Genomic DNA, 115,343 nt, shown 5'->3' with positions numbered 1-115,343 from the left:
GCGTCCCAAAGTGTTTCTGTTTGTATTAAATTACTTTCCCAATACCATCTTCCTGTTTGGCCTTTATCTTCAAACGGACTATTATAATAAATTCCGTGAGTTGCAGGAAAAGCTCCTGTGATAAGTGTTGTATGTGAAGGATATGTAACAGAAGGATAAATACCTCTAACACCATCTGAACTTACCCCTTTTTTAGCCATCATTTTTAAATTAGGGGCTGGCCATTTCATTTCCTGATAAAAATTAGGTCGAAAACCATCTACAGAAATTAAAATAACATGTTCTGACTTGGCTTTTTCTTGACCTATTATGCACTGAAGTGTTAAAAATGAAATTACTATTATTAAATGTATTTTTTTCATGTCTTTTATTTTATTATTTAATTTTAAATGTTGCTGTTACTGGCAAATGATTGCAATTTCTCTCATCTCATTAGGATTAAAAACTTGAGGAATTTTTGCGGATTTTTATTCGTATTCTTTAAACATGTTTGTATTTATCAAAATATAATCTAACCTACGCTCAGGTACATCAGAAGTATGAGTCTTGATACTTACAGGTATTGGATCTATAAACTTTTTTCTATGTTTTTCTTTTTTCATCAACTATTAATTTAAAAGGGCTTGATAAATAATTACCAAACCCTAAATAAAAAACTAAACAAACTTCACTTAATTAAATGAGTATCTTACACCAATTTGCAACCTCCAAGGAGTTCCGTTTATTGGCTCTGTACCTGCACCTGTTTGTACATTATATTGATAACTACTTGTTGCTTGATCAAAACCATTAATATTCATAAAATCTCTATTTCCAAAATCATAACTACGTCCCCATTCTTTATTTAATAAGTTCATGAAATTAAAAACATCGGCAGAAAGTTCTAAAGCATGTTTATCATTAGATAAATTAAACTTTTTCTGAAGACGTAGATCTACAGTTGCACTAAAAGGATTTTTTCCTCCATTTCTTTCTGCAAAACCGCCAAAACTTTCTTTTAAATATTCTTTAAAACCTTCTGAAGTCTCTGGATCGTTTAAAACTTGATTGTAACTATCTTTAATTTCCTGAGGAGTATTTGCATCATTAGGATCAAAAACATAAGCAATTTCATTACTTAAATTAAAATCTCCATTTGCACTTCTACCTCCACCAGATTTTAGAGAATATCTTGTACCACCAGTTCCAACAATTGTTGCTCCTAATGTAAAACCTTTCCAAGTTGGTGTTGCTCCATTTACTACTACTTTAGTATCAAAATGATTATCTGAATACCCATAATTTAAATCTCTTGGATCTCCACTTACAGGAAGAAATGTAGACGTATTTGCAACACAGCAATTATAAGAAGAGTTGTCTTTAGAACTATTTAACGTAAAACTTGCATTTAAATACCCATCAGTTCCAATTTTAGCAGCTCCTTCTAAAACCAAAGCAAGGTTATCTAATATTCCGTCTGAATTCAAAACCAAAGTTCTACCAACTAAATCAGAAACTCTAGATGCTGTCCAATCTGTTCTACCATTTGCTGCAATAGTATTTGCAGGCACAAAAACCTCTCTACCTTGTGGAGTAACAAAATAAGGTTCTGCCACTAAGTTTGTTTCTTGATACACATAATTATTTTTAGTATGACTAAAAACTGCATTAAGCCCTAAACTATATCTATCTCCAAAAAAGTGTGTATAGTTAATATTTGCCTTGTAAATTGTTGGCACTTCAAAATCTGGACTTACAGCATTTATTGTAGAGAAAGGGGTAACTCCAGCAGGAACTCCTGGCACAGAACTTGGGTCGTTTCTATAACCAATAAAGTCTGGTGTAGGAACATTTGCACCTGTAACATCAATTGCACCTAATAAAGTTCCACTATTTTGGATATTGTTTACTTGCGCATAATAATGAGGTTGAGAAGTAAATACACCTCCTCCTAATTTTAAAATATCGGTATCATTTCCTTTGATATTCCAAGTTAATTGAAATCTTGGTTGAATATTATCAAAATCTTCTGGCTTTTCATCTGTACGAATTCCTAGTTCTTGATACACTAAAGGATTAAATTCTGCTGCATCTACAAATGCTGTTGCATCATAACGTATTCCTCCAACAAAGTTTAAATTTGGATTTATATCAAATTCTACTTGACCAAAAACTGACAAATCTAAAACAGTTTGCTTCACCAAAGTAGACCCTTGCAAAGGTACTTCACGTGCATATCTAGAAGGATTTAAATTATCAAAATCATCTAAAGAATCAAAGAAAAAACGTCCATTTTGTTCATTAGATAATTGTGTTTCTAAAGAAGTAATTAAATTATCTGTACCAAAGGTAAAGTTGAATTTACCTGAACTAACATAGGTAGTGTTAGATATTTGTATTTGGTTTTCTAAATTAGTTTCTGGTGTGTAACGTTGTCCACCTAATTGTACACTTCTATTACTCGTATTTCCATTTGGTAAAATTGACTCTACTTGTACTATTGCTCTTGGTATGTTTTGTGAAGGCAATTCTGAATTTGGTGTATAAAGACGTTCTGCTCTTTGGTATTGTACTTTAAATTCATTAGTTACACTTGGTGAAAAAGAAGAACGTAAAGAAAGAAACATACTGTTTTCATGAGACACAAAATCTGAAAAAGATTCAGCCACCTCAATATTAGAATTATCACTTACACTTAAAGGATTGTCCCATTTATTGTATAAGTTTCTAAACGTTAATCTATGTTTATCATTAATTTGCCAATCTAACCTTAAAAATAGATTATTAGCTTCTGTTACTCTATCAAATTGCCCTACTTGCTTAGAGTTACTTAAACCATATTTGTCTCTACCAATTTGTAAGAATCTATTTAAACTTGTTTCAGAAATTTGTAATCTATTAGCATCATTATCATTCTGAATATTTGCAATAAACTGAGGGTCTCCTGCATCTTGTCTTTCATAGACTAAGAAAAAATGTAATTTATCTTTAATTAATGGTCCTCCTAAACTTAAACCAGATTGCGAGTTGTAAAAATCTGCTTCTCTTTTTTCACCTTGAATAGTATATTGACTCTGTAAATTATCTGCTCTATGATAAAAAAAAGCACTTCCTTCAAAATCATTAGTTCCAGATTTTGTAACTGAAGTTATAGAACCTCCTCCTTGTCGTCCTTGTGTTACATCATAATCATTTGTAGAAACTTCAAATTCTCTGATAGCTTCCTGAGAAATTGTATAAGGTCCTCTTCCTATTTCTCCGGCTGTTAAAGTGTTTCTAAAATTAACACCATCAATAGTTACATTGGTAGATGTTCTTCTCTGTCCTCCCAAATTTAAACTACCTGCACCTTGTAAAGGAGATAAACTGGTAAGTCTTGTAAAGTTTCTTCCTTCAGATGGTAAATTTTTAATTTGACTTTCTCCAATTTTGGTGGAAGCTCCCATTTGTTGAATACGTTTAGAAATACTATTTGTAGAAACAATAATTTCATTTAAAGATGTTGAAGATTCCTGTAAAACAAAATCAACAACTAATGCATCACTTAAGTTTAAAATAAACCCTTTGTTAGTTACATCATTAAATCCTAAATACATTGCTGTAACATTGTAAGGACCTCCTAAAGGTAATTGTTGAATTTTATAACCTCCGTTTTCATTAGTTGTAGTTCCTGAAGTAAAACCTGTAGAAGTATTTTTAACAATAATAGTTGCACCCATTAAAGGTTCTCCACTACTATCTGTTATCGTTCCTTTTATTAAAGCATTTGTAGCTTGCCCAAAAGATTGTTGAATGTTGAAAAATAGGAATCCAAAAGCAATCATCATACTAATGGTTAAACGAATTTTTACTACTGATAATTTCATAAGTTTAGTTAAATTAAGATTTTAATTAGCACCAAAACTATGCTTCAAAAGACTAGCAAGCTTGTTAAGTATTAACATTGATATAGAATTAATCTTAATTTAAAAGTTTCTTAATATTATAAAAGGATGGCATTAAGAAGGTTCAAAAAATAAATTCTATATCTTTATAAAAGATGTAATTTTCTAATATATTTCAAGAACAAATCTTTAAATTTGTAGTCCGTTTTAAACGTACAACCTCATCATTAAAAAAGCCATTTTATGTACTTAATTTTCGATACAGAAACCACAGGTTTACCTAAAAGTTGGAATGCTCCAATTACAGATACAGACAATTGGCCAAGGTGTGTGCAAATTGCTTGGCAACTGCATGATGAAATGGGAAATGTTTTAGAACATAACGATTTCTTAATACAACCAGAAGGCTATAACATTCCTTTTGATGCTGAAAGAATTCATGGAATTTCAACAGAATTAGCAGCACAAGAAGGTATCGATTTAGAAAAAGGATTGCATCTTTTTAATGAAGCCTTATCTAAAACAAAATTTATAGTTGGTCAGAATTTACAATTCGACCTTAATATTATGGGTTGTGAGTTCCATAGATTAGGTGTTGAAACTCCTTTAGCTAAACTTCCTATTTTAGATACGTGTACAGAAAAAACGGCTACATTATGCCAGATTCCTGGAGGAAGAGGAGGTAAATTTAAATTACCAACATTAACAGAATTACACAAACATCTATTTGGTACCGATTTTAATGAAGCTCATAATGCAACAGCAGATGTGGAAGCTACTACTCGTTGTTTTTTAGAATTGATTCGTATTCGAGAATACACTAAAGAACAGTTAGATGTTGATGCAGATTATTTTAAAAATTTCTCGGAAGCAAATCCAAAACCAATTCAATTAATTGGCTTAAAACACATCAACCTTAAAAAGGAAAGTGATAAGATTCGAAAACGTTTAGAGAAATTAAAAGACGTTAAAGAAACTATTTCTACTTCTGAAGGTTTAGCTGAATTAAAAGATGTTCAGTTTTCGCATTTACACAACCATACACAGTTTTCGGTTTTGCAATCTACCATGCAAATTGCCAATATTGTAGCAGCTGCTGCTAAAGATAATCAGCCAGCTGTTGCTATGACAGACACTGCAAACATGATGGCTTCTTTTCATTTTGTGAGTGCTATTTTAAATCACAATAAAACTGCAGCAACTCCAATGAAACCAATTGTTGGTTGTGAGTTTAATGTGTGTGAAGATCATAAAAACAAGTCTGTAAAAGATAATGGATATCAAGTTGTTTTACTCGCGAAAAACAAAAAAGGATATCATAATTTGGCAAAAATGTCTTCCACAGCTTTTGTTGATGGTTTTTATTATGTACCCAGAATTGATAGAGAAATCATCAAAAAATATAAAGAAGATATTATTGTTTTAACTGGAAATTTGTATGGTGAAGTTCCTAGTAAAATTTTAAATCTGGGAGAAAAACAAGCTGAAGAAGCTTTGCTTTGGTGGAAAGAAGAATTTAAAGACGATTTTTATATTGAGTTGATGCGTCATAATCAGCAAGATGAAAACATCGTGAATGAAACTTTGTTGAAGTTTTCTAAAAATCACGACGTTAAAATTGTAGCTACCAATAATACTTTTTATTTAGAGAAAAAAGATGCAAATGCACATGATATTTTATTGTGTGTAAAAGATGGCGAAAAACAAGCGACTCCAAAAGGAAAAGGTCGTGGTTATAGGTATGGTTTGCCAAATGAAGAGTACTATTTCAAATCTACTGAAGAAATGAAAACGCTTTTTGCAGACTTGCCAGAAGCGATTAGTAATATTCAAGAAATTGTCGATAAAATTGAAATTTTCACCTTAGCAAGAGACGTTTTATTACCTGCTTTTGATATTCCAGAAGAGTTTGTATATGAAGAAGATAAAATTGATGGTGGAAAACGTGGAGAAAACGAATTCTTAAAACACTTAACTTTTGTTGGCGCCAAAAAACGTTATGGAGAAATTACAGAATCTATTAAAGAACGTTTAGATTTTGAATTATCCGTCATTGAAAAAACAGGATATCCTGGTTATTTTTTAATTGTTGAAGATTTTATTAGAGAAGCCAGAAATATGGATGTTGCTGTAGGCCCTGGACGTGGTTCTGCTGCTGGTTCTGTGGTTGCTTACTGTCTTTGGATTACCAATATAGATCCTATTAAATACGATTTACTTTTTGAGCGTTTCTTAAATCCTGAAAGGGTTTCCATGCCAGATATCGATATTGATTTTGATGATGAAGGTCGTGGAAGAGTTATGGATTATGTAATTGATAAATATGGTGCAAATCAAGTGGCGCAGATTATTACTTATGGAACTATGGCTGCAAAATCATCTATTAGAGATACAGCCAGAGTTTTAGATTTACCACTTTTTGAAGCTGATAGAATTGCGAAATTAATTCCAGGCATCAAACTAAAAAACATTTTTGGTGATGATGCAAAAAGTAAGGGAAAAGTTGCTGGTTTACGTGCAGAAGAAAAACAACTTGTTGAAGAATTAAGACACATGTCTTTTGGAAACGATTTGGTTTCTGAAACGATTAATAAAGCTACAATTTTAGAAGGTTCTGTTAGAAATACAGGAATTCATGCTTGTGGTGTAATTATTACGCCTGGAGATATTACAAACTATGTTCCTGTTGCTTTGGCAAAGGATTCTGATATGTATGTAACCCAATTTGACAACTCTGTAGTGGAATCTGCTGGTTTGTTAAAAATGGATTTCTTGGGGTTAAAAACGCTGACTTTAATTAAAGACACCGTAAAAATTGTAAAGGCCAAACATGATGTAGTATTAGATCCAGAAACTTTTCCTTTAGATGATGTAAAAACATACGAGTTATTCCAAAGAGGAGAAACTGTTGGTATTTTTCAATATGAATCTCCAGGAATGCAAAAACACATGCGTTCTTTAAAACCGACCGTTTTTGCAGATTTAATTGCCATGAATGCCTTGTACAGACCTGGACCTATGGAATATATTCCGAGTTTTATCAATAGAAAACACGGAACAGAAGATATTGAATACGATTTACCAGCCATGGAAGAGTATTTGGCTGAAACGTATGGAATTACAGTATATCAAGAGCAAGTAATGCTACTTTCGCAAAAATTGGCAAATTTCACCAAAGGTGAAGCCGATGTTTTAAGAAAAGCGATGGGTAAAAAGCAAATTGCGGTTTTAGATAAAATGAAACCAAAATTTATTGAACAAGCAGGAAAAAACGGACATGATGAAAAAAGTTTAGAGAAAATCTGGAAAGACTGGGAAGCCTTTGCAAGTTATGCTTTTAACAAATCTCACTCTACTTGTTATGCTTGGATTGCGTATCAAACTGCCTATTTAAAAGCACATTATCCTGCAGAATATATGGCTTCTGTACTTTCTAATAATATGAATGATATTAAAGCTGTTTCCTTTTTTATGGAGGAATGTAAACGAATGGGATTAGCAGTTTTAGGTCCAGATTTAAATGAATCTTTCTTAAAGTTTTCTGTAAATGCAGAAGGTGCTGTTCGTTTTGGAATGGCAGCTGTTAAAGGAGTTGGTGCTGCAGCTGTTAGAGCTATCATTAAAGAAAGAGAAGAAAATGGTCATTATTCATCGATTTTTGATTTAGCAAAACGTGTAGATTTAAGAGCAGCTAACAAAAAATCTTTTGATAGTTTAATTAAAGCAGGAGCTTTCGATTCTTTTACAGATACACATAGAGCTCAATATTTTGCCACTGATGAAAAAGGATTAACCTTTTTAGAACGTGCTATGAAATTCGGAAGTAAATATCAAGAAAACGAAAATTCTGCACAAGTTTCTATGTTTGGAGAAGCATCAACAGTGCAATTTCCAGAACCCGATATTCCTGAATGTGAAACTTGGGGAACTATGGAGCTTTTATCGCAAGAAAAAGAAGTAATTGGTATTTATATTTCTGCTCATCCTTTAGATGATTTTAAAAATGAAATGATTTTTTGCAATGCGTCTTTAAAATATTTTAAAGGTGATCTCGCAAAATATGTGGGCATGAATTTGGCTTTTGCAGGAATCATAACTGATGTACAACACAGAGTATCTAAAGCAGGAAAAGGCTGGGCAATGTTTATAATTGAAGATTATGGAGACAGCAACGAATTTAGGATTTTTGGAGAAGACTATTTAAGAATGAAACACTTTTTAGTGCCAAATTCATTCTTATTTGTGCGTTCTACAATTCAACCTGGCTGGACAAATAAAGAAACAGGTGTTGCTGGAGAACCAAGATTAAAGTTTACAGAAATGAAACTGTTACATGATATTATGGATGAACTTTGTAAAAAAATCACCATAAAAATTCAGTTAGATGATATTAAAGAAAACACCATCTTAAATTTAGAAACTATTTTAAAAAACAATCCAGGTAAACAATCTTTAAACTTTACAGTTTGGGATGCCAAGGAAAAAATTGAAGTAAGTTTACCAAGCAGAAACACAAAAATTAATGTTTCTAATGAATTGTTGGCAACTTTAGAGAGTCAGCAGATAGATTTTAAGTTGAATTAAAGGAATTTCGAAGTATATTTTATAAAACTAGGTATTAAATTTATTTATTTGATAGTTATTTTTATCAAATAACCTCATTGAAAGAATATTTTTTAATATTTTGATAAATAGTATATGTAAATTTTACGATTTGTACATTTTGGTTTTTCTTAACACAGTAAAATCAAAATAATAGTAAATATTCTGTAATTTTGTTTAACCAAAATTAAATGTTATGAAACAAAAAAACACTTGGGTAAGTTGGAACGAAAATATTAAACACAACTATACATCACTTTATAAAATTACTTCAGAAGAAAAACTTAGTGAAGTAATTGCTAAAAATGATAAGATTCGTTTCTTTGGTAACAAGCAATCATCTGCAGACATTGCTGCAGGTACAGATGCTTTGATAGATATGACAAGTTATAACAAAATTGTTTCTTACGATTACAACAAAAAAACAGTTACAGTTCAATCTGGCTTAATTCTTGGAGATTTTTTAGAAGCTATTGAGGCTGTTGGATGGTGTATACCTTGTTTACCAGATATCAATACAATTACCATTGGTGGTGCTTTAGCTACAGGAACTCATGGTACAAGTGGCAAATTGCTATCTGAATACATGATTGAATGTACGTTAGTCCTTGCAGATGGATCTATAAAAACAATTACTGAAGAAGATGATTTGATGGATGCTGTTAGAGTTTCTTTAGGAATGTTAGGTGTTATGTCTACCATAACTTTTAAATGCGAAAAAAGTTATACACTTCATGTAAAAGAAAGACCAGAAAAAGATAGTGAATGGCTACCTAAAATTAAAAGTAGACTTAAAGAACACGATTTTTTACGAATTTTATGGTTGCCACATACTGATAAAGGATATGTAATTACTGGGGATAAAATTAAACCAGACACAAAAATTGTAGAAAATAATGGTCCAAAATATTTAAAACATAGAAGAAATGCTTCTAAAATTTTATACAAATATTCTCACATTTATCCTTGGATAACTTCTATTGCAAATAAAATTTTAGCGAAGGCATTTTTCAGTTCTAAAAAAGAACATAAAGGAACCCTATATCAAGCTACAGTAACAAAATCTAGAGGATCTACTTTAGAATTAGCAGAGTGGACAATTGCTTTAGATAAATTTCCACAAGTTTTTGATGAGTTAAAAACAGAAATTAATAAGTGGAGCAACAAATCGTTTATTCATATTCCTATGGATGTTCGTTTTGTAAAAAAAGATACCTCTTGGCTAAGTTATGCTTACAAACAAGATATTGTAACCATGGGTTGTGTTTCTAGAAATGCAGCAACAGCAGATACTTACGAAGCTTTTAAAAGTGTGGAAAAAATATTCTTAAAACATGGAGGAAGACCTCATTGGGGTAAACGTTTTTCTGCTAAAGACGTAGAGTTATCGCGAGTGTATCCAAAATGGGAAGCTTTTAAGGAATTAAGATCAAACTTAGATCCCACAAATAAGTTTTTAAATCCTTATTTAACCAAATTAGTAAACGCAAAAGCAAAAAAAGTAATAAATGAAATTGCCTAAAGGATTTTTATTCGATTTTGATGGTGTTGTTGTTAATAGTTTTAAAAGTCATGGTAATGCATGGTCAAGTGCTTTTAGAGAACTATTTAATCAAGAAATTGCGCCATTTCCTAAAAGTCATGCAGGTGGTTCTCCCATGTTAATTGCAGAATATTATTGCAGTGTTATTGGTGAAGAAAAACGTGCTGAAGACTTATTTTTATTGAAAGATAAACATTTAGATGTCCATTTTACAATCCCTACATTATTACCTGGAGTCAGAGAAATTACTTCTTTTTTATCGGATAAAAAAATCCCTTATGGAATTGCAAGTAACGCAACAAAACAGTTTTTAAAGAATAGTGTTCATCATTTGGAGTTAGATTTCCCAGTAGTTTTTGGTGTGCAAGATTATGAAAAACCAAAACCAGCTCCTGAAGCTTATATTTCTTTAGCAAGTGCTTTAAGTTTTAAAAAACCTGATTTTAAAAATATTTGGGTTTTCGAAGATAGTTTAGCTGGCACAACTGCTGCAAAATTAGCAGGCATGATTCCTATTGGAATTTTAACTCAATATTCTGAAGAAGAATTAAAAGAAGCTGGAAGTCAATTAGTTTTTCCAACGTTATTGGAAGCGTATCAATATTTGACTGAATAATGTTATAAATATTTTAATTTGAAACGGCTGCAATTTTATTTTGTAGCCGTTTTTTTTACGCAGTAACCTCTCGAAAAAGTGTTTCTAAATTTTTATTTTGAGCAGTTAATCCTAAAATTTTCAAGTTATTTTCTTGAGCAAAATCAAAGATTTTTGAACGCATATCTTCAGTAGAATTAAAGGTTAGTTGCCAAGTATTTTCTTGATTATTTACTGCTGATAATAAATTTTCAAATTGATTGAAAAGTTTTTGATCAACTTGAACATTAAAAGTAACTTCTATAACTTGTTGTTTGTTTTCTTTTAGAGTTGATAATTTTTTATCAACCAAAATTTCTCCTTTTTTTATGATGATAACTCGATCGCAAACTGCTTCCACTTCTTGCATAATGTGTGTGGAAAATAAGACCGTTTTTTCTTTACCCAAATCTTTGATCAATTGTCTAATTTCTACTAATTGATTTGGATCTAAACCTGTGGTTGGCTCATCTAAAATTAACACTGTTGGATTGTGTAAAATTGCAGCAGCTAAACCTACTCTTTGTTGATATCCTTTTGAAAGTTGATGGATTTTTTTATGTGCTTCCTCTATTAAGCCAACTTTTTCAATGCAAATTTCTATGTGGCTTTTATCAACTTTAAAAATTGAGGCTTGAAACTGTAAATACTCACGCACAAACATATCTTTATAGATTGGATTATGCTCTGGCAAATACCCAATTGTTTTTTGAGCTTCTAATGGATTTTTTAAAACATCAATATCATCAACAAAAACGTTACCTTCATTAGGTTTTATAAAACCTGTTAAGATTTTCATCATGGTTGATTTCCCTGCACCATTTGGTCCTAAAAAACCAATAATCTGACCTTTATCCGCAGAAAAAGAAACATTATTTAATGCTTTTTGAGAACCGTAAACTTTAGAAATTTTAGAAACTTTAATAGACATTTTTAGTATTTAAAAACACTTCGACAAGCTTAGTGTAACATTGTTAGTATGTATTAATATTGTAAAATACAATTAATTTTATTCATTTAAGAAAAATAATTTAGCTAAAAATGTCAGTCTGAGCTTGTCGAATACATTTTAATTTGCATGCAAAATTTATACTTAAATATAAAGAAATTTTTACTCTTTACCTCTAGAAAATCAACTATTTTCTAAACGAATTTTTCTAATATTTTTCATGCGTTTCCAAGTAATTTTATGACGTTTTTTATACACCCATAAACAGCCTAAATCCAACAAAAAATAGAATAAACTAATTCCACTTGGTGGGTTGTAACTTGGTAAAAAAGGAATAACATTCCAGGCTGTAGATGGCCACCACCAACATTCGTAAGTAGTACCAATAATTTCTAAAACTGCTACAGAAATATACATCGTTAAATAAAAAAGACGTTCTCTTGGCTTGTTTCTTAAAATTAACAAGGTTGTAATGGTCATTACAAAACCAAAAACATCATTCTTAAAAATTAAAAACAAAGTTGCGTACATAAATATGGAGTTTGCAAAAACTTTCTCCAATAATATACGATGTTTTTTTATAGATGCTGCTTTTGAAAAACACAAAACAGCTATGTATACAAAAGCATGACCAAAAGGAATGTAAAGTGGCACGTTTCCTAATCTATATGTATACATCCCCATAAGAACGGAAAATAAATATTCACCAAAAAAGCCAATAAGAACTGCCGCTAACATTTGTTTTTTAATTCTTTTTGTAACTTTAAAAAAGGTAATTGTAAAAACAAAAAGCATTAGCGCATTTGCATAAATTTGTGCATTTTCAGTAATTTCTACCATGTAAAAACTATCTAAAAACAAGCCAACTACAAAAAATAGGTATAATAAACCTAACGTTTTATAAGTAGTGTAAATAGCAGATTTTGATGCAAATAAACTCATTTGGCTAAAATAAAAAAATGGCTCAAGATTGAGCCATTTTATATTTAAATATTTTTGAAAAAACTATAGTTGATACCTTAATCTTAAACTTACAAATCTTGGTAAAATAAATCTTTCGTTTAATGTAAAAGCTAATACACTTTGATTTACAGATGCTTCAGAACCAGTTGCTAATAAGTTATTACCTACTAATTCATACTCCCATTTTGCGTCTTTATCTTTTCTGTACGCTATTTTTGCATTCCAAATACTAAATGTGTTTGTACTAACACCATTTTGTCTTTGTTCGTTAAAAGAAAAGTCTGAAGTTACAGTTACAGAATTCCAAATATAGGCATCAAAATCTATAGATGGTCTGTGATTTACAGACTTAACTTCTTGTGCTCTTGAGCTATTTTCTTGATTACTAAAACTTACATTATAACTTAATGTAACATTTGGTGCTTTTGTAAAGTTAGTACCAAATCTAGTATTAAAACTATAACCTTTGTTAATGTTCGTATTTTCGTCTTCATTTATAAACTGGAAACTTTTATTATAACTATAACTACCTCCAATACGAGTTTGAATTTTTCCAATTCTTTTCCCTGCAAATAAAGAAGCATTAAAGTTTTCATTATCGAAAGGAGAGTTGATAGAATTACTACTAGAAACCACAGAATTATCTTCAAAAACAGTATTTCTATTTACTTGATCTATTGTTTTTGTATACCCAATTCTAGAAAACACATTACTATTGTTAAATAAGTTAAAGCTACTATATCTTAAGTTTACATTGTGGAAAGTTGCGTTTGTTAAAGCTGGATTTCCTGCAAAATAAGAATCGTAATTACTAGCTACAATACCTCTTGCTATTTGATTTACATCTGTAAAATTAACTTCTTGTTTATAAGTGAATGTTAAACTCTCACTTCTTTTAAACTGTGCAATTGCTTCAAATTCTGGTAAAATCTTAAAGAAAGTATCTTTAAAAGTTTCTGAACCAAATTGGGTATTATTAGAATTATAAGAGTGTGCTGTAAAACCAGGAGTAAATGTAAAAATACCTTCTTTTAAACGATATCTTAAACCTGCATATAAATCTGTAAAGTTATATTCAGTGTCGTTTGTAGTTGCTGGATTTGCATAACCTGCAATATCTGTAGGATTTGGATCGAATTGAGAACCATTATCTAAAATCTGGAAAAAACGAGAATCGAAATTTTGCTTGCTTAAAATTGTACCTGCAACAAAATTCAAATTACTTTTTTGATTTAAAATATAATAGTAATCTAATTTTGCATCTAATTGATTCGATTTTACTCTCCTATCTTGTTCTAACGTATAAAACATGTTAGATCTATCCAAACCTAAACTTTCTGCTGCATCATCAAAACCATCATTTGTTGTATCATCATTATTTAATGGGTCATTTTCTAAAGAAGCAATATAAAAAGGATCTTCATCTTGATATAAATGCTTCACCTCTAAAGCAAAAATATTATTTTCGTTTGCAGTATAAAAATAACTAAAATCTTGATTGATAGTAAAAGGTGTTGTGTTTTCAGTTTGAGTAATATCACTTAAAACTCTAGATTCTATACCTTGATTGCTGAATTCGTTTGAAAAACGACCAGAAACATTATAGTTTAATTGATTGCTAAAGTTTTTCTTGTAAACAGTACTAAATCTAAACAATCCTGTATTACTTGTTTGTTCTGTTCTTGTATCTCTAAATTCATCTGGAGTATCTGGATCTACATAATCGATATCAGAAATGTTTCTTTGTCCATTGCTGTTTCCAGACCAAATTAAATATCCACTCAAATCTAACTTTGGATTTGGAGAATAACTAAAATTTAACGCTGTTAACTTCGTTTCAATTTTATTTGCATTTCTTGCACTTGCATTTAAAAATCCAATCCCTGCATCTGCAAGATTAATGTTTGTTCCATTAGATGGACTTTGACTTTGAAAACTACCTCCAAAACTCCTAGCATCTCTTCTACTTAAAACAACATCACCTAAATTATTAACATCACCAATAATATTTATGGTATATTTTGGTGTATAATAAAATAATTTTGGTTGAAATAAATATAAGGTTTCGTCTTGAGATTGACCTCCTCCAAAAGAAACATCACCAAACCAAAAGTTCTTTTTACCTTCTTTTAATTTAATGTTGATGGCAACTCTATCTTGATTATTTTGAACGCCACTTAATTGACTAACATTCGAGTAATTTCTTAATACCTGAATCTTATCAACAGCATTAGATGGTATGTTTTCTGTAGCAAGCCTTGTATCTCCACTAAAGAACTCTTTACCATCTACCATTATTTTTTCTACAGCTTTTCCTTCAACTTCAATTTGTCCTGCATCATTTATCTCTACTCCTGGTAATTTTTCTAAAACATCTTTTAGTTTTCTTTCAGAACCATTTTTAAATGAATCTGCATCATAAATTATGGTATCTCCTTTTATTCTAACAGGCATTTTAGATACGATGTTAATACCATCTAACATGTTATCTTCAACCATGGTATAATTTTTAGTGATGTCTTTATCTCCAGTTCTTATAAATTCGCTGATTTCTTTAAAACCTACATAACTTATTTTAATATTATAGGTTGTGTTTCTTGCTAATTCTAGTTTAAAATTACCATTAGCATCTGTAAAACCATAAGAAGCAATTCTTTTAGCAACAGTATCTAAAGCAATTACGTTCCCCATTTCTAAAGGAGCTCCAATAGAATCTTTTACAATTCCAGTTAAATTAATTTGGGCAGTTGAAACCCAAGACACCAAAAATATGGCGATTAGTAGTATTTTTTTCATGTGTAAAAATTAATGTTGATTTTTATGTTTGGTTAAGAGTATTTAAAATCTTCCTCTTCCACCACCTCTGTTATTTTGGAAACGTTCTTTAAGTTCGTCCGTTTTTTCTTTGATAATAACATTGTATTCGTCTCTAGTAACTTCTTTACCTTTAGTAGGTTTGTCAATTTCTAAAGCATCAGAAGGATTTAATACAATCTCCGTACATAACATGGTAGTTCTACCAGCATTTAACTCTAAAATTAAACCAGGTAAACCCCAGTAAGAATCTGGTCCTGAACTAACAGGAAGTTGTGGTGTGTACCAAGCAGTAACTTCTAAAGTTTTAACGTCTTCTTTTTCGGTAGCTTTTGTAGAATCTTTTTCTTGTTGATTTCCTCTACCTCTTCTTCCAAAAATACTTCCAAAATCTACACTTTTATCAACCTTAACCATTGTTGCTTTGTAGCAAGTATAGTTTCCAATTTTTTTAGTTTCTGTACCTAACTCCCATTTTGGTTGTTCCATATCTTCCACTATTAAAAAACGCTTGCTAAACATCTCAACATCTTCAATTATTTTACGCTCTTTTAAATTTTTATAAATAGAACCTTGTCCATTACTAGAACCCCATCTTGAACCTTGAGTTCCTGGAGCATCTAATTTTGCTTCTTCTTTAAATGAAGACTCGTTTTTATTAAAACTTAAGATGTATGTTTTTTCTAAAAAGTTCTTCATTCTCTCCATCATTTGCTTTTTTTGCTGCTCACTCATTTGCCCTCCACCAAAGTTATCCATATCAACTGAAGTTTTAGACATGTAAGTAGCTTTGCCTTGAAAATCCTTTTGAGCAAAGGTGGTAATCGTTAAAAATGCTATAAATAGCGTAAAAATTGATTTCATAAATGTTGTTTTAATTTTCGTCAAAAATAATCTTATTATATAACCTTAGACTTTGGAAAACTGAAAAGTTACATGGACGTTTAAAACTTTAACAAACTTTAACAAAACACTATCCTCCCATCTTAATATTAATGCCATTTCCTAAATCCATCCCTTTTCTGCTTTTCATTTTCTCCATTAATTCATCGTTTTTTTCTTTCTTAATTTTCGTGAATTTTTTCAAAGAAACTACCTTTCCTTTTGTTGGTTCTTCAATTGTTGCTGCATTTTCTGGATTTAAAATAATTTCTGTACAAACAATCATATTTGTACCATCATTTATTTCTAAAATTAAACCTGGTAAACCTTGGTAATCTTTAGGTCCATTACTAATGGCTATTTGAGTTGTGTACCAAGCAGTAGTAACAATCGTTTCTTTGGTTGTAGTTTCTTTAGTCTCTCCATTTGCAATACTCATATTGGTATTTTCTACTTCTTTTGTAAACGTAGCTTTATAACAAGTGTATTTTCCTATATTTTTTGTTTCTGAAGATAATTCCCAATCATACTCTTTTAGTTTATCTTTTACTAAAAAAGCTTTTCCCATAATTTCTGTTTTGTTGGCAAACTTTTTTTCTTTGATATTTTTATAATAAACATCTGTACTTCCTGAACCTCCTAAAGAAATTACATTAATGCCACTAGAACCTGGTTTTGTTTTTGGAGCTTCCAACTTTTCTTCTTCCTTATAAATAGAAGTCGTTTTATCAAAATTTAAAATGAATGTTTTCTGATTCATTTTTTGAATTCTTTTCTGTAATTCTTCTTGCATTTTATCACTAATTCCTTCTTGATCATTACCAAATTTAATGCTAGACTTTTTACTAGTTTTATAAATTGCCTTTCCTGTAAAATTTTGTGCATTTAAAGCTGTGATAAATACTAATGCCAATGTTGTTATAATTGTTTTCATAATTTATTTGTTTTCGTAGTTTTTAGATAACTTTATAATCATTTTAATTAATTTTTTAGACTTCGTTATTAACGAGTCTATTTCCTCTGTATGCCCACCAACAGTTACAGCACTTTTAAATTTATCTTTAGATTCCTTTAAATCAAGTTCAAAGCTCAGTTCTATTTTTTCCTCTGGATTGTTGTATTCAAAAATACTTCTAATATCTTTCCAGTTAATAGTTTCTAAATCTTGTGTAGAATTGCTTGTCATTTTCAACGAAGTAATTTTACTGACTTCGTTTTTAAAATACGCTACTTTTGTGTCTTCTTCTTGAGCACTTGTAATTAAAGAAACTAACAAGATCAATAAGGTAAAAAGTTTTTTCATAATATTTGGTTTTTGTTTGATTACATTACAAAGATGCAACATCAACTTACTTTTTAAAGTTAATGAACGTTAACGAGTGTTAACCCCCTAATTTTATTAAAATTACTACCTATATTTGACTCATGAAAAACAAAAAATATACTTGGATTTTCTATTTAATTGCGGTTACAATTGTAGCAACAATTGGAGTGCAATTCTATTGGAACTTTAAAAATTACGAAGAAAACAAACAACGAGTTACCAATGAAATTCAGTTAAGTTTAGACAATGCTGTAGAGGAATATTATGCAACGTTGGCTAAAAATAATTTTATTACGATTGTAGAAAATCAACATGAGGATACTACATCTTTAAAAGAAAGTTCTATTGGTAAAATTTTACAAAAATTAAAAGAAAAAAATCCTACTAAAGAAAAACCCAAAGTAACCTTAAATAATATTCAAATTACTTCTGATGATAATTTGTCTCAAGAAAAGATAGATTCCATGATGAATGAAACCAAAAAATTTGTTACCGAGTTTAACATTCAAAATGATTCCTTAACAGATAAGAAATTAAAAGCGATTACAATATCTTCTAATTTTGTAGATGACAAAAAAGGATTTAATCTAAAATCTGATGGTACAAAAACACCCGTAAAATATTTTAAAGGTAAAAAAGCTGCAGATAGTTTAAAATTATTAACCAACTTAAAACCTATTTTTATTTCTTTTTTGGATGATTCTATAGAGTACAAAAAGATAGATTCTTTAATTGATATACAGTTAAAACAGAAAAAAATTGACATCAAAACAAGTTTTCATCACATAAAAAAAGATACTGTTTTTCATCAAACAAAAGATTCCCTTTTAGATTCGGAAACCTTTGTTGTAAAATCGAAATCTACTTATGTAAAGAATAATCAAGGATTTGAATTGGTTTATAATAACCCAAATTTTGAAGCGTTAAAAAGAGGTTTTGGAGGCATTTCTCTTTCCCTTTTATTATCACTCTTAATAATTTCTAGTTTATTTTATTTGTTGAAAATTATTAACCAACAAAAAGAATTAGCCATTATTAAAAACGATTTAATTAGCAATATTACCCACGAGTTTAAAACACCAATTGCCACAGTTTCTACGGCTATTGAAGCTATCCAAAATTTTAATGTTTTAGATGATAAAGAAAGGACAAAAAAATATTTAGCAATGTCTGCTCTTCAGTTGAAAAAACTGCATCAAATGGTGGAAAAACTGCTAGAAACTGCTACTTTAGATAGTGAACAATTACTCTTAAAAAAAGAAACAATTGATGTTGTTGAAATGACTGAAAGATTGGTAAACAAACATAAAATGTTAGCCAATCAAAAAGAGCTCGTTTTTTCATCGAACTTAAAACCTATATATTTAAATATTGATGTTTTTCATTTTGAAAATGTAATTTCTAATTTAATTGATAACGCCATAAAATATGGTGGAAATAGAATTGAAATCAATATAAATTCCATTTTAAAATCCACAGAAATAACAATTGCTGATAATGGAAATGGCATTGAAAAAAGTCAACAAGAAAAAATATTTGATAAATTTTATAGAGTGCCAAAAGGAAACACACACGATGTAAAAGGTTTTGGAATTGGCTTATATTATTGTAAAAAAATTGCAGAAAAACACGATGGAAACATCACTCTAAATTCTGATAAAAAACAAACTATTTTTAAAATTACAATACCAAATGAGTAAGATAAAAGTACTTTTAGCGGAAGATGAAGCTAGTTTAGGAATGATTGTAAAAGAGAGTTTAGAATCTAGAGATTTTACTGTTTTTCATGCAGAAAATGGCGAAGAAGCATTTGAGATATATCAAACAGAAAAACCAGATATTTTAGTGTTAGATGTAATGATGCCTAAAAAAGATGGTTTTACGTTGGCAAAAGAAATTCGATTAGAAAATAAAGGAATTCCGATTATATTTTTAACAGCAAAATCGCAAACTTCAGATGTTTTAGAAGGTTTTAATCATGGTGGAAATGATTATTTAAAAAAACCTTTTTCGATGGAAGAATTAATTGTAAGAATTAAAGCATTACTTAACAGAATTCAACTAAAAACAAACGTAGAAAATATTAAAATTGGCGAATATGTTTTTAATTTAACAAAACAAACGTTAGAATTTTCATCTGAAACTGAACAGCTAACACATAGAGAAGCGCAGTTACTTTTTTATCTCTTTGAAAAGAAAAACGCAGTTTTAGACAGAACCTTTATTCTGAATAAATTATGGGGAAATGACGATTTTTTTAATGGCAGAAGCATGGATGTTTTTATTAGTAAACTCCGCAAAAAATTAAAAAAAGATACAAACATTCAAATTTTAAATGTTAGAGGATTTGGATATAAATTAATTTGTTAACCTTTTAGAACTTATATTTTTTAGTACTTTAGCATCTCTTATAATCTTTTAGAATTAAAACATATGCACGTTGCAATTGCAGGTAATATTGGTGCTGGCAAAACCACCCTCACAAAACTTTTAGCCAAACATTATAAATGGAAACCTCATTTCGAATCTGTGGATGAAAACCCTTATTTAGATGATTTTTATGGAGAAATGGAACGTTGGTCTTTCAACTTACAAGTTTACTTTTTAAACAGTAGATTTCGCCAAATTTTAGAATTAAGAGAAACTGGTAAAAACATAATTCAAGACAGAACTATATACGAAGATGCCAACATTTTTGCGCCCAATTTGCATGCAATGGGTTTAATGACCAATAGAGATTTTGGCAATTACAGTTCTTTATTTGAGTTGATGGAAAACTTGGTAACTCCACCAGATTTACTAATTTATTTGCGAGCAGATATATCCACCTTGGTTGGGCAAATTCACAAACGAGGTAGAGAATATGAAAACTCTATAAGCATCGATTATTTAAGCAGATTAAATGAACGTTATGAAGCGTGGATATCAACTTACACAAAAGGTAAATTATTGGTAATTGATGTTGATAATTTAGATTTTGTTAAAAATCAAGAAGATTTAGGCTATATAATTGATAGAATAGATTCTCAAATAAATGGTTTATTTTAAAAAAAACTAAAACTCTTAATCATATTAAATATTTTTTACATCTTTTAGTATGATTAAGAGTTTTAAAAATTATTTTTTAAACTTCAACAAGCATAAAGGAGCCACTTTTTAAGTTTTAAAAAAGACTTCATCAAAAAATTAAGTAAATCTTAGAGTGTTGCAGAAATATATTTGGAAGATATTAAACATTTCAAATTTATATTGATAAAAAATAGCTTGAAGATGTTTTTTATTTTAATAGATATAAAAAACCTGCAAAAAATATAGCGTTTACAGCTGTTACAATGGTAATTTTATATCAGAAATAATTTTATTTTTAAAAAATATCAACCAAAAAAACAGTAAAATAAATTACTAGCTTTTTAAAATTATAAAAGTTTAAGCTTCGTCTTTGGTATTTTTCACTAAACTAATTCCGTAAACAAAAAAGATAAATCCTAAAATACCAACAACAATCATAGAGGTAATTGCGCCTCCTTGCATTACTGTGTAACCTGTATAAATTAATCCTGCAATTCCTAAAACTGTAAGAATTGTACCAAATGTTCTTTTTAAATTCATTATTATTATTTTTAGTTAAACAAATGTAAATAACTAAAAGAGGCTTAATATGCGCTTATCGTTTTATATTTAACTCATAAAGTTAAGATTCATTAATTTATATCTATTAAAAATATATCTTAATCTTCATTATTATCAGCCAAAGTAACATTATTAAACGTTGGATAATTCTCAATAATACTTCCTGCTCCTTTTTTATTAATTTTAAAAGTAACGTCTTTTGTTGTAGTAAATAGCAAGACAGATAAAAATGAATTTTTAAGATGTGGTTTTAAAATCGTAAAAGCTTCATCTAAAGTATATTCGTTTTCAGTATCTTCAGTTTCTCTAGATCTATAGCGAAATTTCACCAAAACTTTTGCATCTTTATCAAAAGAGATGGGTCTTATAAAAATGTTTTTTAAATCAGGTTTCCCAATTGTTTTTGCCATTGTTAACTTAGCAAAACGATTTTCTTGAACACTTTTTTCTACTTCTTTCCAAAAGACAATAAAAACTTCTTGATATGATGACATAAAGTGATGCTGTTATTTCAAATTAAATTGATAAAACTAAATTTTTATAAGAATTAATTATCCTTTAAACTTCATCCCTAAATGAACCACTTTTTTAGTTTCAAAAAAGTCTTCATCAAAATAAGTAGGTAAATCATAGATTGTTGCAGAAGTATATTTTTGTAATTCTTCAGTTAAATCTCCTCCTTTTAAATATAAAATTCCGTTTTTTAAATCGTGATTTTGCTTTTTTGCGATTCTACCTTTTGTCCAACCAACAAAAGTTTCCATTTGTGCAACTGCTCTACTTACAATAAAATCGTAAGTATCTTTTACCTCTTCTACTCTGCCATGTGTAGTTTTTACGTTTGTTAAACCTAAACCAGCTACAACTTCATCTACCACTTTTATTTTTTTTCCGATAGAATCTACCAAATGAAATTGCGTTTCTGGAAATAATATTGCCAAAGGAATTCCTGGAAAACCACCTCCTGTACCAACATCTAATACTTTAGAGCCATTTTTAAAGCTGATAACTTTTGCAATTCCTAAAGAATGTAAAACATGACGTAAATATAATTCATCAATATCTTTTCTAGAAACCACATTAATTTTTAAATTCCAATCTTGGTACAACTCTTGCAGTTTAGAAAACTGTGCTATTTGCGTTTCTGTTAAATTTTTAAAATATTTCTGAATAATATCCATTTATGCTTATTTTTAGTGCTGCAAAAATAGTTATTTGAATTGGAACAATTCTAAACAAAAACTAACGTTTATCATAAATAGCAAAATTAAATAGATTATTTTTACGCTTTTAAATTATTACATGAAAACAATAAATTTCTCAAGAGTAGATAAAGCAAAGTTCTTTAGAACTCTAAATAAAAGAGTAAACAATTACTTTAAAGATAACGATATTAAAAGAACTGGTAATTGGAAATTATACACAAAAGCAATTTTAATGTTCTCGCTTTTTTTAATTCCATTTATTTTAGTTTTAACAGTTTCTATGTCTCAATGGGTTATGATTTTGTTAATGGTTCTTACAGGAATTGGTATGGCTGGTGTTGGCATGAATGTTATGCACGACAGTAATCACGATTCATTTTCTAGTAGAAAATGGGTAAATAAATTAATGGGAAGTAGCATTTACATCCTTGCAGGAAATGTGTATAACTGGAAAGTGCAACACAATGTTTTACACCACACATTTACAAATGTAGAAGGACATGATGAAGATATTGATGCTGGTAGAATAATTCGTTTTTCTGAACATTCTTCTTGGTTACCAATTCATAAAATTCAAAAGTATTATTCGATATTTTTATATGGATTACTAACCATAAACTGGGCAATTACTACAGATATAAAGCAAATGCACAGATATTTGAAAAAGAAATTATCGTATGGAAAATTTCCAAATCCTACTACAGAATGGACAAAGTTAGTAATTTCTAAAGTTGCTTATTATGCACTTTGGATTGTTTTACCTTTAGTTGTTTTAGATATTTCTTGGTGGAAAGTAGTACTTGGTTTTTTTGTAATGCATTATACAGCTGGTATGATTTTGAGCGTTGTTTTTCAATTGGCACACATTGTACCCAATACAGCAATGCCATTACCAGATAAAGAAGGCAATTTAGAACACACTTGGGCAGTCCACCAATTATACACAACCTCTAACTTTGCACCTAGCAATTGGTTGGTAAACTTTTATACAGGAGGTTTAAATCATCAAGTTGAACATCATATTTTTCCTCATATTTCTCACGTGCATTACAGCAAATTGGCTAAAATTGTAAAAGAAACAGCAAGTGAATTTAATTTGCCTTACAACGAATATAAAACCATGAGTAAAGCACTTGTAGAGCATTTTAGACATTTAGGTGTTTTAGGACAAAAACCAGAATTAGCATAATTAAAAAGTTTTAGAAAAATGGCACATCCATTATCGGACAGAATTAACAGTTTACCAGTATCACAAACTTTAGCAATGGCTGCTAAAGCAAGAGAATTAAGAGCAGAAGGCAAAGATATTATTGGCTTAAGTTTGGGCGAACCAGACTTTAATACACCAGATTTTATTAAAGATGCTGCCATTGAAGCAATCAACCAAAATTATAATTCTTATTCGCCAGTTGATGGTTATGTAGAGTTAAAAGAAGCGATTTGCACCAAGTTTAAACGCGATAACAATTTGGATTACAAACCAAATCAAATTGTAGTTTCTACAGGCGCAAAACAATCTATTGCAAATGTTGCTCAAGTACTTTTAAATAAAGGTGATGAAGTTTTATTACCTGCACCTTATTGGGTTAGTTATTCTGCAATTTCAATTTTAAGCGAAGCTACTTTTGTAGAAATTCCTTCTACTATAGATACTAATTTTAAAATTACTCCAGAACAATTAGAGGCAGCAATTACACCGAAAACAAAAATGGTTTTCTTTAATTCGCCAAATAATCCTTCTGGCTCTATTTTTAGTGAAGCAGAATATAGAGCGTTGGCTAAAGTCTTAGAAAAACATCCACAGATTTTTATTTTATCAGATGAAATCTACGAACATATAAATTACGATTGCAAACCTTTTAGTTTTGCACAAATCGAAAACATGTACGATAGAACCATTACTGTAAACGGTTTAGCAAAAGCTTTTGCTATGACTGGTTGGAGAATTGGTTATATTGGTGCTCCAGAATGGATTGCTAAAGCATGTACAAAAATGCAAGGTCAAATAACTTCAGGTACAAATTGTATTGCTCAAAGAGCTGCAATTACTGCTGTTTTAGCACCTGTGGAAAAAATTCAGTTTATGGTTGATGAGTTTAAAACTCGTAGAGATATCATTATTGGATTGTTAAGAGAAATTGATGGTTTTAAAGTAAATGTTCCTGATGGTGCTTTTTATGTTTTTCCTGATGTTTCTGCTTTCTTCGGAAAAACTATTAACGGAGTTAAAATAGAAAATTCAGGAGATTTCTCTTTATTTATTTTAGAAAAAGCAAATGTTGCAACTGTTTCTGGTGATGCTTTTGGAGCTCCAGATTGTATAAGAATATCTTATGCAGCTTCTGAATTACAAATTAGAGAAGCAATTAAAAGAATAAAAAATGCATTAAGTTAATTCTTTTTTTATATAAGCTTTAAAAAACCTCATTCTTAAATGAGGTTTTTTGTTTTTCTAAAAACAAACAGCCCTAAAAGAAAATAAGGCTTTTCAAAAATTTATTTAATTAAGAGAATTTATTATTTTTATGCAAAATAAAATATCTTGGCATTAAAAAAATCAATCATAAAAAAAGATACATACCTACATTTTTTTTTTACTTTAATATTTTTACTCTGCTCTTTAAACCTAATGAGCTTTGAGGTAACTCAACAAATTAGTAACACAACAAGTTTTAAAAGCGAAACAGATCTTCGAAGTTTACTTTTAGGAATCTTTTTTGGGTTTATGATAGTTATGGCTATTTATAACCTCTTATTATACTTTTCATTAAAAGACAAAGTTTATTTACTTTATGTTGGCACAGTAATTTTTAATATTTTAACAACCTTAGCTATAAATGGTATTAGCGGTCAATTTTTTTGGCCCAATCAACCTGACTTAGATGCAATTATATATGTAACCTTCGCTGGTTTAAGTATGTTTTTCTCCAGTAGATTTACCTCTGATTTTTTGCATTTAAAAAAACGTCATAAATCATTAGATAAACTTATGTGGGTAATTGCTTACCTAAGTTTATTACTAACAATTCTTAGTCTTTTTCTTACTGTAAAACAAATTACACCTTTTGGAAGATGGCTAGTATTACTTTCTTTTCCTTCTTATATTTTTGTTGCTATTGTTTCCTACAAAAAAGGGTTTAAATCAGCCAAATTCTATTTAATAGCTTGGATCCCTTACGTATTAGGATTGATAATCAGAACTATGCATGGAGCTGGATGGCTACCTACAAATCAAATTATTTTATCCTCTATAGAATTAGGAGGTGCATTAGAAGTCGTTTTACTTTCATTTGCTTTAGCAGATCGAATTAAGAGACTTCAAAAAGAAAATAGAAAAATAAGAACGCAACTAAATAATTATATTTCTAAAGTATTAAAATTAGAACAGGAAGCTAAATTTTCAACTACAGTTAATGAAAATTCTCCTGAAGTAAAAATTGAAAATATTGCAAAAAAACATAACTTAACAGAAAGAGAAACTGATATTTTATTACAAATTAGTTTAGGAAAAAATAATCAAAAAATTGCTGATGAATTATTTATTTCTATCAATACTGTAAAATATCATACCAGAAATATCTATGAAAAATTAGATGTAAATAAACGTACAGAAATTACTTCAAAAATTTTATTCGATAAATAACTATAGAACTTTCAAAAAGTTTATTCTTTTACTTCTAACAGCTATTTTTTTTAAAAAAAATAGTGTTTATAATGCATTACTACCTTAAAGGATAGGCAAAACTACCCAAAAGGGTGGGGAAAAAACTACAAATAACTTCTACTATTGCATAGAATTTTAACTTTTTATGCAAAATAACATTCACATAAAGTCTTTACAAAGCACTTTACAAGAAAAAACAGCGAAAATTAAAAAGCTAAAAAAACATCTTGTAATTATGGTAATAATATTGTGCATATTACTTGTCACTTTTTTATTACAACACAACACTCAGGTAAAAATAATTTTAACAATAACTGTTGCAAGCTATGCAATAATTACAACAATTAAAATATACCTAATACAACAAATCCAAAAAAAAATACAACAAAAAATAAAATCTTTATAATAAACAAACTCTAAGAATTATGGAAATAACACAACAATTAGACTTAAAACGATTTGTAAGTACAGAGGCAAAAAATGATGTTTACTTTAAAATAACAACTTGGCTTGTTGCAGAATTTAATATAGGGAAAGGTAAATGGGCCAAAGTAGAAAACAATCACTTAAAAATAAATGTAGAAGGTACAGTTCCGCTAATTGGAAATGATTTTTCACTTATTATATCCATAGAAAAAATGAATTTCGAAACTGTTAATGTAGAATTATCTGGCTCAATTAATATAAGCTCGAAAGGAAGTATATATAAAGAAAGTGAAGATGAACTTAAAATAATAGATTTAGATTTTGACTATGAAGGTTTAAAAGATATTTCTATTATATCAATTACTAGATGGAAAGAAGTAGAAACTAGAGTTAGTTTTTATAACGTGTCTAATAAATTAAAAATAAAAGACTGGCTAGAAACTTACTGGATATAAATTTTAAAATTATTTATCATGAAAAAAATTAAACTTACCTTAATTCTATTTATTTTTTGTTGTAATATATATGGGCAAGTCACAGAAACAGAACCTAACAATACTATTGACGCTTCTGGTGTTATTACCATAACTGAAGACGGTACATTTAATGGTTCTTTTAATCAATACGATATAGATTTTTTTAAAATTAAAAGTTATGCTGTAGGAAACGTTACTTTTGATTGGATTTCAGCACCAGTAGTAGGAAACGGACTTTATATTTATGAAGACGACTCTAATTATGGTTCTACTTATCTAACTAGAGTATTAAACCCAGAGCAAGTAACAGTAACATTAAATCCTAATAAGTATTATATTGTCCGACTTCATACTGGAACTGCAACTGGCTCATGGAGCTTTTCTGTAAGTGGTTTAAAATTTGCACCCGTTATTTCAACTTCAACTGCAACAGCAATAGCCAAAACTTCTACTATCATAGGTGGTAATATAACTTCTGATAATGGAAATGCAGTAACTGAACGAGGAATTGTCTATTCAACTTCAGATAGTACTCCAGAAATAGGAGAGGCTGGAGTAACAAAAGATGATGAAGGAGGTATAGGCTCAGGAGTATTTTCAGAAACTATTTCTGGATTAACAAAAAACACGCTCTATTATTACAGGGCGTATGCCATAAATGATAATGGCACAAGTTATGGAAGCATAAAAAGTTTTACTACTTTAAACCCAATACCAATATTAACTACATCAGACGCAACATCTATTACCAAAACTACTGCAACTTTAGAAGGTAATATTACTTCAAACAATGGAAATGCAATCACAGAAAGAGGTATTATTTATTCCTCGACTAATAGCACACCAGAAATAGGAGAATCTGGAGTCACAAAAGAAACAAATGGCACAGGTACAGGTGTGTTTTCTGAAACTATTACTAACTTAACAAAAACTACTGCTTATTATTATAGAGCGTATGCTATAAATAGTGAAGGTACTGGTTATGGAGATGTTAAGAATTTTACTACTCTAGATGATTTACCGACAGTTACAACAACAGATGCAACAAGTGTAGAAACAACTTCTGCTATTTTAGGAGGAAATGTTACTTCTCAGGGAGATAGCGCAGTAACAGAGCGTGGTATTGTATATTCTAGTACAGATACCAACCCAAAAATTAGAGATTCAGGAATTATAAAAAATGATAATGGAACCGGAACTGGTGTTTTTACAGAAAGCATAACAGGTTTCACAGCCAACTCAACATATTTTTATAGAGCTTACGCAACTAATAGTCAAGGCACAGCTTATGGAGAAGTTAAAAGCTTTAATTTTAATCACTCTTTAAATTTTGATGGTAGTGATGATAGAATTATTATTCCAGATAATGCTGCTTTCGATTTTTCTAGCGGTTTTACTGCAGAAGCTTGGATAAATCCAGATGTTTTAGGTACACAAACCTATTTAAGTCAATATGATAGTAATCAAGAAGCATTTGCTTTTATCTTATTAGCTTCTGGTAGAATAGAGTTTACAGTAACAACTGATGGTACTACAGACCAATATTTTGAATCTTCAGCTATAATTACTCCTGGAGAATGGTCTCATGTAGCACTTACTTTTGACGGTGCAACAATGAAAGCTTATATAAATGGAGTAGCAGATGGAACAAAAGTTGTTATTGGAACAATGTTTCCAAGTACAGCACCTATAGAAATTGGAGCTAGAAATAATAATTACTTTTTTAATGGTAGTATAGATGAAGTTAGAATTTGGTCACGTGTTTTAACAGCAACAGAAATCAATAATCAAAAAGATAAAAGTGTTCCTGCTAATGCAAATGGTTTAGCAGCATATTATAAATTTAACCAAGGAATTGCATATGGTGATAATACAGCTATTACTTCATTAACAGATAGTGGAGCAAATAGTTTACATGGTACTTTAAATAACTTTACTAAAACAGAAACAAGTTCTAATTTTGTAAAAGGAGTTACAGGATTTGGTAATGCTGTTACTAATAATACATTTTCCACTACAGGAAATTGGTCTACACCTAGTAACTGGAGTTTAGGTATTGTTCCAACACAAATAGACAAAGTTACTATTGGTTCAGGAAAAATAGTAACTATTGATGTAGATGATTTAACAATAGATGATTTTACTTTAGAATCAGGAGCTACTTTAAGTATTCCAAAAGATAAAGAAATTACTATTCAAAACTCTTTTGTAAGTAATGGGACTTTAGAATTAGGTTCAGATGCTACAGATAGTGGCGTGTTATTTGTAGAAGGAACATCAACAGGAAATATTACTTATAAACGTGGTGGTTTTTTAGAAAATAAATGGAGTATTGTAACACCACCAGTTTCTGGGCAAAAAATAAAAACTTTTGCAGAAAATACTGCCAATGATATTCGTGTAAATACAACTCCAAATCCAGACAGATATGCAATTGCTTATTACGATGATAGTCAAGATTCTGGTAGTAAATGGGTGTATTATAATGCTGATGTAGATGAAAACACAGAATTTACTGCAGGTCAAAGTTATTCTATGTCTAGAGCTACAGATGGTGAAGTTACTTTTACAGGAACTTTAACTATTGATGATTTACAAAAAACATTAATTGCTGATCAATGGAATGCTATTGGAAATCCGTTCACAACCTATTATCCTGCTAATAAAAATAGTAATAGTAGTTTTTTAAATGACAACATGAATGTTTTAGATGATGCGTTCAAAAGCTTGTATGTGTGGGATAATGCTCAAGAAAAATATGTTGCTATAACCGAAGTTGATATAGCTGCTAGATCTCTACCTCCTGGCCAAGGATTTTTTATAAAAATGAAAACTGGTGAAACAGAAATAAATTTTAACAAAGAAAAAAGAAGCACCAAACCAACTTCTGGAACATCAACTTTTGAAAAAAGTACTAGCACACCAACGATTACTTTAAAAGTAACAAATGAGACTAAAACAGTAACTACAGATATTAAATATTTTGAAAATGCAACTTTTGGCTTAGATCCTGGTTTTGATATTGGTAATTTTAATAGCTCTAGTTTAGATATTTACACTCGCTTATTAGATGAAAATATATCTACCAATTTTACAATTCAATCTTTGCCATTAAACAGTTATGAAAGTGCAATTATTTCTATTGGTTTAAATGGAAATAATGGCGATCGAATTACATTTACTATCGCCAGTATAAATATTCCTAATTCTATTAATATTTATTTAGAAGATAAAGAAAAAAATACTTATCAAAAATTATCAGAAACAAACGGAAATTATACAATTGTTTTAAAAGATAAAATTAGTGGTGTAGGCCGTTTTTATTTACATACAAACAGTAAATCTTTAGGTACAAAACAAATTTCTACTTTAGAAGGCGTGAGTATATTTAATACTAATAAAATACTTAAAATCAATGGATTAAAAACCACTACAGCAAACATAAAGCTCTACTCAATTTTAGGAAAAGAAGTTTTAAGTAAAGATTTTACCGCAAATAAAAAGAATGAAATTTTATTACCAAAAATTTCTAAAGGAGTGTATTTAGTAGAACTAATTACTGTAGAAGGTACGTTGAATAAGAAAATTATTATAGATTAAATTATAATAAAATTATGAATAATACAAAAATAAAAACTACAGATATCAGTAGAAAAGAAGCAATAAAAAAAATAGGTACTTATAGTAAATATGCTGCATTAACTGCGTTAAGTACTTACATGATATTAAACCCTCAAAAAGCACAAGCTAGTTCACTAATTGATAAACCTGAAACTGGTTTTTAAATTTATAAATTATTTAATACTAAAACAATGGAAATCTTAAAAGAGTCTGACTTAGAAATAGGTGATATTTTAATATTTGAAGATTATGATTTTAATAATGATGAATTAATAAACAATTTTAATGAAAGTGGATTTAAAGGTGCTTTTTACTATTTATTACATTATTTAATTGCTTGGTTTGATCCTGGAAAAGAAGGTGAAAATTATAAAAACATTTATCATGCCGCTATTTGGGGAAATGTAGACATCAACAGAGATACTAATTCTGATCCTTTACTTAAAAATTGTGTTGTACAAGCAGGTACAAATGGTATTGGTTGCGCAACTTTAAAAGAGACACTTACTCATAAAACAGTAATGAATGTATATGTCTGTAGGTTAAAAGAAAAAACAAGTTCTTTTGAAACGGATATAAACAAATCAATTAGAGATTTTTATAAAGAAAAAGGTTATTATTCTTTTAAAACTGCTTGGTTGTTAGCTATTATCTGTTCCATGCGCTATACAAAAGGTCAAGTTTTTAGGCTGTTAGAAAAATATTTACATTCTAAAATTGCTGCAAAATACATTGTTAAAATGATTTTAGATTCTATTAATGAATACAGTAATCATAACCAAAGAAAAATGGTAGCTTGTAGTCCTCTTGTAGGTATGATGTACAAAAATGCAGGGTATGAACTTCCCGTAAACGTATTTGAATTATGGCAAGATAACAAGTTTCCTAATGCACATTTTGATTTAAAAAATTTAGAAGAAAAACTTCCATTAACTTCATATAATGAAAATGATGAATGGCCAATAATTAAAGAAACTATTGTAACACCAAGGCAATTAATGGAAAGTCCAGCTGTAGAAATGATAGGATTATTAAGACACCTTAAAAAATAAGTTGAATGCAAATTTTATTATCCTTTTTCATTTATTTAAGACTAAGCAATTATTAAAATCAAAGCAAAAGCAAATAATGAAACTTGTAAAATAGTTCCTGTTTGGCTTTGTACTTTTTCATGATGTCTATCAATTATAGATTTCATTTTAGATAAAGTTACTCTTTTAGAATTAGCAATATTTTCTCTAATTTCTCTTTTATAAGCTGATGTTAAAATTCCTCTTTCAATAGTGTTTGTGTATGTAGGTTTCATAATCGTATATTTTGTTTGGTTATATATGTAAGACGAAGTATAAATTATTTTGTTACATTCAAAACCTATACACAGTATAGAGAAAAAAGCATTTTTATAGGATTAATGGTTTACGACAATCAGAAAAAAAAATAAAAAAACTTTGTAAAATAAAAAAAATCACATCCTTTTGAGATGTGATTTTTTTAAAATTGTGACTATTTTATTTAATCTACATTATCATGTAAAAAAGAATTGTTCGATTTAAAATCAATTCCATCAGAATCTTTGTTTAAAATAGTTCTTGTTTTACTAATGGCACTATTTCTATCTAAATCTACCCCTTGTCTTTTATATGCAGGTTGACGCTCAATTTCGTCTATATTTTTACTTAAACTTTCATTAAAGTTGTAATTAAACTTCTTCATGTTTTTTCTTCTCTCTTCAGCTCTTTTTTGCAATTCGCTAATTGTTAAATCTAAAGGAGAAACTTCCTCACTAAAAGTGTTGATATTATTAATTTCATCTTGAGGCTTTGCAGTTCTCAACTCGAACTTAATTTCTTCTTCCATTACTTTTTTTTCAGTAATTTGAGAACTTTTTCTAATAGTAGGAGCTGAATCAAAATCTTCTAACACATAACGTGTTTCTTTCTTTTCAGCAATTTCTTCTGCCTCATAATTTTCTAAATGATGTGTAGTATTAGAAGGTCTGTGTGTGTTCTGTTTAATTTCTTCCTCTTTTTTTATTTCAACAGATGGTTTTAAAGGCAAATCGAATAATAAATCTCCTTGAATACTTTCAGGTTTTTCTTCGATTTGTACTTCTTGTACAACATCAGTAATAATAAAATCTTCTTCAACAACTTTACTTGCTTTAATTTCTTCGAAATTTACAGGCATATTTGCAATAATAGAATTTGTAGAAATCAAATCCATTTTTGGTTCTGAATCTAAAGTATCATCACTTAAATTATGGACAACTTTCTGCTCAGTTTTATTGGTTAAAGGAGTATCTAAACTTGGCGATTTTGTAATTGTTTTTTCACCAAAATTATACGTTGCTTTTTGTTCATCCTCTAAAGTGTGAACTATTTTTTTTACTTCTGTATTGGTAATTGTACTTTGCTGATCTTTTGCAAAACCAGTCGCAACAATGGTTACTGCAATTGAATCTCCCAATTCTTCATCTTCACCAATTCCCATAATAATATTGGCATCATAACCAGCTTCATCTTGAATGTAGTCGTTTATTTCTCCAATTTCATCTAAAGTAACCTCACTTGTTCCTGAAACAATTAATAACAGAACATTTTTAGCTCCTGTAATTTTATTATCATTTAATAAAGGAGAATCTAATGCTTTTACAATCGCATTTTTAGCTCTACTTGTACCTTCTTCTTTAGCAGAACCCATAATTGCTGTTCCACTGTTAGAAAGTACTGTTTTAGCATCATGTAAGTCAATATTTTGCTTGTAGTGATGTGTAATAACTTCTGCAATTCCTTTAGAAGCAGTAGATAAAACTTCATCAGCTTTAGAGAAACCAGCTTTAAAACCAAGGTTTCCATAAACTTCACGTAATTTATTATTATTGATAACAATTAAAGAATCTACATTTTGGCGCAGTTGATCAATTCCTAATTGTGCTTGAGAAGTACGTCTTTTACCTTCGAAAGCGAAAGGCATTGTTACAATACCAACTGTAAGAATGTCCATATCTTTGGCAATCTTAGCAATAATTGGTGCAGCTCCAGTTCCTGTTCCACCACCCATTCCTGCAGTAATAAACACCATTTTTGTTTGGTTGTTTAGCATCTGCTGAATTTCTTGCATACTTTCTTTAGCTGCTTGTGCACCAATTTCTGGATTTGCACCTGCACCAAGACCAGAAGTCAAGTTTGCTCCTAATTGAATTTTATTAGGAATTGGACTGTTTTCTAAAGCTTGTGCATCTGTATTACAGATTACAAAATCTACTCCATTAATGTGTTGCTGAAACATGTGGTTTACAGCATTACTTCCTCCACCTCCAACTCCTATTACTTTAATAGTGTTCGATTGTGTTTTTGGCATTATAAAATCAATGTTATCAAAATCTGCGCTCATAATAACGTTTGTATTATTGGTTGTTATTTTTATTCTTTGTAATTCTTTATTTTCTTCACTATAAGTTCACTGAACTTATAAAATTATTCGGCATTATCTAAAAAATCTTTTAAGCCTTCTGTAAACTTTTCGAAAAAAGATTTTTTCTTTGGCTTTTTTTCGATTTCTACTTTAGGTTCAAAGTCTCTTTCCTCTTCATCATCATCAACCTCTATATTTTCAGGAATAAATTCCTCGACAATTTCTTCAGTTTTCTCAACTTTTACTTCTTTCTCTAAACTTTCCATTAACAAGCCAACTGCTGTTGCAAAAGCTGGACTTGATAAAGCTTCTTCAGAATCACCAGCCAAATGCTCGTTTGGAAAACCAATTCTTGCATCCATTCCTGTAATATATTCTACTAACTGGCGTAAATGTTTTAATTGAGCTCCACCTCCTGTTAACACAATGCCTGCAATTAGTTTTCCTTTTTGCGTTTCGTGTCCGTAATTTTTTATCTCTAAATACACATGCTCAATAATTTCTTGAACTCTTGCATGTATAATTTTTGATAAATTTTTAAGTGTAATCTCTTTTGGTTCTCTTCCTCTTAAACCTGGAATAGAAACAATTTCCGATTCTTTATTTTCTCCTGGCCAAGCAGAACCAAACTTAATTTTTAATAGTTCAGCTTGTTTTTCTATAATTGAACAGCCTTCTTTTATATCATCTGTAATAACATTACCACCAAAAGGAATTACTGCTGTATGTCTAATTATACCATCTTTAAAAATGGCTAAATCTGTTGTTCCACCACCAATATCAATCAAAGCAACACCTGCTTCTTTTTCTTCTTGACTTAAAACTGCTTCTGCAGATGCTAAAGGCTCTAAAGTAATTTCGTTTAAATTTAAACCTGCACTTTTAATACATCTTCCTATATTTCTAATCGATGATACTTGCCCAACTACTACATGAAAATTCGCTTCTAAACGACCTCCATACATACCAATTGGTTCTTTAATATCTGATTGAGAATCTACTTTAAACTCTTGAGGTAACACATGAATAATTTCCTCTCCAGGCAACATTACTAATTTATGAACTTGATTTACCAAATTATAAATATCTGATTCTTCTATAACTTCATCTGCGTTATTTCTTGTGATATAATCACTATGATGTAAACTCCTAATATGTTGACCAGCAATACCTACAACAACATCTTCAATCTTAATTCCAGAAACACTTTCTGCTTCATCTACTGCTTGCTGAATAGATTGTATAGTTTGGGTTATATTACTAACAACGCCACGTTTTACACCTAAACTTTTGGCTTTACCAATGCCAATAACTTCAATCTTACCATATTCGTTTTTACGACCAATCATGGCTACAATTTTGGTTGTACCAATATCTAAACCTACAGCTATTTTATTGTCTTCCATTTTAGGTTATTTAGTGCACACAACTTGGTTGTGATATTTTACATTTATTGTTTTATAAATTTGAATCGTTTCGTCTTCAAATGTTTTATTATAAAACGCTTTTAATTTTTTAAATTTCACATCAACTTCAGTTAAATTACCAAAATCGATTTTATAGTTTCCACTTCTCACGGAAAATTGATACTCATTAGCGTCAGATTTTTCAATACCAACAACTTCTTTTCGTAAAAAATTATCCTTTAAAATTGTATCTATTAAAGGTAATATTTCACTAACATCATCTTCATCTTTTACGCCAGAAACCAACAATACTCTTGCTGAATAATTATCTGACAAAGGCACTTTTACTCCTTCTTTATCAATGTAATAAGAATCATTTTTGTTAATAACTCTTGCTACTGGAGTTCGTTGTTTTATAACAGATTTTAACACACCCTGAACTGTTAAAAAAACGGCAGCCTTTTCAACATAAGGGTTCTTAGAAACATTATTCTCTAGATTGTATAAATCTATTACAGATTTTGCTTGGTTTTGTACTGTTTCTTGATTTTGTATTAACAATTTATTAACCATAGCATGCGTCAAAAAATTGTTATCTCCATCTTCAAATTCAACAATTATTTCTGTTACTTTTTTCTGTTGATTTCTGATAGATGAAAAACTATACAAAAAGCTCAAACAACCTATTAACACTAGAAATAGCATATATTTTAAAAACCTTTTAATCTTCATCTTCTTGGGTTTTTAAAAGTTGATTTGTTACTTCATTAATAAGCACTCCAATATCGCCTGCACCTAACATTACTACTACTTTTGCAACAGATTTTTTAATATCTTTTAAAATATTATTTTTTTGGACTAATTTTTTCTGCTTATTATCAATCTTACTCAACAACCACTCAGAGTTTACATTCGCAATTGGTTCTTCTCTTGCAGGATAAATATCCAACAACAAAATTTCATCAAATTTCGATAATGCACTGGCAAAATCATCTATAAAATCTCTTGTTCTAGAAAATAAATGTGGCTGAAAAACAACCAACACTTTTTCATCAGGATACATTTCTCGAATCGAATTTTCTACGGCATTTATTTCTGTTGGATGATGTGCGTAATCATCAATTAAAACTAAATTATCGGTTTTAATTTTATAAGAAAATCTACGTTTTACACCTTTAAAAGTTGATAAACGTTGTTTGATATCCTCTAAAGAAACTCCATAAACATCTGCCATTGCTAATGCAGCCAAAGCATTCATTACATTGTGATTTCCTGGTAAATGAAACTCGATATTTTTTATGGTTTCTGATGGCGTTTGTACATCAAAAATATATGTACCACTTTCAATTTTTAAGTTGAAAGCTTTATAATCTGCTTCTTCATTTATAGCATATGTTACTCCTTTTAAAGGCAAACCTTTGGCAACAATTAAAGTATCAGAAACTTTTTGAGAGAAATCAAAAAATGATTCATTTAAAGCTTCTGCTGCTCCATAAATATCCAAATGATCTGCATCCATAGAAGTAATACAAGCAATATTTGGGCTTAATTGCAAGAAAGATCTATCGAATTCATCTGCTTCTACAACCGAGATTTTATCTTCTCCTAAAATTAAATTAGAATTATAGTTTTCTGCAATTCCGCCTAAAAAAGAAGTTGCATTTACGGATTTCATAATATGCCCTAAAATAGAAGAGGTTGTAGTTTTTCCATGTGTACCTGCAACTGCTAAGCAAAATGTATTGCCAGTAATTTTACCTAAAACTGCAGCTCTTTTTAAAACTGTAAAATTATTATCTAAAAAATAATTGAATTCGATATGATTTTTTGGAACTGCTGGCGTATAAACCACCAAAGTTGTTTCCTTATTTAAGAAAGAAATCGGAATATTTTTTAAAGCATCTTCAAAATGAATTTCCACACCTAAATCTTGCAAATCATTTGTAATTTGAGAAGGTGTTTTATCATAACCAGCAACATTTTTTCCAACAGACGCAAAATAACGAGCAATTGCGCTCATTCCTATGCCTCCAATTCCGACAAAATAGACGTTATGTATACTTTCTAAATTCACTTTTTTAATAATTTTTCAATCTCATTTACTATTGCTGTTGTTGCTCCAGGCAATGCTAATTCGTTTATATTTTCTGATAAATGTTCTTGCTTTCCTTTATCTTTTAATAACGTTTCAAAGATTATTGGAAATGTTTCTAACTCACTTTCTGGCAATAAAATTGCCCCTTGTTTATCTGCAATCGATTTTGCATTTTTTGTTTGATGATCTTCTGCCACATTTGGTGATGGAATAAAAATTACTGGCTTCCCAACAATACACAATTCCGATACTGAACCTGCACCTGATCTCGATATTATAATATCAGAAGCTGCATACGCCAAATCCATCTTATTTATAAATTGATGCACTTGAACATGCTCTAAATTATCATATTTTTTATACTCTTCAAAATAAAATTTACCACATTGCCAAATAAGTTGCACATCTTGCTTTTTAAAAAAATCTAGATTACTTTCTATTAATTGATTTATTTTTCTTGCTCCTAAACTTCCTCCTAAAACTAAGATTGTTTTCTTTTTTTTATCAATATTAAAAAAAACTTTACCTTCATTAACTTTGGCATTTATCTGCAATAAATCTTGACGAACAGGATTTCCTGTTTTTACAATTTTCGCAATCGGAAAAAATCGAGATAAACCATCATAAGCCACACAAATTTTAGCAACACGTTTGCTCAATAATTTATTTGTAATTCCTGGATAAGAATTTTGCTCTTGTATTAATGTTGGTATATTTCTTCTGCTTGCCATTATTAAAGTTGGTCCGCTTGCAAAACCACCAGTTCCAATAGCTATATCTGGTTTAAATTGTCTTATTATTCTTCTTGCTCTCCATAAACTATCAATCATTTTAAAAGGAAATCCAAAATTTTTAGCTAATTGTTTTCTTTGAATTCCAGAAATCCATAGGCCTCTAATTTCGTAACCTGCTTGAGGCACTTTTTCCATTTCCATTTTATCTTTTGCACCAACAAACAAAAAGTTTGCATCAGGAAAACGCAATTTTATTTCGTTTGCGATTGCAATTGCAGGATAGATATGACCTCCTGTTCCTCCTCCAGAAATAAGTATGTTATATGGTTTCATGCAAAATATCTAAAGGGTTATCATCTAAAATATCTTCTTCTGTTTCTTGCTTTGAAGCGCTTACACTTAAAATCATTCCTAAGGCAAAACAAGTCATCCAAATAGAGGTTCCTCCACTACTAATTAGTGGCAAGGTTTGCCCAGTTACAGGAAACAAATTCGTAGCAACTGCCATATTTATGGTTGCCTGAAATATAATTGGGAACCCAACTCCTAAAACTAATAAAGTTCCAAAAATTGTGGTTGTTTTTCTAATCACTACAAAGATTCTAAAGAGTAATAAAAAATAAATTGAAACGATTATAAAACCGCCAGCTAAACCATATTCTTCAATTATAATTGCAAAAATAAAATCGGAAGAAGATTGTGGTAAAAAGTTCTTTTGAATACTTTTTCCTGGTCCAACTCCAACTGCACCTCCTGTTGCTATAGCTATTTTTGCTTTTTCAACTTGATACGCTTCTTTATTATCAGCATCAGAAAAATTCTCGATTCTGTTTTGCCAAGTCTGCACTCTGTTAGGCATTGCATCTGGAAAAGCTTTGGCTATCAACACAAAAAATGCCAATGCTAAAATACCAACTCCCAAAATAAATCCTAAATATTTTATTGGATATCCTCCTACAAATGTTAGCGTTAAAATCATTGTAAAAATGATAGCTGTTGTAGAGAAATTTGCGGGTAAAATCAATATTAAAACCGCAAAAACTGGCAACCAAAGTTGCCACAAACTCTCTTTAAATCGAATTTCTTTTTCTTTATTTTTTGCTAAATATCTAGCCACATAAACCATTAAAACTAAACCTGCCAAAGTTGATGTTTGAAAACCAATACCTACAAACGGAATGTTAATCCATCTACTTGCATTTGCGCCACCAATTGTGGTTCCTTGCATTAATGTAAAAACCAGTAAAATAATTACAATTGGCAACATTAAAACAGAACCTCCAGAAAAATATCGATAAGGAATTTTATGAACGCCATAAATAATCGCAAATCCCATAATTAGTAAAACCATGTGCTTTACTAAATATCCAAAAGTAGATCCAGAACCCACAACATATACCAAGTTTGTGCTTGCGCTATATACTGGCATAAATGAGAATATTGCCAAAATAGCCACAATTGCCCAAATGGTTTTATCTCCTTTTATATGTTGAAAAATGGTTTTCATAAGCCTCTTTTAATCTCTCCAAAGAAGAGAAACACTCTTGTGTTTATCTATATTTTTTTAAATTTTTATTAAAGTAATTTTATCTCCTTAAACTTGCTAATTCTTTCTGTTTAGGAAGGTTGGGACGTACCGCTTTTAAAGATTTCTAACCGCTTTTTTAAATTGACGACCTCTATCTTCGTAATTTTCAAATAAATCAAAACTTGCACAAGCAGGAGACAATAAAACTGTTTCTCCTCTTTCTGCCAATTTATGAGATACTTTTACAGCTTCTTCTGCACCAGCAGTTTCCACAATAATATCTACTACATTCCCAAACGTATTTTTAATTTTATCATTATCAACACCTAAACACACAATTGCTTTTACTTTTTCTCTAACCAAAGGCAATAAATCATTATAATCATTTCCTTTATCAACACCACCAACAATCCAAATTGTGGTTTTATCCATGCATTCTAAAGCATAAAAAGTTGCGTTTACATTGGTTGCTTTAGAGTCGTTTATATACTCTACATCATTAACTTTTGCTACATTTTCTAAACGATGTTCTGCACCTTCAAAATTTGACAAACTCTCTTTTATAAAATCTCTTCTAACGCTTAATAATTGAGCAGCCATTGCTGAAGCCATTGCATTCTTAGTATTGTGTTTTCCTTTAATTGATAAAGTTGATATTGGCATATTAATTTTGTCTTTATTTATATTGATAATAATATTGTTGTCTTTGATATACGCTCCATACTCTAATTCTTTTTCAAGCGAAAACGGAACTAATTTTGCTTGTGTTTTATTTTCTTTTAACCAATTATTGATAACTTCATCATCTGCATCATAAATTAGATAATCAGTTGCTTTTTGGTTTTTTGTTATTCTAAATTTTGATTCGATGTATTTATTAAAATCATACTCATATCTATCTAAATGATCTGGAGTTATATTGGTTAAAATTGCAATATGACTATTGAACTTTTCAATTCCATCTAACTGAAAACTGCTAATTTCTAACACATAATTTTCGAAATCATTTTCTGCAACTTGTTTTGCAAAACTGTCTCCAATATTTCCTGCAACTCCCACATTTAATCCTGCACTTTTTAAAATATGATGCACTAATAATGTTGTCGTTGTTTTTCCATTAGATCCTGTAATTCCTATAATTTTAGCCTTTGTAAATTGTGCTGCAAACTCAATTTCTGAAATCACAGGAATTGATTTTTTTAACAATTTTTGAACTAACTCAGCTTTATCAGGAATTCCAGGACTCTTCATCACAACATCAGCAGTTAAAATTTTGCTTTCTGTATGTTGATTTTCCTCAAAATCGATCTCGTTATTTAAAAGAACTTCTTTATATTTTTTTGATATTTCTCCTCTGTCAGAAACAAAAACTTTGTATCCTTTTTGTTTTCCTAAAATGGCTGTACCAACACCACTTTCTCCTCCACCAAGAATAATAAGCTTCCTAAACCCTTCAAAAGAGGACTTTTTCTCAGCTTTATATTTATCTTGGTTATTCATTTTTTTACTTAAACTTACTAATTTTAATTCCCCACAAACTTGATAACTCCTTCCCTTTGGGAAGGTTGGGATGGGCCTTTTTTTATCTCAATTTTAGAGTTGCAATCGTAAAAACTGCTAGTAAAATTCCAACAATCCAAAAACGAACTACAATTTTACTTTCGTGATAACTTAATTTTTGATAATGATGATGCAAAGGCGACATTTTAAAAATTCGTCTTCCTTCACCAAATTTCTTTTTCGTGTATTTAAACCAAGAAACTTGCATGATTACAGATAAGTTTTCAATGACAAAAATCCCAGCTAAAATTGGTAGTAATAATTCTTTTCTGATTGAAATTGCAATTACAGCTATAATTCCACCAATGGTTAAACTCCCTGTATCACCCATAAAAACTTGAGCAGGATAGGTGTTGTACCACAAAAACCCAATTAAAGCTCCAGCAAAAGCAAGTATAAAAACCGTCATTTCTCCAGAATTAGGAATGTACATGACATCCAAATAATCTGCGAAAATGATGTTTCCAGAAACCCAAGCAAAAACAGCTAGTGTTACCACAATAATTGCTGATGAACCTGCTGCTAAACCATCAATTCCATCTGTTAAATTGGCTCCATTTGAAACTCCTGTTACAATAAAAACAGTTATAAAAATGAAAACAATCCAACCATATTTTTCATAACCATCTCCTAAAAAACTAAAAGCTTTTGAATAATCTAGTTCGTTATTTTTAAAGAAAGGAACCGTTGTTTTTGTTGATTTATGAGCTTCGCCAAAAACTTGCTTTCTGCCATTTTCTTGAACAATTTGTTGATCAATTGGTAATTGTTCTTTGATAACAACATCATCATTAAAATATAACATCGACCCAACAATTAAACCCAAACCAACTTGCCCTAAAATTTTAAACTTACCACTTAAACCGTCTTTATCTTTTTTAAATACCTTTATATAATCATCTAAAAAACCAATTAAACCCATCCAAACTGTGGTAATGATTAGAATGATGATATAAATATTATCCAACTTTGCCAATAAAACTGCAGGAATTAATGTTGCCAAAATAATAATGATTCCACCCATTGTTGGTGTACCAGATTTTTGTTTTTGACCATCTAAACCTAAATCTCTTACAGTTTCTCCAACTTGTTTTTTTTGCAAGTAGTTGATGATTCTTTTTCCATAAATTGCAGAAATTAACAAAGACAAAATAAATGCTGCTGCTGCTCTAAATGTGATAAACTGAAACACACTTGCACCAGGAATACTAAACTGACTTTCTAAATATTCAAATAAATAATATAGCATTCTAGTTCTTTTTTAGTTGATTGAAACAATTTGTAACTTCTTCTAAATCATCAAAATGAGCGCGAACTCCGTTTATTTCTTGATAATTCTCATGTCCTTTTCCTGCAATCAATATAATATCTCCAGGTTCCGATAACTTGCAAGCAGTTTTAATTGCTTGTTTTCTATCTAAAACTGTGAGTGTTTTTTTATAGTTTTCTGGAGAAACTCCCACTTCCATTTCATCTAAAATGGTTTGAGCGTTTTCTGTTCTTGGATTGTCTGACGTGAAAATAACTTGATTGCTTAATTGCGAAGCAATATGTGCCATTTTTGGTCTTTTGGTTTTATCTCTATCACCTCCACAACCTACAACTGTAATCACTTTTTCGTTGTTGGTTATAATATCGTTGATAGTTTCTAACACATTTTTTAATGCATCTGGAGTGTGAGCATAATCTACAATTGCTGTAACTCCATCGTCTGAAATTATATATTGAAAACGCCCATTTACACTTTCTAACTGACTTACAATCGTTAAGATTTCTAGTTTTTCTAATCCTAATAAATCAGCAGTTGCTATAATTGCAGTTAAATTATAGATATTAAAAACACCAATTAATTTGGTCCAAACTTCAGTGCCATCCACAGAAATTAAAGTACCTGAAAGTTGTTTTTCTAAAATTCTAGTTTTATAATCTCCAACCGTTTTTAAAGCGTAACTATATTTTTTTGCAACCGTGTTTTGCAACATAAAGTTGCCATTTTTATCATCGATATTCGTTAACGCAAATGCCGATTTTGGCAAACTATCAAAAAACGATTTTTTTACATCTCTGTATTCTGCAAACGTTTCATGATAATCTAAATGATCGTGAGAAAGATTGGTAAAAATTCCGCCAGCAAACGTTAAACCTTCTGTTCTTTTTTGATGAATTCCATGCGAACTCACTTCCATAAAACAGTATTCTACACCAGCTTCCAACATCATATCTAAATATTTATTGATAGTTAAAGAATCTGGAGTTGTATGTGTAGCTTTAAATTCGGTTTCATCAACTAAAATTTTTACAGTTGATAACAAACCTACTTTATAACCTGCTTTGTGAAATAATTGATATAAAAGTGAAGCTATTGTTGTTTTTCCATTAGTACCTGTAACCCCAACTACTGGAAATTTTGTTGATGGATTTTCATAAAAATTAGCAGCCATTATTGCCAAAGCAACATTTGCATCAGCAACTTGAATATAACTAACTCCTTCTTTTTTATCATTTGGAAAATCTTCACAAATAATTACACTTGCACCTGAAGAAATCGCTTTATCAATGTATAAATGACCATCTACCTGAACGCCTTTTTGCGCTACAAAAACATCGTTATTCTCAGCTTTTCTAGAGTCGAAAACAAGGTGGTTTACATCCATATTTGTATTTCCAAATACTTGTTTGATGGCAACCTTATATAATATGTCTTGTAAATTCTTCAGTTTATGATAATTTTAAAATAATTGTTGTTCCTTTTATTAATTTCTCACCTTTTTTAATAGATTGAGTTTCTACTTTTCCTACACCAGAAAACTGGACTTTCATTCCTATATTTTCTAACATAGAAACTGCATCCATACCATCCATACCCTCTACATTTGGTACTTCTTTATACGTTTTATAAGCAATTTTATCATATGCGTTATATTGCGTATCTAAGGCTGCATATTCTACTTTTTGATTTACAGTTTGATTATCAATTGGTGTTGTTGTGTAAATTTTCTGAGCAATTTCTTTAAAAATTGGTGCAGCAACAGAAGCGCCATAATATCCTTTCTTTTTATCAGGATCGTGCACCAACACAATGCAAGAATATTTAGGATTTTCTGCTGGAAAAAACCCAGCAAAAGAAGCTACATATCTTTGTGTTGAATAATAACCACCTTCCCATTCGCCATTTTTATTTTTAACTCTTGGAATATATTTTTTAGCAGTTCCTGTTTTACCAGCCATCGAAAAGTTGGGCGAATAAATATTATCTGCTGTTCCCTTAATCACCACATTTTCCATCACTTTTCTAACTTTATTAATGGTTTCTTGTGATGCAATTCTTGGGTTAACAATTTCGGTTTCAAAAACTTTTTCTGCTTTATCCTCTCTTCTTAATTCTTTTACGAAACGAGGTTTTACCATAATTCCATTATTGGCAACAGCATTGTAAAACATTAAAGTTTGCATTGGTGTTACAGAAATTCCATAACCCCAAGCCATCCATTCTAAAGAAATTTTACTCCAAGCTTTGTCTGATGGTTTTGGTATATAAGGTTTTCCTTCTCCTTTAATTTGAAAACCAATTGGCTTTGTAAATCCGTATTTTTCTAATTTTTCTATAAACTTTTCTGGTTGCTTATCGTAATGTTTTTTTATCAACTTTACAATCCCAACATTCGATGAAACCTCAAAAACTCTTGCAGCAGAAATTTCTCCATAACCACCATGTTTAGAATCTTCAACCTTTCTATTGTTTACGTAAATTCTCCCTTTTTCTGTATCAACAACTGTAGATGTATCAATATATTTATCATCTAAAACAGCCATTAAACTTGCTAGTTTAAAAGTAGAACCTGGTTCATGACTTTCCCAAACTGCATAATTTCTTTTCTCGAAATACTTTCCTTTTGATGTTCTTCCTAAATTAGAAATCGCTTTAATTTCGCCAGTTGCAGTTTCCATAACTACAGCACAACCATGGTCTGCTTCAAAATATTCTAATTGACGTAATAAAGCATGATGTGTAATATCTTGAATATTTACATCAATTGTTGTAATAACATCATGTCCATCAATAGGTTCTTTTTCGTTAACATCAGAAATTGGTTTCCATTGGTTTTTTGCAATTTTCTGTTTCCATCGCAAACCGTTTTCACCCTCCATAAAATCTGCAAAAGCACCTTCAATACCAGCTTCTCCTCTAAAATCTGCATACCCAATTGTACGTTCTGCAATTTTACCTATTGGATGCTCTCTTACAGTTTTATGTTCTGCAATAAAACCACCTTGATAAACGCCCAAATTAAAAATTGGAAATGATTTCATTTTCACATAATCATTATAACCCACATTTCTGGCAATTAATAAATACCTGTTTTTACGTTTTTTAGCGTCTCTTAATTTTGTTTGATAATGGTTTGCAGAATACCCTAACATTTTTGACAATTCTTTAGATAAACCTGCTATGTTTTTTTCGAAAACAGTTCCATCTACTGCAACAACATCCATTCTAATGGTATATTTAGACATTGATGTTGCTAATAAATTACCATCTGCTGCATACACATTTCCCTTATTTGCAGAAATTGTAAATTCTTTAACTGTAAGATCTGTAGAAAGTTTTCTGTATTTTTCTCCTTGAAAATATTGAATGTTTACCACACGAAAAATAACCGCAAACAAAATAAGCGTAATAAAACCAGCTACAATGTAGAATTTGGTAAGGATGCTTTTTTTGTGAGTTGCCAATTTGTTTTAGTCTTTATAGGTTACTTTTATTTTTTTTGGAGGATTTTCTGAAGGTTTCAGACCTCTTGATTTTGCTTTTTCTCTAATGTTAGATTCCATTTTCATTCGCATTAAAATGGTTCCTGTATCTACATATTCTGCTCGTAATTCTCGTTTCTTTTTATTTAATTCTGATATTTCTATCACTTTTTTATCTGCACTATGTGCGCTTGAAATCATAATTAATAGAAGCACAACAACAAAAATGATGATTCGCCAATTTTTAAAAGCAGACTCATCTGTAAGGAAACTTCCTCGCAAAAAATCGTAAATACCTCTTTTAACTTTTGTCATTTTTTCAATTCAATGTTTAAAGTTTAGAATTCAAAATTTTAAATATTGAACCTTAAACTTTTAGTGTTGCAATTCTCAACTTTGCACTTCTTGCTCTATTGTTAATTTTAATTTCTTCTGGAGTTGGAATTATTAATTTCCCAACTCTTTTTAAAGGCTCATTAGATCTACCAAAAGCATCTTTTTCTGGCTCACCTTTAAACAAACCTGTATGAATAAATCTTTTTACCAATCGATCTTCTAAAGAGTGATAAGAAATAACACTTAACCTACCATCCTCTTTTAATAAATTAGGTGTTTGTAATAAAAATTCTTTTAAAACCTCTAATTCTTCATTTACCTCAATTCTTATCGCCTGAAAAATTTGCGCTAAAATTTTATGTTCTAAAGCATTTGGCAAATACTTTTTTAAAATTGTCTTTAATTGAAAACTTGTTTCAATTTTTTGCTTTTCTCTTTCTTCAACAATTGTTTTAGCAACATTTTTAGAGTTTCTAATTTCTCCATACATAAATAATATGTCAGCTAATTTTTCTTCTGAATAAGTATTCACAACTTCTTTTGCTGATATTTTAGATCGTTGATTCATTCTCATATCTAAATCGCCCTCAAAACGAGTTGAAAACCCCCTTTCTGCTTCATCAAATTGATGAGAAGAAACTCCTAAATCTGCTAAAATTCCATCGACTTTTTTTATCCTATGAAATCTTAAAAACCTTGAGATGTATCTAAAATTCTCTGGAATTAACACAAAACGTTCATCATCAATTACATTTGCCAAAGCATCAGGATCTTGATCAAAAGCGAATAACTTTCCGTTTTTACCTAATCTTTTCAAAATTTCTTTGGAATGTCCTCCACCACCAAAAGTTACATCAACATACACACCATCTTCTTTGATAGCAAGTGCATCCACGCTTTCTTTTAATAAAACTGCATTATGATAACTCATCGAATTCTGTATTTCCCATTACTTCTTCAGCCAAATCTGCAAAATCATCTGCAGCATCGTCAATGGCTTTTTCGTACTTGTCTTTATCCCAAATTTCAATAATATTAGCAGATGACGACATGACTACTTGTTTTTGAATTCCAGCAAAATCGCACAAATCTTTTGGTATTTGAATTCTACCAGTTGCGTCTAACTCTACCAACTTTACACCAGCCGTAAACCTTCTTATAAAATCGTTGTTCTTTTTCTTAAATTTGTTCAACTTATTAATCCTTTCCATCATTATATTCCACTCTTTCATAGGATATAACTCTAAGCACTTTTCAAAAACTGCTCTTTTTAACACAAAACCTTCTTGTAAAATTGGTTGCATTTGCTTTTTCAAAGCTGATGAAACCATCACTCTGCCTTTAGCATCTGCCTTACATTCATATGTTCCAATTAGGTTTATCACACTTCAGAATTAATTAACATCAAAAATATATAAATTTTACCACTTTTTACCACTTTTTACCACATTGTTAATAAAAACACGCAATAACCCTACTCTATATGAGAAAACTTCTTGTTAACAACTGTGTTTAAGGATTGCTGAAATCGATTTCCATCTAATAAAAAAGAATTACATTTGCGATTGATAGCAATCAAAAAAAATCAATGACTGACCAATTAAAAACCGAAGGTGATTTTACTTATGCAGAAGCTGGAGAAGGACCTGCAATCATTGTTTTACATGGATTAATGGGCGCTTTAAGTAATTTTGGAGCAACTTTTACTCATTTTTCTAACAATGGCTATAAGGTTTTAATTCCTGAATTACCTTTATATTCGCTGCCACTTATAAAAACAAATGTTAAGAATTTAGCAAGCTATTTAAAAAACTTTTTAGAGTTTAAAAAAATTGATAGCGCTATTCTTTTAGGAAATTCGTTAGGTGGCCATATTGCTTTATATTTTACCAAACATTATCCTGAAAAAGTAAATACGATTGTACTTACAGGAAGTTCTGGTTTGTATGAAAAAGCAATGGGAGATAGTTTTCCAAAAAGAGGAAATTACGAATACATAGAAAACAAAACTAAAGAAGTTTTTTATGATCCAAAAATTGCTACAAAAGAATTAGTAGATGATGTGTATGCTACTGTAAATGATAGAATGAAGGCTTTAAAAACCTTATCTATTGCTAAAAGTGCAATTCGTCATAATATGAAAAATGATTTGCCTGAAATGACACAACCAACGTGTTTAATTTGGGGAAAACAAGATGGAGTTACACCTCCAGAAGTAGCGATAGATTTCCATAAATTATTACCAAATTCAGATTTATTTTGGATTGATAAATGTGGACATGCTGCAATGATGGAAAGACCAGAAGAATTCAATCAAATTCTACATGATTGGTTAAAATCTAGAAATATATAAAACTTTTTTGTTGTGAAAATTAAGTCTGCTGAATTTGTAATGAGTAACAGCAATGTTATAAATGCTCCCAAAGATAGAATTCCTGAATATGCTTTTATTGGGCGATCTAATGTTGGGAAATCTTCATTGATTAACATGTTAATGGAGCGTAAAGATTTGGCTAAAATTTCTGGGAAACCTGGTAAAACGCAATTAATAAATCATTTTAAAATAAATGATGAATGGTTTTTGGTTGATTTACCTGGTTATGGTTACGCATCAGTTTCTAAAAAGAAACGTGTAATTTTTCAGTATTTTATAGAAAATTATTTTAAAGAAAGAGAACAACTGGTTTGTACGTTTGTTTTAATTGATTCTAGACACGATCCTCAAAAAATAGATTTAGATTTTATGCAGTTTTTGGGTGAAAATCAAATTCCTTTTTGCATTGTTTTTACAAAGGCAGATAAATTAGGAAGTTCTAAACTGAACAAACAAATAACATCTTACAAAAAGAAATTACTACAACATTGGGAAACTCTACCAATGAATTTTTTGACTTCTTCTCAAACAGGTTTAGGTAGAAAAGAATTTTTAGATTTTATTGATGGCGTAAACGCAGATGTTGCCAAAGATTTTAAATAATCGAAAATGCACTCTACCAAAGAAAATTTACAAGTACTTTATGAAGATAATCATATTATTATCATCAATAAACGTGCTGGAGATATTACACAAGGCGATAAAACTGGGGATAAACCTTTAAGTGATGTTGTAAAAGAATACGTAAAAGACAAATACAACAAACCTGGCAATGTTTTTATTGGCACAGTACATAGGTTGGATAGACCAACATCTGGCATTGTAATTTTTGCAAGAACCAGCAAAGCTTTAGAGCGTTTAAATAAAATGTTGCGTGATAAAACCATCAACAAAACATATTGGGCGCTTGTAAAAAATAAACCTAAAAAAGAAAGTGATACTTTAATTGATTTTTTAAAAAAAGACACTAAAAAGAACAAATCTTTTGTGTACAAAAAAGAAATTGAAGGCAGCAAAAAAGCGACTTTACACTACAAAATAATTAAAAAACTAGACAATTATTCTTTACTAGAAATTGATCTAGAAACGGGTAGACACCACCAAATAAGAACGCAACTTTCATATATTGGTTCTCCTATAAAAGGTGATTTAAAATATGGTTTTGACAGAAGTAACAAAGATGGTAGCATCAGTTTACATGCTCGAAAAATTGAGTTTATTCATCCTGTATCCAAAGAAAATATTTCTCTAATTGCTCCAACTCCAGATGATGTAATTTGGAACGCTTGTAACTAAATACTATCTTTAGAGGAATATTTGCATGTCTGAAATTGCTTAAATAGTTCTCTAGCATACTATAACTTTATGAAGTTATTTCAGAAAATCAGAAGATAGCTATAGAGAGCGTTTTAAAATTCCTTTTTAGGAAGTTTATAAAGAGATTTAATTTAATATCTTTATAAAAAAAATCATTTTGAAAAAAATTTTATTCCTATTTTTTGTTGTTAGTAGTTTCTCTTATTGCCAAACTAAAGTTGATAAAAAAGCTCTAAAAACAGAATTAGACAGTATTTATAAGGTAGATCAAACTTTTAGAAGTTTATTAGATAGATCAACTGAAGATGATATAACTTTTCTAAATAAACAAGGATATACTTTAGATGAGTTTAAAAGAAATAGTTGGCCCATTATAAACAAACACGATAGTTTAAATTTAATTATCATTGAGGAGATAATAAAAAAACATGGATACCCAGGAAAAAGTTTAGTTGGTGAACCAACAAACAAAGCTGCTTGGTATGTTATTCAACATTCAGACAAAATAAACAAATACTTACCTATAATAGAAAAGGCAGGAAAAGAAAACGAGCTACCTATGACTTTAGTAGCAATGATGAAAGATAGGCAGCTAATGTTTGATAATAAGGAACAAATTTATGGAACACAGGGTACCACTAGAATGATAACAAACAAAGTAACTGGCAAACAAGAATATAAATGGTTTATTTGGCCAATCAAAAATCCTGAGAATATAAATCAATTAAGAAAATCTATTGGGTTTTCAACTACTATTGAAGAAAATGCAGCTAGGTTAGATATAGTTTATAAGGTTTATACACTTGAACAAGTTAAAAATCTTGATTTTGATTAGCTTTTGGTGCAGAAATAAACATGATTGTTTCTTGTGGAATCAGAAAACCAGAAGGTGTTTATGGGGAACGTTTTAGAATTCCTTTTGAGGAAGTTTATAAAGAGGTTTAATTTAATATATTTACAAAAAAAAACATGAAAAAATTTATAATTCTATTGATCTTTTGTTTGCAATTATCAACGTATTCTCAAGAAAACTTTGAAGGTATTTTAAAATTTAAAATAAAAATACAAGATAAAACAGGACAAATGACTGATGAAGAAACTGACATCTATGTAGGTAATTTACAAACATATTATCTTAAAGGAAAAAAATATAAATCAGAAATGAATGGTATATTAAAAATGGCTACTTATCACGAAGGTAAAGACACTTTGTTTACCAAAATGAACGGTATAAATTCATTAATGTATTCGTTAACTGATGAAAGCGAAGAAAAGGTAGTCTCTTACGAATTTAAAAAAACTGACAAAGTTATACTTGGCTATAAGTGTGAATTACTTGAGGTAAAAACCAATAAAGGTTTTCATCAATATTATTTTAATAAAGATTTAAAAAACTCTCCAACAGCTTACGAAAATCATAAAATGGGATTATGGGATTTTTTTAACGAAAAGACTGGTGGAGCTCTTTCAATTATTCAAATTTCTGATGTTAAGGATTTTAAAAGTTCAATTGAATTAATTTCTGTGGAAAGAAAAAAATTAGATAATAGTATTTTTGTTAAACCTGATTTGCCAGTTATAAAAATGCCAAAAGATTAAATTACTTCTTAGGCTTCAAAATCAACACATTCTCGCTTCTTTTTATTTGCACTTCATTTAGTTTCATGTCTACAAATTCACCATCCACAAATTTTTGAGCTTGATCTTTATAATGATCACTAAAAACATTTCCTGATTGTCCTGTAGGTAAAATTGCTAAACTGTTTTCTATATCAGAAAAATCAATGACTCTTCTTGTAGATGGCCCAGCTGTTATCTTATAAATGCCTGTACTATCTAATTTAAAAATTTGATTGTTAATTACTTCATTTCCACCAACAGTTTCAAAAGGCCCTACATTAAAAAACGTTCTTAACAAGCCTCCAGCTTTTCCAATGGCATGTTCATGCTCTACAGAAATTACTCTTTTCCAGAACCAATCATCCACATTTTTACCTAATTGATTTTCTAAAAACTCAAAACTGCTTTTAAAAGAATTTGTTATAATTTCTTGTCTGTTTTCTGTTTTATTTGGTGTTTTAATATCATCCCACCAAATAGAATTTGCTCTATTAATTTGAATCGGCAAAGCTTGATCTTGCAATTGAGAATTGATGAACAACTCAAAACTATCTCCTAACTCATCCTTATACGTATTTGCTAAAACTTCATATAAAAAACGATTGTAGATTGTTGCAGCAACAGAGGTTTTTAAATAATTTCCATCCCAACTTTCCAAAATAGAAATTGCTTTTTTCTCAGAGGCACTCAAATTAGTTTGATCGATATTTTTTATTAAATCAGCAGCAATTTCTGAAACTGTAGACGATTTTACATCAAACATCATTTTTGCTACATCCTCTTTTGTAAAATCGTTTTTTGCATCTAATAATTGGGTAATCCTTTTTGCTCTATCTTGTGGCTGATAATAACCAGGGTACAATTTTCCTCTCACAGAATCTGGTTGGTTATTGGCAGAATACACATAATTCCAAGCAGGATTTATCGCTTGTGGGTTTTCATCAAAAGGTACATATTCTGTAATTTCATCTTCGCCAGAAGCTCCATCTAAATATATTTTAGAAGACAGACTATCTCTTAATTGATACAATTTTGCAGAAGCAAACCAAGCAACATTCCCTTTTGCATCTCCATACATTACATTTAAACCTGGAGCGTGAATTTTAGCAACAGCATTTTTAAAATTAGTTAAAGATTTTGCGTGAGACATTTCAAAAGAAACATCTAATTGCTCGTTTTTAAGTTGTGTATACATCCAATTCATGGCAATTGGTCTGTCATCTTCTAAATGAGAAATAATGCCATTCATAATAGGTCCATGTTTTGAAACTTTTACTTGGAAGGTTGTATCTTTTTCATCTTTTATGCTGATGGTTTTATCAATAAATGTATAATCTTTAAAACCTTCTACAGTTTTATATTGATTGGAATTTTCAGGATTATTTTCTTCGATATAAAAATTTAAATCATCATTTGCTAACATTGTTAAACCATACGCATATTCAGTATTATGCCCTAATAACGGAAAAGGCATCAAAGCAATATTGAATCCATAAATTTCAAAATCGGGTGTTTTTATATGATTTTGATACCAAACAGAAGGTTGCGAAAAACCAATATGAGGATCGTTTGCAAAAATTACTTTTCCCTTTTTTGTTTTTTCAGGCGCTAATACCCAAGAGTTACTTCCTATAAATGTAGAAACTGGTAATTTATCCATCAACTTACTAACAGCAGCAGACATTTGTCCTTTAATCTCTTTAGTTTCGTATTTGTTGATTGTTAAATCCCCTAAATCTGTAGTCATTAACTCATTAAAATAAGCATCACCTAATTTTTCTTTAATTTCAGTTAATAAAGGATCTGTTTTATGAGCAACAGCAAAGCTAAAAGCCATATAACCAAACACATTATAGACATCTTTTATGGTATAATTTTCTTTTTCTAACCCTAAAAGTGTAAATTCTAAAGGCGTTTTTCCATCATTTATATATTGATTAATTCCATCTAAATAAGATTGCGTTAATAGATAAGCTTCAGAATTTGTATCCAAATTTGCAATGGTTTTTTCAGCAGCTTCTTCAATCCCTAAACCCGCAAAAAACACATCGGTTTTCAACAAATCTTTTCCAAACATTTCAGACAATCTTCCAGAAGCAATTCTTCTAATCAATTCCATTTGCCATAACCTGTCTTGTGCATGCACATATCCCAAAGCTACATAAGCGTCTTTTTGGTTTTGTGCATTGATGTGAGGAACCCCAATTTCATCAAAATAAACAGTTACCTCTTCAGATAAATTTTTGATTTCTAATTCTCCATCATATTTAGGATGATATGTCAAGGAATACAACCAAACTCCAACAACTACAAGAACAATTATTAAAACTAAAATTTTTAAAGTTTTTTTGATAAATTTCATTTGAAAATTTTTGATGAGCCCAAAGATAAAATATTTATGTTGTATTTTTGATGTTTAACAATTTCATCATTTATGAAAAAAATACAAATGGTTGACTTACAAAGTCAATATCAACAAATAAAAGAAACAGTAGATGCTTCAATTCAAGAAGTATTAAATACCTCCTCTTATATAAATGGACCTTTGGTGCATGAATTTCAAAAAGATTTAGAAGATTATTTAGGAGTAAAACACGTAATTCCTTGTGCAAATGGAACTGATGCTTTGCAAATTGCAATGATGGGTTTAGGCTTAGAACAAGGAGATGAAGTAATTACCGCCGATTTTACATTTGCAGCAACTGTAGAAGTTATAGCATTGTTAAAATTAACACCTGTTTTGGTTGATGTTGAAGCTGATACTTTTAACATCGATATTGAAGCGCTTAAAAAAGCAATAACTCCAAAAACGAAAGCAATTGTACCCGTTCATTTATTTGGACAAGTTGCCAATATGGATGCTGTAATGGAAATTGCAAAACAACACAATTTGTTTGTAATTGAAGATAATGCACAAGCAATTGGTGCTAATTATACTTTTAAAGATGGTACACAAAAAAAAGCTGGAACTATTGGAAATGTAGGAACAACTTCTTTTTTCCCTTCTAAAAACTTAGGTTGCTATGGAGATGGAGGAGCTATTTTTACCAATGATGATACACTTGCACATACTTTAAGAGGTATTGTAAATCATGGAATGTACGAACGTTATTATCATGATGTTGTGGGTGTAAATTCTAGATTAGATGCTATACAAGCTGGAGTTTTAAAAGCTAAATTACCCAATTTAGATGCATATTGTAATTCAAGAAGAAATGCAGCTCGTTTTTACAACAATGCGTTTGCAAACAACCCGAATATAATTACTCCAACAACAAAATCGAACAAAACAGCTAATTGCAATCAAATTTGTGATGTTTGTGATTGCCACGTTTTTCATCAATATACATTGCAAATTACCAATGGTCAAAGAGATGAATTGCATAAACATTTGTTAACGAAAGAAATACCAAATGCTATTTATTATCCTGTAGCTTTGCATTCACAAAAAGCTTACAAAGATGAAAGATACAATGAAAGCGATTTCCCAGTGACCAATGAGTTGATAAAAACAGTAATTTCTTTACCTATGCACACAGAACTAGAGGAAGATCAATTACAATTTATCACAAAAACAATCATCGATTTTTTTAATAAATAACACCAGAAATCAACCAATAATGAAAAAAATTTTAGTAACAGGAGGCCTTGGTTTTATAGGTTCTCACACAGTAGTTGAATTACAAAACGAAGGTTTTGAAGTCGTAATTATTGATGACTTATCAAACACAACAATCTCTGTTTTAGACAGCATTACAGAAATTACAGGTATAAAACCAATTTTTCATAAAGCTGATGTTCGTGTAAAAAGCGAAATAAAAGCCGTTTTTGATGCTCATAAAATTGATGGAATCATTCATTTTGCTGCGTTTAAAGCAGTTGGAGAAAGTATTGCAAAACCTTTAGATTATTACGAAAATAATTTGAGTTCACTAATTTATATTTTACAAGAAGTTAGAGATCGTAAATTAGATAATTTTATATTTTCTTCTTCTGCAACTGTTTATGGAGAACCAGATTCATCACCAATTACAGAAAATGCTCCTGTAAAAAAGGCAGAATCTGTGTATGGAAATACTAAAAAAATTGGCGAAGAAATCATTAAAGATTCTAGTAATGCTTATGGAATTAATGCAATAGCTTTGCGTTATTTTAATCCAATTGGTGCTCATCCAACTGCAAAAATTGGAGAATTACCTTTAGGCGTTCCCGCTAACTTAATTCCTTTTGTTACACAAACTGCTGCAGGAATTAGAAAAGAACTATCTGTTTTTGGAGATGATTACCCAACAGAAGATGGAACTGCAATTCGTGATTATATTCATGTTGTAGATTTAGCAAAAGCTCATATTGCAGCTTTAAAAAGGCTTATCAACAAGAATAATAAAAATGCTTTTGAGTTCTTTAATATTGGAACAGGAAAAGGAACGTCTGTTCTAGAAGTAATAAAAGCGTTTGAAAAAGTAAATAATTTAAAACTAAATTATAAAATTGTTGACAGAAGACAAGGTGATGTGATGACTTGCTATGCAGATACAACACACGCAAATAAAGAACTAAACTGGAAAACAGAAATTAGCTTAGAAGAAGCCTTACGTTCTGCTTGGAAATGGCAACAAAAACAATAGGTTTAGATTATAAATAATATTCATAAAAAAAAGCTTCATAAATAAAAATTTATGAAGCTTTTTTAGTTTTGTAAAGTATGCTTTATTACCCTTTTACAGGTACTGAAACTATTGTGCTTCCCCAACCTAAATGCATAGTTGCACTTTCTTCTTCACCTTCAAAAACAATAGAAAATGCTTCAATTGAATCTTTAGATTTTGTAACTTTTCCAGTAACTCTTACAACATCTTCTGCTTTATCATAAAAATAAGAACCCCAGACATTTTTTTGATTGCTCAGAATAAACGTCCAATCTGAATCTGTAGGAATTGTAAATAAGGTGTACGTTCCTGCTTTTACAGCTTTGTCACCAAAAGTTACATCTTTATAAAATGTAATTTCAGCAGCTTCATTTGCTCCAGTTCTCCAAACTTTATCTTTTGGCGCTAATTTATCTAATGTTCTTCCTTTTAATTGAGGTCTGCTATATATAACTTTTACAAGTTTATTAGAGTCTCTCCAATTTTCAGGAAAAGATGCAGCATCCATAGGACTTACATCAATTTTTGGAAAGTTTTGAGCCAACATTTCTGTGGATGAAAACATTGTAATTGCAAATATTGCAATCATGAATATAGATTTTTTCATATCTAAAATATTTATATTTATTGGTTTTTATTATCGAAATCAAAGTTATAAAACCTTAATTTCAAGATTCATAATCTTCTGTTAAGATTTTAATGACAACCACAATCTGTGCCACATTTACTCTTTTTCTTAGTTGGGAAAAAGTATTTCTTCACTAAAAAAGCAATTGCTAAAAAAAGGATTATATATACAATAACTTCTTGCATTAGCTTAAAATTTGATAGGTTAAAAAGGATGCAACATACGCCAATAAGCCCATTCCAAACAATTGAATTAAAGGCCATTTCCATGATTTTGTTTCACGTTTTACAATGGCTAGAGTAGCCATACATTGCATTGCAAATGCATAAAAAACCATTAAAGACATACCAACAGGAAAATTAAATAACTTACCTCCTGTTTCATTTACTTCTGCTGCCATTTTTTGTTTAATTGTAGTTGTGTTTTCATCATCTGCTTCTACACTATAAATGGTTGCTAACGTACCTACAAAAACTTCACGAGCTGCAAAAGAGGTTATTAAAGCAATCCCTATTTTCCAGTCATACCCTAATGGTTTTATAGCTGGTTCAATAGATTTTCCCATAATTCCTATATAAGAATTCTCTAATTTTGCTGATGCTATTCTTTGCTGTAATTCCTCATCATTTAAATTTTGATTCGCGACATTTTCTGTCACATTTTGTGCTGCATTTTTATAGCTATCTCCTCCATTAGAAGCTAAAAACCATAAAACAATAGAAAGTGCTAAAATAATTTTACCTGCTCCAAAAACAAATGCCTTCGTTTTTTCTACCACTTCATAAAACACATTTTTGAAAGATGGTAATTTATAATTTGGCATTTCAATTACAAATAAAGATCTCGATTTTATTTTTAAAGTTTTATGTAAAATATAAGCCGCTAAAATTGCGCTCACAAAACCTAAAGCATATAATAATAACAACACTAAACCTTGTAAGTTTAAAAATCCTAATATTTTTTTATCAGGAATTACCAAAGCAATTAATATAGCATACACTGGTAAACGTGCAGAACATGTTGTAAATGGAGTTACTAAAATTGTTATTAAACGCTCTTTCCAACTTGATATAGTTCTTGTTGCCATAATTGCAGGAATTGCACAGGCTGTTCCAGAAATTAATGGAATAATACTTTTACCATTCATTCCAAAACGCCTCATAATTTTATCCATTAAAAAAACAACACGACTCATATAACCTGTTTCTTCTAAAACAGCAATAAATAGAAATAAAATGGCAATTTGTGGGATAAAAATAACAACTCCTCCAATTCCAGGAATAATACCTTCTGTTAACAAATCTGTAAAAACGCCAGATGGTAAATTGCTTTTTGCAAAATCTGATAATTGTGCAAAAGTACCATCAATAAAGTCCATAGGAACTGATGCAATATCAAAAATTGATTGAAAAATTACGAGCAAAATCAAAAAGAAGAATAAATATCCAAAAATTTTATGCGTAAAAACTTTGTCTAATCTACCTCTTAAATCTGTGGCTTTTGTTTTATCAATTATATACGTTTTCTTTAAAATTTTATTAATTTCTTGATAACGATAAATAGTTTCTTTATGTTGATATTTTTTTAATTTAGAAATATCTTCCTTAAAAGCTAATAAATCTTGCTTTTCTTTTTTGGTAATAGTTTCTGGAAAATTATTTTGAGTAACCATTAACCACAATTCGTACAACGAATAATTTGGGCTAATTTCTTTTAGCTTATTAAAATAATCAGGATCTACCTTAGAGTTTATACCACATAAAGGTGATGCTTTTGCAGCTACATGACAACGAATAATGGCAGCTTTAATATCATTTATACCTTCGTTTTTTCTTGCACTAATTAAAACAACTTCTGTATTTAATTCTTTTTTTAAGAGTGATAAATCAATAGAAATTCCTTTTTTATCCATTTGATCAACCATATTGATTGCCAAAACTGTTGGAATTTCTAAATCTTTAATTTGAGAGAATAACAACAAATTACGTTTTAAATTCTCTACATCTGCAACTACCAAAATTACATCTGGTGATGCTTTAATATCTTTATTTAATAAGGTTTTAAGAACAATACTCTCATCAATAGAAGTAGGATTTATACTATAAGTTCCTGGTAAATCTGTAATAATTGCATTTTGAGTTGCAGACAATTTGCAAACTCCTAATTTTTTATCAACAGTAATTCCTGGGTAATTTCCTACTTTTTGATTTAAACCTGTAAGTTGATTGAATAATGAAGTTTTACCTGTATTTGGGTTTCCAATTAAAGCAACTTTTATATCGTTTTTAGCCATTTATAAACTTGCTTTTAAAATTTTAATTAATGAAGCTGTCTCTTTTCTGATGGCTAAATGACTTCCATTTACACAGATATATAATGGATCTTTTAAAGGCGCAATTTGTACCAACTGCACTTCTGCTCCAGGCAAACAACCCATTTCCAATAATTTTAAAGGAATAAAATCTAACGATTCTTCAGAAATATATCCTATTTCCCCAATGTATAATGTTGCTATTGTGCTCAAAGAATTTATTTTGGAGAGCAAAGATAATCATTTAGAATGATTCTAAACAAGTTATTTTCTGGTATATTCTTCTTTTAACAAAGCCACATCTTTTTTTAACTTTTCCATGTCTTCTTTTTCGGTTCCATCATAATAACCACGAATGCGTTTTTCTTTATCAACCAAAATAAATTGCTCTGTATGTATAAAATCATCTTCACCTCCATCACCATCTTCAACAACAGCAAAATAACTTTTTCTAGCTAGTTCGTAAATGTGTTTTTTATTTCCAGTTGTTACATTCCATTTAGCATCAATAACCCCTTTATTATCTGCATATTCTCTCAACACAGAAACACTATCTATTGTTGGTGTTACAGAATGTGATAAAAACATAATATCTTTATCGTTTTTGTAAAATTCCTGCAATTCGCTCATATTATAAGCCATTGCAATACAAATATTTGTGCATCGTGTAAAAAAGAAATCGGCTACATAAATTTTATTTTCGTAGTTTTTATTGGTAATAATTTCTCCATTTTGATTAATCAACTCAAAATCTTTAATCGTATGATTTTTAGTAACATGTCTTAAATCAGTATCTACTAACTGAGGATTCACATCATTAGGATTGTAAATTTTTAATCTTTTATCAACCTTCACCAAATGATAAAAAACAGGAATAGAAATTGCCGAGAAAACAAGTAAGAAGATAAGTGTTGTTTTACTTTTTTTGAAAAACTTTAAATCCATTAAAAAGATATTTCTGCAAATTTACGGCTTATAAAAATGGTAGAGAAATTGCAGAAACTAAAAAACATCTAAAATGTTTGTTAAAATAAAAATCAACCTTTAATAGTTCTTTTTATACTCTCTTTAAAAACGTACATTTGTGCGTTTTAAAAATTAAGATTTAACGTTGAATGGAAATATTAATAAAAGCATCACAATTTATTTTAAGTTTATCATTACTAATTGTTTTGCACGAATTAGGGCACTTTATCCCTGCAAAACTGTTTAAAACCAAAGTAGAAAAATTCTATTTATTCTTTGATTATAAATTTTCGATCTTTAAGAAAAAAATTGGAGAAACCGTATATGGAATTGGTTGGATTCCTTTAGGTGGCTATGTAAAAATAGCAGGTATGATTGATGAAAGTATGGATAAAGAACAAATGGCTTTACCACCAAAACCATGGGAATTCCGATCTAAACCAGCTTGGCAGCGTTTAATAATAATGTTAGGTGGTGTTTTTGTGAATTTTGTTTTAGGAATTTTCATTTACATTATGTTAATGTGGTCTTATGGAGAAGAATATTTGCCAAATGAAAACTTAACAGATGGTATTTGGGTACAAGATTCTTTAGCTATGGATTTAGGTTTAAAAACGGGAGATAAAATCTTAACTGTTGATGACGAAAAAATTAGAAAATTTAGTCAAATCACTTTAGAATTTATCAACGGAGAAAAATTTACCTACGAAAGAAATGGTGAAATTTTAGAGAAAAAACTACCTATAGACTTTATTTCTAAATTAATAGATAGAAAGAAAAATGATGCTGGCCCAATAGTTTCTGTCAGATATCCTTTTATGATTGGAAACATTCCTAAAGAATCTCATAATATAGATTCTCAACTTAAAGTAAAAGATTTAATTGTAAAAGTTAATGGCAATAAAGCTATTTATTATGATGAAATTGAAGATCTTTTTCTTGAAAATAAAGGAAATAATATAACCATTTCTGTTAAAAGAGATAATGAAATTTTAGATATTCCTGTAAAAATATCTGACGAAGGTAAAATTGGCGTGAACCCTGCAAATTTAAAATTAAGTGAAATTGGTAAATTAGGGTATTATGATTTAGCAAATTATCAATATAGTTTTACAGAGGCAATTCCTGCTGGTTGGAACAAATCTTGGAAAACCTTAACTGATTATGTAAAACAATTGAAAAAAATATTTAACCCAAGCACAGGTGCTTATAAAGGTTTAGGTGGCTTTTATTCAATTGGTAAAATTTTCCCTTCCACTTGGAGCTGGGAAGCTTTTTGGAATATTACAGCATTTTTATCAATCATGTTAGGGTTTATGAATTTATTACCAATTCCTGCTTTAGATGGTGGTCATGTAGTTTTTACACTTTGGGAAATGATTACAGGTAAAAAACCTGGAGATAAATTTTTAGAATATGCTCAAATAGTTGGGTTTATTTTATTAATTACCTTATTACTTTTTGCAAACGGAAATGATTTATATAGAGCTGTTTTTAAATAGATAAAAATATAACTAAGCAAAAAAAACCTCGCAAAAGCGAGGTTTTTTTTTGTTAAACTCTTAAAGAACGATTAATAAATGAAAACCAAGTATATCTAGTGTTACATTTATCGCAAGCGTAACAATAACAACCTGGTAGTATTTTACTAATACCTGTTCTTTTCATTCTATATCTAGAAGTAGATTTACATTTAGGACAAGCTTTCACGATTGAGACGTATTTCCACCTGCAATACACCTATAAATCAGATGTTTAAGATTTACTAAATTACCTAATATCTTTTCTAAATTTACATTCTATTATAAATAATTTAGTAGTTGAATTTAAAAGAAATAAAAAAACCTCACAAAAGCGAGGTTTTTTTTGTTAAACTCTTAAAGAACGATTAATAAATGAAAACCAAGTATATTCTGCGTTGCATTTATCACAACTATAAGTTCTACAACCTGGAATTATTTTAACAACGCCCTTTCTTCTTAATCTATGCCTAGACACAGATTTACATTTTGGGCAAGCTTTCATAGTAACTAATTTTAGTTTGGTATGCGCAATATACTAAAAATCAGTTAAATACAAATAAAAAATCATCTAAAATATTATTTTGTTCTAATAATAGCTTGTTCATTTTTCCAATCAATCCATTTTTGACCTTTTAATCTTCTCATTAAATTATCATAAGTCCTCATGAATAATACGTTATATAGGGCTTTCCCTAAATTTTTTGGATTTCTAGCAATTGCCCTTAAACTCATAGAAAAGCCAGGAGTAATATATTTCATATAATGCCAATAACCTTCTGGCATATACAAAACTTGCCCATGTTCTAAAGATGTTTTATATCCTTTTGCTTTTTTTAAGGCTGGCCACTTTTTAAAATCTGGATTCGAGAAATCAATATCTTCTCTTGTAATTAAAGCATGTGGAACTTTATATAAATGCTTATTTTGCTGTTGATCGAATAAAATAATTTCCTTTTTACCTTCAAAATGAAAATGGAAAATATTCGCCAAATCAATATCATAATGCATAAATGTATAGGAATCAGTTCCACCAAAAAATAGCATTGGCAAACCTTTCATTAATCTTAAACCAAAATCTGGATATTTAAAATCTTTCTGCAAAACAGGCACTTCTTTTAAAACATTCCACAAAAAAATTCTAAATTTTGTAGGTTCACGTTTTAATAAATCTACATAATCTGCCATTTTCATTTTTGCATGTGGCTCATTAAAACCGTCTTTAAAATCTACAGGCCTATCATCGTACAAAGGCACAGTTTTATCTCCTGCAACTTCTTTCATATAGGCTAAGTTCCATTTTGTAAATGCAGGCCAATCTTCTATAAAACGCTCAATAACCACTGGTTTTTGAGGTTTAAAATAGTTTTTTATAAAGTCTTCTTTTGTGATTGTTTCTACTCGATCAATTGGAGATAAATTTAAACTCATGCTGCATAAAAATTGAAATGCAAAGTTAAGGAATTGTTAGGAAAATATTTGTTAAAAGTAAACCATCAACTTTAACAAAAGTTGATGGTTTGAAAACAAAGAATAGATTTAATTCTATAAATTATAACGTAATCCAAATAAAATGTTGCTACCAGGCATGGGTACAAAACCACTTTCTATATATTCAGCATCAAAAATATTGTTTGCAGTTATTGTAAAACTAACTTTTTTTACATCTAAAATAATTGAAGCATCCCAAACATTATAGCTTTGACCTGTTGTTCTTTCTGCATGTTTGTACATAATATTCTGTCTTAAATTTTTGAAGAAAGAACTAGAAAATTGTGTTATAAATTGATGTCTTAATGTATTTAGAGAATAACGTGATAAATCTGTATTTTGATCTAAAATATCATCATCTAAATAAGAATACCCGATTTTAAAACTCTGATTAAAATCATTTAATTTAAAAAGATATGTAGCATCCAACTCTAAACCTTTAGTGTTTAATTCTGCAATATTTGTTGCTGTAAATATACCTGTTGCTGTATCTGGCCTAACAAAATCAATTAAATTATCTGAATCTCTATTAAAAATTGCAAACGTTGCAAAAAAGTTTGAACTATTAAATTTGACACCCACTTCTTGTGCAAATGCACTTTCTGGCTCTAAATTTGGATTACCAGAAGTTGCAGGATCTGAATAATACAAATCTGTATAAGTTGGCACTCTGTAAGTATACCCTACATTACCATAAGCTTTAAAATTTTCAGAAATTTGAATTCCTAAATCTAAACCTGGAAACGCATTAAAATCAAAATCTGAGAAATAAGTTACAGCAACACCTGGAGTAACATCTACATTATCTCCAATTTTAAATCTGTGCTCTAAGAAGAAGTTTGCCAAAGTTCTGTTTCTATCTCCTAAATTATTACTACTAATAGAAAAACGAGAAACATCGATACCAAAACCTGTAACACCTATACTTGAAGTATAAGAAACGTTTGTTTCTAGACCAATTTTATTCGTTGTATGTAAGTTTCTAAAAAAACTAGGGTCATCTCTTTTTAGTAAAAAAATATCTTGACCTCTTCTCCAATAAACTCTTGGTTTAATTTTAAAGTTACCATTGTTAAATGTAGTTGAAATACCTACTAAACTATTCTGAGTTTCTTCATACTCATTCCAATCAGGATTTGTCGTGTAAAAGTTTTCTGCTCCAAATTTCTTATCAAAAAAAGTTGCAATTAATTCTATTGGTTGTTTGTTTTTATTAAAAACTCCTTTTAAAAAATAATTGTAATTGTTATAGTCTGAATTATTTCTATAACCATCAGAAGTTAAAGCACCTACATGTGCAATAAAAGAAGAATTTTTAAATTCTTTACCCACAGTTACAGAACCATTTAACTGCCCAAAAGATCCTGTTTCCACATTTGCTGAAACTGTATTTTCTAAATTCTTTTTGGTTACAATATTAATGGCACCTGTAAATGCATTTTGTCCAAAAACTCTTGCTGCTGGCCCTTTAATAATTTCAATTCTTTCTATAACCTCAATTGGCAAAGCAGCATTCATTGTATGATGCCCAGTTTGTGCATCATCCATTTTAATACCATCAATTAAAAGCAACGTTTGATCAAAACCACCACCTCTAATATATAAATCTGCTTGGCTACCTGCTGTTCCTCTTCTTCTAATATCTACACCAGCTACTAATTGTAAAAGATCTGCAACATTTGTGGCTGCACTATTTGAAATGTCTTTACTAGTTATAATGTTTATGGTTCTAGAATCTTCTTTAAAAGGTAAATCTATTCTGGTTGATGTAATTATAACTTCTTTTAAAGTATCGTTCTGTACAGTGTTTGATTGCGCATTTAATAAAGATGAGCTTACTAAAACTCCTAAAAATAATGTGAATTTAATTTTCATAAATAGTGATTTAAATAGGTTGCAAAAGTCGTAACTTTATAAGCGCATAAAATAGTCCGGTTTTTAAATGATAGATAGTCCACTTTTAGTGTTAATTCAGAAAAATATCATTTTTGATACATCAAAAACGCAAGCAATTTACATTCAGGCTGCAAAAGAGTTTGTAAATCTGTTTCAGAGAAACATCATTTTAGAAAAAACAAAATTACCAGGCACAAGAGCAGTTGCAAAAACCTTATCTATTCATAGAAATACAGCTGTTGCTATTTATGATGAATTGGCATCACAAGGTTGGGTAGAAATAAAACCAAATAAAGGAACTTTTGTTGCTGTTAGAAAAAAAAATTCTATCCATAAACAGAAAACAATTAAACATAATAAACCTTATAGTTATGCAAGCACAACAGGGTTTGAATTTCAAAAATCTTTTCATTTAGCATCAACTGTACAATTAACAGATGCTACTTTTTCTGTAAATGATGGCAAACCAGATTTACGATTGCATCCTGTAAGCCAATTTACAAGATGGTATAGTGCAGCTATGAAACGTAAAACTTTAATTCAAAAATGGAACAGACCACAAGAAGCATCACTTTCTATGTTTCAAACGCAATTGTGTAATTATTTAAATGCTACAAGAGGTTTGCATGTAAGTCCAAAAAATTTAATTAGTACAAGAAGTACAGAAATGAGTTTATATATTGTTTCTCAACTTTTAATACAAAAAAATGATGTTGTTTTAGTTGGTAATTTAAGTAATTATGCTTCTAATATGATTTTTCAGCAAGTAGGTGCCCAACTTATTACGATACCTGTTGATGAAGAAGGTTTAAATGTAGATTTTATTAGAAAAAACTTTATCAAAAATAGTATTAGATGCGTCTATGTTTGTGCTCACAGAGATTACCCAACCACAATTACTTTAAGTAAAAAACGAAGAGAAGCTTTATTAATTTTAGCAAAAGAATTTGGTTTTGCAATTATTGAAGATGATTTTGATTATGATTTTCAATTTGAAGGTTCTCCAGTTTTACCTTTGGCAAATTCAGATGAAAATGGAATGGTAATTTACTTAGGTAAATTAGGACAATCTTTATTTCCGAGTTTTCAAATTGGGTTTGTAATTGCACCAGAAAATTTAATTCAAGAGGCAAAAAATTATTTGTATTTGTTAGATGAACAAGGAGATCTAATTCAACAACAAATGTTATCTGAATTGATAAATGAAGGAGAAATTTATAGATTAATGAAAAAAAACATTGTTGTTTATAAAGATAGAAGAGATTGTTTACATCAACTTTTAATGAAACATTTTGCTAAAATTGCAACTTGGAAATTACCTGAAGGTGGCTTGGCAATTTGGCTAACTTTTGAACCCAAAATTCCTTTAGCAAAACTAGCTAAAGAGGCAGAAAAAAATAATCTATTTTTACCTAAAACCATACTTTATCAAAACAAAAATACTTGTGCCATTCGTTTCGGATTTGGGCATTTAAACATTGATGAATTAAAAATTGTAATTCAAAAACTTAAGTTTACTTATAATAATGTAGTTGTAAATAAATTACAAAAATAATTCTTGAAAATTAAAAGAAAAGTTTTAATTTGCAGGTATGATGACAATTTCTGAAAACCTTACTTTTTTTACCCCAGATGCTACTTCTAACAACTTAGCAACTTTGATAGATTGTGGCATTTCTGCTGGTTTTCCATCAGTAACAGAAGATATTGAAGGAGAAAAAATTTCTTTAGATGATGCACTCATCAAAAATAAAGACACTACTTTTTACGCAAAAGTTAAAGGACAGTCTATGATTAATGCTGGTTTAAATCATGACGATTTACTAGTAATTGACAGAAGTTTAGAGGCTACAGATAAAAAGATTGCAGTTTGTTATATTGATGGAGAATTTACTGTAAAAAGACTTCGTGTTCAAAATAACGAAATTTGGTTACAGCCAGAAAATCCTAATTACCCTATCATCAATATTACAGAAGATAACGATTTTATGATTTGGGGAATTGTAACAAATGTGATTAAAAAAGTATAAAAATTAATCAAATTTAATATTTCAACAATAAAAAACTGAAATAATCTCAGCTCAAAAACTATGGAAAACACTTTTGAAAACAAAACCTTATTAATTGAATCTACAGACGAAGTTCGTGTAGCATTTTATAAAAAGACATACGCTCACGTTGCTGGTGGCGTTTTATTATTTGTACTTTTTGAATATTTACTTTTGCAAAGTGATACAATTGTAGAATTTATGTTATCGATGACTGAAGGCTGGAGATGGCTTGTTATGTTAGGTGGTTTTATGTTGATTACAAGCTACGCAGAAAGTACGGTTTTAAAAACTGCCGATAAAAATATACAATATATGGCGTATGCTTTATATGTTTTTGCGCAGGCACTAATATTCGTTCCACTTTTGGCAATTGCTATTTATTATACTGAAAGTGTAGATTTAATTCAGCAAGCAGCAATTGTAACTTTAGCTTTATTTGTAGGAATTTCGAGCGTTGTTTTTATCACAAAAAAAGATTTTTCTTTTATAAAAACTGGGCTAACAATAGGTTTCTTTATTGCAATGGGTTTAATTGTAGCTGGTACTCTGTTTGGCTTTAATTTAGGTCTATGGTTTTCTGTTGGAATGTGCTTATTGGCTGGAGGTTCAATTTTATACCAAACCTCTAACTTAGTAAACAAATACGGAACAGAAGATTACATTCCTGCTTCTTTAGGTTTGTTTGCTTCTTTAATGTTACTATTTTGGTATGTTTTGCAAATTTTCATGTCTAGAGATTAAGTTATAATACACAAAATATATAGAAAATCAGAGGTTAATAGCTTCTGATTTTTTATGCTTAATATTTCGTATTTATTTTACTTTTTTCAACTCTTCTATCCAAGTCTAAATTAAAGATACTGTCTTCTGCATAAAATTCATATAGCAAATAAGAATACAATCTAAATAAAACAAAAAATAGTGAAACTACTTTTATAACTCTTGCTTCAATTCCTTCAAGAAAAAAGAAACCTATAATTCCTAAAACTAAGGCGAATATCGTAAATATGGTGTTTAACGTTTTCATGATAATAATTTTTATACAAAGATAGTTTCTACACTAACTTTTAATTTTACATCATTTTTGAAAATTGTTATAGAATTACTGAAACCAAAGTTTGTTTTTTGTCTTAAACATCAAATATTACTCTTTTTAAATATTTTATTATTGTTTTTCGATAATTTAAATATACATTTGTAAAAATATTTAAAGAAAAAATAATGAAATTTAAAAACGTAGTATATTTAGTAGTCTTATCTATAATGTTAAGTAGTTGTGCAGGAGCAAAAGTAAGAAAGATCCTTAAAGTCGGAGAAGTTACTCAAAAAAACTACAAAGTAACATTTCCGTTTGAATATACTAAAACAGGACATATTCTTTTAAAAGTAACAATTAAAGGAGAAGTTTATGATTTCATTTTAGATACAGGAGCCACTAATATTATTTCTAATGAATTAGCAGATAAATTGAAACTTATTACTGCTGGTTCATCTGATATAGCTGATATTAATGATAAATCAGCGAATTTAGCGTATGTAAAATTAGAAGATATTGAAATTAGTGGAATAAATTTTAAAGGAACTATAGGTTCTATATTAGATCTTAAAAAAGGAGATTTAGCTTGTTTAGAAGTTGATGGACTAATAGGTTCTAACTTAATGAGGCATGCTGTTTGGGATTTTGATTTTCAAAACAAAATGATAACCATTACTGATAACGAAGAAACATTAAATATACCATCTGATTATTCTGAATCAAAAATATTTGTAGGTGATGCGTATCAAGTATCAATTACTACAAAAGTAAATGGGGAAAAAGTATTAAATAATGTAATAGATTTAGGGAATCCTGGTAATACTCATTTAAGCTATACAGTTTTTAACGAACAACAAGAATCAAAAAAAATCAACAAATCGATTAAAGGTTCTGGTGGTTCTGGTTTTGGAGCTTTTGGAAAAAGTGCAAAAATGAGAAAATCACATTTGGCTAGAATTGAGAGTTTTAAAATAGGCGATTATGATATAAACGATGCTATTGTTATAGTAAAGGATCTAGACAATAATATAGGGTTAGAATTTCTTAAAAATTATAGAGTTATATTTAATTGGGCAACAAAAAGTCTTAAACTAATTAAACAAAGTAAAAGAGAACAAAATGAAGGAGTCGCTTTTGGTTTTAACCCTACATTTGAGAAAAACAAACTCTTGGTTGACTATATATATGATGATATTGATGCCTCAAAATTTTTAAAATATAGAGATCAAATACTAAGTATAAATAACAGAAACTATTCCAACGTAACTCAAGAACAATGGTGTAAAATTATGCAAAATGGTCTTTTCAACGATTTAGAAACGGATAAAATAAAAATAAAGGTATTGAGAAATGGTAAAGAACTTGAATTCATTATAGAAAAAGCAAAATTACTGTAACGCTCTTAAGTTTATTTAATAAATTTAGAAAAAATAAAACTTTATGAAAAAAATTATTTACATCTGTGCAAAGTCTTTCTTTTACATATTTAGTACTTTCTTTTTGTTTGTATTTTTATTTTCAATTTTATCATTAATTGAACAGTATCGGTTATTTGACGCTCCTTTTGTAGATATTTTAGAGAATGACGTAAATGGTTTTGATGCCAAAATTAGTATTCCATTTATAAAAGGAGTTATTAAATACCAGTTTTCATATACAATTATTTTTATGTGGCTTTGGCTGTTGTTTTATTCAATATATTTTTATGTATTAAAAGAATTTTTCAAGATTTTTATAGAAGACGAGCTATTTATAACAAAATCTTTAAATAAACTTAAAATATTCTTTAGACTAAATTTTATTCCCATAATTTTAAACACTGGTATTATAATTATGGGTTGGATAGAAAATGAAAATGTTAGTTTCGAAGAAGAATATTTTTATCTTTTTATTCACTCTTGTATAGCACTTATAATTTATACATATATCGACATTTTTAAGAAAGGGCAAAAACTACAGGAAGAAAACGATCTAACAATATAATATGCCAATCATTGTAAATCTTGATGTAATGCTTGCCAAACGCAAAATGCGAAGTAAAGAATTGGCTGAAATTATTGGCATTACTACTGCAAACTTATCCATCTTAAAATCTGGTAAAGCAAAAGCAGTTCGTTTTTCTACTTTGGAAGCAATTTGCGAAGCTCTAGATTGCCAACCTTCAGATATTTTGGAATATCAAAAAGATTAAAAACAAAAAACTCCGAATTTTAATTCGGAGTTTTATTAAATTCTATATTTCTTAATTTTCAAAAGAGTAAAAATCCCTTCCCTTTGAGAAGGTTAGGATGGGCTTTCTCTTTAATTCTGTGGCTCATCTAAATTCATATACATAAAATCTACATCTGTAGCTTCTTTGCCTAACAAATACTTACTAAAATGATCTGCTCTTAACCAGAAAGAATATTCAGTCATGCTGCCAAAACCATGTCTTTGTCCTGGCATTATCATAAACTTAAAACGTTTGTGCGCTTTAATTAATTCGTTTGCCATTCTTATAGTTCCTGCAGGATGCACGTTATTATCCATATCTCCATGAATCAACATTAAATGTCCTTTTAAGTTTTTTGCTAAAGATTGGTTGTCATCAATTTTATATTTGTGAGAAATTTTTCCTTTTTCATCAATTTCCTCTTTTACTCCATGATGTGTTTCACTCCACCAAGAATTGTACACATTATTATCGTGATTTCCTGCGGATGAAACTGCTGCTTTAAAGAAATCTGGATATACTAACATTGCTGCTGTAGACATAAAACCTCCTCCAGAATGACCGTAAATTCCTACTTTTTCAATATCGATAAATTTATGTTTGTTTGCCAATTGTTGTGCTACATACTTTTTATCAGCCAAACCATAATCACGTAAATTTCCATATCCATAATTATGATACCATTTAGATCTATCAGGATGTCCTCCTCTATTTCCTAAAGTAATTACCACAAAACCAACTTGCGCCATTCTATCTAACCTATCCATTCTGTAAGAAAAAGATTTGTTTACAGCTTCTGTTTGTGGTCCTGGATATACGTATTCTAAAAGCGGATATACTTTGGTAGAATCCATATTAAAAGGTTTGTACATTACTCCATATAAATCTGTAATTCCATCATCTGCTTTTACTTTAAATGTTTCTGGAAATTTGTAACCAGAAGCAAATAATTGCGATAAATCTGCAGTTTCTAAATCCATAACTTTTCGTCCATTTACGTCTCTAACTTCCGATTTTGGAACGGTATTTACACGTGAATAATTACTTACAAAATACTGATTAGAATCGGACATATTTGTAGTTGCTGTAAAATCGCCAGCATCTAAAGAACGCATTCCAGATCCATTCAAATTTATTTTATAGGTATGTAAATAATATGGATCTTGGTTTTTATCAACTCCATTTGCAGTAAAATATAAGGTTCTATTTTTCTCATCCAAACCTTCAAAACCATTTACATGATAATCGCCTTCTGTAATTTGATTTTTCAAATTCCCATCTGCATCATATAAATAAAAATGTGCCCAACCATCTCTTTCTGCCCAATGCAAAATTTCTGTTTCATTGTTGAATAAAATTAAAGGTCTAGATTCTATATAGGTATTAAAACGCTCTTCAATGATTGTTTTATATTCACCAGTATTAATGTCTGCAACATGTACATCAAACTTTTTACGATCTCTAGAAATTGTACTGAAATATACTTTTCCTTTTTTTGATAAAAGTAAAGTTGGTGTAAAATCATCATCATAACTAGATTTTTTTCTTGGTGCTCTATATACAGAAATACTTTGCTGTTTCATGGTATCTAAAGGAACCAATACATGCTTTTTTGTTGGAATATCAAAAATCATTAATTCAGATTTGTAAAATTCTTTTTCTCCTGGCATATGGTATTTATAAGTCTCTAAAGTTGGTCTTTTTTTACCTGTAGAATTAATTACCCATAAATCTTTAATGTGTCTAGAATCCGATTTTTGAAAAACAAACTTTTTAGAATCGTGAGACCAAGTTCCCCAAATACCACTTCTTTTGTCCTTGTTTTTTTCTTTATCTTCATTATCATCTCTAGAATTACCTCCATAACCATAATTTTCTTCACCATCTTTAGTCCATTGGTTTTCTACAACTGTACTGTCTTTTTCATCTTTAATAAACTTTTTAAAGTTGATTTTATCCATCCAATACAAATTAAAATTCTTAGAATATAAAACTATAGAACTATCTGGTGCTACATTTGCCCAACGTTTCCATGGTTCTTTTTCTTCTTTTTTTGTATTGATGATCGTTAAAACATTTCCACCTAATCTATATTCTAAATAGTAGGTTTTCTTTTCCATTTTCGGCTTTTTCTTTTTAGCCTTTTTAGTAGATATAGAATCTTTCTCTACCTCTTTTTTATCCTCTTTTTCATCTTCTTTTTCATCTTCTACCTCAACTTCTTCTGTAGACGTAACTCTAAAACGAATTGCATTTTCTGCTTCATTAAATTTTATATCTAAACGTGGCAAATGTTTTGCATCATAAGGATCTTTGGTAATTTCCGTTAACCATTTTGCCATTTTAGTATTATCAAATAAAAATTTTTTCGATTTTTTATCAATATCTACAATGTAGTGATTTGAACCTTCAGATGTTTTATAGGCATACCAAAAACGGTTTCCCTTTTTTAACCAATGTGGATTCACACTAGTTGAATGAACCATTTTTGCTAAATTTTTTGGCGAGTACTTAGCAGCTTGCCTGTAGTTTGGTTCTGGTGTTTCTTGCGCAGAAATTACTGATACAGTAAATAAAAACACAAAAAATAAGATAATTTTTTTCATTTGTAATACTTGTTTAGTTTGAATTAAGAGCTAAAGTTCTCTAAAACAATTAACATCACAAATTATAAAGTAAATTTTTGTTAAAACATTAACACATTTTAACATTAGTTCAAATTGCGCTTTTCTATAAAAAAACGTTTTAATAATTGAGAACAATCGTTTTCTAAAACGCCTGCCACAACTTTTGTTTTCGGGTGTAAAGTTGTTTTTAAGTTGATAAAACCTCTTTCTGGCTCAGATGCTCCGAATACAATCTTATCTAACTGCGTCCAATAACTGGCACCAGCACACATTTGGCAAGGCTCTAAAGTAACATACAAAACACATTCTTTTAAATATTTACCACCTAAAAAATCTGATGCTGCAGTAAAAGCTTGCATTTCTGCATGTGCTGTAACATCATTTAAAGTTTCAGTTAAATTGTGTGCTCTTGCAATAATTTTATCCTTAAAAACAATCACAGCTCCTACAGGTATTTCTCCTTTATCAAAAGCCATTTCTGCTTCTTGAAAAGCTTTTTTCATAAAATAAACATCATCAAAAGGCTGTATCATTTCTAAATAATTAAGTTTTCAATATTACAAAATCTTTTTTGATGACTAAAATTGTATTTTTGCAATCGAATGAAAAATTTGTTAGACAACATATCAAACCCAGAAGATTTAAGAAAATTAAATCCTGAACAATTACCACAATTGGCAAAAGAATTGCGCAGTTTTATTATTGATATTGTATCAACAAAAGAAGGCCATTTAGGAGCAAGTTTAGGAGTTGTAGAACTTACAATTGCCCTCCATTATTTATTTGACACTCCCAACGATTTATTAGTTTGGGATGTTGGCCACCAAGCTTATGGACATAAAATTTTAACAGGTAGAAAAGACGTTTTTCATACCAATAGGCAATTTGAAGGTATTGCTGGTTTCCCTTCAAGAAAAGAAAGCGAATTTGATGCTTTTGGAGTTGGGCATTCTTCAACTTCTATTTCTGCAGCTTTAGGAATGGCAATAGCATCTAACTTAAAAGGAAACACTGAAAAACATCATATTGCAATTATTGGTGATGCTTCTATTGCAAGTGGAATGGCTTTTGAAGCGTTGAATCATGCAGGTGTTTCTAAGGCAAATTTGCTCATTATTTTAAATGATAATGCCATTGGCATTGATCCATCTGTGGGTGCTTTAAAAGAGTATTTAACAAAGGTTAAAACTGATAAAAAACTAGCAGCTCAAAACAATATCATCAAAGCTTTAAACTTCGATTATTCTGGTCCTATTGATGGGCATAATTTAGAAAAAGTTTTATCAGAATTAAAAAGACTAAAATCTGTAAAAGGCCCTAAATTTTTGCACGTAATTACAACAAAAGGTAAGGGTTTACAAAAAGCAGAAGAAGACCAAGTTACATATCATGCACCTGGAAAGTTTGATAAAATTTCTGGAGAAAGAATTAAAAAAGAAGAAAGTGAATACTCAAAATATCAAGATGTTTTTGGGCAAACCATTGTAGAATTAGCAAAACAAAACGATAAAATTGTAGCAATTACGCCTGCAATGTTAACAGGTAGTTCTTTAAAGTTGATGTTAAAGGAATTCCCAAATAGAACTTTTGATGTTGGTATTGCAGAACAACATGCAGTTACTTTGGCTGCAGGAATGGCCACTCAAGGTTTAATTCCTTTTTGCAACATCTATTCTACATTTTTACAACGTGCATACGATCAAGTAATTCATGATGTTGCTTTGCAAAATTTACCTGTTATTTTTTGTTTAGATAGAGCAGGTTTGGTTGGCGAAGATGGAGCAACACATCATGGAGTTTTTGATATTGCTTTTTTAAGATGTATTCCAAACCTCATTATTTTTGCTCCAAGAAACGAAATTGAATTGCGCAACATTTTATATACGGCTCAATTAGGATTAAAAAATCCGATTGCAATTCGTTATCCAAGAGGATATGGAAATATTATTGATTGGAAAAAACCTTTTCAAAATATAGAAATTGGCAAAGGAATTTGTTTAAAAGAAGGAAAAAGTATCGCAGTTTTATCTGTTGGAACCATTGCAAAAAATGTTGAAGAAGCCATTCTTTTATCAGAAAAGAAAAAAGAAATTGCTCATTATGATTTACGTTTTATAAAACCTTTAGATGAAAAATTATTAGAAGAAATTTTTGAGCATCATCAAAAAATAATAACCATTGAAGATGGAGTTACTCAAGGTGGTTTTGGTAGTAGTATTTTAGAATTTGCTGCTCAAAAAAATTATAAAAACAAGATAAACATTTTAGGGATTCCTGATACTTTTATAGAACATGGAAATGTTATGGAACTTCAAAAAAAAATTGGTTTAGATATTAAAAACTTAGAAAAAATATTTTCTAAAACATAAAAAAGACGCTCTAATGAGCGTCTTTTTTTTATGTTTCAAAAATGTGTTTATTCTATGATAATCTTTTGAGAAGATTTTTTATTATTATTTCCTATAACTTGTAAAATATAAACTCCTGCATTTAAATTCACAGAAACTGGTTGTTTTTCTTTTAAATTGAAATCTAAAGTATTTTTATAAACACTTTTTCCTGTGATATCAATTATTTGAATTTTTGTTTTCCCAAGAGTGTTTTTTCCAAAAACAGTAAAATTACCTTTTGAAATTGTTGGATAAACAGTAAGTAATTTCACACCATTTACAACATCGTCAATAGAAGCTACAGAACCCTGTATAGATTTTATTGCCCAACCAAAAGAGTTTGCAGCAGGATCTGAAACCAACCTAAATCTAAAAACAATAGTTTCTCCAACAGAAAATCCTTTATCTGTTAAAAGTATACTTTGTGATTTAAATAAATTATCATTTGCACTAGCTGTTACACCTTTATTAAATTCTGTTAGCCATTCTGGAAATCTTCTAGAATCGTATTTATCTAAAGTTTTCCAGGTTTGTAAGTCAGTTGATGCTTCAATAATTACATAATCGTAAAAACTATCTAAATCAGACAAATCATCTGTAAATGGCTCAACAATTGCCATATCTTCATAAATAAAGTTTTTGTTTGCTTCAGTGATTGTTAAAGGTCTTCTTAAGATTGTTGTGTAAACTTTGTTACCTAAATAAGGATGATCTGTATTATTTAAAACTGGCTGAGTTACAGTTCCATCCATATTATTTACACTAAATTCTGCATTAATTGTATATACATCTGCATTAGAAAATTGATCAATACCAGCAGTTTGAGATGCTTCATCAAAGTTTATTACTGAAAATTCGTATTCTTTAAGTAACGTTTTAGAATTTTTACTATCATCAAATAATTGAATTCCAAATTTATGAACTCCCTCTGATAAGTTTGCAGTTTCATATTGGTAAATTACGCCTGTGTTGAAATCTTGAATAACCTCAGGTTTCTCTACATCATCAATAAATATTTTAACTCTATTTACATCATCTGTTGTAACATTATACTTTACCAAAGTTTTGTTACTCTCTATTCCTTTTTGAGCCGATGTTACTGTTGGCTCAGTTAAAAATGTTGGTAATGTATAAGAATCTAATTCATTTAATGTAGCAGACCAAATACCTCTTCCATAAGTTGAAATAACTACCTGATTGTTTACAATCTTCATATCGTATACTGCAACAGGTAAAAAGTTATTTAGTAAAGCCCAAGTACCTCCTCCATTCAAAGTTTCAAAAATCCCAATATCAGTTCCTACCCAAAGTATATTTTTATCAAAAGGCATTTCTATAATACTATGAACTGCAACATCAGGGAAAGTAGTTCTAGATGAAGAAGCAAAACCAGAAATATCTGTCCAAGTAACTCCTAAATCTTCAGTTTTTAAAACTTTTGCAGCATTTTGACTTGAAAATAATGCATATGCTCTATTTCTTTCTGTTAAAGAAACTCCAATTCCAGAAATATTTAAGCTATGGTTATTTTTAGGATTATCATAAGAGCTCGTTTGTTTAAAAGTTAATCCATTGTCTTCTGAAACATGTAAAGAAGTTAATCCATCTTCGGTCATTGCACCTCCAGCCCAAACTACATTCGGGTCTGCTGTCGAAACTTCAACATTCATTGTACTACTATAAGTTGATTGAAAACCTACTGGAATAAGAGTTTGAGTCCAAGTTCCTGCAAAATCTATAGATCTCCAAACACCTGTAGTAGTTACTGCAAAGACTGCATCTGGATTGTTATCTGCATTTGATAATTTTGCATAAAAAGGTGCAGCAGCAGAGCCTGATTCTTCAAAATTAGATAGTGCTCCAACATTATTGATATATCTACCAACTTGCCCATAGTTTTGAGAAACTCCAATAAAATTACCTGGTTTATTATAATGCCAAATAACCTCAAATCCATCTCCTCCTAAAATTTTTTGATATGTTTTTGTTTTATCTGAATTATTTCCTTGAGAAATCCAACAACCATTATCTTGAGCACCAGCAATATAGTTATCTGCACCATTTTGTTTTGTTGCTCCATAAAATTGAGTGCTATTTTTACCAAGTACTAAATCCGACCAATCTCCATCTGAACTTCCTGGATCTGTTTTAAAGGAAGTGCTATATAAACCTCCATCATTAGCTAATAAAATTCTAAAATCTTGATTATTCCCTAAAATGGTAGTCATTCCATGTTGATCTACATGAACATCTGTATTAATTTCTGCATTATTATAACCAGAAGCTATAGACGTAAATGTAAAATTAGCCCCAGAAATTGTAACTTTAAAAACCGCTACTCCACCAACATAAAAAACATTCGCATTAAAAGGATGTGCCATAATAATATTGTCATACCATCCTTGTCCCGTTAATAAATTTGCTTCTTCTGATGATCTAGTAGTTTTTAAATTTGTAAAAGATACTCCCTTATTTCTAGAAACATAAAAATCTGTATTAACACCTACAGTGGCTCCAGAACTAGAATAAACACTTACAAAAATTGTATTTGGATCTGCAGGAGAAATGGCAGTTTCAAATCTACTATGATTAGAATTAAAGTCGGCTCTATCTAAAATGGTTGACCAAGTTAAACCTCCATCAGTACTTTTTACCATTCCAAAATTTCTTACAGAACCATATAGAATATTAAAATTTGAAGGGTCTGCGTCTAAATCTTGAACCCAATTCGAAGAATTATACGTTTGTGTCCAATTATTTCCTCCATTTACAGTCCTATATATTCCATTAGTGGTTCCTATAACTACATTATTTTTATCTAGAGGATTTATTATAATTCTACCAACATCTCCAAATGTAGCTGAATTACTTAAAACAGACCATGTTTGACCACCATCAGTAGATTTAAAAACACCTGCTCCACCAACAGCCCCTAAATTCCCAAAAGGTTCTCCAGTACCAACATATAGTGTATTTGGATCTTGAGGACTAATTACAATTGTTGAAGTTGCTAGATTTGGAATTGTTGTATCTGTTAAGTTTCTCCAAGTAACTCCTTCATCTTCTGTTAACCAAACTCCACCACTTGCAGTTGCTGCAAACCAATTTTTATTATCAGTAGGATCTACAGCAATACCTCTTGTTCTTCCAGGAACATTTGCAGGTCCTCTTTCTGTAAAAACAGGACTCAAAAAGCTTTTACTTTGAGATTTAGATAAATATGCTGTTGCTTTTTTAAATTCCTCTAAAAGATATCCTTTTTGATACGAAGATTCTTTAGCATCAATAGTTTTTCTAATCGCTAATTGATAATCTGCAATTTCTTCTATTCCTTTCTTATGCCTTACATTTGGATTTCTTTTTTGTTTTTTATGTTTAATAGGCTCAATTTCTACGTCATCAATTTTATTATCTTGTTTATGGCAAGATGTAAATAAAAATAAAAATGTTATTATAAAAAAGCTTGTAGTTTTGTAAAATTTCCTCATATTTTTTTTATTGATTTAAATTTATTATTTCAAAACTTTGTTTAGGGTTTTCTTTCTCTATAATTCCTTGATACAGATAGCCTTTTAAACTTTCATTAGTAAACCACTCTATCTTAACTCCTGTAAATTTACCAGACTTTACTTCCTTTTTACTTTTAAGACTTATTACTTTATAATCAAAATCTGTTGTTGCATTCATATCTTCCAAATAACTTAAAATTAAAATTTTAGATTTATCTGGACTATGAATTTCTTTGGTTACTTTTTGTGATTGAAAAACGATTTTTGAAGCTTCTTTCTTTTCCATTTTTTTTGACTTACAACTAATAAAAACAAAAGCTACTAATACTGTAGAATACATAATTTTTTTAAACATCATCCCATTTTTTTTAAAAGCACTTTATAACATTAAATATAAAGCTTACTATTCTGTAACTAAACAATATTACCTTTTAATATCTTATGCATTTTAATAGCATAACTATCAGAAACACCAGCAACATAACTACAAATCGACATAATTCGTTTGTATAAATCACTTTCTTCTATTTTATATTCTTCTGATAATAAACTTAAAACTAATTTGTCATAATTAGATAGTTGATTTTCGAATTGATTGTTTTTAGCTGAAATAAAAACATCTAGAAGGTCTGCTATAATTCTATAGCCAGCAATTTCTTTTTCAATTACTTCTTTACTTTTATATATTTTTTCGATGCTGATTTTAATAATGTCGTTAATCTGTGCCTCATACTTACATTTTTCTAGTAAAGATTTACTAAAACTTCCATTTAAAATAGCTTCTTCGTTGGTAAGGAAAATAGTTACTGCTTCATCAATTAAAGAATTGATGGCAATGGCTCTTAAATAGGCTGTTCTGTCTTTTGTGTGTTTTAGTGCATAATATTTATCTCTATTAATGCCATGAATTAATTTTGACAAATACTCCAATGCATACTCTTCTTCAATTAAACCTAAATTGATTCCATCTTCAAAGTCGATAATTGTGTAACAGATATCATCTGCAGCTTCTACTAAATACGCTAGTGGATGTCTGTAAAAAGAAATATCTGTTTCCGATTTTTTTTGCATTCCCAATTCTTGAACTACGTCTAAAAATTCTGAAGTTTCCGATTGAAAAAAACCATATTTTTTATCTGCAATATGATTCGTTGGTTTTTTAGGCAGACTTTCTTTTGGATATTTTAAAAACGCTCCTAATGTTGCGTAACTTAAACGCAAACCTCCAGAAATACCTTCTCTAGATTCTGTAAGAATTTTAAAACCGTTTGCATTTCCTTCAAAATCTATTAAATCTTGATATTCTTTTGCCGATAATAGGTCTTTATATTTTGCACCTTTTCCCGATTTAAAATACTCGCCAATGGCTTTTTCTCCTGAATGTCCAAAAGGTGGATTTCCAATATCATGTGTTACTGAGGCTGCTGCAACAATGGCTCCAAAATCGTTAAAAGTATACCCAAGTGCTACTAAATTTGGATGACGTTCTAACAAGACCTTCCCAACTCTTCTACCCAAAGTTCTACCCACAACAGAAACCTCTAAACTATGTGTTAGTCTTGTATGTACAAAATCGGTTTGAGATAATGGAATTACCTGTGTTTTGTCTTGCAAACTTCTAAATGCAGATGAAAATATAATTCTATCAAAATCTACTTCGAAACCCAAACGTGTTTCATCTTGTGCTATTCTTGGTCGTTTTTCTGTATCGCCAAAACGTTTTAGAGAAAGGAGTTGTTCCCAGTTCATCATCACTTTTAAATTTTTTCGAAAATACGAAAAAGATGCTACATTTTCTGACTTCTTATTTTTGTTATTATAATTGATGTCTAGAGAAAATTTATGAAATAAATATGATTATTTTTCATGTAGTTTATAATTCTGGAAGAATCTTTTTGTGGTTTTACGCACTCTTATGTGAGATGCTTTCAGCAGGACAAGTTTGCGGATAAATAATTAAGGCTTACAGACAAGTTTAGCCCAGATTGAACGACCTGTTTGAGCTCTTTTTTGCTTTTTTCAAGCAAAAAAAGCGAGTAGTGAAAGCTGGAAATAGCTTCAAAAAAAAAGAGAAACATTGCTGTCTCTCTTTCTATATTTTTAATTGATAAAGTGTTTATCCCTCACAAGATGCACACTCTTTCTTTTGCTTAAATTTCTGTGCAGCATTCATACTATGTTGATAATACATAGATTTTACACCTAATTTCCAAGCATTGATATAAATTGCATTTACATCTTTGGTTGGCATATCTGGATGTACCATCACATTTATAGATTGACCTTGATCTATGTGATTTTGTCTGTTTGCAGCTTGATAAACAATTACGTTTTGATCTATTTCTGAATACGTTCTAAAAACCTCTTTTTCTTCGTCTGTTAAACAATCTAAATGCAACACAGAACCATCATTATCACGAATACTTTTCCAAATATCAGACGTGTTAAAACCTTTTTGCTCTAAAAGATTCTCCAAAATTGGATTTTTAATCGTCGTTTTAATTTTAGCAATATCTTTTACATAAATGTTAGACCAAATTGGCTCAATTCCTTGAGAAACTTGTCCTAAAATAAATGCTGATGATGTTGTTGGTGCAATAGCATTTAAGGTTGTATTACGTCTTCCATATCCTTTTAAAACATCTGGCTCTCCATATTCAACTGCCATTTCTTCTGATGCTTTGTACGATTTTTCTTTAATTATTTTAAAGATTTCGCTATTCAAATCATAGGCTTGTGGACTATCAAAAGCCAACATTTTAGATTGTAATAAAGAATGCCAACCTAAAGCTCCTAAACCTAATGCTCTGTTTTCTTTTGCAAATTTGTATGCTTTTTCCATAAAACGAAACGTAAATTGATCGTCTCTGTTTTCTGAATCTCTATACACTTCTAACTTTGTAATAAATTCTTGCATTACAGCATCTAAAAAGTACGTTAGCGTTTCTACAGCATCTGTATCTTTCCAATCATCAAAATGTAATAAATTTATAGAAGATAAACAACATACAAAAGACCAATCGTCATTAGATGGCAACATGATTTCTGTACATAAATTACTTGCGTAAATTTCGTGGTTTTTATCTTTGTAAACGTCTACAGTTCCATTATTTGCATTGTCTCTAAACAAAATATATGGATACCCAATTTCTCCTCTTCTTTGTAATATTTTTGCCCAAATACTTCTTTTCTCTACATCTCCATCAATCATTTCTTGCATCCATTGATCGCCAACAGTTACACCATGTGTTAATTCTTGGATTGGATTTCCTTCAGTTCCTATTTCTAAAAATTCTTTAATATCTGGATGATCTACAGGTAAATAAGGTGAAAAACGACCACGTCTTACAGAACCTTGACTTACAACATCTACCATTTTCTCGAACAATTGCATAATGTGAACTGACCCAGATGATGAACCGTTATTTTTAACATCTGCTCCTCTTTCACGCAATTTTCCAAAATAACCAGAAGTTCCTCCTCCTAATTTAGACATCATACCAACTTCTGATTGTGAGAATAAAATATCTCCCATATCATCTGCAACATGACTTCCAAAACAGCTAATTGGCAATCCTCTTCTTTTCCCAAAGTTAGACCAAATTGGAGATGCTAAAGAATAATAACCAGCAGCCATGTACTTGTAAAACTTGTCAGAAAAACCAGGTTTGTTTAAAATACGTTCTGCATTATCTGCAATTTCACGAATTCTTTCTTCTGGAGTTGTATTACCAGTTAAATATCCAGATTCTAAAAATTTACGACTATTTTCTGTTAGCCAAGTAATTTCTGGTGCTGTATTTTTTTCTAATATTTCTTTTCTAGAGGTATTTCTAGCTTGTATTAATTTTTCGTATTCTGTAAGTTCGGTGGTTTTGGTGGTGTTTTGGTTCATGTTTTTAAAATAAATCGTCGCTAGTTATACTTTTTGTTCTTTTACTATAATTGATTGATCTTTTTACAAAGAAATCGCCATGTTTGGTTCCAATAATTTCATCATCAAACCAATCTGTTTCTGCTAATAATTTTTGATCGATGTCAAAGATTTTTGGAACTCCTATACTTTCTAAAGAGTTATTAAATCTATTTTTAATAAATTCTTTAATTACTGCTTTTGGTAAGAAATCTAATTCTCCTTTTTCAAAAATCCAATCGATAATTTTACTTTCCGAAAGAAAAGCTTCTTTACAAGTTTCCTGTACAACTAAACTGTTGTCTTCATCAAACCAATCTGGGTTTTCTTCTTTAATAATTTTAATTAAATCGATTCCAAAATCTCCGTGAATTTGTTCTTCTTTTGATGTAGCCTCAACCACGTTAGAAATACCTTTTAACACGTTTTTATGTTTGTTAAAAGCCATGATAATTAAAAATTGAGAAAACAAAGAAACGTGTTCTATAAATAAAGAGAACAAAATAATTGATTCTGAAAACTCTTTATTATTCTCGCTATTTACATTTTTTAATGCCAACTCTAAATAGTTAACACGTCTCATAATTACAGGATTTTTCTTTAAGTTTTTAAACTCGTTATTCAATCCTAAAATTTCTAATAAATGAGAATATGCATCATGATGACGAACTTCACTTTCTGCAAATGTAGAGCCTACTGAACCAATTTCTGGCTTTGGCATTCTCTTATAAATATCTCCCCAAAAAGATTTTACTGCAACCTCTATTTGAGAAATTGCTAACATCGTATTTTTAATAGCACTTTGTTCTACATCAGTAAGAGTCGATTTAAAATCCTGTATATCACTTGTATAATTAAATTCGGTATGAATCCAATAAGAATGCCTAATAGCATCTACATATTCGTTTAATGCAGGATATTCATATGGTTTTAAATTCAACCTTTTTTCAAAGATGTTTGTTTTTCTATTTCTAGTCTGTTCATCTCTATATAATATATACGCTTTTGCAACATCATGAAAACGACTATCCATTAATTTATACTCTACAATATCTTGTACTTGCTCAACAGTGGGTGTGTAATTAGGTTCATTCAACTTTCTTTCTAACAAAGTACCATTTACAATATTTGTAATAGCAATTGCGTCTCTTCTTGTACCATTGTTTACAGATAGCATCGCTTTTTCAATGGCATTTGTTATTTTTCCTAATTCGAAATTGCTAGTTTCAGAATCTCTTTTTATGATTTGGGTTATTTCCACGATGTTGTAATGTTATTTAAACGTTATTAAAGATGTTAACAAAGATTGCCTTTTTTAGTAAAAAAAGCAATCCATACTTATCCACAAAACAAGCGAGTTTTTAACAAAATGGTATTTTTTTGAGTTTTATCACTTAAAAAAATATTTTTACAACTAATTGATTTATAGTTTTTTATAATTAAAAAAACGCTACAACCTGTATTCCTATTGACATTCCTAAAACAAGATTTCAATTTTTTATTTTAATCATTATTTTCTAAAAAAAACTTCTTTTATAAATCTCCTATAATCACTAAAAAAAATAATTAAATATGATTTAAAAGCCGATTTGATAAAATCAATTACAATTAATGTATATTTGTAGTATTATTAACATTTATTATATATCAAAGTGAAAACAGGAACAATAAAATTCTTCAACGAATCTAAAGGATTTGGATTCGTAACAGAAGATGATTCAAACACAGAGTATTTTGTGCATGTATCAGGATTAATCGACGAAGTAAGAGAAGGTGATGCAGTTGAATTCGATTTAAAAGAAGGTAGAAAAGGCTTAAACGCAGTAGACGTTAGAGTTATCTAATATTATTTAGATTTTTTTTACATAAGAACAAGTCGCTTAATTAATTTTAAGCGACTTTTTTTTGGCGTATTTTTGCAGAAAGTTTTATATCTGATGAAAAAAAGATTTCCTAAAATTGTACAATACTCAATAATTTCTGTCTATTTAATTTTCTTAGCTGGCTCAGTTGTTAGAATGACAGGTTCTGGAATGGGTTGCCCTGATTGGCCTAAATGTTTTGGATACTATATTCCACCAACATCTGAAGAGCAAATAACTTGGAAACCAAATACCGAGTATAAAAAAGGCATTATTATAATTAAAGACGAGGCATTGTTTGTTGCTGATAAAAACATTACAACTGCAGATACTTTTACAATAAAAAACTGGTCTAAATACACCAAACACGATTATAATAAGTTCAATAAATACCATACTTGGACAGAATATATCAATAGATTAGCTTCTGTTTTAGCAGGTTTTGTGTTTTTATTTTTGATATACGCATCAACCAAATTCTGGAAAACGGACAAACGAATTCCATATTTAGCATTTACAGCTTTCTTTTTAATGTTGATTGAAGCAGTTTTGGGTAAAATAGTTGTTGACACCAACTTGAAACCAGAAATTATAACCATTCATATGGTTATTGGGTTGATTATTATTGCGCTTTTATTACAATTAAAATTTATTATTTCTGATAAAAAAACCTATAATTACAACTCACTTTTTAATAAGTTACTTATAATTTCTGTTATTTTTTCGTTGATACAAATTGCAATGGGAACTCAAGTTAGGCAATTTATAGATGAGCAAGTAAAACTGTTTGGTTTCGAAAATAAAAATTATAGTTTAATGGATCCTAGTTTTAAATTCTATTTTCATAGATCTTTTACCATTGCAATTGTGTTGGTAAACCTGGGTTTATTTTACATTAACCAAGTTAAAAATCTTGGTTATAAATTAGTAAATTGGATTGTTTTCTTATTATTTCTTGAAACTATTACAGGTATCTTAATGTATTATGCAGAATTTCCTTTAGGTACACAAGCTGTACATTTATTAGCAGGTGCTATTTTATTTGGATTGCAATATTATTTATGGTTACAAAGTAGAAAATCTTTAAATTAATAGTATTATTTTTAACCATATTAGTTAGTTTTTGAGTGTTTAAAACCTGAAGAATTAGAAAACCTTTAAGATTATCATTTTTTGAAGAATTAGAAAAAGATAATTACATATTCAATATAATAGCTTTTGAATCAAAAAAGCAATACTAAAACGAATTTAAAATGGAGAAATCAGCATATAAAATACATATCATTGGTGCAGGAATTAGTGGTTTAATTGCTGCTCAAATTTTAGAAAATCATGGGTATCACCCAACTATTTTAGAAGCTACCAATTCTGTTGGTGGTCGTGTAAAATCGGATATTGTTGATGGTTATACCTTGGATCATGGCTTTCAAGTTTTATTGACTTCTTATCCAGCAGCTAAAAAATATTTAAATTATGACGCGTTAGAATTGCAAGAGTTTTTGCCTGGAGCCACCATTTTTAAAGACAATAAACAGCAAACTATTGGAGATCCTCTTCGTAGTTTTTCATTATTATTTCCTACGTTATTTTCATCTATTGGTACTTTTGCTGATAAAACAAAAATTCTAAAACTAAACATACTTTTAAAGAAGAAGAAAATTGCTGCAATTTTTAAGACAGGTGAAACATCAACCTTACAATATTTGCAAGATTTTGGTTTTTCTGATGAAATAATTAACGATTTTTTCAAACCTTTTTTTAGCGGAATATTTTTGGATCCAAACTTAGAAACCTCAAGCAGAATGTTTGAATTTGTATACAAAATGTTTGGTGATGGCTTGGCTGTTTTGCCTAAAAACGGAATTCAAGAAATACCAAATCAGCTAAAATTAAACTTAAAAAATACTACTTTTAAATTTAATTCGCCTGTAAAAGAAGTAAAAGATAAAGAGGTTATTTTGCAAAATGATACTATTTTAAAAAGCAATTTTACGATTATTGCAACAGAAGCAAGCAACTTAATATCAAACTTAAAAAACCAAGAAACAGCTTGGAAAAGCTGTGAATCTTTATATTTTGAAACTGATAAAAGAGTTATTCAAAAACCTTTAATTGGTTTAATTTCTGATGAAAACTCGTTGATTAATAATATTTTTTATCACACAAGTTTGGCAACATCAACCAAAAACAATAAAGAATTACTTTCTGTAACTGTTGTAAAAGAACACCAATTAACCGATTTAAATTTAATTTTGAGAGTTACAGAAGATTTGAAAAGGTTCTGTAATATTGATGTGAAAAAGTTCTTGAAACATTATCATATTAAAAAAGCGTTGCCAAAATTAACGAACTTACAATATGAAATTTCTAGCACAGAAACCAAATTAAAAGCAACCGTATTTTTAGCAGGAGATCAACTATTAAATGGTTCATTAAATGCAGCTATGATTGCTGGAGAAAGAGCAGCTTTAGGCGTAATTCAAACGTTAGAAGATGGTTTAATTGTAGATGAATTAACATCTGAGTATTCCTAATAAAAAAACTCAAAGCAATTAACTTACTTTGAGTTTGTGACCACGAAGGGATTCGAACCCCCAACCATTAGAGCCGAAATCTAATATTCTATCCAGTTGAACTACGTAGCCATTTTTATTTCAGAAAAAAATGTTTAAATTTTAAGCTAAATTTTTCTTCACTAAAATAGATATTGTTTTACCATCAGCTTTTCCAGCTAATTCTTTAGAAACAATTCCCATAACTTTCCCCATATCTTGCATACCTGAAGCACCTAATTTATTGATTGTTGCAAGAACAACTTCTTCAATTTTTTCTTCTGATAACGCTTCTGGTAAAAATTGCTCTAAAACTGCAATTTCAGCTAATTCAGGTTCTGCTAAATCTTGCCTGTCTTGTTTCAAAAAAATAGCAGCACTGTCTTTTCTTTGTTTTACTTGCTTTTGAATTATCTTTATTTCTTGTTCTTCTGTTAATTCAGCTTGAACACCAGTTTCAGTTTTAGCCAACAAAAAAGCAGATTTTACAGCTCTTAAAGCTTGTAAAGCAACAGTATCTTTTGCCTTCATTGCCTCTTTCATTTTGTCCATTACTTGTTTTTGTAAACTCATTTTTTCTTATTTTGTATTGATTATTTTTTGGTTTTTTTTAAATATAAAGTATTCTTATTGTAATCTATAAATGCCTTTCCTTTTCGTAAAATATCTGCGCCAATAATTCCATGAACTTCTTTGGCTTTATGTTGTGTTAAGGCCGTATTTACATGGGTTAAATCGAACAAAACTAAATGACATTTTTTAGTTTTCCAATCACCAATTTTAAGTAAATTATTTTCTGATTGTTGAGTTTCCATATCTACAGCTCCTGCTCCAGCTGCTTTAGTTTCGCTCTCTGTAGCATCTAAATTAAAATAGGAAATCATATCAATCCCAACACAAGAATTAGAAGCTCCTGTATCTAAAATAAAACTACCTTTTATACCATTAATTTTAGCTTTTAACTCTAAGTGGTTCGTTGCAATTTTTTTTAATTTTATTTTGATGTACTTATTCTTCTTTAATATTTTGTGTATGCGTTTCATGATGAATCATTTCTAAGAATCAAAAATACGACTTAAAACAATTACCTAAAAGGAGTTGTTCACTAATTTAAATTTATTAAAAATAATAAGATTTAAACCTTCTCATTTTAATATAATTACAAATTTTATTATATTTAGAAAGTAAATTATAGCTTATGAAAACTTCGCAAAGATTAGAACACGCTTTAATTAAATTGTATAATGCGTATCATAATAACAGGTTAAATCCAGAAGATTGTACAGCTTGTGCTGTTGGTAATATATTAGACAATCAAGATAGTTGGAAACATCTTTCTAATGAACATGGATCTCTGCAACTAAATTATATTGGTAGCGTTCATCAAAATTTGGGAAGAAAATTTAATGGATATACTCCTCAAGAAATTTTACAAATTGAAAAAGTCTTTTTAGATTCTTGTGGATTTAAAACACCACTTTGTCATTACAATCCAAAACCACAAAACCCGACTTCTAATGAAGCTCTATTTAATGGTTTAGTTGCAGTTGTAGAACTTTTATGCGAACTGGATAACGAACCAAATGTGCTTGATTTTTCTAAACTATTTGAGCAAGAAAATGGAGAACCTGTTTATCACGTTAAAACATTTTTAGCTTAATTGTTAATGAGTTATTATATAATTGCATAGGATTAACTTATATTTTAAATACGACGTAATTTGCAATTGATAAAACATAACAATTATGAAAAAAATAATGTTCTTAGCATTTTGCCTTACTATTTCTTTAACTTCTTGTAGAGATGATAAAAAAAAGGAAACAGTAAAAACAGAAACAGAAGCGAAAAAAACGATAAGTGTAGAAACCTCTAAAGGCTCTGTAAAAGCAGATGACAAAGGGAATGTTGATGTTAAAATTAAAGATAAAAACTAAATTTATTCTTTAATTTTCTCGAATTCAAAAATAAGAAAACCGATTCAAAATTAATTGAATCGGTTTTTTATATTTAACATTTGTTCGGAATTCTACTTTGGCTATCCTCCAAAATCATCAAAACGTATATTTTCATCTGGCATACCAAAATCTTCTCCCATTTTCTGAACTGCTTTGTTCATTAATGGTGGTCCACAGAAATACAATTCCATATCTTCTGGAGCATCGTGTTTACTTAAATAATTGTCAATTACACAATTATGAATAAAGCCTACAAAACCATCACCTGACTCATCATAAATATCTTTTTTCACTTTCCAATTATCAGACTCTAAAGGATCTGATAAAGCAATGTAGAATTTAAAGTTCGGGAAATCTTTTTCTAAAGCTCTAAAATGATCAATATAAAATAATTCTGCTTTAGAACGTCCTCCATACCAATACGTTACTTTTCTTCCAGTTTTTATGGTTCTGAATAAATGATATAAGTGAGATCTCATTGGAGCCATACCTGCTCCACCACCAACATATAACATTTCTGCATCAGATTCATTGATAAAGAACTCTCCATAAGGCCCAGAAATAACACACTTATCTCCTTTTTTCAAATTGAAAATATAAGAAGAAGCAACACCAGGATTTACATCCATCCAGCCGCCTTTTGCTCTATCAAAAGGAGGAGTTGCAATACGTACATTCAACATAATTTCTCTTCCTTCTGCAGGGTAAGAAGCCATAGAATATGCTCTTTCTACAGTTTCAGTATTCTTCATTACTAAAGGTCTCAAATTAAATTTGTTCCATTCAGCCTCGAATTTATCTGGAGTTTCATGTTCTTCTGGGTGTGCAGTAATATCCATATCAGCGAATTTTACTTCACAAGGAGGAATTTCAATTTGAATATATCCACCTGCTTTATAGCCCATATCTTCTGGAATTTCAACAACAAATTCCTTAATAAAAGAAGCTACATTATAATTTCTAACAACTACTGCATCCCATTTCTTAATTCCAAAAACTTCTTCTGGAATAGAAATATTCATGTCTTGTTTTACTTTTACTTGACAAGCTAAACGTGCTCCTTCTTTTAATTCTTTTCTAGAAAAGTGAGGAACTTCTGTAGGTAAAGCTTCTCCTCCACCTTCATTTACATGACATTCACATTGTATACAAGTTCCACCTCCACCACATGCAGAAGGTAAAAATATTTTATTATTCCCTAAAGTAGATAGTAATGTATCTCCAGAAGCTACTTCAATTTCTCTTTCACCATTAATCATAATCTTTACAGGACCTGATGGTGATAATTTTTGTTTTACAACTAACAATAAAGTAACCAATAACAATGTTATTATTAAAAAAGCTGCTACTGTTGCTATTATAGTTCCTGTTGTACCTGCTGCTAAAATCATATTATTGTATAGTTTTAGTATTTTTTGCTAATTCTTCTTTCACTTCCTTTTTCTCCACTTTTTCAATTTTAGCTTCTGGTTCTGTAGAAGGTTCTCCTTCTTCATCTCCTCCTGTTAACATTCCACCAAAACTTAAAAAACCAATTCCCATTAAACCAGTAATTATAAAAGTAATTCCTAGACCTCTTAAGGCTGGAGGAACACTTGAATATCTGATTTTTTCACGAATTGCTGCAATGGCTAATATTGCTAAAAACCATCCTATTCCTGATGAAATACCATAATTTAATGCCAATCCTAGAGTTTCAATTTCTCTAGCTTGCATAAATAAACTTCCTCCCAAAATAGCACAGTTTACAGCAATTAATGGTAAGAAAATACCTAAAGAATTGTAAAGTGATGGAGAAAATTTTTCAACAATAATTTCTACCAATTGTACCATGGTTGCAATTGTTGCAATAAACATGATAAAAGAAAGGAAACTTAAATCGTAATCTGCATATTCTGGTCCTAACCAAACAAGAGCACCTGGCTGTAATAAATACTGATCTAACAACCAGTTTAAAGGAACTGTTATTGCTAGTACAAAAATTACTGCTGCTCCTAAACCAACTGCTGTTGATACTTTTTTAGATACTGCTAAGTATGAGCACATACCTAAGAATACAGCAAACACCATGTTGTCTATAAAGATTGACTTGAAAAATAATTCTATATGTTCCATATTTTTTATTTTAATACTGATTTTACTTCAGTATTTTATTTTTTCAATTTTTTTTTAGATGATGAAATAAATTAACAACTATACTCTGTGTTAATCTTCAATTAATGATTTATTTCTGCTACGTTGAACCCAAATAATAAGTCCTACAATTATTAGTGCCATTGGAGGCATTAACATAAAACCATTATTTTCATAACCTGTTGCATATAAACCTGTTTTTTCGATAGCATCTCCTAAAACTGGCATTCCAAATAAAGTTCCAGAACCCAATAACTCTCTGAAGAAACCAACAATTATTAAAATAACTGCATATCCTAGAGCATTTCCTATTCCATCCAAAAAGGATTTCCATGGTCCATTTGCCAATGCAAATGCTTCAAAACGCCCCATAATTATACAGTTTGTTATAATTAAACCAATAAAAACAGATAGTGTTTTACTCAGTTCGTACTGAAAAGCTTTTAAAACTTGATCTACAATAATTACCAATGCAGCTACTACAATTAGTTGCACTATAATTCTAATTTTAGAAGGTATAATGTTTCTCATTAAAGAAATTACAACATTACCAATACCTAATACAAACAATACTGCAATACCCATTACCAAAGAAGCTTTTAACTCTGCAGTTATTGCTAATGCAGAACAAATACCTAATACTTGTATAGTAATTGGATTATTATCTGCTAATGGATCTGTAATTAACTTTGCGTCCTTTTTTGAAAGTAATCCCATTTTAAATTATTTTTTTAAGTTTTGGAAGTATGGTAAATACAACTTTAAATCCTTTTTTATCATAGCAGAAATACCATCACCAGTAATTGTTGCACCAGCTAAAGCATCTACTTCATAATCGTCTTTATCTTCATTTTTAGGGTCGTTATTCCCTTTAGCAACGTTTATTCCTTTGAATACTCCTGCTTCCGTTAATAATTTTTCACCATAAAAATCGTCCATAAAATAACGTTGTTTTATGTTAGCTCCAAGACCAGGAGTTTCTCCTGCATGATCAAAAAATGTTCCTTTTACAACCATATCTTTATCTAAAGCTATATAACCCCAAATAGCATCCCAAAGACCTTTTCCTCTAACTGGTGCTACATATACAGTTTCACCTTCTAACGTACCAATAAATAAAGGTAAAAATCTAGATTTGCCTTCTTTTGCTCTTGTTTGCTGTTTTTTAACATCAATTAAATAAGGTTCCATTCCTTTTCCTTCGTCTTTAGAATCCATAAATTCTTGACGTGTCATTTGATTGATAATTTTTCCATCTTTATATTCTAAAACTAATTGTTCAGAAATATTTTCAGAAAATTTATTTGCAACATTATCTGTGGATACAAAGGCAATATCTCCTGTACCTTCATTTTCATTTACACCCATAGCATACAAAATATTTTGCTGAGTTTCCATTCTTTCATTTTCCTTAATTGCAGGTTTTAATGAAGATGCTGTAAATGCTAATAATGATCCTACAATAATTACCATTGCAATGGCGAATATTATTGTATAACTATTACTATCTGTGTTAGCTGCCATAATTAAGCTGTTTTTGCTTTTAAACGTTTCATTCTTCTTTTAACATTTCCTTGAATCACATAATGATCGATTGTTGGAGCAAATACGTTCATCAATAAAATTGCTAAAAATACTCCTTCTGGATATGCAGGATTAAATACACGTATCATAATTGATATAAAACCAATTAAGAAACCATAAATCCATTTTCCTTTATTTGTTTGTGAACCACTAACAGGATCTGTTGCCATATAAACAGCACCAAATAAAACACTTCCTATAATTAAATGTTGCCAGAAAGGAACACTCATTAATCCAAAGAATTTACTAGTATCTGTAATCCAACCAGCGTTTACAACACCGTTAAAAATTAATCCCATTGTTAATGCACCAACAATTGCAGAAAGAATAATTCTCCAACTTGCAACTTTTGTATAAATTAAAAACAAACCTCCTAAAATAATTAGAATTTTAGAAGTTTCACCAACAGAACCTGGCATAAAACCAAAAAACATGTCCATTTTATCTACACCTGCTAAAACGCTATTTCCTAATTCAGGTAAATTTGAATTTTGTGCGTATGCTCCTAAAACAGTTTCTCCAGAAATTGCATCTGCAGTTCCTGTTCTGCTCACTGCTTCATGAACCCAAACTTTATCTCCAGACATCCAAGTTGGATATGCAAAAAACAAGAAAGCTCTAATTGTTAATGCAGGATTTAGAATATTCATTCCTGTACCACCAAAAACTTCTTTACCAATTACAACACCAAAAATAACGGCTACTGATAACATCCATAAAGGAATATCTACAGGTACAATTAAAGGAACTAACATTCCTGTAACTAAATACCCTTCTTCTACTTCATGCCCTTTTATAACAGCGAAAATGAATTCTACTAAAAGACCAACTCCATAAGAAACTAGTACTAAAGGTAAAACTGTCCAAGCTCCAACCACAAAATTATCCCAATTGATAAAATTGCCAAAAAGAGAAGCTTCTCTAATAACACCTTTTGCTGCGTCTATAGCTGCATAATGTTGATAACCTGCGTTAAATATTCCAAAAAGCAAACATGGAATTAAAGCCATAATTACAATATTCATTGTACGCTTTAAATCGTCTGCAGCTTTTATATGAGTTCCTCCATGAGTAACTTCGTTTGGTAAATATAAAAAGGTATGGATTGCATTAAATGCAGGCGCCATTTTTGTTCCTTTATATTTTTCCTTTAAATTATGTAAGTTTTGTTTTAAGCTCATAATCTTATCCTAATTCTTGTCTCATTAAATCTAAACCTTCGCGAATTATTTTTTGATGTGGTTGCTTTGAAACACATACAAATTCGGTTAATGCAAAGTCTTCTGGAGCTATTTCATAACCACCTAAAGCTTCCATTTCATCTAAATCTTTATACATAAATGCTTTTAACAATTGCATTGGATAAATATCTAAAGGAAAAACCTCTTCGTAATTACCTGTTACAACAAAAGCTCTATGCTCTCCATTTGTGTTGGTATCTAAATCGTATTTTTTATTTGGCGTTAACCAAGAAAAAGTAAGTGCTCTTGATGTTGATATTTTATTAAAAACAGGCTTATTCCATCCAAAAAACTCATAATCATCTCCCTCAGGAATTGCAGTAATTTGGTTATCATAATACCCTAAAAAGTCATTTTCTTTAACTTCTTTTCCAGAAAGTACGTTACCACTTATAACTCTAGTTCCAGTAGTTTCTGCATTTTTTGCAATAACATCAGCAATTGTAGCACCTGCAATTACAGTTACATAATGTGGTTTACTAAATTGAGAACCTGTTAAAGCAATTGTTCTTGTAAGATTAAACCTACCTGTTAAAAACAACTCTCCAATTACTAAAACATCTTCAATCTTTAAAGTCCAAACAACTTCGCCTTTATTAATAGGATTTATTTTTGCAATGTGAGTCCCAACATTTCCTGCTGGATGTGGCCCTGAAACTGTATGTAATTCAACACCAGAAATTCCTTGAAAAAAAGAACCTTCATTTTTACCTACAGCAACATGAACTTTACCTTCTGTTAATTTGGTAATAGCCTCTAAACCAGCTTTCAACTCTAACTCTCTACCTTTTAAAGTGTAAGATAAATCTGGAGCTAAAGGTGCTGTGTTACTTGCAGAAATAAAAATTGCCTTTGGTGCTTGGTTTGGGTTTGCAATTACATCATAAGGACGTTGTTTTACAAATGGCCAGCAACCTGATAAAAATAAATGCGATTTCACATCTTCTGAAGACATAGATGATGGCTTTTTTACACCAAAATCTGTATGCTCAATAGTTGCATCAGCATTAATTTTAATTGCTAAAATTTTCCTTCTTGCTCCACGTAAAACCTCTGTTACTGTACCAGAAACAGGACTTGGAAATAAAATTCGCTCATCGTTTTTATCATAGAACAATGCTTGTCCTGCTTTAACGTTTGCGCCTTCTTTAGCCAATAATTTAGGTGTAATTCCGTGGAAATCTTCTGGCTTTACAGCATACACACTACTTAAAGGAATATTAGTAGTTGTTTTTTCTGCCTCGCCAACAAGCTTAATATCTAAGCCTTTTTTAATACGAATGTCTTTTGACATAGTAATTTGGAATTGTTAGTTATCTTTAAAAATCATGCAAATTTACGGTTTTTAGCAACTATTTTTAATATAAATATGATGTAATCTTGTTAAAGAAATACTATTTATACTAATTCTAAATTAGCGAAAAATCAAATATTATCAGATATTATATTTTTGGCTTAAAATTTGATATTTTTGTAATTATGATGAAAAAAACTTTACTAATTGCACTCCTTTTTATATGGATTAAAATAGATGCTCAAAATATTAAATCAATTCAATTAAGACCTTTGCAAGAAAACAACTACTCAGCAATTGTTCCTTTAGGTACTGTTTTACAACTGTCTTTTGATGATTTAGAAAATGACAGTAAAGAATATCGATATAAAATAGAACACATGACACATGATTGGCAAAAAAGCAGACTACTTTCTAGCCAATATATAAATGGTTTCGACGAAAACTCCATTATAAATATTACCAATTCTTTTAATACTTTTCAAAATTACACGCATTATGAAGTTAAAATTCCGAATGTAAATACTGTAATTACTAAAAGTGGAAATTATCTTTTATCTGTTTTAGATGATTATGATGAAGTTGTTTTTACTAGAAGATTTGTGCTCTATGAAAACGCTGCTACTATTGGTGTTCAAGCTACTAGAAGTAGAAATGCAAAAACTACCAATACACAACAAACTATAGAGTTTACAATAAACCACCCAAATATAAGAATTAACAATCCACGACAAGAGGTGAATGTTGTGGTTCTTAAAAACGAGAATTGGAATGAAAAAATTACAGATTTACAACCTACTTTTTTTCAACAAAACCAATTAAGGTACACGTATACAAACAAGACTAATTTTTGGGGAGGAAACGAATATTTAAATTTTGATACCAAACTCATCAGAAATAAAAGTTTAAATGTAGTTCGTATAGAAATGAGGGATGTTTTTCATCATTATTTATATCCCTACACCTATAATCCTGATTTAGAATATAGATTTAATCCTGATATAAATGGACAATTTGTATTTAGAACTTTAGAAGGAAACACTCCTAATACTGAAGCAGATTATGCTATGATGCACTTTACTTTATATGCAGACGCCCCTTTTTTAGATAAAAGTGTACATGTGTATGGTGCTTTCAATAATTTTGAAATTGAAGAAGAAACTAAATTAGTATATGACTTTGAAGATAAAAGTTACAAAGGAGCTATTTTAATGAAACAAGGTTTTTACAATTATACGTTTGCAACTGTTGATAAATTTAACAAAGTTGACACCAATGAAATAAATGGTACTTTTTTTGAAACTGAAAACCAATATACTGTCATCACTTATTTTAAACCTTTGGGTGGATTATATGATAGAGTCATAGGAATTGGCACAGGTTTTTATAATCAAGATAGGTAAAGAAAAATGATTTGTGTTTTTTAAACAAAAAAACTACATTTACCTTTCATGGTAGAGCAAATTACAAAAGGCATAAAAATTATTGTAGAAACAAAATATAATGGAACAAGTTATAGAAATAACAGGTTGTATTATGTCTTTGCCTATTTTATAACTATCGAAAATAATTCTGAACAAACTGTAAAATTAACAGATCGTTTTTGGCAAATTTTCGATTCGCTTAACAAAACTGAAATTGTAGAAGGTGAAGGTGTGGTTGGGCAAACCCCAATTTTAAAACCAAATGATACGTATTCTTATAGCTCTGGCTGTTTTTTAGAATCTAACATAGGTTCTATGAAAGGTTTTTATACGATGCAAAACACTAAAACTTTAGAGCATTTTAAAGTTACAATTCCCACTTTTCAACTATTAACACCAATCGTATCAAACTAAAAAAAACAAAAAATAAAGTCGCTAAAATTAAAGATGCTGCCTGCTTAAATTGTGGGCATCCTTTTAATGGACATGAAAAATTTTGTCCTGAATGTGGCCAAGCAAACAAAGGCAATAAAATTACCTTTAAAAGTTTTATACATGAAGTTTTTAACGGCTTATTTAATTTTGAAGCCAAATTCTGGAATACAATTATTCCTCTTTTAATAAATCCTGGTAAAGTTTCTAGAGATTATATTGATGGTAAAAGACAACGTTATTCCAATCCATTTCGTTTTTATTTAACAGTTTCTATTATTTTTTTCTTGATTGTTGGTTTATCGAAATCAATTGATAAATACGAAGCGTTAGCAGATGAAAGCAAGGCAGATATAACGAATGTACTTAAAAAAAATACAGATTCAAAATATAAAAAAGAAGAACCACCAACCCAAGAAAAAATAGATTCAATAATTAAGGAATTAGATGAGGATCTAAATAAATCTTTTATTCCTATTCCTGCATCTGCAAAAAAGAGAATTATAGAAGAAGTAAAAAAAGAAGCCAAAGACACCACAAATTTTAAAGAGAATAAGAACAATTTAACTTTTAATTTTGACGGAAAAAATAGAATAGACAAGTTTGCAAAATACGCTAAAAAATATCCAGACACTAAAATAGATGTTGCTTTAGATTCTTTAGGATATGAAAAAAACTTTACGAATCGATTTCTATTTACAAAGGCAAGAAGTTTATATTCAATCTCAAAAAATGAGGAGAGTAGAGATCAATTTCTTAGTCAAGTATTATCTTATGGCTCTATTGCTTTATTTATCTTTTTACCTTTTTTTACGCTATTTTTAAGACTCTTTTACATCAGAAGAAAATATACATATGTAGATCATTTAATTTTTGTTTTTCATGTACAAACAGTTTTCTTTATGCTTTTTACGATCTTTTTATTATTGAAATTATGCACATTAAAACCTGAAATCTGGGTATTCATTGTCTTATTCCTTTTGTATTTAATTATTGCTATGAAGAAATTTTATCAACAAGGATATTTTAAAACAATTATGAAATTTCTATTACTAAACATCAGCTATATGATAGTATCTGGAATTGGTGTATCGTTTCTATTTGTAATTTCTTTTTTACTTTTTTAGATTGATAAAAAATAATATGTTTTAAAACTAAATACCAGCTTCAACCTTAGCCATCATTAATTTATCGGGTGTAACTGGCAATTCTCTCATTCGTTTTCCTGTTGCATTAAATAGAGCATTGGTAATAGATGCAGCAACACTTGTAATCCCTAATTCTCCCACTCCTTTAATTCCCGTTTTATTTGCTATTTCATCTTCTTCTGGTAAAAAGATAACATCAGTATTTGCCATATCTAAATTTACAGGAACATGATAATCTGCAAAAGAACGTGTTATAAAATTTCCAAAATTAGGTTCTACTTCCGTCTTTTCTGCAATTACCATTCCTGCACCCATTGTTAAACCACCAATAATTTGCCCATAAGCAGTTTTTGGATTTAATATTTTTCCTGCTGATGCAACATTTACCATTCGTTTTATTTTATACATTCCTGTATCTTTATCTACCCAAACTTCTGTAAAATTTGCACCAAAAGAATAAATTGAATATTTTTCAAATTCTGCTGAAGGTTCAGCCATTCCTTCTGCTTCGAAGGTAGTAATTTGATTTCTTCTTAATAAATCTGCAACAGAAACTTCTTCATCTTGATTAATATTTCTATTGTTTTTTAAAGTTGTAATTGCACTTTCACAAGCTGCTCTTACTCCATTACAATAGGAAGCTGCTCCCCAAGAACCTCCTGAACCTGGTGTTACAGGAAAATCTGAATCTCCTAATTCTACAAAAACATATTCGACTGGTATATCTAAATATTGTGCTGCTGTTTGGGCAATAATAGTGTAGCTTCCTGTTCCAATGTCAGTTGCATCCATTTGAATAGTTGCTTTTACAGTATCCTCTTTTAAATCCAAAATTACTTTAGCAAATGTTTTTTGATAGGGTGCATTTCTTGAAGCTGCACTTACACCATACCCAATTAGCCAGTTACCATTTTGATTAGTTCTAGGTTGCTCTTTTCTATTTTTCCACCCAAATTTATCTGCTCCAATTCGCAAACATTCAGTTAAAAGTCTTGATGAAAAAGGCCTATCTTCTAATAAATCTTTTTGTGTATCATTTTTAATTCTAAATTCAATGGGATCCATCTTTAATTGCCAAGCCATTTCATCCATAGCAGACTCAAGAGCAAAACTCCCTGTAGCTTCTCCTGGAGCTCTCATTGAAAATGGCGTTTGCAAATTCATAGAAATTAAACGATGTAACACTTTATTATTTGGTGTATTATACAACATTTTTGTTACCAAACCACATTGCTCTTGATATGTTTGCGTGGCTGAAGTATGAGAAAGTGTATCATGATATAGTGCTGTTAATGTTCCGTCTTTTTTAGCTCCAACTTTCATTGTCTGTTCATTCTTTTGACGCATTCCTGTGTTTGTAAACATCTGTGTTCTTGTTACAGTTGCTTGCACTGGTTTTCCAATCATTTTAGATGCCATTACTGCTAAAATAACATGACGTTCTAAATTTAATTTAGAACCAAAACCTCCACCTACAAATGAAGAAATTACTCGTACATTTTTCTTTGGTATTTGAAAGGTTGCTGAAATTGAAATTGCTGCATCATCCACAATCTGCTGACTTGCATAAACCAAAACACCTCCATTATCCCAACTTGCAATTGTTGCATGTAATTCCATTGGATGATGATGCTCTATTGGTGTAACATAAGTTTGTTCTACAATTTTATCTGCTTGCAATAATCCTTTTTCTATACTTCCTCTTTCGTAATCAGAATCTTCATTTGGCAGAAATGCCTGCGATTTGGATTTTTCAAAATTAATAATCGCATTTTTATCTTCTTTATATTTAAATTTGACTAATCTTGCTGCATGTTGAGCCTGCTCAAAAGTTTCTGCAACCACAAAACCAACATATTCTCCATAATAATTTACTTTATTAGATTGTAGAACAGGTGCTATTGAATCTGTTGTAATTTCTGGTAACTTACCTTCTAATGTTTTTAATTTTTCAGCATTTTTATAGGTAATAATTTTTAAGACACCTTTTTGTTTTTCTGCTTCACTTACATCAATAGAAATTATTTCTCCCTTAGCTATTGTACTATTAATTGCTTGTCCGTAAACTTTATTTGGCACATTAAATTCACTTGCGTAGGTAGCTTTTCCCATTACTTTTAAATGACCTTCTACTCTATCAATTGCTTCACCTACTTCAGATTTGTTTGATTTTTTCATACTAAATTCTATTAAAATGGATTTTTTTTTAAGCCTCTCTAACTAACGCTTGGTTTAACGCCCTTACAATTGCTTTTTTACCCATTTTTACTTTATACTTATTTCCTTCAAAAGGTTTTGCATCTTTCATTTCTAAATCCGCAGCAATTTCAAAATTTTCTTTTGTTGGTTTTTTATTAGTTAAAAAATCTTCTGCTTTAAATAATTTCCAAGGTTTATGTGCTACACCTCCAATAGCCAATCCTATACTTTTAATTATACCATTTTTTATTTCTAATCCTGCAGCTACTGAAATTAATGCAAACGCATAACTTGAACGTTCTCTAATTTTTAGATAATAATAATTGTCTGCAAATTTTGATTTGGGTAAATGAATTTCAGTAATTAATTCGCCTTTAATTAAATTAGTATCCTTTTCTGGATTGTTTTTTGGTAATCTATGGAAATCTGTAAAATTTATCATTCTAGATGAGCCATTTACCTTTTGAACTTCAACAGTTGCACCAATTGCTGCTAATGCAACACACATATCAGAAGGATGAGTAGCAATACAAGATTCACTATATCCAAAAATAGCGTGTTTGGAATTTATACCTTTTAGTGCTCCACAACCAGAACCTGGTTCTCTTTTATTACATGGCATGGAAGTCTCAAAAAAATAAGGACAACGTGTTCGTTGTAATAAATTACCCCCATTTGTTGCCATATTTCTAATTTGAGCAGTTGCTGCAGAAAGCATTGCCATAGATAATAATGGGTATTTTGTTCTTACCAATTTATGGTTAGCAGTTTCAGCATTACTTAACATTGCACCAAGTGTTAAACTGCCATCATCATTTTGCTTAACATCTTTATAATCTAAGTTTAACACGTAAATTAACTGCTCTGGTTTCTCAACATCTTCTTTCATTAAATCTACCAAATTTGTTCCACCAGACAAATAATGGGATTTTTCGGTAAATACATTTAATGCTTGCTCTTTATTTTCTACTCCTGTATATGTAAATGGTCTCATTGCTATTTTTTAAATATGATTTATGCTTTTTTCAAAACTGCTAATCTGCTAGGCATTTTTAGCTTTTTCCATTTGCGCTTTTGTGGCAAATTCCCAAGTTGGCATTTCATCATCTCCAGAATAAACTTCTTTGAAAGCCTGAATAATATTATTATACGCACCACATCTACAGATATTTCCAGACATTCGCTCTCTAATTTCTTCTTCAGATAAATTAATGTTGTTATCAATATCTTTCAGGTTTTTAGTAACATAACTTGCTTCACCATTTTTTGCTTCCTCTAAAAGCGCAACTGTAGAACAAATTTGACCTGGTGTACAATAACCACATTGAAAACCATCGTGTTTTAAAAATGCTTTTTGCATTGGGTGCATTTCTCCATTTTTTGCTAAACCCTCTATGGTTGTTATTTCTTTATTTTCGCAAGTTGCAGTTAAAGTTAAACAAGAAAGATTTCGTTTTCCATCAATAATAACAGTGCAAGCTCCACACTGTCCATGATCACATCCCTTCTTAGTTCCTGTTAACCCTAAAGTTTCTCTTAAAGCATCTAACAAGCTTCTTCTAGAGTCTACATGTATTGTTTTTAGAGTATCATTAATTTTTAAGTTTACTTTTATTTCATTGAGCATAGCCACTGTATTTTCTGTTAAATTTGGAACTGTATTAGCAAAGATTTATGATGTAAATAAAGTTAAAGCAAAAGAGCCAACACCTGCCAACGAAACTTGTTTCAGAAACTTTCTTCTTGGAACTCCCTTATAAATTCATGGCATTTAAAATTATTTTTTCGTCTTCGGATAGATTTTCTGGGTTTAGTTCTGTTAGGTTTGGGTTATTTTTTTCATAAAGAGCTTATTTACCTAGCAAATTATGAGTATTATCTTTCTAATATTAACTCAATTAAAGTAATTATGGATGCAATTAAAAAAAACAATTAAATTACAAAATAGAAAAATAATAGTATAAGCTTACTAGTTTTACCAAGTTTTCGATAAGTTTTAAGATTATCTAAAAGAGCAAGAAATTAGGAGATTTTTTAAAGAAATAATAAAAAGTTTGGAAATGAAAAACGAATTAAGTTTTAAAAATACTTCATTAAAAATATCAAATTTGTTAATTGGTGAAAAAGATATTACATAGCATCTTACTATTAAGATGTGTAATTTTAAAGTGCTTTTAAAAGTGATAAAAATAAACCAACTTGTTATTTTAAAAAGAGTTAAATTCAGAAAACTAGAAAAACCAGCAGAGTTCTCCTTTTGATAAATTTTAAAAAATATCTATACGTTTTAAATTTGTTTATTTAACTGAACTTATGCTAAAGAAGTTTTAGTTGATGTTTGATAATTAGAACATATAATTAAAGTAATTTATTTTTTTTCATAATCGCTATTCAAAACATCTAAATACTCCATAGACATATTATTCCCATTTTTTTCTATGGATGTAATACTCACAGTTTCCAGAAAAGAACGTTTCATTTTAATAGAATTTTCTGGACTTCCTAATGTATCATTTTTATGAAACTCTAGAATTTTTTCTTGAGTAAATTTATTATTATCAGCTAACCAATTCTCAAACCATTCGTTACGTAATTGTTTTATATCATCTGTATACAAAGGAGAGGATGACCAAATTCTTGGTTCTTGTGCTAATTTTGTGAAGTGTTTCGTTTGTCCATCCCAAACAAATTCATAGGTCTCTAATTGATGATTCCAATCTACTAACACAATTGTAAATGGTTCAATTTCATCAAAATTAAAATCATGTATATAAGAAACAGCATCCTCAGCTGAAAGGATATTTTTAACAATAATACCTCTACTCATTTTATAATAAGTATTTCGAATGTGTTTTTTAAATTCGCCATTTAAAAGACAAACCAATCTATTTTTATTGCTAATTCCAATCCAAGTTCCTCCTGCTAATTCATCTTTTGGGTAGGTTAATTCTGCATCATTTTCTATATAAGTTTTTGGTGGAATTGTTTTTCTTAAAGGAGTTTCATCTCTATTAGAAGTTAAAATAAAGTTATTATTAGGTAATGGAAGATAAGTTACTGTACACATTTATTGCTCAGAAATTTGGTTTTCAAAATTACAAAATCGATTTATAAAATTTGTAACTTTACAACTTTAAAAAATTAGACAAATTAAAACCGTACAGAAATGGCAAGAGGATTTTTCAATGTTCCAATAGCAGTTAATGAACCCGTAAAAGATTACAAACCTGGTTCACCAGAATTAAAAGAAGTTTTAGCAACTTATAAAGAAATGTATAAAGGATCTGCAGATATTCCTATGTATATTAATGGAAAGGAAGTTAGAACAGGAAATACTAGAAATATTACACCTCCTCATGATCATAAACATGTTGTGGGTCATTATCATGTAGCTGAAAAAAAACATGTAGATGAAGCAATTTCTACAGCTTTGGCTGCAAGAGAAGCTTGGTCTAGCGTTTCTTGGATGGAAAGAGCATCTATTTTTTTAAAGGCTGCTGAACTTTTAGCAGGACCTTATAGAGCAAAAATGAATGCTGCTACAATGCTAGCACAATCTAAAAATGTATTTCAAGCAGAAATTGATGCTGCTTGTGAAATGATCGATTTCTTTAGGTTTAATGTACAATATATGACTGATATTTTTAAAGATCAGCCAGCTTCTGCACCAGGAATTTGGAACAGAGTTGAGTACAGACCTTTAGAAGGTTTTGTCTATGCAATTTCGCCTTTTAACTTTACATCTATTGCAGCAAATTTACCAGCAGCAGCAGCTTTAATGGGTAATGTTGTAGTTTGGAAACCTTCTGATCATCAAGCATATTCTGCACAAGTTATTGTAGATTTATTTAAAGAAGCTGGTTTGCCAGATGGTGTTATTAATGTTGTTTATGGAGATCCTGTTATGATTTCTGATACTGTTTTAGCATCACCAGATTTTTCTGGTTTGCATTTTACAGGTTCTACAACTGTTTTCAAAAATCTTTGGCAACAAATTGGTAACAATATTCATAACTATAAAACCTACCCAAGAATTGTAGGTGAAACTGGTGGAAAAGATTTTATTTGGGCACATACTTCTGCATTTCCTTTACAAGTTGCAACAGCAATTACAAGAGGTGCTTTTGAGTATCAAGGTCAAAAATGTTCTGCTGCTTCACGTGCTTATATTCCAGCTTCCATGTGGGCTGAAGTAAAAAAGTATTTAGTTGCTCAAACATCAGAATTAAAAATGGGTGCTCCTGATGATACAAAAAACTTTGTAAACGCAGTTATTCATGAAGGTTCTTTTGATAAAATTGCAAAATATATTGATGCTGCTAAAGCAGATGTAAATGCCGAAGTTATTATTGGTGGAAATCATGATAAATCGAAAGGTTATTTTATTGAACCAACTGTAATTTTAGCAAAAACTCCAACATATGAAACCATGACTACAGAACTTTTTGGTCCTGTAATTACCATTTATATTTATGAAGATTTAGAGTGGGAAGCTTCTTTAAAGTTAGTAGATGAATCTACAGAATATGCTTTAACAGGTGCTATTTTCTCTACTGATAGATACATTGTTGAAAAAGCATCTAAGGCATTAGAAAACGCTGCTGGAAACTTCTATATTAATGACAAACCAACTGGAGCTGTTGTTGGACAACAACCTTTTGGTGGTGCAAGAGCATCTGGAACTAATGACAAAGCTGGTTCTGCACAAAACTTATTAAGATGGACGTCTGTAAGGTTGATAAAGGAAACTTTTGTTACTCCTCAAGATTATAAATATCCTTTCTTAGGGTAATCTGAAATTAATTATATAAAAAAAGCGTATCAAAAAAAATGATACGCTTTTTTTACTTGAAATAAGAGCATACAAAATATGCCTGAAAGAATAAATTTTTTCATAGGGTTTAATTTTAGAAAAGTTAATAATTAGTTTTTTATTTTAAGGAATATATCTCATATCAAAAACACCTTGTGTGATTCTAATATCATCACAATTATCTGTTTTTGTTGAAAACTCAAAAGTTCCAGATACTATATAATTAGTTCTGTCTATTTTTGTAAAAACAACATGACCTTCATAAGAGTCTTCAAATTCGTAATGACATCCTAATTCTGGGTTTGGGTCAACATAATAGCTAGATTTTCCTTTTAATAAGTAGTTTTTATTTATTTCTAAAGGATTTTCAATTATTATATAAACCCCTCCTGCACCAAATTGGATAAATTCATTTTGATATATAGCAGTTTGTTTAGAAGTATTTGTAACATTTATAACTTTACCATTTACTTTAAAAGCAAAAGTATTTGCTCCTGTTTGTGTGGCTTCTGGTAATTTTGGAGCATCATCATTATCGTCACCAAAAAGTTCGCAACTTTGGAGAAAAATAGCTGTAAAAAAAATTAAAATGTAAAAGGGTAATTTTGTAGTGAAGTTGTTTATTTTTTTCATATTGGAGGATTTTTTTCTAAAAGCAATGTAACTTATAATACAAACCTAAATTTTAACATTATTTTTTTTTACTGAAATAAATTCAGCATAAAAATGAGGCTTTTTTTTTAAAATTTGCAAGTTTCTTAATTCACACTAAACGTCCAAACTTGCCCAATAGATTTTGCGCCATTTTGATCTTTAACATTTACTTGCCAAGAATATGTCTTACCAGTTTCTGCAGTAATTTCATAGTTTTGTGAGTTTAAATCATTTTCAATCAACATTAAATTATCATTTTCTCCAAAATAAAGTTCGTAGGTTAAAACGTCTGTTGTATTAATATCTTCTGCAATCCAACGTAAAAAAATAGTACCAGCATTTACAATAGTATTATTTTCTGGCGTGATTACTTTAGGTGAAAATGGTGCATAATTTTCTGTAACAGTTCCTTGTGTATAAAAAGCATACGTTTCTGATGAGGTTCCTAAATTATTATCGATATCTAACGCATCTACTTTCCAATAATAGGCAGTAGCTTTCTCTAAATTAAAAGTAATTTGACTAGCAATTACGGTTCTACTTTCTACAATGTTCGTTAAACCTCTATCTGTTGCAACCGTAATTTTGTATTCAATTTCATTCGATTCTGGGTCAATTGCATCACTCCAATTAAAATCTACAGTATTATCGATACATAATAAATTTTCAGAAGGAAAAATAAGCGTTACCACTGATGGCGCTTGATTTTCATATTTTTTAGAACATTGCATCACTAATACACTAAAAAAAATCAGAAATAATATATTTTTTGAGTACCTCATTATTGCTTTAATATTTTAATAGGTTTAGCATCTTTTATAGATAATTTTAAAATATAAATTCCTTTGGAAAAGTTACTAAATGGTATTGTTAATTTTTCTGAAACTATAGCGTTTGTTTGCTTGTAAAGCAATTTACCAGTCATATCAAAAATTGTAGCTTGTACATTTTTACTTTCAATACTAGCAGGAATATAAATTTCAATAAAGTCTTTAACAGGATTTTTTAATAGATATAATTTTAGCTCAGGGTTATTTGTTGATAATAAATCGCCAATATTTTTTTCATAAATACCTTCACAATCTTTGGCTGTTTTTACTTTTAAAATACCTCTTTCAAAAATCTCAAAATTAAATTCTTTTTGACTTGTAATACCAACTAAGGTTTCATTTATAAAAACTTCAAATGGTGGAGTACCTTCATCAATTTTAAAAGAAAAGTTGTTCGATTCTTTTTCTGCTGTTACCTTTAAAGAGATTGGTGCTGCTTCAATTATGTTAACTTCAAAACATTGAGTTTCATCCAATTCTTCAATATTAATACAAACTAAATAAGTTCCTGGAGCTAAATTTGAAAATTCGAAACCAGTAGCTGGAATATTTTGAGAAATATTTGTAGCTTCTCCAGTTATTGTTGCTACATACGTATAATCAGCTAAATTTACCTCTATTTTAATAAGTCCATCATTGGAATCTGGACAAGATTCTGAAGCTGTAAAAACAGAAAAAAGTTCGGAAATAGTCACTGAATAATCTTCAGTTTCTCCCCATTCTGAGAGTTGATCAGAATCACATGCTCCAAGTCCAAAACCATCTGAAGGATCATCATATTCTATAACAACACGCATTCTAGTTTTTCCTATTTTGGCATTATTTGGAACTGTAATCGTAAATGTTGCTGTATCAATATTTGTTGTTAAGTAATTTCCATCGGCATCAACTTTAGTTCCTAAATCGTATCTTTCAGTATCGTTATCAAATTGAAAATCTTGATTCCAATCAATAAAAACATAACAATGATCTTGGTAACCTCCAGTATCAAAAGTTACACTTATTTGTTCATCCTCACCTCTTAAAAGATTGGTATTTATGGATGTAAAATCCTGATAACCATCATCTGTATCATTCCCAGAATTATTATTGATTGACCCAAAAGTAACGTTTGTGATATGTTCTGATCCTCCAGCTTCATCTGTAAAAGTAGAAGCGCAATAAGCAGCTACTTTTGTTGTAAAACTAAAAACTGAAGAAAAATCACCTTCTCCACAACTATTTTTAGGCTTTACTCTCCAAAAATATTCAGTTACTCCTACAAGATTTGTTGTTGTATAAGAATTTATAATAACATTTCCTGTAGAAATTACATTAGAAAATTCAGAATCTGTAGCAATTTCAACATCGTAAGAAGTTGCATTTGAATCATTATTCCACATTAATTCTTCGACTAAATTTAAACCAGTAGCATTGTCTGCAGGAGAAGAAAGTGTTAATTCGCTAAAATCAGCAGAACTTAATCTAAAATCTACCTTAAGAGTTTGTGTTATAGTTGCAGAAGTTGATGAAACAATAATTTCATATTCTTGTGGTGTATTATCATCAAAATTAGAAATTGTCATAGTCACATTCCCATCAGCATTTATAGTTGAATCACTAAACGACACATTAGAACCTGCTGGTTCTCCAGAAGATGATAATGTAACTGTTTCAGAAAAACCATTTACAAAATCAAAATTTAAATTATAGTTTATACTTTGATTTCCAGAATTACAAGCACTCTGCAAACCATCTGTATTATTTACAATAAATGTTGGTGCTAATGAATTAATCGTAAAATCTGTTGAATTGATATTGTAAAAAATATTATCTGCTGCTTCTACCATAATTCTTGCAGAACTGGTTGCATTATCAGGAATAATTATTTCTTCTGTTCCATCATTAGCAGTATTTGATTTTAAAATTATGGGAAACGTAAGTCCTCCATCTACTGATAATTTTATATTTACTGTAGCACAATTTATTGGAGCTGCATTTGTTACACCTTGATTCCAATTAATTGTTTGGGTACTTCCTGTATTCCAAACTACAGCAGAATTTGGTGCAGTAACTGTAAAAGGAGTTACATCAACTACATTAATTTTCATATCATCTCTTGCTGTGCTTCCTCCTCCAACATTATTATCTCTTACCACAAAAGAGAAATTTAGTTCTCTTTCAACAGAAGGAACAACCTCCCAAGTAGTAACTAAACTTCCACTTACAACAGTCGCTAAAGCTGGAAAATACCTAAAAGGAACACTTTTAGAAGGTAAAGATCTAAATGTTGGCCCTCCTAAATTTGTTGGTTCTGGTGGCATTGTTGCAATTTCATTATCTAATTGCTCCCAATTATAGGTTAATGAATTTAAACCATCTGCATCATTTCCTGTACCTGTTAATTTAAAAGGTGTAGATTTTGGAATACTATAATCTAACCCTGCATTTGCAGTTGGTGCAGTATTATTTGTATTTGTTAACACAGCACAACCTCCTGAAGATTGAATAATAGCCCATATTTGAGTAAGACTAACTGCATGAAAATAATCATCACTATTTCCGTCAGCATTTCCAGATTTTACATTGGGTGCACAAATACCTGCATATCCCATAATTGTAGAACCACTTCCAGGTTCTATAGCAGTAGAGTTTGTTCTATTACAAGGATTATTTTGCGTATGTGTTGCTCCAAATTGATGTCCTAATTCGTGAGCAACCAAATCAATATCATAAGGATCACCAACAGGAGAACCTAAACCTGTTACCCCTCTTGCTTTTTGCCCAGTAATACAAACAACACCTAAACCAGCCAAACCAGATAAAGTACCTCCAGAAGTACTAAACACATGTCCAATATCATAATTTGCATTTCCAATTTGTGCATCACAGATTGCTTGAACTTCGTCTATAAGCTCATCAGGGTCATCATCTGTCATACCATCTGTGGCAGGATTTAAAAAGATAATATCTTCGTTATTGCTTACAAGTTCAAATTTTACTGATAATTCTCTTTCAAAAACACCATTTAATCTTGTTAATGAAGTATTCATTGCAGATAAAACTGCCGCTTTTTTTACTTGATCTGATGCAGAACTTGGTATATTTTGTTGACTAGCTCCTAAATGAAATTGAGCATATTCTCCACTACAAGCCAATGCTAATCTGTAGGTTCTTAATTTACCATCATTTAAGTTTTTTGAAAAATCTGTATTTGTAAATTCTTTACTTGCAGCTTCTTCCACCTGACATTCAAAATCTAAATCAACATCATTTAAACTACTTTTTTTATAAATAATATACTCTTTCTTATCTTTTGTATAAGGATCTATATAGATCGTTTCTTTAGCTTCTGAGTAAATTACAGCATGAAAACCATCTGTACCAATACTTATTTTTGCATTCGCAGATTCATCGTCAATTCCTTTTGCAGTGTATGATTTTACGTTTGGAAATTTAGCTTGTAATATGGGATCAAAATTAGAATTTTCTTGAATCGAAAATTTCGACAAACTACCATCTGCATTTGGTAACTCTATAATAGTATTAAAAGTTGCTGATTTTCTACTTAACTTACCCTCAAAAACACCACTATTTAAAGTAACAATCTCATAATTTGAAGGAAAATTTTTCTTTTGAAAAGTTGCTTTCTTTTGAATAGTTGTATTTTCTTTTTCTTGCTTATGCCATAATTGTTGCCCATAAGAAGAGGAACTACTACATAAAATTGCAAAAAAAAGTAGAAGGGATAGTCTGTTTTTCATAAAAGTATATTTAAAATACAATTTTGGTTTTCAAATATAATGAAATATTTACCTTTGTAGTCGTAATTATGAATAGAAACATACAGCTAAAAGACCTTGGTCTTAAAGATTATAAAGAAACTTGGGAGTATCAATCTGAACTATTACAAGGAATTGTAGACGTTAAAATTGATAATCGAAGAAATAACAATACAAATCAAACTCAAAATCATTTTTTATTTGTAGAGCATCCTCATGTATATACACTTGGTAAAAGTGGAGATCTGAGTAATTTGCTATTAAATGAAAAGCAATTAGCAGAAAAAGGAGCTACTTTTTATAAAATAAACAGAGGAGGAGATATTACGTATCATGGTCCAGGACAAATTGTTGGCTACCCAATTCTAGATTTAGAAAACTTTTTTACTGATATTCATAAATACCTTCGTTTATTAGAAGAATCTATTATTTTAACCATTGCAGAATACGGTTTAAAAGGCGAAAGAAGTAAAGGTGAAACTGGTGTTTGGTTAGATGTTGGAACGCCTTTTGCTCGTAAAATTTGTGCTATGGGAATTCGTTCTTCTAGATGGGTTACAATGCACGGTTTTGCTTTAAATGCAAATGTTAATTTAGGCTATTTTGATAATATAATTCCTTGTGGAATTCGCGGTAAAGCTGTAGCTTCTATGGAAGCTGAATTGGGTAAAAAAGTGGATGTAGAAGAAGTAAAGGAAAAAATACTAAAGCATTTTAAAGTGCTTTTTGAGGTTGAGGAGATTATTACAGATTAATCGTAAAAAAACGATTACATTCCTTTATCTAAATCTTTATCAATAGACACTAAAACTGCTTTTTTTATTTTTTGAACTATTTCGTTTGTAATTAGATAAAACTCTTCTAAAGTTTTTTCTTTAAAATTAAAATATCTATCATTAATATGCTCAAAAAAATCCTTAACTCCATGCTCAGCAATTAAAGAATATTTTGCATCGTCAGCATATATGTGAACCCGAAAGCACTCCTCTAAATACCTGTCTGTTTTCCAATTTATTTTCCAGAACATATTTGGTTCATAAATGGTAAGGTGAAAATTTTTATCGGGTTTTATTTTATTTAATTGATCAACCAAACTTTTTAATTCCTTAGACATATTAGATACAAGTATATTTTTTTGATCTTGCATGTGCTCAATTATTTATCTAAAAAATTTCGTAATTATTAATATTTCTACAAAGCCTACTTCTCTTCGTTAAAATACACTTTGTAAAATTTCATTTTTTTCTCCTCATCATACCCTCTTTCTAAATATTCTGAGGCTGCATCAGGAGCATCAACATCTAGTTTTATGGTGATGTTTGTATCTAACTTAATCTCTGTTTTTAGCTTGTTTTTTTCTTTCTTTAAAACAACGCCAGAAACATCAAAATTATTTCTGATGAGCACATCGTTTAAGTTTTCATAATGCTTTTTGTAATCTTCAAATAACTCTTTATGCTTTTCGTCTTCAAAGATTTCATCTTTAAATTCGTTGTAATCTACAGCTTCGTGTTCTTTAAAATAATCTACTGTATTTGCTAAAAAATTACCTTGTTCTTTCATGCCCAATTCTGGCTTAATCACTTCTTCAGAAAATTCTTTACACAACTCTAAATAATTTTGCGTGTGCGAATTATAATCGTCCGCTAATTTTACTGCAAGGAAATTTTTAATCCAATATTGTGCATCGTAATTATTATTATCTACTGAAAAAACTACGGTTCCTTCTGTATCTGAAGTGTTTAAAATTAAACATCCTTTATCTATTCTTTTTGTTGATATTCCTTTTTGAACCACAACATCAAAACTCTCATTATCATCTAGATACGTTTGAAAGAAATCAACTTTATTTTCTATTTTAAAGATTCCAACTGCTTCTGTTAACACATCTTTATATTCTATACCTTCTATAAAAACCACAATAACATCACCTGTTTTTATTTGTGCTGAATTAGATTGTTCAAACAAATGATTTACGATGTTTTTAGAATATTCTACAAACGAACTTTCTTCTTTAAAAACTTCTGAAGCATAATTGTTTAGTTCATTTAAACGTACATCTGCATGATGAGAAAAACGATAGCTCTGTGTTAAACTCCCAAATGGTTTTAGTAAAAAATTCTTCATTAAATCGTAGCTTTCTTGATCAAAACGAATTAAATCGTCTGAAAAAACATTCTGACCGCTGTTAAATTTATTGGCTACTTTATGAAGAATACATTTGGTAATTTCTGCTCTAGTTTTTTTAATCATCTTTTGAGATTTTGGAGCGTAAAAATAGAAAAAGTTTGTGGATGATTTGGATTTAAATGAAGTTTGTATGATTTTTTTTTGATAAAGATCTTACGAATTTTCTATGATAACAATCTTGATAAAATTGCCACAAATACACAAATTAATATGTTTGATGTAAAAATTTGTGGAAGAGCTGGAAATATTATTGACAAAGATTTCACAGATTTTTACTGATAAATTCTTTGAAAATTATTAAAAAGAAAAAAGTATAAAGTATTCTAAAAGTTGGCAAATAGTTGTAGCCCTGATTGAAATGGCATCCTTTTTTTGTTTTTCTCAAAAAAAGATATAATGAAAAGCAGGAAATAGCTCCAAAAAAAATTAAATCTTCAATTTTAATTGTTCTGGCAAAAGTTTAAATGTTTTTCTGTGATGAATGGTTGCACCAAATTCGCGAATTCCATTTCTATGCTCTTTGGTTGGATACCCTTTATTTTTTGCCCAATTATACATTGGGAATTCCTGATGAATTTTATCCATATATTCGTCTCTGTACGTTTTTGCCAACACTGAAGCTGCTGCAATACTTAGATATTTGGAATCGCCTTTTACAATAGTTTTGTGTGGAATTTCTTTGTAATCTCTGAATTTATTACCATCTATAATTATAAATTCAGGCGTAATTTTAAGCTGATCAATAGCTCTGTGCATGCCTGTAATTGAGGCTTGTAAAACGTTAATTTTATCAACTTCTTCTTGCCAAATAAAAGAAACTCCAAATGCGAGTGCATTTTCTTCTATAAAAGGGCGTAACTCTTCCCTCCTTTTTTCTGATAATTGTTTGGAATCGTTTAAAAAAGGATGCGTAAAATCTTTGGGTAAAATTACTGCTGCAGCCACAACTGGTCCACATAAACAGCCTCTACCAGCTTCGTCTGTACCAGCTTCTAAAGAAAAATCACTATAGTTGGATAATAACATACCACAAAGAAAAGAAAACTTTTTGTTTTTGATGAATGCTAATTAAAGAATGGTAGTTTCATCGATTTTAAATATCATTAAGTAATTAGCAATATCATCATAATTATTAACTTTTCTTTTCGTTTAATTATTTTACATTTGTGTTTGTTGAAATTTATGATGACTAAAAAAATTATTTTCTCTTTTATTGCCTTTATTTGTGTCTTTTCTACTTTTTCTCAAAGAGCTTTAAGTGGTAATCGAGAACTTTCTAAAGAAGATATAAACCTATCTAATGGAGATTCTACAAGAACTGGAATGACAAAAGTAATTTTATCTGGCGAAACAAAATATACAGATTATAAGATTTTCTCTCATAAAAGAGATACTTCTTATATAGACACGACTCTTACACTTGATAAAGAATATAAATTTAACTTTTTAAGAAAAGATAATTTTGAGTTACTTGCTTTTCATAATCAAGGACAAACTTTTAATAATTTAGGTTATAGTTTTGATAATGTAAGTCGTTTTCCAGACATTGGTTTTAGCGCAAAACAAGTTAGTTATTTTGAAATTGACGATATAAAATATTACGAAGTACCCACACCAACTACAGAAATTTTATACAGAACAGGCTTACAACAAGGTCAAGCTTTAGATGCACTTTTTACTTTAAATTTCTCTAAAAGATTTAATGTATCTCTTTCTTACAAAGCCATACGTTCTTTGGGTGCTTACAGAAGAGCATTGGTTAGTAATGGTAATTTTAGAGGTGCTTTTCATTACAGAACCGAAAATAACAGGTATGAAATTAGAGGACATTTAGCAGCTCAAGATTTTTTTCATCAAGAAAGTGGTGGTTTAACAGATGAATCTTTACAAAATTTTATTGATGATGATCCAGATTTTACTCAAAGATCTAGATTAGACATCAATTTAGAAGATGCAGAAAGTCAGTTTGATGCCAGCAGAGTTTATTTTGAACACAGTTATAAATTACTCGCAAAAAAAGACACTTTAAACGATAAGGATTTTAGCAATTTGAAAATCGGCCATGTTTTTACAAGTGAAAATAAAAGCTATAGTTTTAATCAAAACTCAATTACCACCGATTTTTTTGGCAATGCAAATTCTTCTGGAGCTACTAATAATGATGCTCAACACTCCATAACAAACAACGAAGTAAACCTAGAATTTAACTCTAAATATGTTTTAGGAAAATTTAGAGCCAAAGCCAATCTTACCAGTTATTCTTATGGTTATGATACTATTTTAAATAGCAACAGTAATTTAAATAAATTAAAATTAGAAGGAAATGCAATTTCTGTTGGT

98 protein-coding genes, 1 tRNA gene and 2 pseudogenes (2 of these 101 running past the window's edge) are annotated in these 115,343 nt (G+C 29.8%); 41 read left to right on the top strand and 60 right to left on the bottom strand.

Translation table 11 applies throughout. The features are described 5' to 3' along the window. Together LPB03_RS14770 and LPB03_RS14765 are read right to left on the bottom strand one after the other, a co-directional pair. Nucleotides 1-362, bottom strand: partial view of an alkaline phosphatase family protein gene (locus tag LPB03_RS14770; RefSeq protein ID WP_065320350.1) — the start only. Its footprint begins 988 nt before the window's first position; only the first 362 of its 1,350 coding nucleotides appear in the window; the start codon lies at nt 360-362; the stop codon falls past the left edge of the window. A gap of 309 nt (nt 363-671) precedes the next feature. Then, nucleotides 672-3,845, bottom strand: coding sequence for a TonB-dependent receptor (locus LPB03_RS14765; protein ID WP_065320351.1), 3,174 nt, complete (start codon nt 3,843-3,845; stop codon nt 672-674). Nucleotides 3,846-4,106: 261 nt separating this feature from the next. Between LPB03_RS14765 and dnaE the strand changes: the two genes are divergently transcribed. From dnaE to LPB03_RS14750, 3 genes are all read left to right on the top strand, one after another. Then, a complete protein-coding gene (gene dnaE, locus LPB03_RS14760; protein WP_065320352.1) occupies nt 4,107-8,447 on the top strand; it encodes a DNA polymerase III subunit alpha in 4,341 nt (1,446 codons plus the stop codon). A 214-nt stretch (nt 8,448-8,661) separates the two neighbouring features. Continuing rightward, complete coding sequence (locus LPB03_RS14755) at nt 8,662-9,987, top strand: D-arabinono-1,4-lactone oxidase (RefSeq protein WP_065320353.1); 1,326 nt, start codon at nt 8,662-8,664, stop codon at nt 9,985-9,987. Next, nucleotides 9,974-10,624: an HAD family hydrolase gene (locus LPB03_RS14750; RefSeq protein WP_065320354.1), complete on the top strand. Its 651-nt coding sequence runs from the start codon at nt 9,974-9,976 to the stop codon at nt 10,622-10,624. The genes LPB03_RS14755 and LPB03_RS14750 overlap by 14 nt, the downstream gene beginning before the upstream one ends. 55 nt (nt 10,625-10,679) lie before the next feature. Here the strand turns inward: LPB03_RS14750 and gldA are convergent, their stop codons facing one another. From gldA to LPB03_RS14720, 6 genes are all read right to left on the bottom strand, one after another. Continuing rightward, nucleotides 10,680-11,573, bottom strand: a complete 894-nt coding sequence (gene gldA / locus LPB03_RS14745; protein ID WP_065320355.1) for a gliding motility-associated ABC transporter ATP-binding subunit GldA — start codon at nt 11,571-11,573, stop codon at nt 10,680-10,682. Between the two features lie 201 nt (nt 11,574-11,774). Then, complete coding sequence (locus tag LPB03_RS14740; RefSeq protein ID WP_065320356.1) at nt 11,775-12,533, bottom strand: Bax inhibitor 1 family protein; 759 nt, start codon at nt 12,531-12,533, stop codon at nt 11,775-11,777. 63 nt (nt 12,534-12,596) lie between these two features. Beyond that, a complete protein-coding gene (locus tag LPB03_RS14735; protein ID WP_065320357.1) occupies nt 12,597-15,350 on the bottom strand; it encodes a TonB-dependent receptor in 2,754 nt (917 codons plus the stop codon). A 42-nt stretch (nt 15,351-15,392) separates the two neighbouring features. Continuing rightward, a complete protein-coding gene (locus tag LPB03_RS14730) occupies nt 15,393-16,232 on the bottom strand; it encodes a GLPGLI family protein (protein ID WP_065320358.1) in 840 nt (279 codons plus the stop codon). Between the two features lie 109 nt (nt 16,233-16,341). Then, complete coding sequence (locus LPB03_RS14725) at nt 16,342-17,184, bottom strand: GLPGLI family protein (RefSeq protein ID WP_065320359.1); 843 nt, start codon at nt 17,182-17,184, stop codon at nt 16,342-16,344. A 3-nt stretch (nt 17,185-17,187) separates the two neighbouring features. Continuing rightward, nucleotides 17,188-17,553 carry a hypothetical protein gene (locus tag LPB03_RS14720; protein WP_065320360.1) on the bottom strand — a complete coding sequence of 122 codons (366 nt, stop codon included), beginning with the start codon at nt 17,551-17,553 and terminating at the stop codon, nt 17,188-17,190. Between the two features lie 122 nt (nt 17,554-17,675). On the opposite strand from LPB03_RS14720, the gene LPB03_RS14715 reads away from it, so the two are divergent. The 3 genes from LPB03_RS14715 to LPB03_RS14705 all read left to right on the top strand — a co-directional run bounded on the left by LPB03_RS14715 (nt 17,676) and on the right by LPB03_RS14705 (nt 20,622). Continuing rightward, nucleotides 17,676-19,274 carry a sensor histidine kinase gene (locus LPB03_RS14715; protein WP_065320361.1) on the top strand — a complete coding sequence of 533 codons (1,599 nt, stop codon included), beginning with the start codon at nt 17,676-17,678 and terminating at the stop codon, nt 19,272-19,274. Next, the gene (locus tag LPB03_RS14710; protein ID WP_065320362.1) at nt 19,267-19,944 is read left to right on the top strand and encodes a response regulator transcription factor; all 678 of its coding nucleotides are present in this window, start codon (nt 19,267-19,269) and stop codon (nt 19,942-19,944) included. The genes LPB03_RS14715 and LPB03_RS14710 overlap by 8 nt, the downstream gene beginning before the upstream one ends. A gap of 63 nt (nt 19,945-20,007) precedes the next feature. After that, the gene (locus LPB03_RS14705; protein ID WP_065320363.1) at nt 20,008-20,622 is read left to right on the top strand and encodes a deoxynucleoside kinase; all 615 of its coding nucleotides are present in this window, start codon (nt 20,008-20,010) and stop codon (nt 20,620-20,622) included. Between the two features lie 378 nt (nt 20,623-21,000). On the opposite strand, the gene LPB03_RS14700 is transcribed toward LPB03_RS14705, so the two are convergent. The 3 genes from LPB03_RS14700 to rsmG all read right to left on the bottom strand — a co-directional run bounded on the left by LPB03_RS14700 (nt 21,001) and on the right by rsmG (nt 22,385). Continuing rightward, nucleotides 21,001-21,183: a hypothetical protein gene (locus LPB03_RS14700; RefSeq protein ID WP_065320364.1), complete on the bottom strand. Its 183-nt coding sequence runs from the start codon at nt 21,181-21,183 to the stop codon at nt 21,001-21,003. Nucleotides 21,184-21,302: 119 nt separating this feature from the next. Beyond that, on the bottom strand, nt 21,303-21,698 hold the full coding sequence (locus tag LPB03_RS14695; RefSeq protein ID WP_065320365.1) for a hypothetical protein: 396 nt from the start codon (nt 21,696-21,698) through the stop codon (nt 21,303-21,305). A gap of 57 nt (nt 21,699-21,755) precedes the next feature. After that, nucleotides 21,756-22,385, bottom strand: coding sequence for a 16S rRNA (guanine(527)-N(7))-methyltransferase RsmG (rsmG, locus tag LPB03_RS14690; RefSeq protein ID WP_065320366.1), 630 nt, complete (start codon nt 22,383-22,385; stop codon nt 21,756-21,758). A gap of 121 nt (nt 22,386-22,506) precedes the next feature. Between rsmG and LPB03_RS14685 the strand changes: the two genes are divergently transcribed. The 7 genes from LPB03_RS14685 to LPB03_RS14655 all read left to right on the top strand — a co-directional run bounded on the left by LPB03_RS14685 (nt 22,507) and on the right by LPB03_RS14655 (nt 31,648). Further along, nucleotides 22,507-23,598, top strand: coding sequence for a fatty acid desaturase family protein (locus tag LPB03_RS14685; protein ID WP_065320367.1), 1,092 nt, complete (start codon nt 22,507-22,509; stop codon nt 23,596-23,598). Nucleotides 23,599-23,616: 18 nt separating this feature from the next. Continuing rightward, a complete protein-coding gene (locus LPB03_RS14680) occupies nt 23,617-24,804 on the top strand; it encodes a pyridoxal phosphate-dependent aminotransferase (protein WP_170324238.1) in 1,188 nt (395 codons plus the stop codon). A gap of 234 nt (nt 24,805-25,038) precedes the next feature. Further along, entirely contained in the window at nt 25,039-26,052 is a 1,014-nt protein-coding gene (locus LPB03_RS14675; RefSeq protein WP_065320368.1) for a 7TM diverse intracellular signaling domain-containing protein, read from the top strand. Between the two features lie 446 nt (nt 26,053-26,498). Then, the gene (locus LPB03_RS14665) at nt 26,499-26,954 is read left to right on the top strand and encodes a hypothetical protein (RefSeq protein WP_065320370.1); all 456 of its coding nucleotides are present in this window, start codon (nt 26,499-26,501) and stop codon (nt 26,952-26,954) included. Nucleotides 26,955-26,972: 18 nt separating this feature from the next. Next, nucleotides 26,973-30,575 (top strand): LamG-like jellyroll fold domain-containing protein, encoded by a 3,603-nt coding sequence (locus LPB03_RS14660; protein ID WP_065320371.1) that lies wholly within the window; start codon nt 26,973-26,975, stop codon nt 30,573-30,575. A gap of 14 nt (nt 30,576-30,589) precedes the next feature. After that, nucleotides 30,590-30,760 (top strand): hypothetical protein, encoded by a 171-nt coding sequence (locus LPB03_RS16785; protein WP_170324239.1) that lies wholly within the window; start codon nt 30,590-30,592, stop codon nt 30,758-30,760. Nucleotides 30,761-30,787: 27 nt separating this feature from the next. Further along, a complete protein-coding gene (locus LPB03_RS14655) occupies nt 30,788-31,648 on the top strand; it encodes a hypothetical protein (RefSeq protein WP_065320372.1) in 861 nt (286 codons plus the stop codon). Between the two features lie 41 nt (nt 31,649-31,689). Here LPB03_RS14655 and LPB03_RS14650 read toward each other — a convergent pair whose 3' ends face one another. The 14 genes from LPB03_RS14650 to mraZ form a co-directional block, all read right to left on the bottom strand. Further along, nucleotides 31,690-31,902: a hypothetical protein gene (locus LPB03_RS14650; protein ID WP_065320373.1), complete on the bottom strand. Its 213-nt coding sequence runs from the start codon at nt 31,900-31,902 to the stop codon at nt 31,690-31,692. A gap of 206 nt (nt 31,903-32,108) precedes the next feature. Continuing rightward, the gene (gene ftsZ, locus LPB03_RS14645) at nt 32,109-33,989 is read right to left on the bottom strand and encodes a cell division protein FtsZ (protein ID WP_065320374.1); all 1,881 of its coding nucleotides are present in this window, start codon (nt 33,987-33,989) and stop codon (nt 32,109-32,111) included. A gap of 83 nt (nt 33,990-34,072) precedes the next feature. Next, a complete protein-coding gene (gene ftsA / locus LPB03_RS14640; RefSeq protein WP_065320375.1) occupies nt 34,073-35,416 on the bottom strand; it encodes a cell division protein FtsA in 1,344 nt (447 codons plus the stop codon). Between the two features lie 6 nt (nt 35,417-35,422). Next, a complete protein-coding gene (locus tag LPB03_RS14635; RefSeq protein WP_065320376.1) occupies nt 35,423-36,148 on the bottom strand; it encodes a cell division protein FtsQ/DivIB in 726 nt (241 codons plus the stop codon). Then, nucleotides 36,138-37,490: a UDP-N-acetylmuramate--L-alanine ligase gene (murC, locus tag LPB03_RS14630; RefSeq protein ID WP_065320377.1), complete on the bottom strand. Its 1,353-nt coding sequence runs from the start codon at nt 37,488-37,490 to the stop codon at nt 36,138-36,140. Before murC ends, LPB03_RS14635 begins: the two co-directional genes overlap by 11 nt. Continuing rightward, nucleotides 37,487-38,578, bottom strand: a complete 1,092-nt coding sequence (gene murG, locus LPB03_RS14625; RefSeq protein ID WP_065320378.1) for an undecaprenyldiphospho-muramoylpentapeptide beta-N-acetylglucosaminyltransferase — start codon at nt 38,576-38,578, stop codon at nt 37,487-37,489. Before murG ends, murC begins: the two co-directional genes overlap by 4 nt. After that, nucleotides 38,565-39,752, bottom strand: a complete 1,188-nt coding sequence (locus tag LPB03_RS14620) for an FtsW/RodA/SpoVE family cell cycle protein (RefSeq protein WP_065320379.1) — start codon at nt 39,750-39,752, stop codon at nt 38,565-38,567. Before LPB03_RS14620 ends, murG begins: the two co-directional genes overlap by 14 nt. Before the next feature lie 135 nt (nt 39,753-39,887). Beyond that, on the bottom strand, nt 39,888-41,273 hold the full coding sequence (gene murD / locus LPB03_RS14615; protein ID WP_065320380.1) for a UDP-N-acetylmuramoyl-L-alanine--D-glutamate ligase: 1,386 nt from the start codon (nt 41,271-41,273) through the stop codon (nt 39,888-39,890). 82 nt (nt 41,274-41,355) lie between these two features. Further along, nucleotides 41,356-42,582, bottom strand: a complete 1,227-nt coding sequence (gene mraY / locus LPB03_RS14610) for a phospho-N-acetylmuramoyl-pentapeptide-transferase (RefSeq protein ID WP_065320381.1) — start codon at nt 42,580-42,582, stop codon at nt 41,356-41,358. A gap of 1 nt (nt 42,583) precedes the next feature. After that, nucleotides 42,584-44,050, bottom strand: a complete 1,467-nt coding sequence (locus LPB03_RS14605; protein ID WP_065320382.1) for a UDP-N-acetylmuramoyl-L-alanyl-D-glutamate--2,6-diaminopimelate ligase — start codon at nt 44,048-44,050, stop codon at nt 42,584-42,586. A gap of 1 nt (nt 44,051) precedes the next feature. Further along, the gene (locus LPB03_RS14600) at nt 44,052-46,067 is read right to left on the bottom strand and encodes a PASTA domain-containing penicillin-binding protein (RefSeq protein WP_170324240.1); all 2,016 of its coding nucleotides are present in this window, start codon (nt 46,065-46,067) and stop codon (nt 44,052-44,054) included. A gap of 6 nt (nt 46,068-46,073) precedes the next feature. Continuing rightward, entirely contained in the window at nt 46,074-46,400 is a 327-nt protein-coding gene (locus LPB03_RS14595; RefSeq protein WP_065320383.1) for an FtsL-like putative cell division protein, read from the bottom strand. A 52-nt stretch (nt 46,401-46,452) separates the two neighbouring features. Next, nucleotides 46,453-47,352, bottom strand: coding sequence for a 16S rRNA (cytosine(1402)-N(4))-methyltransferase RsmH (gene rsmH / locus LPB03_RS14590; protein WP_065320384.1), 900 nt, complete (start codon nt 47,350-47,352; stop codon nt 46,453-46,455). Next, nucleotides 47,339-47,806 carry a division/cell wall cluster transcriptional repressor MraZ gene (mraZ, locus tag LPB03_RS14585; protein WP_065320385.1) on the bottom strand — a complete coding sequence of 156 codons (468 nt, stop codon included), beginning with the start codon at nt 47,804-47,806 and terminating at the stop codon, nt 47,339-47,341. The genes rsmH and mraZ overlap by 14 nt, the downstream gene beginning before the upstream one ends. A 203-nt stretch (nt 47,807-48,009) precedes the next feature. Between mraZ and LPB03_RS14580 the strand changes: the two genes are divergently transcribed. The 6 genes and pseudogenes from LPB03_RS14580 (at nt 48,010) to LPB03_RS14560 (ending at nt 51,711) form a co-directional block, all read left to right on the top strand. After that, nucleotides 48,010-48,774, top strand: coding sequence for an alpha/beta fold hydrolase (locus LPB03_RS14580; protein WP_065320386.1), 765 nt, complete (start codon nt 48,010-48,012; stop codon nt 48,772-48,774). A 12-nt stretch (nt 48,775-48,786) separates the two neighbouring features. Next, nucleotides 48,787-49,398, top strand: coding sequence for a ribosome biogenesis GTP-binding protein YihA/YsxC (gene yihA, locus LPB03_RS14575; protein WP_065320387.1), 612 nt, complete (start codon nt 48,787-48,789; stop codon nt 49,396-49,398). Nucleotides 49,399-49,404: 6 nt separating this feature from the next. Beyond that, nucleotides 49,405-50,091, top strand: a complete 687-nt coding sequence (locus LPB03_RS14570; protein ID WP_065320388.1) for an RluA family pseudouridine synthase — start codon at nt 49,405-49,407, stop codon at nt 50,089-50,091. 178 nt (nt 50,092-50,269) lie between these two features. Further along, entirely contained in the window at nt 50,270-50,947 is a 678-nt protein-coding gene (locus LPB03_RS14565; protein ID WP_065320389.1) for a DUF6624 domain-containing protein, read from the top strand. Further along, nucleotides 50,944-51,057: pseudogene (locus LPB03_RS17005) on the top strand (nitroreductase family protein); the annotation flags it as partial. The gene LPB03_RS14565 and the pseudogene LPB03_RS17005, both read left to right, overlap by 4 nt. A gap of 24 nt (nt 51,058-51,081) precedes the next feature. After that, a complete protein-coding gene (locus LPB03_RS14560; RefSeq protein ID WP_139059004.1) occupies nt 51,082-51,711 on the top strand; it encodes a hypothetical protein in 630 nt (209 codons plus the stop codon). A gap of 1 nt (nt 51,712) precedes the next feature. Here LPB03_RS14560 and LPB03_RS14555 read toward each other — a convergent pair whose 3' ends face one another. Continuing rightward, nucleotides 51,713-54,094, bottom strand: coding sequence for a penicillin acylase family protein (locus tag LPB03_RS14555; protein ID WP_065320391.1), 2,382 nt, complete (start codon nt 54,092-54,094; stop codon nt 51,713-51,715). Nucleotides 54,095-54,166: 72 nt separating this feature from the next. Here LPB03_RS14555 and LPB03_RS14550 point away from each other — a divergent pair, with 72 nt between their 5' ends. Both LPB03_RS14550 and galE read left to right on the top strand, forming a co-directional pair. Beyond that, nucleotides 54,167-55,333 (top strand): DegT/DnrJ/EryC1/StrS family aminotransferase, encoded by a 1,167-nt coding sequence (locus LPB03_RS14550; protein ID WP_065320392.1) that lies wholly within the window; start codon nt 54,167-54,169, stop codon nt 55,331-55,333. Nucleotides 55,334-55,352: 19 nt separating this feature from the next. Then, nucleotides 55,353-56,360 carry a UDP-glucose 4-epimerase GalE gene (gene galE, locus LPB03_RS14545; protein WP_065320393.1) on the top strand — a complete coding sequence of 336 codons (1,008 nt, stop codon included), beginning with the start codon at nt 55,353-55,355 and terminating at the stop codon, nt 56,358-56,360. 85 nt (nt 56,361-56,445) lie between these two features. Here galE and LPB03_RS14540 read toward each other — a convergent pair whose 3' ends face one another. The 5 genes from LPB03_RS14540 to LPB03_RS14525 form a co-directional block, all read right to left on the bottom strand. Further along, nucleotides 56,446-56,988 (bottom strand): DUF2911 domain-containing protein, encoded by a 543-nt coding sequence (locus LPB03_RS14540; RefSeq protein ID WP_065320394.1) that lies wholly within the window; start codon nt 56,986-56,988, stop codon nt 56,446-56,448. 89 nt (nt 56,989-57,077) lie between these two features. Continuing rightward, entirely contained in the window at nt 57,078-57,194 is a 117-nt protein-coding gene (locus tag LPB03_RS16680; protein WP_139059005.1) for a FeoB-associated Cys-rich membrane protein, read from the bottom strand. Then, a complete protein-coding gene (feoB, locus tag LPB03_RS14535; RefSeq protein WP_065320395.1) occupies nt 57,194-59,302 on the bottom strand; it encodes a ferrous iron transport protein B in 2,109 nt (702 codons plus the stop codon). The genes LPB03_RS16680 and feoB overlap by 1 nt, the downstream gene beginning before the upstream one ends. Further along, nucleotides 59,303-59,533 carry a FeoA family protein gene (locus LPB03_RS14530; protein WP_026775469.1) on the bottom strand — a complete coding sequence of 77 codons (231 nt, stop codon included), beginning with the start codon at nt 59,531-59,533 and terminating at the stop codon, nt 59,303-59,305. Between the two features lie 51 nt (nt 59,534-59,584). Continuing rightward, nucleotides 59,585-60,265: an SCO family protein gene (locus tag LPB03_RS14525; protein WP_065320396.1), complete on the bottom strand. Its 681-nt coding sequence runs from the start codon at nt 60,263-60,265 to the stop codon at nt 59,585-59,587. Between the two features lie 170 nt (nt 60,266-60,435). Here LPB03_RS14525 and rseP point away from each other — a divergent pair, with 170 nt between their 5' ends. Continuing rightward, nucleotides 60,436-61,788, top strand: coding sequence for an RIP metalloprotease RseP (gene rseP, locus LPB03_RS14520; protein ID WP_065320397.1), 1,353 nt, complete (start codon nt 60,436-60,438; stop codon nt 61,786-61,788). Nucleotides 61,789-62,385: 597 nt separating this feature from the next. Here rseP and LPB03_RS14515 read toward each other — a convergent pair. Next, complete coding sequence (locus LPB03_RS14515; protein ID WP_065320398.1) at nt 62,386-63,237, bottom strand: cupin-like domain-containing protein; 852 nt, start codon at nt 63,235-63,237, stop codon at nt 62,386-62,388. Nucleotides 63,238-63,351: 114 nt separating this feature from the next. Further along, the gene (locus tag LPB03_RS14510; protein ID WP_065320399.1) at nt 63,352-65,172 is read right to left on the bottom strand and encodes a TonB-dependent receptor plug domain-containing protein; all 1,821 of its coding nucleotides are present in this window, start codon (nt 65,170-65,172) and stop codon (nt 63,352-63,354) included. A gap of 67 nt (nt 65,173-65,239) precedes the next feature. Between LPB03_RS14510 and LPB03_RS14505 the strand changes: the two genes are divergently transcribed. The 3 genes from LPB03_RS14505 to LPB03_RS14495 are packed head-to-tail and all read left to right on the top strand — an operon-like array spanning nt 65,240 to nt 67,985. Further along, nucleotides 65,240-66,748 carry an aminotransferase-like domain-containing protein gene (locus tag LPB03_RS14505; protein WP_065320400.1) on the top strand — a complete coding sequence of 503 codons (1,509 nt, stop codon included), beginning with the start codon at nt 65,240-65,242 and terminating at the stop codon, nt 66,746-66,748. Nucleotides 66,749-66,788: 40 nt separating this feature from the next. Beyond that, entirely contained in the window at nt 66,789-67,223 is a 435-nt protein-coding gene (locus LPB03_RS14500) for a LexA family protein (RefSeq protein ID WP_065320401.1), read from the top strand. Nucleotides 67,224-67,283: 60 nt separating this feature from the next. After that, on the top strand, nt 67,284-67,985 hold the full coding sequence (locus LPB03_RS14495) for a Bax inhibitor-1/YccA family protein (protein WP_065320402.1): 702 nt from the start codon (nt 67,284-67,286) through the stop codon (nt 67,983-67,985). Between the two features lie 58 nt (nt 67,986-68,043). Here LPB03_RS14495 and LPB03_RS14490 read toward each other — a convergent pair whose 3' ends face one another. Next, complete coding sequence (locus LPB03_RS14490; RefSeq protein ID WP_065320403.1) at nt 68,044-68,271, bottom strand: hypothetical protein; 228 nt, start codon at nt 68,269-68,271, stop codon at nt 68,044-68,046. Nucleotides 68,272-68,465: 194 nt separating this feature from the next. Between LPB03_RS14490 and LPB03_RS14485 the strand changes: the two genes are divergently transcribed. Genes LPB03_RS14485 through LPB03_RS14475 form a run of 3 tightly spaced genes read left to right on the top strand, consistent with a single transcriptional unit; the run spans nt 68,466 to nt 70,471 of the window. Further along, entirely contained in the window at nt 68,466-69,677 is a 1,212-nt protein-coding gene (locus LPB03_RS14485; protein ID WP_065320404.1) for a retropepsin-like aspartic protease, read from the top strand. 43 nt (nt 69,678-69,720) lie between these two features. Further along, nucleotides 69,721-70,263, top strand: coding sequence for a DUF2975 domain-containing protein (locus LPB03_RS14480; protein ID WP_083187339.1), 543 nt, complete (start codon nt 69,721-69,723; stop codon nt 70,261-70,263). A gap of 1 nt (nt 70,264) precedes the next feature. Then, the gene (locus LPB03_RS14475; RefSeq protein WP_065320406.1) at nt 70,265-70,471 is read left to right on the top strand and encodes a helix-turn-helix domain-containing protein; all 207 of its coding nucleotides are present in this window, start codon (nt 70,265-70,267) and stop codon (nt 70,469-70,471) included. A 110-nt stretch (nt 70,472-70,581) separates the two neighbouring features. Here LPB03_RS14475 and LPB03_RS14470 read toward each other — a convergent pair whose 3' ends face one another. Both LPB03_RS14470 and LPB03_RS14465 read right to left on the bottom strand, forming a co-directional pair. Further along, nucleotides 70,582-73,098: a S9 family peptidase gene (locus LPB03_RS14470; protein ID WP_065320407.1), complete on the bottom strand. Its 2,517-nt coding sequence runs from the start codon at nt 73,096-73,098 to the stop codon at nt 70,582-70,584. A 104-nt stretch (nt 73,099-73,202) separates the two neighbouring features. Then, nucleotides 73,203-73,652, bottom strand: a complete 450-nt coding sequence (locus LPB03_RS14465) for a nucleoside deaminase (protein WP_065320408.1) — start codon at nt 73,650-73,652, stop codon at nt 73,203-73,205. A gap of 69 nt (nt 73,653-73,721) precedes the next feature. Here LPB03_RS14465 and dxs point away from each other — a divergent pair, with 69 nt between their 5' ends. Continuing rightward, a complete protein-coding gene (gene dxs, locus LPB03_RS14460; RefSeq protein ID WP_065320409.1) occupies nt 73,722-75,488 on the top strand; it encodes a 1-deoxy-D-xylulose-5-phosphate synthase in 1,767 nt (588 codons plus the stop codon). 47 nt (nt 75,489-75,535) lie between these two features. Here the strand turns inward: dxs and LPB03_RS14455 are convergent, their stop codons facing one another. From LPB03_RS14455 to LPB03_RS14435, 5 genes are all read right to left on the bottom strand, one after another. Then, nucleotides 75,536-78,997, bottom strand: a complete 3,462-nt coding sequence (locus LPB03_RS14455) for a T9SS type A sorting domain-containing protein (protein ID WP_065320410.1) — start codon at nt 78,995-78,997, stop codon at nt 75,536-75,538. A gap of 7 nt (nt 78,998-79,004) precedes the next feature. Continuing rightward, on the bottom strand, nt 79,005-79,304 hold the full coding sequence (locus tag LPB03_RS14450; RefSeq protein WP_139059006.1) for a hypothetical protein: 300 nt from the start codon (nt 79,302-79,304) through the stop codon (nt 79,005-79,007). Nucleotides 79,305-79,432: 128 nt separating this feature from the next. After that, the gene (locus tag LPB03_RS14445) at nt 79,433-80,767 is read right to left on the bottom strand and encodes a deoxyguanosinetriphosphate triphosphohydrolase (RefSeq protein ID WP_065320412.1); all 1,335 of its coding nucleotides are present in this window, start codon (nt 80,765-80,767) and stop codon (nt 79,433-79,435) included. A gap of 367 nt (nt 80,768-81,134) precedes the next feature. Further along, on the bottom strand, nt 81,135-82,913 hold the full coding sequence (locus LPB03_RS14440) for a ribonucleoside-diphosphate reductase subunit alpha (protein ID WP_065320413.1): 1,779 nt from the start codon (nt 82,911-82,913) through the stop codon (nt 81,135-81,137). 4 nt (nt 82,914-82,917) lie between these two features. Continuing rightward, nucleotides 82,918-84,192, bottom strand: coding sequence for a ribonucleotide-diphosphate reductase subunit beta (locus tag LPB03_RS14435; protein ID WP_065320414.1), 1,275 nt, complete (start codon nt 84,190-84,192; stop codon nt 82,918-82,920). A 391-nt stretch (nt 84,193-84,583) separates the two neighbouring features. Here LPB03_RS14435 and LPB03_RS14430 point away from each other — a divergent pair, with 391 nt between their 5' ends. The 3 genes from LPB03_RS14430 (at nt 84,584) to LPB03_RS14420 (ending at nt 87,327) form a co-directional block, all read left to right on the top strand. Then, entirely contained in the window at nt 84,584-84,775 is a 192-nt protein-coding gene (locus LPB03_RS14430) for a cold-shock protein (protein WP_026775504.1), read from the top strand. A gap of 93 nt (nt 84,776-84,868) precedes the next feature. Then, nucleotides 84,869-85,885, top strand: coding sequence for a COX15/CtaA family protein (locus LPB03_RS14425; RefSeq protein WP_065320415.1), 1,017 nt, complete (start codon nt 84,869-84,871; stop codon nt 85,883-85,885). Between the two features lie 161 nt (nt 85,886-86,046). Then, nucleotides 86,047-87,327 (top strand): FAD-dependent oxidoreductase, encoded by a 1,281-nt coding sequence (locus tag LPB03_RS14420; RefSeq protein WP_065320416.1) that lies wholly within the window; start codon nt 86,047-86,049, stop codon nt 87,325-87,327. A 37-nt stretch (nt 87,328-87,364) separates the two neighbouring features. Here LPB03_RS14420 and LPB03_RS14415 read toward each other — a convergent pair. The 3 genes from LPB03_RS14415 to LPB03_RS14405 form a co-directional block, all read right to left on the bottom strand. Beyond that, nucleotides 87,365-87,438, bottom strand: a tRNA-Arg gene (locus LPB03_RS14415). Nucleotides 87,439-87,468: 30 nt separating this feature from the next. Then, on the bottom strand, nt 87,469-87,918 hold the full coding sequence (locus LPB03_RS14410) for a GatB/YqeY domain-containing protein (protein ID WP_065320417.1): 450 nt from the start codon (nt 87,916-87,918) through the stop codon (nt 87,469-87,471). A 20-nt stretch (nt 87,919-87,938) separates the two neighbouring features. Continuing rightward, nucleotides 87,939-88,388, bottom strand: coding sequence for a retropepsin-like aspartic protease (locus LPB03_RS14405; RefSeq protein WP_065320418.1), 450 nt, complete (start codon nt 88,386-88,388; stop codon nt 87,939-87,941). A gap of 155 nt (nt 88,389-88,543) precedes the next feature. Here LPB03_RS14405 and LPB03_RS14400 point away from each other — a divergent pair, with 155 nt between their 5' ends. Then, a complete protein-coding gene (locus LPB03_RS14400; RefSeq protein WP_065320419.1) occupies nt 88,544-89,005 on the top strand; it encodes a Na(+)-translocating NADH-quinone reductase subunit F in 462 nt (153 codons plus the stop codon). 85 nt (nt 89,006-89,090) lie between these two features. Beyond that, nucleotides 89,091-89,279 (top strand): hypothetical protein, encoded by a 189-nt coding sequence (locus tag LPB03_RS14395; RefSeq protein ID WP_065320420.1) that lies wholly within the window; start codon nt 89,091-89,093, stop codon nt 89,277-89,279. 101 nt (nt 89,280-89,380) lie between these two features. Here the strand turns inward: LPB03_RS14395 and nqrF are convergent, their stop codons facing one another. The 6 genes from nqrF to LPB03_RS14365 form a co-directional block, all read right to left on the bottom strand. Next, nucleotides 89,381-90,691: an NADH:ubiquinone reductase (Na(+)-transporting) subunit F gene (gene nqrF / locus LPB03_RS14390; protein WP_065320421.1), complete on the bottom strand. Its 1,311-nt coding sequence runs from the start codon at nt 90,689-90,691 to the stop codon at nt 89,381-89,383. 1 nt (nt 90,692) lies between these two features. Continuing rightward, nucleotides 90,693-91,415, bottom strand: a complete 723-nt coding sequence (gene nqrE, locus LPB03_RS14385) for an NADH:ubiquinone reductase (Na(+)-transporting) subunit E (protein ID WP_083187342.1) — start codon at nt 91,413-91,415, stop codon at nt 90,693-90,695. A gap of 90 nt (nt 91,416-91,505) precedes the next feature. Beyond that, a complete protein-coding gene (locus LPB03_RS14380) occupies nt 91,506-92,150 on the bottom strand; it encodes an NADH:ubiquinone reductase (Na(+)-transporting) subunit D (RefSeq protein WP_065320423.1) in 645 nt (214 codons plus the stop codon). A gap of 6 nt (nt 92,151-92,156) precedes the next feature. Next, a complete protein-coding gene (locus LPB03_RS14375) occupies nt 92,157-92,957 on the bottom strand; it encodes a Na(+)-translocating NADH-quinone reductase subunit C (RefSeq protein ID WP_065320424.1) in 801 nt (266 codons plus the stop codon). Between the two features lie 2 nt (nt 92,958-92,959). Continuing rightward, nucleotides 92,960-94,198: an NADH:ubiquinone reductase (Na(+)-transporting) subunit B gene (locus tag LPB03_RS14370; RefSeq protein WP_065320425.1), complete on the bottom strand. Its 1,239-nt coding sequence runs from the start codon at nt 94,196-94,198 to the stop codon at nt 92,960-92,962. 4 nt (nt 94,199-94,202) lie between these two features. Next, nucleotides 94,203-95,552, bottom strand: a complete 1,350-nt coding sequence (locus LPB03_RS14365) for a Na(+)-translocating NADH-quinone reductase subunit A (protein ID WP_065320426.1) — start codon at nt 95,550-95,552, stop codon at nt 94,203-94,205. 185 nt (nt 95,553-95,737) lie between these two features. Here LPB03_RS14365 and LPB03_RS14360 point away from each other — a divergent pair, with 185 nt between their 5' ends. The 4 genes and pseudogenes from LPB03_RS14360 (at nt 95,738) to LPB03_RS14350 (ending at nt 98,535) form a co-directional block, all read left to right on the top strand. Beyond that, nucleotides 95,738-96,955 (top strand): type IX secretion system plug protein, encoded by a 1,218-nt coding sequence (locus tag LPB03_RS14360; RefSeq protein WP_065320427.1) that lies wholly within the window; start codon nt 95,738-95,740, stop codon nt 96,953-96,955. 48 nt (nt 96,956-97,003) lie between these two features. Then, a complete protein-coding gene (gene apaG / locus LPB03_RS14355; protein ID WP_065320428.1) occupies nt 97,004-97,390 on the top strand; it encodes a Co2+/Mg2+ efflux facilitator ApaG/CorD in 387 nt (128 codons plus the stop codon). Beyond that, a pseudogene (locus LPB03_RS16965) lies at nt 97,366-97,635 on the top strand (DUF3667 domain-containing protein); the annotation flags it as partial. The gene apaG and the pseudogene LPB03_RS16965, both read left to right, overlap by 25 nt. A gap of 60 nt (nt 97,636-97,695) precedes the next feature. Further along, nucleotides 97,696-98,535, top strand: a complete 840-nt coding sequence (locus LPB03_RS14350; protein ID WP_065320429.1) for a hypothetical protein — start codon at nt 97,696-97,698, stop codon at nt 98,533-98,535. A gap of 27 nt (nt 98,536-98,562) precedes the next feature. Here LPB03_RS14350 and LPB03_RS14345 read toward each other — a convergent pair whose 3' ends face one another. The 4 genes from LPB03_RS14345 to LPB03_RS14330 form a co-directional block, all read right to left on the bottom strand. After that, complete coding sequence (locus LPB03_RS14345) at nt 98,563-100,734, bottom strand: xanthine dehydrogenase family protein molybdopterin-binding subunit (RefSeq protein WP_065320430.1); 2,172 nt, start codon at nt 100,732-100,734, stop codon at nt 98,563-98,565. A 28-nt stretch (nt 100,735-100,762) separates the two neighbouring features. Further along, nucleotides 100,763-101,749, bottom strand: coding sequence for an FAD binding domain-containing protein (locus tag LPB03_RS14340; protein WP_065320431.1), 987 nt, complete (start codon nt 101,747-101,749; stop codon nt 100,763-100,765). Between the two features lie 48 nt (nt 101,750-101,797). After that, nucleotides 101,798-102,382, bottom strand: coding sequence for a 2Fe-2S iron-sulfur cluster-binding protein (locus LPB03_RS14335; RefSeq protein ID WP_231953108.1), 585 nt, complete (start codon nt 102,380-102,382; stop codon nt 101,798-101,800). Between the two features lie 741 nt (nt 102,383-103,123). Further along, nucleotides 103,124-103,822, bottom strand: a complete 699-nt coding sequence (locus tag LPB03_RS14330; RefSeq protein WP_065320432.1) for an NRDE family protein — start codon at nt 103,820-103,822, stop codon at nt 103,124-103,126. Nucleotides 103,823-103,921: 99 nt separating this feature from the next. Between LPB03_RS14330 and pruA the strand changes: the two genes are divergently transcribed. Further along, nucleotides 103,922-105,547, top strand: coding sequence for an L-glutamate gamma-semialdehyde dehydrogenase (gene pruA / locus LPB03_RS14325; RefSeq protein WP_065320433.1), 1,626 nt, complete (start codon nt 103,922-103,924; stop codon nt 105,545-105,547). A gap of 144 nt (nt 105,548-105,691) precedes the next feature. Here the strand turns inward: pruA and LPB03_RS14320 are convergent, their stop codons facing one another. The 3 genes from LPB03_RS14320 to LPB03_RS14310 form a co-directional block, all read right to left on the bottom strand. Then, nucleotides 105,692-106,201: a Riean_0653 family protein gene (locus LPB03_RS14320; protein WP_065320434.1), complete on the bottom strand. Its 510-nt coding sequence runs from the start codon at nt 106,199-106,201 to the stop codon at nt 105,692-105,694. Nucleotides 106,202-106,326: 125 nt separating this feature from the next. After that, nucleotides 106,327-106,953 carry a hypothetical protein gene (locus LPB03_RS14315; protein WP_231953107.1) on the bottom strand — a complete coding sequence of 209 codons (627 nt, stop codon included), beginning with the start codon at nt 106,951-106,953 and terminating at the stop codon, nt 106,327-106,329. 50 nt (nt 106,954-107,003) lie between these two features. After that, nucleotides 107,004-110,795: a reprolysin-like metallopeptidase gene (locus LPB03_RS14310; RefSeq protein WP_065320436.1), complete on the bottom strand. Its 3,792-nt coding sequence runs from the start codon at nt 110,793-110,795 to the stop codon at nt 107,004-107,006. A 68-nt stretch (nt 110,796-110,863) separates the two neighbouring features. Between LPB03_RS14310 and lipB the strand changes: the two genes are divergently transcribed. Then, nucleotides 110,864-111,568: a lipoyl(octanoyl) transferase LipB gene (gene lipB / locus LPB03_RS14305; RefSeq protein ID WP_065320437.1), complete on the top strand. Its 705-nt coding sequence runs from the start codon at nt 110,864-110,866 to the stop codon at nt 111,566-111,568. Between the two features lie 14 nt (nt 111,569-111,582). On the opposite strand, the gene LPB03_RS14300 is transcribed toward lipB, so the two are convergent. From LPB03_RS14300 to rnhB, 3 genes are all read right to left on the bottom strand, one after another. Beyond that, a complete protein-coding gene (locus LPB03_RS14300; RefSeq protein WP_065320438.1) occupies nt 111,583-111,960 on the bottom strand; it encodes a hypothetical protein in 378 nt (125 codons plus the stop codon). 53 nt (nt 111,961-112,013) lie between these two features. Then, complete coding sequence (locus tag LPB03_RS14295; protein ID WP_065320439.1) at nt 112,014-113,066, bottom strand: nucleoid-associated protein; 1,053 nt, start codon at nt 113,064-113,066, stop codon at nt 112,014-112,016. A 363-nt stretch (nt 113,067-113,429) separates the two neighbouring features. Then, nucleotides 113,430-114,029 (bottom strand): ribonuclease HII, encoded by a 600-nt coding sequence (gene rnhB, locus LPB03_RS14290; RefSeq protein ID WP_065320440.1) that lies wholly within the window; start codon nt 114,027-114,029, stop codon nt 113,430-113,432. A gap of 156 nt (nt 114,030-114,185) precedes the next feature. Between rnhB and LPB03_RS14285 the strand changes: the two genes are divergently transcribed. Further along, on the top strand, nt 114,186-115,343 hold the 5' portion of the coding sequence (locus LPB03_RS14285) for a putative porin (RefSeq protein WP_231953106.1). It continues 807 nt past the right edge of the window; only the first 1,158 of its 1,965 coding nucleotides appear in the window; it begins with the start codon at nt 114,186-114,188; the stop codon falls past the right edge of the window.

The organism is Polaribacter vadi, assembly GCF_001761365.1.
Classification (GTDB): Bacteria; Bacteroidota; Bacteroidia; order Flavobacteriales; family Flavobacteriaceae; genus Polaribacter; species Polaribacter vadi.
This window is presented reverse-complemented; position numbering and strand designations above follow the sequence as displayed.

Excerpts from the sequence above, each read along its gene's own strand:
- ftsZ (WP_065320374.1), bottom strand. The coding sequence starts at position 33,989 with ATGAGCGCAGATTTTGATAACATTGATTTTATAATGCCAAAAACACAA.
- LPB03_RS14750 (WP_065320354.1), top strand. The coding sequence starts at position 9,974 with ATGAAATTGCCTAAAGGATTTTTATTCGATTTTGATGGTGTTGTTGTT.
- LPB03_RS14525 (WP_065320396.1), bottom strand. The coding sequence starts at position 60,265 with ATGGATTTAAAGTTTTTCAAAAAAAGTAAAACAACACTTATCTTCTTA.
- LPB03_RS14580 (WP_065320386.1), top strand. The coding sequence starts at position 48,010 with ATGACTGACCAATTAAAAACCGAAGGTGATTTTACTTATGCAGAAGCT.
- LPB03_RS14295 (WP_065320439.1), bottom strand. The coding sequence starts at position 113,066 with ATGATTAAAAAAACTAGAGCAGAAATTACCAAATGTATTCTTCATAAA.
- LPB03_RS14675 (WP_065320368.1), top strand. The coding sequence starts at position 25,039 with ATGAGCTTTGAGGTAACTCAACAAATTAGTAACACAACAAGTTTTAAA.
- LPB03_RS14455 (WP_065320410.1), bottom strand. The coding sequence starts at position 78,997 with ATGAGGAAATTTTACAAAACTACAAGCTTTTTTATAATAACATTTTTA.
- LPB03_RS14495 (WP_065320402.1), top strand. The coding sequence starts at position 67,284 with ATGGAAAACACTTTTGAAAACAAAACCTTATTAATTGAATCTACAGAC.
- pruA (WP_065320433.1), top strand. The coding sequence starts at position 103,922 with ATGGCAAGAGGATTTTTCAATGTTCCAATAGCAGTTAATGAACCCGTA.
- LPB03_RS14490 (WP_065320403.1), bottom strand. The coding sequence starts at position 68,271 with ATGAAAACGTTAAACACCATATTTACGATATTCGCCTTAGTTTTAGGA.
- LPB03_RS16680 (WP_139059005.1), bottom strand. The coding sequence starts at position 57,194 with ATGCAAGAAGTTATTGTATATATAATCCTTTTTTTAGCAATTGCTTTT.
- LPB03_RS14505 (WP_065320400.1), top strand. The coding sequence starts at position 65,240 with ATGATAGATAGTCCACTTTTAGTGTTAATTCAGAAAAATATCATTTTT.
- LPB03_RS14440 (WP_065320413.1), bottom strand. The coding sequence starts at position 82,913 with ATGAACCAAAACACCACCAAAACCACCGAACTTACAGAATACGAAAAA.
- rsmH (WP_065320384.1), bottom strand. The coding sequence starts at position 47,352 with ATGAGTTATCATAATGCAGTTTTATTAAAAGAAAGCGTGGATGCACTT.
- LPB03_RS14595 (WP_065320383.1), bottom strand. The coding sequence starts at position 46,400 with ATGACAAAAGTTAAAAGAGGTATTTACGATTTTTTGCGAGGAAGTTTC.
- apaG (WP_065320428.1), top strand. The coding sequence starts at position 97,004 with ATGGTAGAGCAAATTACAAAAGGCATAAAAATTATTGTAGAAACAAAA.
- LPB03_RS14315 (WP_231953107.1), bottom strand. The coding sequence starts at position 106,953 with ATGCAATGTTCTAAAAAATATGAAAATCAAGCGCCATCAGTGGTAACG.
- LPB03_RS14740 (WP_065320356.1), bottom strand. The coding sequence starts at position 12,533 with ATGAGTTTATTTGCATCAAAATCTGCTATTTACACTACTTATAAAACG.
- LPB03_RS14400 (WP_065320419.1), top strand. The coding sequence starts at position 88,544 with ATGAAAACTTCGCAAAGATTAGAACACGCTTTAATTAAATTGTATAAT.
- rsmG (WP_065320366.1), bottom strand. The coding sequence starts at position 22,385 with ATGGATATTATTCAGAAATATTTTAAAAATTTAACAGAAACGCAAATA.
- LPB03_RS14665 (WP_065320370.1), top strand. The coding sequence starts at position 26,499 with ATGGAAATAACACAACAATTAGACTTAAAACGATTTGTAAGTACAGAG.
- LPB03_RS14720 (WP_065320360.1), bottom strand. The coding sequence starts at position 17,553 with ATGAAAAAACTTTTTACCTTATTGATCTTGTTAGTTTCTTTAATTACA.
- LPB03_RS14395 (WP_065320420.1), top strand. The coding sequence starts at position 89,091 with ATGAAAAAAATAATGTTCTTAGCATTTTGCCTTACTATTTCTTTAACT.
- LPB03_RS14730 (WP_065320358.1), bottom strand. The coding sequence starts at position 16,232 with ATGAAATCAATTTTTACGCTATTTATAGCATTTTTAACGATTACCACC.
- LPB03_RS14700 (WP_065320364.1), bottom strand. The coding sequence starts at position 21,183 with ATGAATTTAAAAAGAACATTTGGTACAATTCTTACAGTTTTAGGAATT.
- LPB03_RS14715 (WP_065320361.1), top strand. The coding sequence starts at position 17,676 with ATGAAAAACAAAAAATATACTTGGATTTTCTATTTAATTGCGGTTACA.
- LPB03_RS14550 (WP_065320392.1), top strand. The coding sequence starts at position 54,167 with ATGAAAAAAATACAAATGGTTGACTTACAAAGTCAATATCAACAAATA.
- LPB03_RS14650 (WP_065320373.1), bottom strand. The coding sequence starts at position 31,902 with ATGAAACCTACATACACAAACACTATTGAAAGAGGAATTTTAACATCA.
- LPB03_RS14405 (WP_065320418.1), bottom strand. The coding sequence starts at position 88,388 with ATGAAACGCATACACAAAATATTAAAGAAGAATAAGTACATCAAAATA.
- gldA (WP_065320355.1), bottom strand. The coding sequence starts at position 11,573 with ATGTCTATTAAAGTTTCTAAAATTTCTAAAGTTTACGGTTCTCAAAAA.
- feoB (WP_065320395.1), bottom strand. The coding sequence starts at position 59,302 with ATGGCTAAAAACGATATAAAAGTTGCTTTAATTGGAAACCCAAATACA.
- lipB (WP_065320437.1), top strand. The coding sequence starts at position 110,864 with ATGAATAGAAACATACAGCTAAAAGACCTTGGTCTTAAAGATTATAAA.
- LPB03_RS14465 (WP_065320408.1), bottom strand. The coding sequence starts at position 73,652 with ATGATACAGCCTTTTGATGATGTTTATTTTATGAAAAAAGCTTTTCAA.
- LPB03_RS14380 (WP_065320423.1), bottom strand. The coding sequence starts at position 92,150 with ATGGGATTACTTTCAAAAAAGGACGCAAAGTTAATTACAGATCCATTA.
- LPB03_RS14680 (WP_170324238.1), top strand. The coding sequence starts at position 23,617 with ATGGCACATCCATTATCGGACAGAATTAACAGTTTACCAGTATCACAA.
- LPB03_RS14340 (WP_065320431.1), bottom strand. The coding sequence starts at position 101,749 with ATGAGACCATTTACATATACAGGAGTAGAAAATAAAGAGCAAGCATTA.
- mraY (WP_065320381.1), bottom strand. The coding sequence starts at position 42,582 with ATGCTATATTATTTATTTGAATATTTAGAAAGTCAGTTTAGTATTCCT.
- LPB03_RS14410 (WP_065320417.1), bottom strand. The coding sequence starts at position 87,918 with ATGAGTTTACAAAAACAAGTAATGGACAAAATGAAAGAGGCAATGAAG.
- dnaE (WP_065320352.1), top strand. The coding sequence starts at position 4,107 with ATGTACTTAATTTTCGATACAGAAACCACAGGTTTACCTAAAAGTTGG.
- LPB03_RS14480 (WP_083187339.1), top strand. The coding sequence starts at position 69,721 with ATGAAAAAAATTATTTACATCTGTGCAAAGTCTTTCTTTTACATATTT.
- murD (WP_065320380.1), bottom strand. The coding sequence starts at position 41,273 with ATGAATAACCAAGATAAATATAAAGCTGAGAAAAAGTCCTCTTTTGAA.
- LPB03_RS14300 (WP_065320438.1), bottom strand. The coding sequence starts at position 111,960 with ATGCAAGATCAAAAAAATATACTTGTATCTAATATGTCTAAGGAATTA.
- nqrE (WP_083187342.1), bottom strand. The coding sequence starts at position 91,415 with ATGGAACATATAGAATTATTTTTCAAGTCAATCTTTATAGACAACATG.
- LPB03_RS14500 (WP_065320401.1), top strand. The coding sequence starts at position 66,789 with ATGACAATTTCTGAAAACCTTACTTTTTTTACCCCAGATGCTACTTCT.
- LPB03_RS14705 (WP_065320363.1), top strand. The coding sequence starts at position 20,008 with ATGCACGTTGCAATTGCAGGTAATATTGGTGCTGGCAAAACCACCCTC.
- rseP (WP_065320397.1), top strand. The coding sequence starts at position 60,436 with ATGGAAATATTAATAAAAGCATCACAATTTATTTTAAGTTTATCATTA.
- LPB03_RS14425 (WP_065320415.1), top strand. The coding sequence starts at position 84,869 with ATGAAAAAAAGATTTCCTAAAATTGTACAATACTCAATAATTTCTGTC.
- LPB03_RS14695 (WP_065320365.1), bottom strand. The coding sequence starts at position 21,698 with ATGTCATCATATCAAGAAGTTTTTATTGTCTTTTGGAAAGAAGTAGAA.
- LPB03_RS14570 (WP_065320388.1), top strand. The coding sequence starts at position 49,405 with ATGCACTCTACCAAAGAAAATTTACAAGTACTTTATGAAGATAATCAT.
- LPB03_RS14420 (WP_065320416.1), top strand. The coding sequence starts at position 86,047 with ATGGAGAAATCAGCATATAAAATACATATCATTGGTGCAGGAATTAGT.
- LPB03_RS14725 (WP_065320359.1), bottom strand. The coding sequence starts at position 17,184 with ATGAAAACAATTATAACAACATTGGCATTAGTATTTATCACAGCTTTA.
- LPB03_RS14370 (WP_065320425.1), bottom strand. The coding sequence starts at position 94,198 with ATGAGCTTAAAACAAAACTTACATAATTTAAAGGAAAAATATAAAGGA.
- LPB03_RS14515 (WP_065320398.1), bottom strand. The coding sequence starts at position 63,237 with ATGAGTTTAAATTTATCTCCAATTGATCGAGTAGAAACAATCACAAAA.
- LPB03_RS14330 (WP_065320432.1), bottom strand. The coding sequence starts at position 103,822 with ATGTGTACAGTAACTTATCTTCCATTACCTAATAATAACTTTATTTTA.
- LPB03_RS14450 (WP_139059006.1), bottom strand. The coding sequence starts at position 79,304 with ATGGAAAAGAAAGAAGCTTCAAAAATCGTTTTTCAATCACAAAAAGTA.
- nqrF (WP_065320421.1), bottom strand. The coding sequence starts at position 90,691 with ATGATTTTAGCAGCAGGTACAACAGGAACTATAATAGCAACAGTAGCA.
- LPB03_RS14375 (WP_065320424.1), bottom strand. The coding sequence starts at position 92,957 with ATGGCAGCTAACACAGATAGTAATAGTTATACAATAATATTCGCCATT.
- murG (WP_065320378.1), bottom strand. The coding sequence starts at position 38,578 with ATGAAACCATATAACATACTTATTTCTGGAGGAGGAACAGGAGGTCAT.
- LPB03_RS14765 (WP_065320351.1), bottom strand. The coding sequence starts at position 3,845 with ATGAAATTATCAGTAGTAAAAATTCGTTTAACCATTAGTATGATGATT.
- LPB03_RS14365 (WP_065320426.1), bottom strand. The coding sequence starts at position 95,552 with ATGTCAAAAGACATTCGTATTAAAAAAGGCTTAGATATTAAGCTTGTT.
- LPB03_RS14510 (WP_065320399.1), bottom strand. The coding sequence starts at position 65,172 with ATGAAAATTAAATTCACATTATTTTTAGGAGTTTTAGTAAGCTCATCT.
- LPB03_RS14755 (WP_065320353.1), top strand. The coding sequence starts at position 8,662 with ATGAAACAAAAAAACACTTGGGTAAGTTGGAACGAAAATATTAAACAC.
- LPB03_RS14470 (WP_065320407.1), bottom strand. The coding sequence starts at position 73,098 with ATGAAAAAAATTATCTTATTTTTTGTGTTTTTATTTACTGTATCAGTA.
- LPB03_RS14660 (WP_065320371.1), top strand. The coding sequence starts at position 26,973 with ATGAAAAAAATTAAACTTACCTTAATTCTATTTATTTTTTGTTGTAAT.
- LPB03_RS14620 (WP_065320379.1), bottom strand. The coding sequence starts at position 39,752 with ATGAAAACCATTTTTCAACATATAAAAGGAGATAAAACCATTTGGGCA.
- galE (WP_065320393.1), top strand. The coding sequence starts at position 55,353 with ATGAAAAAAATTTTAGTAACAGGAGGCCTTGGTTTTATAGGTTCTCAC.
- ftsA (WP_065320375.1), bottom strand. The coding sequence starts at position 35,416 with ATGGAAGACAATAAAATAGCTGTAGGTTTAGATATTGGTACAACCAAA.
- LPB03_RS16785 (WP_170324239.1), top strand. The coding sequence starts at position 30,590 with ATGAATAATACAAAAATAAAAACTACAGATATCAGTAGAAAAGAAGCA.
- LPB03_RS14485 (WP_065320404.1), top strand. The coding sequence starts at position 68,466 with ATGAAATTTAAAAACGTAGTATATTTAGTAGTCTTATCTATAATGTTA.
- LPB03_RS14335 (WP_231953108.1), bottom strand. The coding sequence starts at position 102,382 with ATGCTCAATGAAATAAAAGTAAACTTAAAAATTAATGATACTCTAAAA.
- LPB03_RS14475 (WP_065320406.1), top strand. The coding sequence starts at position 70,265 with ATGCCAATCATTGTAAATCTTGATGTAATGCTTGCCAAACGCAAAATG.
- LPB03_RS14320 (WP_065320434.1), bottom strand. The coding sequence starts at position 106,201 with ATGAAAAAAATAAACAACTTCACTACAAAATTACCCTTTTACATTTTA.
- LPB03_RS14560 (WP_139059004.1), top strand. The coding sequence starts at position 51,082 with ATGAAAAAATTTATAATTCTATTGATCTTTTGTTTGCAATTATCAACG.
- LPB03_RS14735 (WP_065320357.1), bottom strand. The coding sequence starts at position 15,350 with ATGAAAAAAATACTACTAATCGCCATATTTTTGGTGTCTTGGGTTTCA.
- LPB03_RS14445 (WP_065320412.1), bottom strand. The coding sequence starts at position 80,767 with ATGAACTGGGAACAACTCCTTTCTCTAAAACGTTTTGGCGATACAGAA.
- LPB03_RS14710 (WP_065320362.1), top strand. The coding sequence starts at position 19,267 with ATGAGTAAGATAAAAGTACTTTTAGCGGAAGATGAAGCTAGTTTAGGA.
- LPB03_RS14635 (WP_065320376.1), bottom strand. The coding sequence starts at position 36,148 with ATGAAGATTAAAAGGTTTTTAAAATATATGCTATTTCTAGTGTTAATA.
- LPB03_RS14360 (WP_065320427.1), top strand. The coding sequence starts at position 95,738 with ATGATGAAAAAAACTTTACTAATTGCACTCCTTTTTATATGGATTAAA.
- LPB03_RS14345 (WP_065320430.1), bottom strand. The coding sequence starts at position 100,734 with ATGAAAAAATCAAACAAATCTGAAGTAGGTGAAGCAATTGATAGAGTA.
- LPB03_RS14310 (WP_065320436.1), bottom strand. The coding sequence starts at position 110,795 with ATGAAAAACAGACTATCCCTTCTACTTTTTTTTGCAATTTTATGTAGT.
- LPB03_RS14540 (WP_065320394.1), bottom strand. The coding sequence starts at position 56,988 with ATGAAAAAATCTATATTCATGATTGCAATATTTGCAATTACAATGTTT.
- LPB03_RS14555 (WP_065320391.1), bottom strand. The coding sequence starts at position 54,094 with ATGAAATTTATCAAAAAAACTTTAAAAATTTTAGTTTTAATAATTGTT.
- rnhB (WP_065320440.1), bottom strand. The coding sequence starts at position 114,029 with ATGTTATTATCCAACTATAGTGATTTTTCTTTAGAAGCTGGTACAGAC.
- LPB03_RS14685 (WP_065320367.1), top strand. The coding sequence starts at position 22,507 with ATGAAAACAATAAATTTCTCAAGAGTAGATAAAGCAAAGTTCTTTAGA.
- dxs (WP_065320409.1), top strand. The coding sequence starts at position 73,722 with ATGAAAAATTTGTTAGACAACATATCAAACCCAGAAGATTTAAGAAAA.
- LPB03_RS14655 (WP_065320372.1), top strand. The coding sequence starts at position 30,788 with ATGGAAATCTTAAAAGAGTCTGACTTAGAAATAGGTGATATTTTAATA.